107 protein-coding genes and 1 tRNA gene (1 of these 108 cut by a window edge) are annotated in these 112,423 nt (G+C 65.0%); 42 read left to right on the top strand and 66 right to left on the bottom strand.

Annotation, left to right across the window (positions count from 1 at the left end; all coding sequences use genetic code 11):
- Positions 1–1,059, top strand: partial view of an ABC transporter permease gene (locus AUL31_RS00530; protein WP_082646726.1) — the 3' portion only. Its footprint begins 618 nt before the window's first position; only the last 1,059 of its 1,677 coding nucleotides appear in the window; its start codon lies off the left edge, out of view; the stop codon is at positions 1,057–1,059.
- Between the two features lie 5 nt (positions 1,060–1,064).
- Here AUL31_RS00530 and AUL31_RS00525 read toward each other — a convergent pair whose 3' ends face one another.
- Positions 1,065–2,315, bottom strand: coding sequence for an ATP-binding protein (locus AUL31_RS00525; protein WP_060599935.1), 1,251 nt, complete (start codon positions 2,313–2,315; stop codon positions 1,065–1,067).
- A complete protein-coding gene (locus tag AUL31_RS00520; protein ID WP_060599933.1) occupies positions 2,315–3,034 on the bottom strand; it encodes a response regulator transcription factor in 720 nt (239 codons plus the stop codon). The genes AUL31_RS00525 and AUL31_RS00520 overlap by 1 nt, the downstream gene beginning before the upstream one ends.
- 217 nt (positions 3,035–3,251) lie before the next feature.
- On the opposite strand from AUL31_RS00520, the gene AUL31_RS00515 reads away from it, so the two are divergent.
- Together AUL31_RS00515 and AUL31_RS00510 are read left to right on the top strand one after the other, a co-directional pair.
- The gene (locus tag AUL31_RS00515; RefSeq protein WP_060599931.1) at positions 3,252–3,929 is read left to right on the top strand and encodes a hypothetical protein; all 678 of its coding nucleotides are present in this window, start codon (positions 3,252–3,254) and stop codon (positions 3,927–3,929) included.
- Positions 3,930–4,028: 99 nt separating this feature from the next.
- Positions 4,029–4,769 (top strand): HAD family hydrolase, encoded by a 741-nt coding sequence (locus AUL31_RS00510; RefSeq protein WP_060599928.1) that lies wholly within the window; start codon positions 4,029–4,031, stop codon positions 4,767–4,769.
- On the opposite strand, the gene AUL31_RS00505 is transcribed toward AUL31_RS00510, so the two are convergent.
- Positions 4,739–5,143 (bottom strand): DoxX family protein, encoded by a 405-nt coding sequence (locus AUL31_RS00505; RefSeq protein ID WP_060599926.1) that lies wholly within the window; start codon positions 5,141–5,143, stop codon positions 4,739–4,741. The genes AUL31_RS00510 and AUL31_RS00505 overlap by 31 nt on opposite strands.
- A 106-nt stretch (positions 5,144–5,249) precedes the next feature.
- On the opposite strand from AUL31_RS00505, the gene AUL31_RS00500 reads away from it, so the two are divergent.
- The 3 genes from AUL31_RS00500 to AUL31_RS00490 all read left to right on the top strand — a co-directional run bounded on the left by AUL31_RS00500 (position 5,250) and on the right by AUL31_RS00490 (position 7,494).
- Complete coding sequence (locus tag AUL31_RS00500) at positions 5,250–6,173, top strand: LysR family transcriptional regulator (protein ID WP_060599924.1); 924 nt, start codon at positions 5,250–5,252, stop codon at positions 6,171–6,173.
- Positions 6,174–6,274: 101 nt separating this feature from the next.
- Positions 6,275–7,084, top strand: a complete 810-nt coding sequence (locus AUL31_RS00495; RefSeq protein ID WP_060599922.1) for a VOC family protein — start codon at positions 6,275–6,277, stop codon at positions 7,082–7,084.
- Positions 7,085–7,101: 17 nt separating this feature from the next.
- Entirely contained in the window at positions 7,102–7,494 is a 393-nt protein-coding gene (locus AUL31_RS00490) for a GFA family protein (RefSeq protein ID WP_060600459.1), read from the top strand.
- Here the strand turns inward: AUL31_RS00490 and AUL31_RS00485 are convergent, their stop codons facing one another.
- From AUL31_RS00485 to AUL31_RS20145, 8 genes are all read right to left on the bottom strand, one after another.
- Positions 7,495–8,517 carry a sulfate/molybdate ABC transporter ATP-binding protein gene (locus AUL31_RS00485; protein WP_060599920.1) on the bottom strand — a complete coding sequence of 341 codons (1,023 nt, stop codon included), beginning with the start codon at positions 8,515–8,517 and terminating at the stop codon, positions 7,495–7,497. It abuts the gene before it with no gap.
- Positions 8,514–9,395: a sulfate ABC transporter permease subunit CysW gene (gene cysW, locus AUL31_RS00480; protein ID WP_060599918.1), complete on the bottom strand. Its 882-nt coding sequence runs from the start codon at positions 9,393–9,395 to the stop codon at positions 8,514–8,516. The genes AUL31_RS00485 and cysW overlap by 4 nt, the downstream gene beginning before the upstream one ends.
- A 1-nt stretch (position 9,396) precedes the next feature.
- Positions 9,397–10,218 (bottom strand): sulfate ABC transporter permease subunit CysT, encoded by an 822-nt coding sequence (cysT, locus tag AUL31_RS00475; protein ID WP_060599916.1) that lies wholly within the window; start codon positions 10,216–10,218, stop codon positions 9,397–9,399.
- A 76-nt stretch (positions 10,219–10,294) separates the two neighbouring features.
- Entirely contained in the window at positions 10,295–11,296 is a 1,002-nt protein-coding gene (locus tag AUL31_RS00470) for a sulfate ABC transporter substrate-binding protein (protein ID WP_060599914.1), read from the bottom strand.
- A 149-nt stretch (positions 11,297–11,445) separates the two neighbouring features.
- Positions 11,446–12,411: a metal ABC transporter substrate-binding protein gene (locus AUL31_RS00465; protein ID WP_060599911.1), complete on the bottom strand. Its 966-nt coding sequence runs from the start codon at positions 12,409–12,411 to the stop codon at positions 11,446–11,448.
- A gap of 9 nt (positions 12,412–12,420) precedes the next feature.
- Positions 12,421–13,284, bottom strand: a complete 864-nt coding sequence (locus AUL31_RS00460) for a metal ABC transporter permease (RefSeq protein ID WP_060599909.1) — start codon at positions 13,282–13,284, stop codon at positions 12,421–12,423.
- Positions 13,281–14,027 carry a metal ABC transporter ATP-binding protein gene (locus AUL31_RS00455; protein ID WP_060599908.1) on the bottom strand — a complete coding sequence of 249 codons (747 nt, stop codon included), beginning with the start codon at positions 14,025–14,027 and terminating at the stop codon, positions 13,281–13,283. Before AUL31_RS00455 ends, AUL31_RS00460 begins: the two co-directional genes overlap by 4 nt.
- Positions 14,024–14,170 (bottom strand): hypothetical protein, encoded by a 147-nt coding sequence (locus AUL31_RS20145; RefSeq protein ID WP_156417274.1) that lies wholly within the window; start codon positions 14,168–14,170, stop codon positions 14,024–14,026. The genes AUL31_RS00455 and AUL31_RS20145 overlap by 4 nt, the downstream gene beginning before the upstream one ends.
- Positions 14,171–14,367: 197 nt before the next feature.
- On the opposite strand from AUL31_RS20145, the gene AUL31_RS00450 reads away from it, so the two are divergent.
- Positions 14,368–14,766, top strand: a complete 399-nt coding sequence (locus tag AUL31_RS00450; RefSeq protein ID WP_143190088.1) for an NUDIX hydrolase — start codon at positions 14,368–14,370, stop codon at positions 14,764–14,766.
- 10 nt (positions 14,767–14,776) lie between these two features.
- On the opposite strand, the gene hisD is transcribed toward AUL31_RS00450, so the two are convergent.
- Positions 14,777–16,066, bottom strand: coding sequence for a histidinol dehydrogenase (hisD, locus tag AUL31_RS00445; RefSeq protein WP_060599904.1), 1,290 nt, complete (start codon positions 16,064–16,066; stop codon positions 14,777–14,779).
- Between the two features lie 183 nt (positions 16,067–16,249).
- On the opposite strand from hisD, the gene AUL31_RS00440 reads away from it, so the two are divergent.
- The 6 genes from AUL31_RS00440 to AUL31_RS00415 all read left to right on the top strand — a co-directional run bounded on the left by AUL31_RS00440 (position 16,250) and on the right by AUL31_RS00415 (position 22,491).
- Positions 16,250–16,798, top strand: coding sequence for a cupin domain-containing protein (locus AUL31_RS00440; protein ID WP_060599902.1), 549 nt, complete (start codon positions 16,250–16,252; stop codon positions 16,796–16,798).
- 131 nt (positions 16,799–16,929) lie between these two features.
- The gene (locus AUL31_RS00435) at positions 16,930–17,976 is read left to right on the top strand and encodes an ABC transporter substrate-binding protein (RefSeq protein ID WP_060599900.1); all 1,047 of its coding nucleotides are present in this window, start codon (positions 16,930–16,932) and stop codon (positions 17,974–17,976) included.
- Between the two features lie 12 nt (positions 17,977–17,988).
- The gene (locus AUL31_RS00430; protein ID WP_060599899.1) at positions 17,989–19,059 is read left to right on the top strand and encodes an ABC transporter ATP-binding protein; all 1,071 of its coding nucleotides are present in this window, start codon (positions 17,989–17,991) and stop codon (positions 19,057–19,059) included.
- Positions 19,056–20,240: an ABC transporter permease gene (locus tag AUL31_RS00425; RefSeq protein WP_060599897.1), complete on the top strand. Its 1,185-nt coding sequence runs from the start codon at positions 19,056–19,058 to the stop codon at positions 20,238–20,240. The genes AUL31_RS00430 and AUL31_RS00425 overlap by 4 nt, the downstream gene beginning before the upstream one ends.
- 1 nt (position 20,241) lies before the next feature.
- Positions 20,242–21,027 (top strand): ABC transporter permease, encoded by a 786-nt coding sequence (locus AUL31_RS00420; RefSeq protein WP_060599889.1) that lies wholly within the window; start codon positions 20,242–20,244, stop codon positions 21,025–21,027.
- A gap of 75 nt (positions 21,028–21,102) precedes the next feature.
- Complete coding sequence (locus tag AUL31_RS00415; RefSeq protein WP_060599887.1) at positions 21,103–22,491, top strand: aspartate aminotransferase family protein; 1,389 nt, start codon at positions 21,103–21,105, stop codon at positions 22,489–22,491.
- 74 nt (positions 22,492–22,565) lie between these two features.
- Here the strand turns inward: AUL31_RS00415 and AUL31_RS00410 are convergent, their stop codons facing one another.
- The 12 genes from AUL31_RS00410 to AUL31_RS00355 form a co-directional block, all read right to left on the bottom strand.
- Complete coding sequence (locus AUL31_RS00410; protein ID WP_060599885.1) at positions 22,566–25,196, bottom strand: hybrid sensor histidine kinase/response regulator; 2,631 nt, start codon at positions 25,194–25,196, stop codon at positions 22,566–22,568.
- A 69-nt stretch (positions 25,197–25,265) separates the two neighbouring features.
- Complete coding sequence (gene folD / locus AUL31_RS00405) at positions 25,266–26,147, bottom strand: bifunctional methylenetetrahydrofolate dehydrogenase/methenyltetrahydrofolate cyclohydrolase FolD (RefSeq protein WP_060600457.1); 882 nt, start codon at positions 26,145–26,147, stop codon at positions 25,266–25,268.
- 9 nt (positions 26,148–26,156) lie between these two features.
- Positions 26,157–27,017, bottom strand: coding sequence for a formyltetrahydrofolate deformylase (gene purU, locus AUL31_RS00400; protein ID WP_060599883.1), 861 nt, complete (start codon positions 27,015–27,017; stop codon positions 26,157–26,159).
- 73 nt (positions 27,018–27,090) lie between these two features.
- Positions 27,091–28,278, bottom strand: coding sequence for a multiple monosaccharide ABC transporter permease (mmsB, locus tag AUL31_RS00395; RefSeq protein WP_060599882.1), 1,188 nt, complete (start codon positions 28,276–28,278; stop codon positions 27,091–27,093).
- On the bottom strand, positions 28,275–29,807 hold the full coding sequence (mmsA, locus tag AUL31_RS00390) for a multiple monosaccharide ABC transporter ATP-binding protein (RefSeq protein ID WP_060599881.1): 1,533 nt from the start codon (positions 29,805–29,807) through the stop codon (positions 28,275–28,277). Before mmsA ends, mmsB begins: the two co-directional genes overlap by 4 nt.
- Positions 29,808–29,874: 67 nt before the next feature.
- Complete coding sequence (gene chvE / locus AUL31_RS00385) at positions 29,875–30,936, bottom strand: multiple monosaccharide ABC transporter substrate-binding protein (RefSeq protein WP_060599880.1); 1,062 nt, start codon at positions 30,934–30,936, stop codon at positions 29,875–29,877.
- 138 nt (positions 30,937–31,074) lie between these two features.
- Positions 31,075–31,719: a 2-dehydro-3-deoxy-6-phosphogalactonate aldolase gene (locus tag AUL31_RS00380; RefSeq protein WP_060599879.1), complete on the bottom strand. Its 645-nt coding sequence runs from the start codon at positions 31,717–31,719 to the stop codon at positions 31,075–31,077.
- Positions 31,716–32,627, bottom strand: a complete 912-nt coding sequence (locus AUL31_RS00375; protein ID WP_060600455.1) for a 2-dehydro-3-deoxygalactonokinase — start codon at positions 32,625–32,627, stop codon at positions 31,716–31,718. Before AUL31_RS00375 ends, AUL31_RS00380 begins: the two co-directional genes overlap by 4 nt.
- A gap of 11 nt (positions 32,628–32,638) precedes the next feature.
- Entirely contained in the window at positions 32,639–33,514 is an 876-nt protein-coding gene (locus AUL31_RS00370) for an SMP-30/gluconolactonase/LRE family protein (RefSeq protein WP_060599877.1), read from the bottom strand.
- Between the two features lie 21 nt (positions 33,515–33,535).
- A complete protein-coding gene (locus AUL31_RS00365) occupies positions 33,536–35,344 on the bottom strand; it encodes an IlvD/Edd family dehydratase (RefSeq protein WP_060599875.1) in 1,809 nt (602 codons plus the stop codon).
- A gap of 31 nt (positions 35,345–35,375) precedes the next feature.
- A complete protein-coding gene (locus AUL31_RS00360; RefSeq protein WP_060599873.1) occupies positions 35,376–36,431 on the bottom strand; it encodes an aldose epimerase family protein in 1,056 nt (351 codons plus the stop codon).
- A complete protein-coding gene (locus tag AUL31_RS00355) occupies positions 36,428–37,366 on the bottom strand; it encodes a Gfo/Idh/MocA family protein (protein WP_060599871.1) in 939 nt (312 codons plus the stop codon). The genes AUL31_RS00360 and AUL31_RS00355 overlap by 4 nt, the downstream gene beginning before the upstream one ends.
- Positions 37,367–37,531: 165 nt before the next feature.
- On the opposite strand from AUL31_RS00355, the gene AUL31_RS00350 reads away from it, so the two are divergent.
- From AUL31_RS00350 to AUL31_RS00320, 7 genes are all read left to right on the top strand, one after another.
- Entirely contained in the window at positions 37,532–38,290 is a 759-nt protein-coding gene (locus tag AUL31_RS00350) for a FadR/GntR family transcriptional regulator (RefSeq protein WP_060599868.1), read from the top strand.
- Positions 38,291–38,403: 113 nt separating this feature from the next.
- Complete coding sequence (locus tag AUL31_RS00345; protein ID WP_060599867.1) at positions 38,404–39,387, top strand: tripartite tricarboxylate transporter substrate-binding protein; 984 nt, start codon at positions 38,404–38,406, stop codon at positions 39,385–39,387.
- 58 nt (positions 39,388–39,445) lie between these two features.
- Positions 39,446–39,916, top strand: a complete 471-nt coding sequence (locus AUL31_RS00340; protein ID WP_060600453.1) for a tripartite tricarboxylate transporter TctB family protein — start codon at positions 39,446–39,448, stop codon at positions 39,914–39,916.
- Between the two features lie 16 nt (positions 39,917–39,932).
- A complete protein-coding gene (locus tag AUL31_RS00335; RefSeq protein ID WP_060599866.1) occupies positions 39,933–41,438 on the top strand; it encodes a tripartite tricarboxylate transporter permease in 1,506 nt (501 codons plus the stop codon).
- A gap of 55 nt (positions 41,439–41,493) precedes the next feature.
- A complete protein-coding gene (locus AUL31_RS00330; RefSeq protein ID WP_060599865.1) occupies positions 41,494–42,312 on the top strand; it encodes a pseudouridine synthase in 819 nt (272 codons plus the stop codon).
- Positions 42,313–42,352: 40 nt separating this feature from the next.
- The gene (locus AUL31_RS00325; protein WP_060600452.1) at positions 42,353–42,685 is read left to right on the top strand and encodes a PepSY domain-containing protein; all 333 of its coding nucleotides are present in this window, start codon (positions 42,353–42,355) and stop codon (positions 42,683–42,685) included.
- 110 nt (positions 42,686–42,795) lie between these two features.
- On the top strand, positions 42,796–42,975 hold the full coding sequence (locus AUL31_RS00320; protein ID WP_060599864.1) for a DUF1059 domain-containing protein: 180 nt from the start codon (positions 42,796–42,798) through the stop codon (positions 42,973–42,975).
- Positions 42,976–43,046: 71 nt separating this feature from the next.
- Here the strand turns inward: AUL31_RS00320 and AUL31_RS00315 are convergent, their stop codons facing one another.
- The 3 genes from AUL31_RS00315 to AUL31_RS00305 form a co-directional block, all read right to left on the bottom strand.
- Positions 43,047–44,306, bottom strand: coding sequence for a CCA tRNA nucleotidyltransferase (locus AUL31_RS00315; protein ID WP_060599862.1), 1,260 nt, complete (start codon positions 44,304–44,306; stop codon positions 43,047–43,049).
- A complete protein-coding gene (locus AUL31_RS00310) occupies positions 44,303–44,836 on the bottom strand; it encodes a CoA pyrophosphatase (protein WP_244489283.1) in 534 nt (177 codons plus the stop codon). Before AUL31_RS00310 ends, AUL31_RS00315 begins: the two co-directional genes overlap by 4 nt.
- Before the next feature lie 101 nt (positions 44,837–44,937).
- Positions 44,938–45,480, bottom strand: a complete 543-nt coding sequence (locus tag AUL31_RS00305) for a DUF1285 domain-containing protein (protein WP_060599858.1) — start codon at positions 45,478–45,480, stop codon at positions 44,938–44,940.
- A 169-nt stretch (positions 45,481–45,649) separates the two neighbouring features.
- Between AUL31_RS00305 and AUL31_RS00300 the strand changes: the two genes are divergently transcribed.
- Genes AUL31_RS00300 through AUL31_RS00280 form a run of 5 tightly spaced genes read left to right on the top strand, consistent with a single transcriptional unit; the run spans position 45,650 to position 53,593 of the window.
- The gene (locus AUL31_RS00300; RefSeq protein WP_060599856.1) at positions 45,650–46,660 is read left to right on the top strand and encodes an AAA family ATPase; all 1,011 of its coding nucleotides are present in this window, start codon (positions 45,650–45,652) and stop codon (positions 46,658–46,660) included.
- A 34-nt stretch (positions 46,661–46,694) separates the two neighbouring features.
- On the top strand, positions 46,695–47,606 hold the full coding sequence (locus tag AUL31_RS00295) for a DUF58 domain-containing protein (protein WP_060599854.1): 912 nt from the start codon (positions 46,695–46,697) through the stop codon (positions 47,604–47,606).
- A complete protein-coding gene (locus tag AUL31_RS00290) occupies positions 47,607–50,453 on the top strand; it encodes a DUF4159 domain-containing protein (protein WP_060599852.1) in 2,847 nt (948 codons plus the stop codon).
- A complete protein-coding gene (locus AUL31_RS00285) occupies positions 50,450–52,531 on the top strand; it encodes a hypothetical protein (RefSeq protein ID WP_060599850.1) in 2,082 nt (693 codons plus the stop codon). The genes AUL31_RS00290 and AUL31_RS00285 overlap by 4 nt, the downstream gene beginning before the upstream one ends.
- A 33-nt stretch (positions 52,532–52,564) precedes the next feature.
- Positions 52,565–53,593 (top strand): patatin-like phospholipase family protein, encoded by a 1,029-nt coding sequence (locus AUL31_RS00280; protein WP_060599848.1) that lies wholly within the window; start codon positions 52,565–52,567, stop codon positions 53,591–53,593.
- Here the strand turns inward: AUL31_RS00280 and AUL31_RS00275 are convergent.
- A complete protein-coding gene (locus AUL31_RS00275) occupies positions 53,586–54,101 on the bottom strand; it encodes a GNAT family N-acetyltransferase (protein WP_060600450.1) in 516 nt (171 codons plus the stop codon). The genes AUL31_RS00280 and AUL31_RS00275 overlap by 8 nt on opposite strands.
- Positions 54,102–54,316: 215 nt before the next feature.
- Between AUL31_RS00275 and AUL31_RS00270 the strand changes: the two genes are divergently transcribed.
- Positions 54,317–55,318 carry a glutathione S-transferase family protein gene (locus AUL31_RS00270; RefSeq protein WP_060599846.1) on the top strand — a complete coding sequence of 334 codons (1,002 nt, stop codon included), beginning with the start codon at positions 54,317–54,319 and terminating at the stop codon, positions 55,316–55,318.
- Here AUL31_RS00270 and AUL31_RS00265 read toward each other — a convergent pair.
- A complete protein-coding gene (locus AUL31_RS00265) occupies positions 55,301–55,753 on the bottom strand; it encodes an NUDIX domain-containing protein (RefSeq protein ID WP_060599844.1) in 453 nt (150 codons plus the stop codon). The two genes, AUL31_RS00270 and AUL31_RS00265, sit on opposite strands and share 18 nt — an antisense overlap.
- 56 nt (positions 55,754–55,809) lie before the next feature.
- On the opposite strand from AUL31_RS00265, the gene AUL31_RS00260 reads away from it, so the two are divergent.
- A complete protein-coding gene (locus AUL31_RS00260) occupies positions 55,810–56,760 on the top strand; it encodes a metallophosphoesterase family protein (protein ID WP_060600448.1) in 951 nt (316 codons plus the stop codon).
- Between the two features lie 84 nt (positions 56,761–56,844).
- Positions 56,845–58,041: a benzoate/H(+) symporter BenE family transporter gene (locus tag AUL31_RS00255; protein ID WP_060599842.1), complete on the top strand. Its 1,197-nt coding sequence runs from the start codon at positions 56,845–56,847 to the stop codon at positions 58,039–58,041.
- On the opposite strand, the gene AUL31_RS00250 is transcribed toward AUL31_RS00255, so the two are convergent.
- The 5 genes from AUL31_RS00250 to AUL31_RS00230 all read right to left on the bottom strand — a co-directional run bounded on the left by AUL31_RS00250 (position 58,017) and on the right by AUL31_RS00230 (position 65,784).
- On the bottom strand, positions 58,017–58,631 hold the full coding sequence (locus tag AUL31_RS00250; protein WP_060599840.1) for a hypothetical protein: 615 nt from the start codon (positions 58,629–58,631) through the stop codon (positions 58,017–58,019). The genes AUL31_RS00255 and AUL31_RS00250 overlap by 25 nt on opposite strands.
- Before the next feature lie 102 nt (positions 58,632–58,733).
- Complete coding sequence (gene leuA, locus AUL31_RS00245) at positions 58,734–60,455, bottom strand: 2-isopropylmalate synthase (RefSeq protein ID WP_143190087.1); 1,722 nt, start codon at positions 60,453–60,455, stop codon at positions 58,734–58,736.
- Between the two features lie 303 nt (positions 60,456–60,758).
- Entirely contained in the window at positions 60,759–61,622 is an 864-nt protein-coding gene (locus AUL31_RS00240) for a cation diffusion facilitator family transporter (protein WP_060599836.1), read from the bottom strand.
- A gap of 49 nt (positions 61,623–61,671) precedes the next feature.
- A complete protein-coding gene (locus tag AUL31_RS00235; RefSeq protein ID WP_060599834.1) occupies positions 61,672–63,861 on the bottom strand; it encodes an anthranilate synthase in 2,190 nt (729 codons plus the stop codon).
- A gap of 243 nt (positions 63,862–64,104) precedes the next feature.
- The gene (locus AUL31_RS00230) at positions 64,105–65,784 is read right to left on the bottom strand and encodes a formate--tetrahydrofolate ligase (RefSeq protein ID WP_060599832.1); all 1,680 of its coding nucleotides are present in this window, start codon (positions 65,782–65,784) and stop codon (positions 64,105–64,107) included.
- A gap of 142 nt (positions 65,785–65,926) precedes the next feature.
- On the opposite strand from AUL31_RS00230, the gene choW reads away from it, so the two are divergent.
- Both choW and choV read left to right on the top strand, forming a co-directional pair.
- Positions 65,927–66,769 (top strand): choline ABC transporter permease subunit, encoded by an 843-nt coding sequence (gene choW / locus AUL31_RS00225; RefSeq protein ID WP_060599830.1) that lies wholly within the window; start codon positions 65,927–65,929, stop codon positions 66,767–66,769.
- Complete coding sequence (choV, locus tag AUL31_RS00220; RefSeq protein WP_060599828.1) at positions 66,766–67,830, top strand: choline ABC transporter ATP-binding protein; 1,065 nt, start codon at positions 66,766–66,768, stop codon at positions 67,828–67,830. Before choW ends, choV begins: the two co-directional genes overlap by 4 nt.
- On the opposite strand, the gene AUL31_RS00215 is transcribed toward choV, so the two are convergent.
- From AUL31_RS00215 to AUL31_RS00205, 3 genes are read right to left on the bottom strand one after another with little or no spacing between them, the layout of a single operon-like run.
- Positions 67,804–68,667: a C40 family peptidase gene (locus AUL31_RS00215; protein WP_060599826.1), complete on the bottom strand. Its 864-nt coding sequence runs from the start codon at positions 68,665–68,667 to the stop codon at positions 67,804–67,806. The two genes, choV and AUL31_RS00215, sit on opposite strands and share 27 nt — an antisense overlap.
- Positions 68,664–70,022, bottom strand: coding sequence for a leucyl aminopeptidase family protein (locus AUL31_RS00210; RefSeq protein WP_060599824.1), 1,359 nt, complete (start codon positions 70,020–70,022; stop codon positions 68,664–68,666). The genes AUL31_RS00215 and AUL31_RS00210 overlap by 4 nt, the downstream gene beginning before the upstream one ends.
- A 17-nt stretch (positions 70,023–70,039) precedes the next feature.
- Complete coding sequence (locus AUL31_RS00205; protein ID WP_143190085.1) at positions 70,040–71,134, bottom strand: CtpF protein; 1,095 nt, start codon at positions 71,132–71,134, stop codon at positions 70,040–70,042.
- Positions 71,135–71,338: 204 nt separating this feature from the next.
- On the opposite strand from AUL31_RS00205, the gene AUL31_RS00200 reads away from it, so the two are divergent.
- Complete coding sequence (locus AUL31_RS00200; RefSeq protein ID WP_060599820.1) at positions 71,339–72,532, top strand: phosphopentomutase; 1,194 nt, start codon at positions 71,339–71,341, stop codon at positions 72,530–72,532.
- A gap of 94 nt (positions 72,533–72,626) precedes the next feature.
- The gene (gene upp / locus AUL31_RS00195) at positions 72,627–73,256 is read left to right on the top strand and encodes a uracil phosphoribosyltransferase (protein ID WP_060599818.1); all 630 of its coding nucleotides are present in this window, start codon (positions 72,627–72,629) and stop codon (positions 73,254–73,256) included.
- Positions 73,257–73,262: 6 nt separating this feature from the next.
- On the opposite strand, the gene deoA is transcribed toward upp, so the two are convergent.
- The 4 genes from deoA to AUL31_RS00175 are packed head-to-tail and all read right to left on the bottom strand — an operon-like array spanning position 73,263 to position 76,477.
- Positions 73,263–74,576 (bottom strand): thymidine phosphorylase, encoded by a 1,314-nt coding sequence (gene deoA, locus AUL31_RS00190; protein ID WP_060599816.1) that lies wholly within the window; start codon positions 74,574–74,576, stop codon positions 73,263–73,265.
- Positions 74,576–75,307: a deoxyribose-phosphate aldolase gene (gene deoC, locus AUL31_RS00185; RefSeq protein ID WP_060599814.1), complete on the bottom strand. Its 732-nt coding sequence runs from the start codon at positions 75,305–75,307 to the stop codon at positions 74,576–74,578. Before deoC ends, deoA begins: the two co-directional genes overlap by 1 nt.
- Positions 75,308–75,311: 4 nt before the next feature.
- A complete protein-coding gene (locus AUL31_RS00180; protein WP_060599812.1) occupies positions 75,312–76,088 on the bottom strand; it encodes a purine-nucleoside phosphorylase in 777 nt (258 codons plus the stop codon).
- Positions 76,085–76,477: a cytidine deaminase gene (locus AUL31_RS00175; RefSeq protein WP_060599810.1), complete on the bottom strand. Its 393-nt coding sequence runs from the start codon at positions 76,475–76,477 to the stop codon at positions 76,085–76,087. The genes AUL31_RS00180 and AUL31_RS00175 overlap by 4 nt, the downstream gene beginning before the upstream one ends.
- A 100-nt stretch (positions 76,478–76,577) precedes the next feature.
- Here AUL31_RS00175 and AUL31_RS00170 point away from each other — a divergent pair, with 100 nt between their 5' ends.
- Both AUL31_RS00170 and AUL31_RS00165 read left to right on the top strand, forming a co-directional pair.
- Complete coding sequence (locus AUL31_RS00170; RefSeq protein WP_060599808.1) at positions 76,578–77,018, top strand: acyl-CoA thioesterase; 441 nt, start codon at positions 76,578–76,580, stop codon at positions 77,016–77,018.
- Positions 77,015–77,215 carry a SlyX family protein gene (locus AUL31_RS00165; protein ID WP_060599806.1) on the top strand — a complete coding sequence of 67 codons (201 nt, stop codon included), beginning with the start codon at positions 77,015–77,017 and terminating at the stop codon, positions 77,213–77,215. Before AUL31_RS00170 ends, AUL31_RS00165 begins: the two co-directional genes overlap by 4 nt.
- 10 nt (positions 77,216–77,225) lie before the next feature.
- On the opposite strand, the gene msrA is transcribed toward AUL31_RS00165, so the two are convergent.
- The gene (gene msrA / locus AUL31_RS00160; protein ID WP_060599804.1) at positions 77,226–77,897 is read right to left on the bottom strand and encodes a peptide-methionine (S)-S-oxide reductase MsrA; all 672 of its coding nucleotides are present in this window, start codon (positions 77,895–77,897) and stop codon (positions 77,226–77,228) included.
- Positions 77,898–77,966: 69 nt separating this feature from the next.
- Complete coding sequence (locus tag AUL31_RS00155; protein ID WP_060599801.1) at positions 77,967–78,287, bottom strand: hypothetical protein; 321 nt, start codon at positions 78,285–78,287, stop codon at positions 77,967–77,969.
- 260 nt (positions 78,288–78,547) lie between these two features.
- Here AUL31_RS00155 and AUL31_RS00150 point away from each other — a divergent pair.
- Positions 78,548–78,637: transfer RNA gene (locus AUL31_RS00150), tRNA-Ser, on the top strand.
- Positions 78,638–78,930: 293 nt separating this feature from the next.
- Here the strand turns inward: AUL31_RS00150 and AUL31_RS00145 are convergent.
- From AUL31_RS00145 to AUL31_RS20445, 6 genes are all read right to left on the bottom strand, one after another.
- Positions 78,931–80,613: a hypothetical protein gene (locus AUL31_RS00145; RefSeq protein WP_143190084.1), complete on the bottom strand. Its 1,683-nt coding sequence runs from the start codon at positions 80,611–80,613 to the stop codon at positions 78,931–78,933.
- A gap of 124 nt (positions 80,614–80,737) precedes the next feature.
- The gene (locus AUL31_RS00140; protein ID WP_082646706.1) at positions 80,738–84,793 is read right to left on the bottom strand and encodes an NACHT domain-containing protein; all 4,056 of its coding nucleotides are present in this window, start codon (positions 84,791–84,793) and stop codon (positions 80,738–80,740) included.
- Positions 84,794–84,796: 3 nt separating this feature from the next.
- Positions 84,797–88,306, bottom strand: coding sequence for a DEAD/DEAH box helicase (locus AUL31_RS00135; RefSeq protein WP_073468948.1), 3,510 nt, complete (start codon positions 88,304–88,306; stop codon positions 84,797–84,799).
- A 76-nt stretch (positions 88,307–88,382) separates the two neighbouring features.
- Positions 88,383–89,384, bottom strand: a complete 1,002-nt coding sequence (locus AUL31_RS00125; RefSeq protein WP_060599791.1) for a hypothetical protein — start codon at positions 89,382–89,384, stop codon at positions 88,383–88,385.
- A 206-nt stretch (positions 89,385–89,590) separates the two neighbouring features.
- Positions 89,591–91,138, bottom strand: coding sequence for a recombinase family protein (locus tag AUL31_RS00120; protein ID WP_060599790.1), 1,548 nt, complete (start codon positions 91,136–91,138; stop codon positions 89,591–89,593).
- Positions 91,135–91,371, bottom strand: a complete 237-nt coding sequence (locus AUL31_RS20445; RefSeq protein ID WP_192842505.1) for a hypothetical protein — start codon at positions 91,369–91,371, stop codon at positions 91,135–91,137. Before AUL31_RS20445 ends, AUL31_RS00120 begins: the two co-directional genes overlap by 4 nt.
- 443 nt (positions 91,372–91,814) lie before the next feature.
- Between AUL31_RS20445 and AUL31_RS00115 the strand changes: the two genes are divergently transcribed.
- Together AUL31_RS00115 and AUL31_RS00110 are read left to right on the top strand one after the other, a co-directional pair.
- Positions 91,815–92,156 carry a type II toxin-antitoxin system TacA family antitoxin gene (locus AUL31_RS00115; protein WP_060599789.1) on the top strand — a complete coding sequence of 114 codons (342 nt, stop codon included), beginning with the start codon at positions 91,815–91,817 and terminating at the stop codon, positions 92,154–92,156.
- Positions 92,144–92,674 (top strand): GNAT family protein, encoded by a 531-nt coding sequence (locus tag AUL31_RS00110; protein WP_060599788.1) that lies wholly within the window; start codon positions 92,144–92,146, stop codon positions 92,672–92,674. The genes AUL31_RS00115 and AUL31_RS00110 overlap by 13 nt, the downstream gene beginning before the upstream one ends.
- A 155-nt stretch (positions 92,675–92,829) precedes the next feature.
- On the opposite strand, the gene AUL31_RS00105 is transcribed toward AUL31_RS00110, so the two are convergent.
- From AUL31_RS00105 to AUL31_RS00070, 8 genes are all read right to left on the bottom strand, one after another.
- Positions 92,830–93,414 carry a YqaA family protein gene (locus tag AUL31_RS00105; RefSeq protein ID WP_060599787.1) on the bottom strand — a complete coding sequence of 195 codons (585 nt, stop codon included), beginning with the start codon at positions 93,412–93,414 and terminating at the stop codon, positions 92,830–92,832.
- A gap of 184 nt (positions 93,415–93,598) precedes the next feature.
- Positions 93,599–94,759, bottom strand: coding sequence for an N-methyl-L-tryptophan oxidase (gene solA / locus AUL31_RS00100; protein WP_060599786.1), 1,161 nt, complete (start codon positions 94,757–94,759; stop codon positions 93,599–93,601).
- 25 nt (positions 94,760–94,784) lie between these two features.
- Positions 94,785–96,116, bottom strand: a complete 1,332-nt coding sequence (locus AUL31_RS00095) for an NAD(P)/FAD-dependent oxidoreductase (RefSeq protein ID WP_060599784.1) — start codon at positions 96,114–96,116, stop codon at positions 94,785–94,787.
- Positions 96,117–96,144: 28 nt separating this feature from the next.
- A complete protein-coding gene (locus AUL31_RS00090) occupies positions 96,145–96,894 on the bottom strand; it encodes an amino acid ABC transporter ATP-binding protein (protein WP_060599782.1) in 750 nt (249 codons plus the stop codon).
- Positions 96,891–97,700, bottom strand: coding sequence for an amino acid ABC transporter permease (locus tag AUL31_RS00085; RefSeq protein WP_060599781.1), 810 nt, complete (start codon positions 97,698–97,700; stop codon positions 96,891–96,893). The genes AUL31_RS00090 and AUL31_RS00085 overlap by 4 nt, the downstream gene beginning before the upstream one ends.
- The gene (locus AUL31_RS00080; RefSeq protein ID WP_060599779.1) at positions 97,701–98,417 is read right to left on the bottom strand and encodes an amino acid ABC transporter permease; all 717 of its coding nucleotides are present in this window, start codon (positions 98,415–98,417) and stop codon (positions 97,701–97,703) included.
- Positions 98,418–98,438: 21 nt separating this feature from the next.
- Positions 98,439–99,263, bottom strand: a complete 825-nt coding sequence (locus AUL31_RS00075; RefSeq protein ID WP_060599777.1) for a transporter substrate-binding domain-containing protein — start codon at positions 99,261–99,263, stop codon at positions 98,439–98,441.
- A complete protein-coding gene (locus AUL31_RS00070) occupies positions 99,260–101,380 on the bottom strand; it encodes an NADH:flavin oxidoreductase (RefSeq protein ID WP_060599775.1) in 2,121 nt (706 codons plus the stop codon). The genes AUL31_RS00075 and AUL31_RS00070 overlap by 4 nt, the downstream gene beginning before the upstream one ends.
- Before the next feature lie 127 nt (positions 101,381–101,507).
- Here AUL31_RS00070 and AUL31_RS00065 point away from each other — a divergent pair, with 127 nt between their 5' ends.
- Together AUL31_RS00065 and AUL31_RS00060 are read left to right on the top strand one after the other, a co-directional pair.
- Positions 101,508–102,323: an IclR family transcriptional regulator gene (locus tag AUL31_RS00065; protein WP_060599773.1), complete on the top strand. Its 816-nt coding sequence runs from the start codon at positions 101,508–101,510 to the stop codon at positions 102,321–102,323.
- A gap of 53 nt (positions 102,324–102,376) precedes the next feature.
- The gene (locus tag AUL31_RS00060; RefSeq protein ID WP_060599770.1) at positions 102,377–103,705 is read left to right on the top strand and encodes an NAD(P)/FAD-dependent oxidoreductase; all 1,329 of its coding nucleotides are present in this window, start codon (positions 102,377–102,379) and stop codon (positions 103,703–103,705) included.
- A 24-nt stretch (positions 103,706–103,729) separates the two neighbouring features.
- Here AUL31_RS00060 and AUL31_RS00055 read toward each other — a convergent pair whose 3' ends face one another.
- The 3 genes from AUL31_RS00055 to AUL31_RS00045 all read right to left on the bottom strand — a co-directional run bounded on the left by AUL31_RS00055 (position 103,730) and on the right by AUL31_RS00045 (position 105,459).
- Complete coding sequence (locus AUL31_RS00055; RefSeq protein ID WP_060599768.1) at positions 103,730–104,221, bottom strand: type II toxin-antitoxin system YhaV family toxin; 492 nt, start codon at positions 104,219–104,221, stop codon at positions 103,730–103,732.
- Positions 104,221–104,556: a type II toxin-antitoxin system PrlF family antitoxin gene (locus AUL31_RS00050; protein ID WP_244489282.1), complete on the bottom strand. Its 336-nt coding sequence runs from the start codon at positions 104,554–104,556 to the stop codon at positions 104,221–104,223. The genes AUL31_RS00055 and AUL31_RS00050 overlap by 1 nt, the downstream gene beginning before the upstream one ends.
- Before the next feature lie 66 nt (positions 104,557–104,622).
- The gene (locus AUL31_RS00045; protein ID WP_244489281.1) at positions 104,623–105,459 is read right to left on the bottom strand and encodes a LysR family transcriptional regulator; all 837 of its coding nucleotides are present in this window, start codon (positions 105,457–105,459) and stop codon (positions 104,623–104,625) included.
- Positions 105,460–105,565: 106 nt separating this feature from the next.
- Here AUL31_RS00045 and AUL31_RS00040 point away from each other — a divergent pair, with 106 nt between their 5' ends.
- Positions 105,566–106,882, top strand: coding sequence for an aspartate aminotransferase family protein (locus AUL31_RS00040; protein ID WP_060599764.1), 1,317 nt, complete (start codon positions 105,566–105,568; stop codon positions 106,880–106,882).
- A 23-nt stretch (positions 106,883–106,905) separates the two neighbouring features.
- On the opposite strand, the gene AUL31_RS00035 is transcribed toward AUL31_RS00040, so the two are convergent.
- Positions 106,906–108,048: a serine hydrolase domain-containing protein gene (locus AUL31_RS00035; protein ID WP_060599762.1), complete on the bottom strand. Its 1,143-nt coding sequence runs from the start codon at positions 108,046–108,048 to the stop codon at positions 106,906–106,908.
- 66 nt (positions 108,049–108,114) lie between these two features.
- Here AUL31_RS00035 and AUL31_RS20620 point away from each other — a divergent pair, with 66 nt between their 5' ends.
- Positions 108,115–108,744: a TetR/AcrR family transcriptional regulator gene (locus AUL31_RS20620; RefSeq protein ID WP_409359926.1), complete on the top strand. Its 630-nt coding sequence runs from the start codon at positions 108,115–108,117 to the stop codon at positions 108,742–108,744.
- A gap of 66 nt (positions 108,745–108,810) precedes the next feature.
- Here the strand turns inward: AUL31_RS20620 and AUL31_RS00025 are convergent, their stop codons facing one another.
- The 4 genes from AUL31_RS00025 to AUL31_RS19835 form a co-directional block, all read right to left on the bottom strand.
- Positions 108,811–109,914, bottom strand: a complete 1,104-nt coding sequence (locus AUL31_RS00025) for a glycosyltransferase 61 family protein (RefSeq protein ID WP_060599760.1) — start codon at positions 109,912–109,914, stop codon at positions 108,811–108,813.
- A 143-nt stretch (positions 109,915–110,057) separates the two neighbouring features.
- A complete protein-coding gene (locus AUL31_RS00020; protein ID WP_060599758.1) occupies positions 110,058–110,381 on the bottom strand; it encodes a YnfA family protein in 324 nt (107 codons plus the stop codon).
- 213 nt (positions 110,382–110,594) lie between these two features.
- Positions 110,595–110,912, bottom strand: a complete 318-nt coding sequence (locus tag AUL31_RS00015) for a hypothetical protein (protein WP_060599756.1) — start codon at positions 110,910–110,912, stop codon at positions 110,595–110,597.
- 91 nt (positions 110,913–111,003) lie between these two features.
- Positions 111,004–111,180: a YegP family protein gene (locus AUL31_RS19835; protein ID WP_073468946.1), complete on the bottom strand. Its 177-nt coding sequence runs from the start codon at positions 111,178–111,180 to the stop codon at positions 111,004–111,006.
- Between the two features lie 151 nt (positions 111,181–111,331).
- On the opposite strand from AUL31_RS19835, the gene AUL31_RS00010 reads away from it, so the two are divergent.
- Complete coding sequence (locus tag AUL31_RS00010) at positions 111,332–112,018, top strand: FadR/GntR family transcriptional regulator (RefSeq protein ID WP_060599754.1); 687 nt, start codon at positions 111,332–111,334, stop codon at positions 112,016–112,018.
- Positions 112,019–112,036: 18 nt separating this feature from the next.
- On the opposite strand, the gene AUL31_RS00005 is transcribed toward AUL31_RS00010, so the two are convergent.
- Positions 112,037–112,234: a hypothetical protein gene (locus AUL31_RS00005; RefSeq protein WP_143190082.1), complete on the bottom strand. Its 198-nt coding sequence runs from the start codon at positions 112,232–112,234 to the stop codon at positions 112,037–112,039.
- Between the last annotated feature and the right edge of the window lie 189 nt (positions 112,235–112,423).

The following is a 112,423-nucleotide window of genomic DNA, read 5'->3' as shown; positions in this document are numbered from 1 at the left end:
CAGGCGCGGCCCGCCATCGCCGTCGGCATCAGCCTGGCGCTGATGGAAACGCTCAACGACATCGGTGCTTCCGAGTTTCTGGGCATCCGCACGCTGACCGTTTCGATCTACTCGCAATGGGTCAACCGGACGGATCTTGCCGGCGCCGCGCAAATCGCGCTTGCGCTGCTGCTGCTCGTGGTTCTCGTCGTTGCGGCGGAGCGTTGGGCACGCCGGCACCAGGCCTTCGCCGCCTCGGCCCAGCGCCCACGCCGGCTGGAGCCGAAGCGCCTGCCGAGGGCCGCCGGCTTGCTGGCCCTGTTTGCCACGCTTGTTCCCGTGTCCTTCGGCTTCCTGCTTCCCGCGTCCTATCTGGCGGATGCCGCTGCCAGGCGCATCGCCTTCAGCGGCGTATCGCCGGCCATCCTCAACGAGGTCGTCAATACGGTGTCCATCGCCACGGCCGGAACTCTGGCGGCAATTATCTTCGGACTTGTCATCGCCTTCGCCGCGCGCCTTGCGCCGGGGGCCATGTCGCGCCTGTTCACGCGCGCCGCGCTGGTGGGCTACGCCATACCCGGCACGGTGCTGGCGATCGGCGTCCTCTATCCCGTCACGCTGGCGGATCGCTGGATGGACGGCCTCTGGCGGGGCTATTTCGGCACCGGTCTGGGCCTCGTTCTCCTCGGCTCCGGCAGCGCGCTGGTGCTGGCCTACACGCTGCGCTTCCTGGCCATCTCCACCGGCGGCATAGAGGCCGGCCTGTCGCGCATTCCGCCCTCGCTCGACGGTGCGGCGCGGACGCTGGGCGCGACGCCGCTCAGACTGCTCACCACCATCCACATCCCGCTGTCGCGCGCCGCCATCGCGGCGGCGGCCATCCTGATCTTCGTCGATTGCATGAAAGAGCTGCCGGCGACATTGCTGCTGCGGCCACTGAATTTCGAGACGCTTGCGACGCATCTGTATGGCGAGGCCGCACGCGGAACCTACGAGGATGCGTCGGTTGCCGCCCTGCTGATCGTGTTGGTGGGCATGATCCCTGTCGCCGTCCTTTCGCGGATCGGCCGCGAGCGCTAGCTGCATCAGGCCGCCGGCAGCGACACCACCTGCTCCAGCCCGCCGGACGGCCGGTTGGCGATCGTCAGCGTGCCGCCCTCCTGCTCGATGATCTCCCGCGCTATGGCAAGCCCGAGTCCGGCCCCGGGCGCCGATTTCCGGCGCGCCGGATCGACGCGGAAGAACGGCTCGAACACCCTGTCCAGCAATTCGGCCGGTATGCCAGGGCCTTCGTCGCCGATGATCACGCGCAGGCGCGGCCCGTCGGCCTGCACCGACACGGTCCCGCCGCCGCCATGGATGCAGGCGTTCTCGATAAGGTTGCGCAAAGCGCGCTTGATCGCCAGCGGACGCGCGTTCACCGCGGCATTCGCCATCTTGCCCTTTTGTGCGACTTTCATGCCGATTTCGTCCAGCTCGTCGACGATCTCGCCGGTCAACGCGGCAAGGTCGACACGCTCTCGGCCTTCCGGGCCCGCCACCTCCTCGCGCACCAGGCGGATGGCGCTGTCAGCGATCCTGTCGAGTTCCGAAAGGTCGCGCAGCCATACCTCGCGGTCCTCGTCGGGCAGGAATTCGGCGCGCAGGCGCATGCGCGTCATCGGCGTGCGCAGGTCGTGGCCGGCCGCGGCCACCAGCCGCATCCGGCTTTCCATGGCGTTGCGCAGCCGGGTAGACAGGCGGTTGAGGGCGGCGGCGGTTTCGCGCACCTCGGCCGGGCCGCGCTCCTCGACATGCGGAAGCAAGCCGTCCGGCCCGATGGCCCCGACGGCCTCGTCCAGCATGCGGAGCGGGCGGGTCATCATGGTTGCCGCGATCAGGGCGATGGCCAATGCACCCAGGATGACGAGGCCAAGATAGAACACCAGCGGCGCGCGCGCCGAGGGCGGCGGCGCCGGATAGGTCAGGTAGGCCCATTGTCCGGGCTCGTACTCCAGCGCAAGCCGGCGTGCCCCATCCGTATCCTGCAGGATCAGCACCTGCATCGGGTTTCCCTGGCGGGCCAGTATCTTCTGCACGCCGCGCGCCTCGCGCGCCAGCTCGCCATCGTCTTCCCCGCCGGGCGGCGGGCCGGTGCGTATGCCGTGGCGTGCTGCGGCGGACGGGTCCTGCCGCAGCACGCTGGCCACGATCCGCACTTCCTCGGCAAAGGTGGCGGCAAAGCTGCGGCGGTCGGGGCGCTCCAGCACACGCCAGCTTACCAGCGCCGCAAGCACGACGACGCCGACGATGGAGACCACCAGAAGAAGAGCCAGCCGGGAGCGGATCGAACCCATCAGGACAGTCTCTCCACCTGCGTCGAAAACTGATAGCCGCCGTTGCGGACAGTCTTGAACAGGCGGAACACGCCGCCATCCCCGAACTTGCGGCGCAGGCGGCTCATCGTCACGTCTATGGTGCGGTCGAACGGGTCGGTGAAGCTGCGCCCATGCAGGAGATCCAGAAGCGTATCGCGCGACAGGACCCGGCCCGGCCGATCCAGGAAGATCACCAGAAGGTCGAATTCGGCTCCTGTCAGATCGAGGTCCTGGCCGGCCTCGTCCGTTACGCGCCGCGCCGTCTTGTCGGCGGTAAAGCCCGAAAAACGGTAGACGCCGGTTTCGGGCTCGGTGGACGCGCGTTCGGCACCGCGCCGCATCACGGCGCGTATGCGCGCCGCCAGCTCGCGCGGGTTGAAAGGCTTGCCGAGATAATCGTCGGCCCCAAGTTCGAGCCCGACGATCCGGTCGACATCCTCCTTCAGCGCGGTCAACAGGATGATGGCCAGGTCCGGGCGGCGGTCCTTCAATTCGCGGCACAGGTCCAGCCCGGAGCCATCGGGCAGCATCACGTCGAGAACGACGAGGTCGATGCCTCCGGCCGCCACCTTCTGTTCCGCCTCCGAGCGGTTGGCCGCCAGATCCGTACTGAATCCCTGCCCTTCCAGGTAGCGACTCAAGAGATTGCGGATATCCGCATCGTCGTCGACCACCAGCACGCGGGTTCGACCGTCCATCACCGCTTCCTTCGATTACTGTCCAGTGCCTTCATTTAGGCGGCGGCGCACCGCTTTTCCTGCGGAAATTTGTTGCGAAACCTTGCAGCACGCTCGCGACCGTCCTTCCGGCCGGGCCAAGGGCGACACTTTACAACATATCGAAACACGCCGGGCGCGGTCCTGCCGCGGAGCGACCCTATATCGTCGTTCATCGCAAGCCAAAGGAGCGAAACGGATGAAGACATCGTCGAAACTACTGGCCGGCCTGTTGGCCACGGGCATCGCGCTTCCGGCACTGGCGCAGACGGCACAGCCGGCACCCCCGCCGCCGCCGCCGGCCGCCGTCGGACAGGACGCCAAGGGCCCGCCGCACGGCCCCGGCGGACCGGGCGGCCCGGGCCGCATGATGCGCGGCGAAAGACCCGACCGCCCGTCGATGCTGTGGGATGTCGCCTCGCGGCTGACCGCGGCGGAAACGGCGCTCGGAATAACCGCCGATCAGCAGGATAGCTGGAACGCCTTCACTCGCGCCGCAATCGGCTTCGTGGAAGCCGGGCGCCCGGCGCGCGGCGGCCCGGATGTGGCCGCGCAGGACGATGAAGACGAGGCCGGCCCGGCATCGGACGACGATGCCTCGACCGAGGCGGACGACGTCGAGGAGGCAGCTCCGACGCTACCCGACAGCCGCCCCTTCGCGCGGGTGGACAGGATGCTGGAACGCAGCATCACCCGTGGACAGGCAGCCGAGACGCTGCGCACCGCGATGGCGCAGCTTGCCGGCGAATTGACACCGGAGCAGACCGCAACGGCCGAGCGCCTTCTGCGTGAGCTTCCCCGCCCCGGCCGCCATGGCAAGGGCCCGCACCACCACCGCCCGCACGGGCCGGGCCAGGAGCGCGGCGACCGCCGATAGACGGTAAACACCAGCACGGGGCCGGGGCGCGACGCTCCGGCCTTGACGCTGCCCGGCCCGCCTGCGATGCCGGTCCTTGCACATCGGAAGGGACCGGGCATGGCAGGGCTGCAAGGCATACTCTTCGACAAGGATGGGACGCTTCTGGATTTCGACGCCACCTGGGCGCCGGCGACGATGCAGGTCCTGGATGCCTTGGCGGATGGCCGCCGGGACATCGCCGACCGCATGGCAGAGGCCTGCGGCCTCGACATTGCAGCAATGACCTTTCTTCCGGGCTCGCCGATCATCGCCGGCGACACGGCCGACTATGCCCCCGTCTGGGCCGAGCTCATCGGCATGCCCTTTGACAAGGCGTTCGAGAACCGGGTCAACGACCTGTACCGTAGCGCCAGCCTGTCGACGCTGCGCGGTTACGACGACGTGGCCAGGGGCATCGACCATCTGATCGCCAAGGGCTATCGCATCGGCCTTGCCACCAACGATGCCGAAGCGACGGCCCGTGCGCATCTGTCCGCACTCGGCGTCCTCGACCGGTTCGACTATGTCGCCGGGTACGATTCCGGCCATGGGGCCAAGCCCGGCCCCGGCATGGTCGAGGCCTTTGCAAGGGAGACCGGGCTCCATCCCGCAGCGGTGGCCCTGATCGGCGATTCCACTCACGACATGGATGCCGCAAAGGCGGCCGGCGCGCACCCTGTCGGCATCGCACGGACGCCGGCGGCGCAGGATGCGCTCGCCGGCCATGCTGAAGTGATCGTGACCGATCTTGCCGGCCTGATCGAATGGCTCGACAGCCGTGCCGCGCCTCAGGCCTGGGCGGACGACCGCACCGCGTAAGGACCATCGCCAAGCAGCGACTGCGCAACGAGGCCGGCGATCCACAGGCCGAGATATTCCCAGCCACCGCCTTCATTGGTGAAGAAGAAGCCGGCCGGGCCGTGTACCGTCACGATAGCCCCGAGAAGAATGGGAATGAGCGCGATAGCGGCGACCCTGGCCTTGAAACCCAGGATCAACGCGACGCCGCCAAGCACTTCCACCAGGATGACGACATAGGCGAGAAAGCCCGGAAGGCCGAGGCTTGCGAAGAACTGTGCCGTTCCCGCCGGCGTGAAGACAAAGATCTTCAGCCAGGCATGGGCCAGGAACAGGAGACCGAGGACAAGGCGGAGGATGAGCGCCGCGTAAGGTGCGGTTCTGGTATCGATCATGGTTTTTTGCTTCCGGGTGTTCGTGTCGTTGGAGGCGCATATTGCCTCTATCGAAAAATTGGAGAAGACTGCCCCGGAGGATATAGTCTCACACCCAGAGGAATAGATGCCCGATCAACTCCGCTCCATGGAGGTGTTCGCCCGCGTGGTCAGCGCCGGAAGCTTTTCCGCGGCCGGGCGGGCATTGGACATGTCGCAGACCATGGTGACCAAGCATGTCGCCGCGCTGGAGCGCCGTCTTGGCGTGCAGCTTCTGCGCCGCACGACGCAGCGCGTGACGCCGACGGAGGCCGGGCAGCGTTTTGCACAATCCGCAGAGCGCATCCTGGAGGAAATCCGCGAGGCGGAGGCGCTCGCCGCGGCCGAAACGGTTGAGCCGCAGGGCACCCTGCGGATCAGCGCGCCCTTGTCCTTCGGGCTGCGCGAATTCTCGCGCGTCGTGCCGGCCTATCTGGCGCGCCACGACAAGGTGCGCCTCGACGTCGATTTCAATGACCGGCTCGTGGATATCCTGTCGGAAGGTTTCGACATGGCCATCCGTATCGGGCGGCTGAAGGATTCCAGCCTGACGGCGCGGCGCCTGGCCCCTTGCAACATCCTCGTCTGCGCCGCACCTTCCTATATCGAGCGCCACGGGGCGCCCCGGTCCGTTGCACAATTGGCAGACCACAACTGCCTCGGCTACACGCTCTCCACCGTTACCCGCGCCGGGCTCTGGACCTTCGGCGAGGATGGCGACGTCTCCGTCAAGGTATCGGGAAACCTGACCGCCAGCAGCGGCGACGCCCTCGTGCTGGCGGCCATTGCGGGCCTCGGGCTCGTCTACGAGCCGAGCTTCATCGTGGGAGACGCGGTGCGCGAGGGAAAGCTTGTCCCGATCGCGCTCGACCATCCACCGGTCCGCCTCGGCGGCGTCCATGCCGTCTGGCCGGCGACACGGCACCCGTCCGCCAAGATGCGCGCCATGATCGACCATCTGGCCTCGGCCTGGAGCGGAACACCGCCCTGGGACCGGGACCTGCCGGTTTGATGCTTAATGGTGTGAGCGTTGATGCTTTTACGCCCAGTTGCTCACACGAGAGAGAATATCCATCTTCACGCCAACGCAGTTCGCAATCAGGACCGACCGCCATGGACATCGTAACGCATCCCTCCCTTGCCCCGCTTAGCATCGGCCGCGTCGCGCTGGCCGTCCGCGACCCGGAGGCGGTGGGCGCCTTCTATCGCGACGTCGTCGGGCTTGTGCCGCTGGGCCGGGGTGCGGAAGGCGCTTTGTACGGCACAGAGGAGACGGCGCTTCTCGAACTCGTCCACAGGCCCGACGCCCAGCCGGACGACCCGCGTGAAGCCGGGTTGTTTCATACGGCCTTCCTGCTGCCCGACCGGGAGTCGTTGGCCGAATGGGCTGCCGAAATGGGCGTGCGCCGGCAGGTGCCGCTGGAAGGCGCATCCGACCATATCGTCAGCGAGGCATTCTATCTGTCCGACCCGGAAGGAAACGGGGTGGAGATCTATGCCGACAAGCCGTCCTCGGCCTGGACGTGGCGCGACGGCGCGGTGGAAATGGCGACGAAGCCCTTGGACACCAACAGCCTGTTCGACGAGATCGACCTTTCGGAGCCAGGCTGGGACGGCGCGCCGGAGGGCACCACGGTCGGCCATATCCACCTGCGGGTCGGCGACCTGAAGGAAAGCGACGGCTTCTATCTGAGTGACGCCGGTTTCGAGCTTGCCACTACCTATCCCGGCGCGCATTTCCTGTCGACCGGCCACTATCACCATCATGTCGGCACCAATGTCTGGCGCAGTGCCGGGTCGGGCAAGCGCGGCAACCGGACGGGGCTACTGTGGTTCGAGGTACTGGACCGCCGCGCCGATGCTACGGCCCGCGTCCTGACAGACCCATGGGGCACCGAACTGCGCTACACGCCGGTTCCATGATGATGGAGGAAGCCACGATGCAGGAGGTCGAAGGAGGATGCCTGTGCGGGGCCGTCCGCCTGAAGGCGGCCGGGAAGCCTTATCGCGTCGGCATCTGTCACTGTCTGGATTGCCGCAAGCATCATGGCGCGCTGTTCCATGCTTCGGCGATCTTTCCGCAGGACGCGGTATCCATCACCGGTCCGACGCAGGACTATGCAGGACGCAGCTTCTGTCCGCGTTGCGGCTCGTCCGTCTTCGGCAGGTCCGGTGACGAGGTCGAAGTCAATCTGGGTGCGCTCGACCAGACCGACCGATTCGTCCCGACCTACGAATTATGGACAGTGCGTCGGGAAGGCTGGCTACCGGCGTTTCCGCTGACACGACATTATATCGGCGACCGTCCGGATGGGGACCGAACGGAAAGCTGATCACTCCGCAAAGACGCGGCCGTCCCGGATGGCGATGGCTCCGCGGTCGCCGGAATTGACAGTGACATCGGACCGGACGTCGAATTCCAGCATCTCGCCGCCATCGGTGGCCGCAACCAGCCGGCGGCTGTCGGGGCGGTCCAGCACCTGCCGCACCGTGACCGGCAGACCGCTGCCGGATGGGGCGTAGTCCACATCGCGCGGCCGCACGAAAAGCCAGGCCTTGCCGTCGCCTACGCCGGGCGCGGGGATGGCGATATCGCCCAGCCGGGCAACCCCGTCCCGCACATCCACCGTCAGCCGGTTCGAATCTCCCAGAAACTGCATCACGAAGGCATTGGCGGGCGCGCGCGTTACCTCGCGCGGGGTGCCCCGCTGCACGATACGCCCCTCGTTCAGGATCACGACCTCGTCGGCAAGGTCGAGCGCCTCTTCCTGGTCGTGCGTCACGAACAGCGTCGTAATGCCGAGTTCTCCGTGGATTTCCCGCAGCCAGCGCCTTAGATCGCGCCGCACGGCCGCGTCGAGTGCGCCGAAAGGCTCGTCCAGCAGAAGAACGCGCGGGTCCACCGCAAGCGCCCGGGCCAGCGCCACTCGCTGGCGCTGCCCGCCGGAGATCTGGTTCGGGAAGCGATCCTCCAGCCCGCTCAGCCGTACCAGGCCGAGAAGTTCGCTGACCCGCGCGCCGATCTCGGTTTTGGTGCGCTTGCGTCCCTTGCCGCCCTGCATGCCGAAGGCGACATTTTCGGCCACCGTCATGTGCGGAAACAGGGCGTAATGCTGAAAGACGAAGCCGACGCCCCGGTCCTGGATCGGGATGCCCGTCGCATCGTCGTCGCCGAACAGGATACGGCCCGAATCCGGATATTCGAGCCCGGCGACCATGCGCAGGATGGTCGTCTTGCCCGAGCCGGAGGGGCCCAGCAGCGCCACCAGCCGGCCGCTCTCGATGTCCAGCGATACGCCGTGCACCGCGCGGAACGTGCGAAACGTCTTGACGACGGTGTCGAGGCTGATCTTCATCGCGCAAATCCTCCGGGCGGGGCAATCATCGTCTGGGCAGCGGGGCGCTTGCGCCGCCCGGCGCCGCGTGCCTCCAGCGCAACCTTCACCGCCAGCGTCACCAATGCCAGGACGGTCAGGATCGATGCCGCGGCGAAGGCCCCGACCGTGTTGTAGTCGTGGTACAGAAGCTCGATATGCAGGGGCAGCGTGTTGGTCTGGCCCCGGATATTTCCGGAAACCACCGACACGGCGCCGAACTCGCCCATCACGCGGGCATTGCACAAGACGATCCCGTACAGCAGCGCCCACCGGATGTTGGGCAGCGTAACGCGCAGGAACGTGCGCAGACCGCCCGCGCCCAGCGATACGGCCGCTTCCTCCAGGTCGCGGCCCTGCGCCTGCATCAGCGGGATGAGTTCCCGCGCCACGAAGGGCGCCGTCACGAACATGGATGCCAGCACGATGCCCGGCAGCGCAAACAGGATCTGCAGGTTGGCATCCATCAGATAGCTGCCGAACATGCCCTGCAAGCCGTAGACGAAGAGGTAGGAGATGCCCGCGACAATAGGCGAGATCGAAAACGGAATCTCGATCAGCACGATGAGTGCGCGCCGTCCGGGAAAGTCGAACTTCGTGACCGCCCAGGCGGCGGCAATCCCGAATGCGGTGTTCAGCGGAACGGCGATCAGGGCGGTCGCCACCGTCAGGCCGATGGCGTGCAGCGTGTCGGCCTGGCGGATCGTTTCGGCGAAATAGGCAAAGCCCTGCGAAAAGGCCGCCGCGAAGATCATGCCGAGCGGCGCCACGATCAAACCCAACGCAGCGACCAGGACGAAGCCGATCAGGACGAGGCGGAAAAGGCGGCCCTCGCCTATGCGAGCCTTGCGCGTCTCCATGTCAGCCCCTTTCCGTATAGCGCAGCGCCCGCGCCTGCAGGACGTTCGTCACGGCCAGCATCACGAAGGCGGCGAACAGCATGACGGAGGCGATGGCGGCTGTGGCCGGGTAGTCGTATTCCTCCAGCCGGATGAAGGCCAACAGCGCCGTGATCTCGCTGTAGAAGGGCTGATTGCCGGCAATGAAGATGATGGCGCCGAACTCGCCCAGCGAGCGTGCGAACGATAAGGAGGTGCCGGCCAGCAGCGCGGGAGCCAGAAGCGGCAGGATCACCTTGCGGAAGATGCGCCCCTCGCCGGCGCCCAGCGACAGAGCCGCTTCTTCCAGCGCGGGGTCCAGATCCTCCAGCACCGGCTGCACGGTCCGCACCACGAAAGGCACGCTGGTAAAGGTCATGGCGACGATGATACCGAGCGGCGTGTAGACCACGTTGATGCCAAGATCGGCCAGCGCGCCGCCCAGCCAGCCATTGGCCGCGAAAAGCGTCGTCAGCGCGATGCCCGCCACCGCCGTCGGCAAGGCGAAGGGCAGGTCGACGATGGCATCCAGCAGCCTACGCCCCGGAAAGCGATAACGCGTCAGCACCCAGGCGAGCGCCAGCCCGAAGACGACGTTGAACGCCGTCGCCGCCAGCGCCGTCAGGATGGTTACCTGGTAGCTGGCAACGGCGCGCGGCGCGGATACGATCCGCCAATAGGCTTCCGGCCCAAGGCTGGCAGCCTTGAAGATGAGCGCCCCGAGCGGCAGGCACACGATGACCGTGATGTAGAACAGGGTGAAGCCGAGGCTCAGTCCGAACCCCGGCAGGACACGACGCGACACGTTTCGGGCGCCCCCTCAGGTCTTGGCGCAAACAGGAGAAAGCCGGCCCTGTGGCCGGCCTTCGGATGCACCCCTCTTAGCGGCTGCCGTAGAGTTGGTCGAGCGTCCCGCCCGAAGCGAAATGCTCTTCCTGCACCTTGTCCCAGCCACCGAAGACGTCGTCGACCGTCAGCAGGCGAACCTGCGGAAACTCTCCGGCGAACTTTGCCGCAACCGCTTCGTCATGCACCCGGTTGCCGTTTTCGGCCAGGATCTCCTGCCCGGCAGGCGTGTAGAGGAAATCGAGATAGGCTTTGGCAAGCTCCGCCGTTCCGTGCCGCTCTGCGACGCGATCCACAACCGCGACCGGAAACTCGGCCAGAAGGCTGACCGAAGGCACCACCGTATCGAAGCTGTCGGTGCCGAATTCCCGTTCGATCCCGCGTGTTTCCGCCTCGAAGGTAATCAGCACATCGCCGATCTGGCGCTCGACGAAAGTCGTCGTGGCGGCGCGGCCACCGGTATCGAATACGGGCACGTTGTCGAACAGCTTGGAGATGAACGCGCTTACCTTTTCCTGGTCGCCGTCGAAGGCTTCCAGCGCATAGGCCGTCGCCGCCAGATAGGTGTAGCGGGCGTTGCCGGAAGTCTTCGGGTTGGGGAAGATCACCTTGACGTCGTCGCGGACGAGATCGCTCCAGTCCTTGATGTTCTTCGGGTTGCCCTCGCGGACAAGGAAGGCCGGCAGGGAGTAGTAGGGCGACGCCTGGTTGGGGAATTCCTGCTGCCAGTCGGCGCTGACGAAGCCGTTGCCGGCCAGGATGTCCACGTCCGTCACCTGGTTGAAGGTGACGACATCGGCTTCCAGACCTTCCAGGATGGACCGGGCCTGCCGCGACGATCCGCCATGCGACTGATCGATCGTCACGTCGCGGCCGGTGTTTGCCTTGTAGTCGGCGATGAAGGCGGGGTTGATCGCTGCGAACAACTCGCGGGAGATATCGTAGGACGCGTTCAGAAGCTTGTTCGCCTCCTGCGCCTGAGCGCCTCCGGCTGTGGAAAGCGCAATCGCAAGGCTGAGCAGAAGGGTTTTCTTCATCGGGCGTCTCTCGGCATTTAGGGTCTGGATCGAAGACCCTTTATCCCCCGTCGCAGGCCGCGCGACGAGGTCCAAGCCGGTTGCATCGAGCGGCCGGGCGGAACCAATCTTCCGCAGCCGTGCCCATCCGTGGAAAATTCTTCGGCCGCTCAGCCGAGCTTCAACGCATCCAGGATCTTGCGTGTGTTGTTGCGGAACATGTCGAGGTAGGTCGGCGCCGGTCCGGACGCGTCCGAAAGCGCATCGGAATACAGCGTTCCGCCGACATGGGCGTCCGTCTCGCGCGCGATCTGCTCGATCAGCCGGCTGTTGGTGATGCTTTCGACGAAGACACCCGTGATGTTCTCGGCCTTGATCTGCGAAATGATCGCGGCAACGTCGGCGGCCGATGCCTCGGACTCGGTGGAGACGCCCTCCGGCGCAATGAACTCTACCCCATAGGCGCGGGCGAAGTAGCCGAATGCGTCATGCGAGGTGACCACCTTGCGGCGTTCCTGCGGGATCGTCGCAAGCTCGGTCTTAACCTCGGCGTCCAGTGCCTGCATCTGCGCGATGTAGGCCGCCGCCCGCTGCCGGTAGCCATCGGCATTGGCCGGGTCGGCCTCTGCCAGGCCATCGGCGATGTTGCGCGCATAGACCACGCCGTTCGACAGATCCTGCCAGGCGTGCGGGTCTATCGGGCCATGGTCGTGCCCTTCGTGGCCATGCTCGTGCTCGTGAGCGGCTTCATGCTCATGCGCCGCTTCGTGGTCATGCTCCTCGTGCTCCTCGCTCTTCAGCTCGGTCACGCCCGTCGATGCCACGACCGTCTTGCCGGTATAGCCGGATGCCTCGACGAGGCGCGGCATCCACCCCTCGAAGCCCAGGCCGTTCATGACGACGAGGTCGGCATCGGCCAGCTTGCGCGTATCGGCCGGCGATGGCTGGAACACATGCGCATCGCCGTCGGGGCCGACGAGCGGCTGAACCTCGACCGCGTCGCCGCCGATCTCGCGTGTCATGTCGGCCAGGATGGAGAAACTGGCAACGACTTTGACGGGCTCGGCCGCCGCCATGCCGGAAGCCGACAGAAGTGCGATGGCGGAGACGATACCGATGGAAAGAGACTTCAACATGCGAAAACCTCAGTGATGGATATGACGAAACTGGATGGTCCGGGCGAGCACGCTGTCGAAGCGCCCGGCGAGGACGGAGACCGCATAGACGGCCGAGGCCGACAGGATGATGGCCGGAGATGCCGGCGCGCCGTAGTGGTAGGATACCAGCAGGCCACACACCGAAGAGGCGAAACCGACGAGAATGGCGACGAGCATCTGGCCTGGCACGGTCTCCGCCCAGAAGCGGCTTGCGGCGGCCGGCAGCATCATGATGCCGACGACCATCAAGGTGCCGAGCGCCTGGAAGCCGCCGACGAGGTTCAAAACGACGAGGCTCATGAACAGCATATGCGCCAGCCCTCCCGCTCCGCCGACGGAGCGCAGGAAGCCCGGGTCGAGACACTCGGCCACGATGGCGCGATAGAAGACCGCCAGCAGCACGAGCGTCAGCGTGGCGATACAGGCCATCAGCAGGATCGCCGCATCGTCCAGCCCCAGCACCGTGCCGAACAGCACGTTGAGCAGGTCGATATTGGAGCCGTACAGCGAGACGATCAGAACGCCGAGCCCCAGCGAGGCAAGGTAGAATGCGGCGAAGCTCGCATCTTCGCGCAGGGCGGTGAACCGCGAGACGACCCCCGCCAGCAACGCCACGGCGAGGCCCGAGACGAGCCCCCCGACCGTCATGGCGACCAGCGAGAAGCCCGCCACCATGAAGCCGATGGCGGCGCCCGGCAGGATCGCGTGGCTCATCGCATCGCCGACAAGGCTCATGCGACGCAGCACCAGAAGCACGCCCAGCGGGCACGCCCCCAGCGAGAGGGCGAGACACCCCGTCAGCGCCCGCAGCATGAAACCATAATCGACGAAGGGGGACAGCAACGCGCTCATGCCGCCGATCTCGAATAGGGATCCTCGATCCAGTTTTCGCTCAAGGTCCGCGCTTCGCGCAGCTTTTCCGGGGTCAGCACCCGCGCCGTCGCGCCCCAGTCCACGATTTCGCGGGCGATCAGCAGCGTATCCGGAAAGTGTTCGCGCACCAGTTCCAGGTCGTGCAGAACCGCGATGATGGTTCGCCCCTCCCCGTGCCAGCGCCGTACGACGGCCAGAAGGTCGAGGGTGGTGCGCATGTCGATGGCGGTGAAAGGCTCGTCCAGCAATAGAACGCGCGCATCCTGCACCAGCATCCGCGCAAACAGCGCGCGCTGAAGCTGGCCGCCGGACAAAGTGTGGATGGCGCGGCGCTCGAAGCCGCGCAGGCCGACGGCGGCGATCGCATCGTCCACACGGGCAAGATCGCCCTGCGCGATGGCCCGGAACCAGCCGGACTTGCGCGATGCGCCCAAGGCCACAAGGTCTGCGACATCCATGGGGAAACTGCGGTCCAGATCACCGGCCTGCGGCAGGTAGGCGACGTCGTGGCGCTTCAGGCCGTTCAGCCGGATGCTGCCCGTGGACGGGTCTATCAGGCCCATGATGCCCTTGAGCAGGGTAGACTTGCCGGCGCCGTTGGGCCCGATGATCGCCGTCAGCGAACCCTCCGTGAAGGCCCCCGACGCATGATGCACGGCCGGCTGCCGACGATAGGCGAGCGTCAGGTCGTCGATCGTGATGACGGGCGCACCGGCACTCATCGCACCATCACCAGAAGCACGGCCGCCCACAGCAGCACCAGCGGCGCCGCAACGATGCCGAGACGCTGGATGGCCGACATCTGCATGACGGAGCGCGGTTTGCGACCCGCATCTGCCGATCGGGTTTGGCTGTCTGTATGCATCGGGCCGCCGGGGTGTTCCAGTTGCCGGCTTGTTATAACATTACAGCCCACTCGGCAAGGGGAACATGAGGAAGGACAGCGTTAACCATTCCGGCAAATTTGCGGCGAAAATCGATATTCGACCGCGCTGCACTGCAACCCAACCCCATTTGAATCGTTTAAACATGCTTCCAGGGGTCTAGGTGGTGCACGACGTCATGAGCATATTGCGAAGCAGATACGGCCAGATCGGCCTTCTCGGGGCAGCCGGGATTGCCGTCATGCAGTTGCCCGTCGACGAGGTCCAGGCATGGGCGACGCCCCACAGCCAGACATTCGTTTTCGACGCCGTCGCAACGGAGGCGCAGAGCCTTCCGCGGGAGGTCCTGCCCGGCGTGCGCCTGACGGATATCAGGCAGGAAGGCGACAAGGTCGTCTATGCCTTCGCCGCGGACGGGCCGGTAGACGCCCGCCGGGAAAAGTCGGCGATGGCAGGCCAACGCTGCGCCACCTGGAAGCCGGCCTTGCTGCGCGGAGAACTGGCGGCCGTCGAGCATCGCTATGAAGGCGACGGCCAGGTCCAGACCTTCTATATCCGCCGGGCGGATTGCCGATAAAGGCTGACGCTCAGGCGAGCCCCAGCCGCAATGCGGCGGCACGACGATGGCCTTCCAGGCCTTCGCGGGCGCTTTGGCGCACGGCATGGGGCGCAACGGCAGCCACGCCTTCGCCGTCGAGCCACTGGTGCGTCGCGACCTTCAGGTACGACCCCACCCACAGGCCGCCGGTGTAGCGCCCTGCCCCCATGGTCGGCAGCGTGTGGTTGGTACCGCAGCATTTGTCGGAATAGACGACGCTTGCCTTCGTGCCGATGAACAGGGACCCATAATTGGACAGGCGCTGCGCGAATGCTGCGGCGTCGCGCGTATGGACCTGCAAGTGCTCTGCGGCAATCTGGTCGGAATAGGCCACCATCGCATCCTCATCCGGCACGACGGCGATCTCGCCATAGGTCTTCCACGCCGCACCGGCCACCGCCGCCGTCGACAAAGTCGCCAGTTGCGCCTCGACTTCGGCCTGCACCGCGCGGCCAAGGGTCTCCGACGTCGTGATCAGGCCAACGCGCGTGCGGATGTCATGCTCGGCCTGGGCCAGAAGATCGGTGGCGATCATCCTGGCATCGCCGGTTTCGTCGGCCAGCACGTAGATTTCGCTCGGCCCGGCCAACTGGTCGATGCCGACCCGTCCGAACACCTGCCGCTTCGCTTCGTTGACATAGGCGTTGCCGGGTCCGACGATCTTGTCGACCGCCGGTACGCTGTCGGTGCCGTAGGCCATCGCCGCGATCGCCTGTGCGCCGCCGATCCGGAAGATGCGCGTCGCACCGGAAAGGTGGCAGCCGGCGATCATGGCAGGATGGGCATTGGGCGGCAGGCACGCGACGATTTCGGCGCAGCCGGCAACGACCGCCGGAACGATGGTCATGACCGGGGCGGACAACAGCGGATAGCGTCCGCCGGGCACATAAGCACCGACGCGGCGGATCGGGATGATCCGATGGCCCAGATGCAGCCCCGGCAGGGTCTCGATCTCCAGCGGCAACATGGTCTGCCGCTGCGCCTCGGCGAAATGGCGCACCTGCTCGATGGCGAACTGCATGTCCTCGAGCGCTTCCGGCTCCAGGGCGGCGACCGCCTCCTGCTTCTGCGCGTCGGAAACCTCGAATCGCTCCGGCGCCGTCCCGTCGAAGGCCTGGCTGTAATGGCGCACGGCCTCGTCGCCCTCCCGGGCAACGCGGCCCAGTATGTCGCGGACCGTCGATTCGATCTCCGTTCCGTCGATTTCGGCGCTGGCCGACGGCGCCTTGATATGGAACAGGCCGTGCGCGGCAGTCGGGGACGGCGTCGAAAGGGTCATCGGACATTCCTGCGGATATGAGTGGGGTCGATCTTTTCGCGCAGAAGCTCTCACCCGGCGCGGCCGCTGCCAATCCGGTCATTCAAGGGTGTTGAAAATACCAACCACTCGTAGGATGGTGGTGACTGAAAATTGTGCGGTGCGTTGACTGCCCGCCCGGACGGGATCACACGGGAGCATCGTATGCCTGCGATCGGACAGGGCCTGAGGGAGTTGCGCAGGCGACGCCAACTGTCGACCCGGCAACTGGCGGTTCGCTCCGGCATTTCCCACTCCACCATTTCGCTCATCGAGCGCGACAGGCTGAGCCCGTCTGTCGACACGCTGGGCGCCATACTGGAGGCCATGGGCTCCACCATGAGCGGCTTCTTTTCGCAGCTCGCGTCCAGTGCGCCCTACTCTCCCTTTTACCGCGCAGACGACCTGCCGGAAGCCGGCCGGCCATCCAGTATCTCCTATCGCATCGTCGGCATCGACCATCCCAACCGAACGCTTCTGATGCTGCACGAAACCTACGCGGCGGGGGCCGATACCGGGGAAGCGATATCGCATGCGGCGCAGGAGGCCGGCGTCGTGGTGGAGGGCTGCGTCGAGGTGACGGTCGGCGCCGAAGCGCGCGTGCTGGAAACGGGCGACGCCTATTATTTCGACAGCCAGATCCCCCACCGGTTCCGCAACCTTTCGGGGCAGCCGGCGCGCATCGTCAGCGCCATCACGCCGCCCACTTACTAAGCCTCGCAAGCCCGTTCGAGTGCAGCCGCGAAGGCTTTGCCGGACAGAATATTCAACACCCGCTTTTCCCTGCTGCGGACCATGGCGGGTTGTGTTTGACTTTCGCCAGACTTCCAGAGGAGACGATTTCAATGAAGAAACTTATTTCGACGACGGTGGGCCTGGTGGCATTGGGCATCGCCCTCTCCGCAGGCACGGCTTCGGCCCGCGACCTGACGGTGGTATCCTGGGGCGGAAACTACCAGGACGCGCAGCGTGAAATCTACTTCAAGCCCTTTGCCGAAAAGTCCGGCAAGCCCGTTCTGGAAGAGTCCTGGGATGGCGGCTACGGCGTCATCGCCGCCAAGATGGAAACCGTTCCCGCCAATTGGGACGTGGTCCAGGTGGAAGCCGAGGAACTCGCCCTCGGTTGCGCCGACGGCCTTTACGAGACGGTCGACTGGTCGGCCCTCGGCGGCGAAGACAAGTTCATCCCCTCTGCGGTCAGCGAATGCGGCGTCGGCGCCATCGTCTGGACGACCGGCCTCAGCTATGACGGCGACAAGCTGAAGGAAGCGCCCCAGAGCTGGGCCGACTTCTGGGACACCGAGAAGTTTCCGGGCAAGCGCGGCCTTCGCCGTGGCCCGAAATACGCGCTGGAATTCGCACTCATGGCCGACGGCGTGAAGCCCGAGGAAGTCTACGAGGTTCTCGGCACCGACGAGGGTGTCGACAGGGCCTTCGCCAAGCTCGACGCGCTGAAGTCCGATATCGTCTGGTGGGAAGCCGGCGCCCAGCCGATCCAGCTTCTGGCCTCGGGCGAAGTCGTCATGACGACGGCCTATAACGGCCGCCTGTCGGGCATCAACAAGACCGAGAACCGCAATCTGAAGATCGTCTGGCCGGGCAGCATCTATGCCGTGGATAGCTGGGTCGTGCTGAAGGATTCGCCCAACAAGGACGCCGCCTTCGAGTTCATCTCCTTTGCGAGCGCGCCGGAGAACCAGTCCAAGCTGCCGAACTACATCGCCTATGGTCTGCCCAACGTCGAGGCCGGCACGCTGGTGCCGGCGGCGGAAGCGGCCGAGCTCCCCACCTCTCCGGCAAACATGGAAGGCGCGATCTCGCTCGATACCGATTTCTGGATCGACCATATCGAGGAGCTCAGCGCGCGCTTCAACGCTTGGCTTGCCCAGTAAGGCTGTATCCGCATGAATGAACGCGCCTTCATCCACCTCAACGACGTGTCCAAAAGCTATGGGCCGATGCGCGTCGTGGAGGGCCTCAACCTCGAAGTGGCGAAAGGCGAGTTCCTGAGCCTGCTGGGGCCTTCGGGCTCCGGCAAGACGACCATCCTGATGATGCTGGCGGGCTTCGAGCGCGCCAGCGCCGGGACCATCTGGCTCGACGGGCAGAAACTCAACGATCTGCCCCCGCACAAGCGGGGCATGGGCGTCGTGTTCCAGAACTATGCGCTGTTCCCGCATATGACCGTCGCCGAAAACGTCGCCTTCCCGCTCGACATGCGGGGCGTGCGCAAAGCGGACTCGCGCAAGGCCGTGGCGGCCGCCCTCGACAGGGTGCGCCTTGGCCATCTTGCCGACCGCAAGCCTTCCCAACTGTCCGGTGGCCAGCAGCAGCGCGTGGCGCTGACGCGGGCGCTGGTGTTCGAGCCGAAGGTCATCCTGATGGACGAGCCGCTCGGCGCGCTCGACAAGCAGCTCCGCGAGGAGATGCAGCTCGAGATCCGCGCCCTGCATCGCCGGCTTGGCCTGACCATCGTCTTCGTCACGCACGACCAGTCCGAGGCGCTGACGATGTCGGACAGGATCGCCATCTTCGACAAGGGCCGGATCGCGCAGATCGGCTCTCCGGACGCGGTCTACGACCGGCCCGAAAACCGCTTCGTCGCGCAGTTCATCGGCGAGACGAACCTCATCGAATGCTCGCTGGCCGGCCGCCAGGGCGGTTTCGTCGCGGTGGATCTTCCCGGCGGGCATCGCGTCCTGGCCACCGCCCCGCAGGATGGGCCCGCATCCGGGGCCGCGACGCTGTCGATCCGGCCGGAGCGTCTGGCGCTCGACCGCACCCCGCCTTTGGCCAACAGCTTTTCCGTCACGGTGGATGACGCCGTCTACCAGGGCGACCATATTCGCCTGCACCTCAACGCCGGGGAACTGCCGTTCGTCGCCCGGCTGGAACGCAGCGCGCGCACGTTCAGCCCGGGCGAGCGGGTCAACATGTCCTTCGACCCCGCGGATTGCTCGGTATTCCCGGCATGACCGACGTCACCCTCTCCACCCGCCTGCGGGCCGGGCTGCTTGTCCTGCCGCTGGCACTGTTTCTGGCCGTCTTCTTCATCTGGCCGCTCTGGACCATGATTGCCGTGGCGGTGCGCGACGACGCCATGGCCGGGGCGCTGCCCGAGACGGCCGCCGTCATCGGCGGATGGGATGGCGAGGCTCCGCCCTCCATGGATATCCAGCAGGCCTTCATGAAGGACCTGCGCGAGGTGGACAATGCGAAGCTGGGCCCGGCGGTGCGGCGCCTCAACAGCGCCGCCTCCGGTTTCCGCACGCTGATGGGCAAAACCCAGCGCGCCGCGCGCGACATGGCCGACGGCGACCCGGTCGACATGGTGGCCATCGACGACCGCTGGGGCGATCCGACCTTCTGGACGGCCATACAGAACGCCGCCAGCCCCTATACCGACCGCAACCTTCTGGCCGCGGTCGACCTGGAGCGCAACGACGCCGGCGACATCGAGGCACGCCCGGCCGGCAGCTCGGCCAACCGGCTCATCATCTGGCGCACCTTCTCCATCGCCGCCGTCATAACGCTCTTCTGCATCGCCATCGGCCTGCCCTACGCCATGCTTGCGGCGTCCGTCACCGGCTGGAAGCGCAATATCCTGCTGCTCGCGGTGCTTTTGCCGCTGTGGACATCGCTGCTCGTGCGCACCGCGGCATGGTTCATCCTGCTGCAAGACCAGGGCCTCATCAACCGGACGCTGATGGATCTCGGCCTCATATCGGGGCCGCTGCCGCTGATCTTCAATCGGGCCGGCGTCATCGTCGCGATGACGCATGTGTTGCTGCCCTTCATGGTGCTGCCGATCTATTCGGTCATCACCGCCATCCCGAAAAACCTGATGCCGGCCGCGGCCTCGATGGGCGCATCGCCGCTGCGCGCCTTCTGGCGGGTGCTGCTGCCGCTCAGCCTGCCGGGTGTCCTGTCGGGCTCCCTGCTCGTCTTCATGGTCGCGATCGGCTATTACATCACGCCCGCGCTGGTGGGTGGCCCCAACGACCAGATGATCTCGTCCATCATCGCCTTCTACGCGTTGCAGACGGCCAATTGGGGCATGGCCGGTGCGCTGGGCATCATCCTGCTCGTCGTCACGACCCTGCTTTACGTCGTCTACAACAGGCTGTCGCGCAACGGCGCGCCGCTGGGGGCCTGACATGCGCGCGCTCAAGATCATCTTCGGCATCGCGGCAGTTGTGTTCCTGCTGCTTCCCATCGTCGCCATCCTGCCGCTGGCCTTTACGGATTCGGTGTTCCTGAACTACCCGATCCCCGGTGTCTCGCTGCGCTGGTTCGACGAGTTGGCCAGCGGGGCGTGGCAGCGCTCCATCATCAACAGCCTCATCATCGGCGGCGGGGCAACGCTGGTCTCCGTCGTTCTCGGAACGCTCGCGGCGCTGGGGCTGGCGGGAAGCGCCCTGCCCCTCGCCGGTCTGTTCCGCACGGTCTTCCTGCTGCCGATGGTCGTGCCGGCGGTGGTTCTCGGCGTCGGGCTGCAGATTTCGCTGGCGCGGATCGGCCTGTCCTCGACCTATCTCGGCGTCATCGTCTCGCACTCGGTGCTGTGCATCCCCTTCGTCATCGTCAGCGTGTCCACCGCGCTGGCCGGCATCGACCGCACATCGCTTCGGGCGGCAGCCAGCCTCGGCGCCAATCCATTCACCGTGTTCCGCCGTGTAACCATGCCTCTGGCCGCGCCCGGCATCGTGACCGGCGCGGTCTTCGCCTTCGCCACATCGCTGGACGAAGTGGTGCTGACGCTGTTCGTCGCCGGCCCCAACCAGCGTACGCTAGCCCGCCAGATGTTTTCCTCCATCCGCGAGAACATCAGCCCGGCGGTGGCCGCGGCCGCGTTCCTGCTGATCCTCGGAACGCTGCTCCTGGCCGGGCTTGCCGCCCTGCTTCGGTGGCGACAGGAAAGATCGCTGGCGGGCAAGGTCTGAAGCACCGTATGACGAAAGCATTTCCGTCAGCACACCCCAGGGTTTGACGGCTCCACAGGGAAAGGAACTTCCATCATGTCCGCGGCACTGCCGAATTCCGTTTATGCAAGGGATGTGGAGTATATCCTCCATCCCGTCACCAATGCCCGCAAGCATGAGGAGACCGGCCCCATCGTGATCGACCGAGGCGAAGGCATCTATGTCTTCGACGATCAGGGCAAGCAGTATATCGAGGCCATGGCCGGCCTGTGGAGCGTGGCCGTCGGCTTCGGCGAGAAGCGGATCGCGGATGCCGCCTACGCCCAGCTCCAGAAGCTGCCCTACTACCACACCTTCAGCCACAAGACGAACGAGCCGTCGGTGGACCTGGCCGAAACAGTGGTCAAAATGACCCCGGCCAGCGTCAACCGCGTCTTCTTCACCAATTCCGGCTCGGAAGCCAACGACACCGTCGTCAAGCTGATCTGGTATTACAACAATGCGCGCGGCCGCCCGGAAAAGAAGAAGTTCCTGTCGCGCCAGAATGCCTATCACGGCATCACGATGGTTTCCGGGTCGCTGACGGGGCTGCCCGTCAACCACCGCGATTTCGACCTGCCGATCATTCCCGTGCGGCACCTGACCTGCCCGCACTACTGGCGCTTCGGCCAGCCGGGCGAAACCGAAGCCCAGTTCACCGAGCGGCTTGCGCAGGAGCTGGAAGACACGATCGCGGCGGAAGGGGCGGACACCATCGCTGCCTTCATCGGCGAGCCGTTGATGGGTGCCGGCGGCGTGCTGCCTCCGCCGGAAGGCTATTGGGCGCGCGTCCAGGAAATCTGCCGCAAGCACGATATCCTGATCGTCGCGGACGAGGTCATCAACGGCTTCGGGCGTCTCGGTACCACCTTCGCCTGCGAGTATTACGACATCCAGCCCGACGTGCTGGTGACGTCCAAGCAGATCGCCTCATCCTACGCGCCCCTGGCGGCAGTGCTGATTTCCGACGCGATCTACCAGGGCATCGCCGACAACACGGCCAAGATCGGCACGCTCGGCCATGGCTTCACCACGACGGGGCATCCCGTGTCCTGCGCCATCGCCAACGAAAACCTCGCCATCATCCGCGAGCGTAATCTCGTCGAGAATGCCGCGCGCTCCGGTGCGGTCCTGCAGGAAGAGCTGAAGCGCTTCCAAAACCATCCTCTGGTCGGCGACGTGCGTGGCGTGGGCCTGATCGCGGCGGTGGAACTGGTCGCCGACAAGGCCACCAAGACGCGCTTCGATCCTGTAGGCAGGGCCGGCGGCACGCTCTTCGTGAAGGGGCACGAGCATGGCGTGATCATCCGCGCCATCGGCGACCAGATCGCCTTCTGCCCGCCGCTCATCATCACCGAAGACGAGGTACGCGAGATGGTCGCGCGCTTCGGCAAGGCACTCGACGACACCTATGCCGCCCTCAAGGCGGACGGCGTCGTCGCCTGATCCTCGATCGTCATCGACCACCAAAAAGGCCGGAGCATACGCTTCGGCCTTTTTTTGTAGCGTACCTGCCGGGATCAGCTATCGGCTGTCGTGCGCTGCGCCGGGCTCGCCTGCGCGGCCACCCCTGCGAATACGCCGGAGATCGCCCTTTCCAGCCCGCGCATGTCGTAGGGCTTGGACAGGATCGTCGTGCGTGCCGGGTCGAAAGCCTCGATGCCGTCCACATGCCGGTCGCCCGTGGCGAAGACGATGCCAAGGTCCGGGCGGAGTTCCAGCGCGCGGCGTGCAAGGTCCGGCCCGGAGATGCCGGGCAGGTTCACGTCCGTCACCAGCACTTTCACCGGCATGGTCTGGAGGGCGGTCGTCGCCTCTTCCGCACTGCCGGCCTCGACGACAAGATGCCCCATCTCCTTCAGGAGTTCGGCCGTGTTCATGCGGATCAGCACGTCGTCTTCGACCAGCATGACCGAAATGCCGACGACATTGGCTTTCTTGCCGTCGCTGTCGGCCGCCGGGGCATCGGCCACGGGCCGCGGCGCCGCGCCCGAATTGGCCTGCGCCTGGTTGGCCAGCACGTGGCGCACCTTCCGCGCCAGCGCCTCGCGCGTATAGGGCTTGGACAGAAGGTTTACCCCGGCATCCAGACGGCCGCCATGCACGATGGAATTTTCGGTGTAGCCCGAGGTGAACAGAACCGCGACGCCCGGTAGGCGCTCCCGCGTCTTGCGGGCCAGCTCCGGGCTTTTCAGGGCGCCGGGCATGACGACGTCGGTAAACAGAAGATCGATCGGGATGCCGCTTTCCACAACGCTCAGCGCGGAAGTCGCGTCCACCGCTTTCAGCACGCGGTAGCCGAGCTCGCCCAGCATCTCCACCACGGTGGCGCGCACCTCTTCGTCGTCCTCCACCACGAGCACGGTTTCCGTGCCGCCGGACACCGGCCCGGTGTCCACCTCGACTTCCACGTCTTCCGCCTCGACGGCGCGCGGCAGGTACAGGCGGATCGTGGTGCCGTGGCCGGGTTCCGAATAGATCTTCACATGGCCGCCCGACTGCTTGACGAACCCGTAGACCATCGACAGGCCGAGGCCCGAGCCTTTGCCTTCGCTCTTGGTGGAGAAGAAGGGCTCGAAGACGCGCTCCATCACCTCCGGCGTCATGCCGCAGCCGGTGTCCGACACCGCCAGCATCACGTACTGGCCGGGCGTCACCTCTTCGTGCAGGCGCGCATAGGCGTCGTCCAGGCTGGCATTGCCGAGTTCGATCGTCAGCCGCCCCTGCCCGTCCATCGCGTCGCGCGCGTTGATCGCAAGGTTCAACAGCGCATTCTCGATCTGCGTCGGGTCGATGAAGGTGTTCCACAGGCCGCCGCCGACCACGGTCTCGATCTCGATCCCTTCGCCGATGGCACGGCGCAGCATATCGTCCATGCCGCGCACGAAGCGCGTCACGTTGACCACCTTGGGCTCCAGCGCCTGCCGCCGTCCGAAGGCCAGAAGCTGTGCCGCCAGCTTCGACCCGCGCGATACGCCCGCCATGGCGTTGGCCACGCGGCGCTCTGCCCGTTCGTTGCCGGCGATATCGCTTGCCAGCAATTGCAGATTGCCGGACACCACCTGCAGCAGATTGTTGAAATCGTGCGCGACGCCGCCGGTCAGCTTGCCGATGCTCTCCATCTTCTGCGCCTGCGCCAGGGCGATCTCGGCCTGACGCCGTTCGGCGATGGCCTCGACGATGCGGGTTTCCAGCGTCTCGTTGAGATGGCGGAGCTGGTCTTCGGCACGCTGGCGATGGCGGATCTGCCGCTCGAGCTGCTCGGCATGCTCGCGCAGGGCGATCTCCTGCCGGTGCTTGTCGGTGACGTCGGTGTGGACGCCCACCCATTCGCGGATGCTGCCATCGTCGCTGAAGCTCGGAACGGCGCGGATGGAGAACCAGCGCCATTCGCCATCCTTGCGGCGTACGCGATGCTGGAACACGAACGTCTTGCGCTCGGCCACCGCCTCGTTCCAGGCGGCGACGCTTGCCGCGCGGTCATCCGGGTGCACGGCTTCGGCCCAGCCGAAGCCTTCGCATTCTTGCTGTGTCTGGCCGGTCAGCGCCTGCCAGCCCGGCTGCGGGCCGGACATGCGCCCCTCCGGGTCGTTGGTCCAGACGATGCCGTCCACAGCGGCCACGGCCGCTTCGAAGCGCCTCGTGCTGTGCATCAGCTCTCGCCGCATCCGGACACGGCCGGTATTCTCGACCACGGTGCACAGCACCCCGCCGACGGTGTCCTCGTCGATATAGATCGGGGTGTAGAAGAGGTCGAAATACACTTCCTCCATCGCACCGCTGCGGTTCAACACCATGAGCTGGTCATGGAAGGCCTGCACTTCGCCCCGCATGCCGGTTTCCAGCACCTGGCGATTGAAGTCCCAGATCTCGGGCCACACCTCGTCCACGCGTCCGCCGAAGGCATGCGGATGGTGGCGCCCTGCAATGGCGATATAGCCGTCATTGTAGATCATCCGGTGCTGCGGGCCCCACATAAGGACCTTCGGCACCGGGGAGTCGATCATCACATCGACCGTGACGCGCAGGTTCGGGCACCAGCTCTCGAGAGAGCCTAGCTCCGTATTATGCCAGTCATGGGCGCGCAGGAGCGCACCCGTGTCACCGCCGCGCGGGGGTTTTGAGCCGAAGGATATGGCCTGGTCGGTCATCTTGGTTCTCGATGCTGGAGCGCAGCCTGTATGGCTGTTTCTGCCCGAAAATCAAAACGAAATCTGCGGTTATCGCATCACATCCGCACGCCGCTCTGCCGCGGTCAATGTATTCTGCAACAGGAAGGCGATCGTCATGGGCCCGACGCCGCCGGGAACCGGCGTTATGGCGCCCGCCACCGCGACCGCTTCGTCGAAGGCGACGTCCCCGACAAGGCGCCCTTTGGCCTGCCCATCGGCCGGCGGCAGCCGGTTGATGCCCACGTCGATCACGGTTGCGCCGGGTTTGATCCAGTCGCCCCTGACCATTCCCGGGCGGCCGACGGCCGCAACCAGGATATCCGCGGTGCGGCACAGTCCGGCGAGGTCCTGTGTCCGCGAATGGGCCATCGTCACCGTTGCGTTGGCATTGAGCAGCAGTTGCGCCACGGGCTTGCCGACAAGATTGGAGCGTCCGATGACCACCGCATTGAGGCCGTCCATGCGCGGGCGCACGGTGCGCGCCAGGTGCATCGCCCCCATCGGCGTGCACGGAACGAGGCCGGGCAATCCGGCGACGAGCCGGCCGGCATTTTCCGGGTGGAGCCCGTCCACGTCCTTGGCCGGGTCGATCGCCAGGATAACCGGCCCCGCATCCAGCGGCGCCGGCAGCGGCAGTTGCACCAGGATGCCGTCCACGGCGTCATCCGCGTTCAGGCGACGCACCAGCGCCAGGAGATCGTCCTGCGCCGTATCGGCGGGCAGGCGATGCTCGAAGCTCTCCATGCCGGCTTCACGCGTCAGCCGCACCTTGGAGGCGACATAGACTTCGCTGGCGGGATCGTTGCCCACCAGCACCACGGCCAGGCCCGGCTTCCGGCCGTGGCGCGCGGAAAAGGCTGCGGCCCTTTCGGCAACCGCCGCGCGGACATTTGCGGCCTCGGCCTTGCCGTCGATCAGTTTCGCCTGCATGGACATTCCTCAATCCCGGAATACGACGGTCTTGGCACCGTTCGGTATGACGCGGCCTTCCAGATGCCAGGCAATCGCCCGCGCCAAAACGCGGCGCTCGATATCGCGTCCCTTGCGGACAAGGTCGTCCGGCGTGTCGTGGTGGGCGATCCGCTCCACGTCCTGCTCGATGATCGGCCCCTCGTCGAGGTCGGCCGTCACGTAGTGCGCCGTCGCGCCGATCAGCTTGACGCCGCGGCGATGCGCCTGGTGGTAGGGGCGTGCGCCCTTGAACCCCGGCAGGAAAGAGTGGTGGATGTTGATGCAGCGGCCGGCCAGTTTCGCGGCGAGCCCGTCCGACAGGATCTGCATGTAGCGCGCCAGCACGACAAGGTCTGCCCCCGTCTGCTGCACGACGCGCCAGACGTCCGCCTCCTGCTCCAGCTTGGTCTGCCGGGTCACCGGCAGATAATGGAACGGGATATCCGCAAGGTCGAGATGGGCGTAGGTCTCGCGCGGGTAGTTGGCGACGATGCCGACGATATCCATGGACAGCTCGCCGATGCGCCAGCGATACAAAAGGTCGGCGAGGCAATGGTCGAAGCGCGACACAAGGATCAGCACCTTCTGGCGCCGCGCCGCGCAATTGAGGCTCCAGTCCATGTCGTGGCGCTGCGCCACAGCGTCGAACGCGCTGCGCAGCGCTTCGCTGTCGCCGCCGGCCTCGACGAAATTGAAGCGCACCCGCATGAAGAAGCGGCCGGTTTCCTCGTCGTCGAACTGATGCGCCTCGCGGATGTCGGCGCCATGCTCGTAGAGATGGCGCGACACCGAGGCCACGATGCCCGGCTTGTTCGGGCACGACAGCGATAGGACGTACTGGTCGGGCATGGCGGCGACTCCATGAAAGGAATGTTGCACCGCCTATAAATCATCCCGGCCCGTGCGCAAACCGCGTTACGCTTCAACGGCGCTGGTTGTAGACATCGATGCAGACGGCCCCCAGCAGCACGATGCCCTTGATGACCTGCTGGTAATCGATGCCGATACCCAGGATGGACATGCCGTTGTTCATGACGCCCATGATGAAGGCGCCGATCACCGCGCCCACCACCTTGCCGACACCGCCATAGGCCGACGCGCCGCCGATGAAGCAGGCGGCGATGACGTCCAGCTCGAAGCCGAGACCGGCCTTCGGCGTCGCCGTGTTCAACCGCGCGGCGAAGATGAGGCCGGCCAGCGCCGCCAGGATACCCATGTTGACGAAGGTCAGGAAGGTCAGACGCTCGGTCATGACGCCCGAAAGCTTCGCCGCCTTCTCGTTGCCGCCGACGGCATAGATCTGCCGGCCGATGGTGGTGCGGTTGGCAAGGAAGGCATAGAGCGCGATCAGCGCCACCATGATGATCAGTACATTGGGAAGCCCGCGCAGCGATGCGAGAAGGTAGGTGAAATAGGTGACGACGGAAAAGAGCACGATGTTCTTCAGGACGAAGAAGCCATAGGGCTCCGTTTCGGTCTGGTGGCGCTGCTGGCGCGCCCTGTTGCGGAAGTTGAGGTAGACCAGCCCCAGCGCCAGCACGGTGCCGAGGATCAGCGATGTCAGCTTCAGGCCCGGCGTCGCGAAGACGTCGGGGATGAAGCCGGACGACAGGCGCTGGAAGGTGGTGGGAAACGGGCCAACCGATGCGCCGCCGAGAACGGCGAGGCTGAGCCCCTTGAACACCAGCATCCCCGCCAGCGTGACAATGAAGGACGGGATGCGCAGGTAGGCGACGAACCAGCCCTGCGCCGCCCCGATGGCGGCGCCGATGGCAAGGCAGATGGCGACGGCCGCGATGGCGGGCACGCCAAGCTTGACCATCAGCACGGCTGCCACCGCGCCGACGAAGCCGGCGACGGAGCCGACCGAAAGGTCGATATGGCCCGATACGATCACCAGAAGCATGCCGAGCGCCATGATGACGATGTAGCTGTTCTGCAGGATCAGGTTGGTCAGGTTCAGCGGCCGCATCAGCGTGCCGTCGGTCATGACCTGAAAGAAGATCATGATCGCCAGCAGCGACAGCAGCATTCCATATTCGCGCAGGTTGTTTTTCAGGAAACCGCTATAGCTGCGCGTTTCCCCGATGGTTGCCGGATTGTCGCTCATTTCAGGGTCTCCTTGCGCATGATGGCGCGCATGATCTTTTCCTGGCTGGCCTCTTCGCGGGTGAAGGCGCCGACGAAGCTGCCCTCGTTCATCACGAGGATGCGGTCGCAGATACCCAGCAGTTCCGGCATCTCGGACGAGATCACGATCACTCCCTTGCCGCTGTCGGCCAGGCTGTTGATGATGGAATAGATTTCATACTTTGCCCCGACGTCGATGCCGCGCGTCGGCTCGTCGAGGATGAGCACTTCCGGCTCCGAGAAGAGCCATTTCGACAGGACAACCTTCTGCTGGTTGCCGCCCGACAGCTTGCCGGTCTCCTGGTACACGCTGGAAGACCGGATACGCATCTTCTGGCGATAGGTATTGGCGACCTGCAGCTCCTGGATGTCGTCCAGCACGCCGCGGCGCGACACGCCGGCAAGATGGGCAAGCGAAATGTTCTTGCGGATATCCTCGTCCAGAAGCAGGCCAAGCTGCTTGCGGTCTTCCGTCACATAGGCAAGCCCGGCACGAATGGCGGCGGGCACGGTGGACAGGTCCACCGGCTTGCCGTGCATGGTGACGGTGCCCCGGATGTTGCGCCCCCACGAGCGGCCGAAGACGCTCATGGCGAATTCCGTGCGCCCTGCCCCCATCAGCCCCGCAATGCCGAGGATTTCGCCGGCGCGCAGGTCGAGGCTGAGGCTCTTCACGGCCTGCCGTCCCGGGTGGAGCGGGTCCTCCACCGACCAGTCGCGGATGGACAGGATTGTCTCGCCGATCTTCGGTTCGCGCTTGGGGAAGCGGCTTTCCAGGTCGCGATCCACCATCTTGCGGATGATCTCGTCTTCCTCGACCGGGCCGGCATGGCAATCCATGGTGGCGACGGTCTTGCCATCGCGCAGCACAGTGATGCGGTCGGCCACCTTGGAGATCTCGTTCAGCTTGTGCGAGATCAGGATCGAGGAGATGCCCTGGCGCCGGAACTCAGTCAGAAGCGCAAGCAGCGCATCGGAATCGGCTTCGTTGAGGCTGGCCGTCGGCTCGTCGAGGATGAGCAGCTTCACTTCCTTCGACAGCGCCTTGGCGATCTCCACCAATTGCTGCTTGCCGACGCCGAGATCGGCGATCTTCGTATCGGGATTCTCCTTCAGGCCAACCTTGCGCAGCAGCTCGCGGGAACGCTCGAAGACGGCCGACCGGTCGATGACGCCCATCCGCGTCGGCGCATTGCCGAGAAATATGTTTTCGGCAATCGACATCAGGGGGATGAGGGCAAGCTCCTGATGGATGATGATGATGCCGAGCGCCTCGGAATCGTTCACCGTGCGGAAGCTGCGCTCCTCGCCCTCGAAAAGGATCTGCCCATCGTAGCTGCCATGCGGATAGACGCCGGACAGCACCTTCATCAAGGTAGACTTGCCGGCGCCGTTTTCGCCGACGACGGCATGGATTTCGGCGGGCTGCACCGCAAGGTTCACTTCGGAAAGGGCCTTGACCCCGGTGAAGGACTTGGAGATGCCCCGCATTTCCAGAATGGCGTTCATGTGCGCCTCCAACGGCCGTGACGATACCGCAGACGAAGGGGCGCCGTCGCCGGCGCCCCATTCGGTCCTACTGGAGTTGGGCTTCGGTGTAGTAGCCGCTGTCGACCAGTATTTCCTTCCAGTTGTCCTTGGTCACCACGACCGGCTTCAACAGGTAGGACGGAACGACCTTGACGCCGTTATTGTAGGTCTCGGTATCGTTGACCTGCGGTTCGGTGCCGTTGATGACAGCATCCACCATGTCGGCCGTCACGCGGGCCAGTTCGCGCGTGTCCTTGAAGATGGTCGAGGTCTGTTCCCCGGCCAGGATCGACTTGATCGACTGCACCTCGGCATCCTGCCCGGTCACGACCGGCATCTTCATGTCGGCCGATCCGTAGCCGACGCCCTTCAGCGAAGACAGGATACCGATCGACAGGCCGTCATAGGGCGACAGCACGGCATCGACGCGCTTGTCGGGGTAGAAGGCGGACAGGATGTTGTCCATGCGGGCCTGCGCCACGGCCGGGTCCCAGCGCAGCGTGGAAACCTGGGCCATTCCCGTCTGGCCCGAGCCGACGACCAGCTTGCCGCTGTCGATATAGGGCTGCAGAACGCTCATGGCGCCGTCATAGAAGAAGTAGGCGTTGTTGTCGTCCGGCGAGCCGCCGAACAGCTCGATGTTGAACGGTCCCGCCTGGTTGGCGAGGTCCAGGCTGTCGACGATGGAAGTGGCCTGCAGGACGCCGACCTGGAAATTGTCGAACGTGGCGTAATAGTCGACATTGGGCGTATCGCGGATCAGCCGGTCGTAGGCGATCGTCTTCACGTCCATGTCGGCGGCCTGCTGCAGCACGTCGGAAAGCGTGGTGCCGTCGATCGACGCGATCACCAGCACCTTGGAGCCCTTCACCACCATGTTCTCGACCTGCGAGAGCTGGTTGGGGATGTCGTCCTCGGCGTATTGCAGGTCGGTCTCGTAACCGCGCTCCTGCAGGGTCTTCGACATGTTGTTGCCGTCGTCGATCCACCGTGCCGACGACTTCGTCGGCATGGCGATGCCGACGAGGCCCTTGTCCTGCGCGCTGGCCGGCAGCACCATCGCCGCCCCGAGGGCAAGCGCGGCGGCCCATTTCACGAAAGTCCTCATTGCGAAATCCTCCCCAGGCAGCCGCACCATGCGGACCGCTAGTCGTTCGGCATGGCTCCCTGCCATGTCAAATCATGCTGCATGGCTCCTCGCCATGCGAAGTCGTTCTGCATGGCTCCCCGCCATGCGGGCCCCGGCCTAGCCGGTGCCGAATACCGCGTCGTAGGCGGTTATGGCCGCCTTGGCCCGAGCCGCCACCTCGGCCGTCGACAGGCCGGGCTTGTAGAGGCTCGAGCCGAGGCCGAACGCCCTGATGCCGTAGCCGGCATAGGCCGAAAAATCGCCTTCCGAAACACCGCCGACCGCCCCCAGGACCGCCTCTTTCGGCAGCACCGCCGAAATCGCCGCGATACCGGCGGGGCCAAGCACGCTGGCCGGAAAGAACTTCAGCGCCACGGCCCCTGCATGCCAGGCTGCCAGGGCTTCGGTGGGCGTAAACACGCCCGGCATCGTCACCATTCCCTGCTCTGCCGCCCGTGCGATGACGGCCGGGTCCACATTGGGGCTGACCATCAGCCGCCCGCCCACATGCGCCAGCCTGTCGACATCCTCGACGCTCAGGACGGTGCCGGCGCCCACATAGTGGGTCTGCGGTGCAAGGCGCACCGCCGCCTCGATGGACCGGAACGGAGCCGGCGAATTCAACGGGATCTCGATGGCCTCGAAGCCGGCTTCCACGAGTGCGTCGACGACCGGCTCCACCTCGTCGATGGTGATGCCGCGCAGGATCGCCACCAGCGAACGTCGGAAGGAAGGCCAGGCAACGCGCTCGGAACCACTCATGACTGTATCTCCTGCAATAGGATATCGGCCGCCCGCGACAGCCCGGCACGCACGCAGCCATCGGCGTCCACCGGTGGCGCATGGGCGATGTCGAGTGCGGCCAGCGCATCCAGATAGGCCTGCGCACCGGGCCCGGCACCCAGCGGAACGACCCCGTCGAGGTCTCCGTACAGCGTCCGCGCACCGGCGATTTCGGCCCCGATCAGCAGCCCCGACAGGCGTGCAAGCCCATCCGCCGCGGGGGTGCCATCGATAAGCCAGCCGGCGCGCACGCCGAAGGCGGCATTGGCCAGCCGCTCGGGCGCCTCGAAGCCCATCCGCACGGCATCGGCGAATACCGGGCCGGATGTCTGCACAAGGGGCGCTTCGCCCACGGCCTGCCGCAGCACCGATGTCGGCGCGCCGCGTAAGTGCGCGAAGATCTCGCCCGTCATGAAGGTGGAAAACCCGGCCAGCAACCCGCCGTCCAGCCGCGCCCATTTGGTATGCGTGCCCGGCATGAGCACCAGCCCGTCATCGCGCCCGAGTCCGAGAAGCTTGGTCTCCTCGCCGCGCATGACATCCGGGGCAGGACGCCGTTGGCAGACACCGGGCAGTATGAAGACGGCGCGGCTGGCCTTCGTGACGCGGGTTGCGCGCCCCGCCACGTCGCTCAACGGCACCGGCGCATCGAGATAGGGCGCTTCAAGCCAGCCGTTGCGTGCACCTACCATGCCGCACAGGATGGCGGGCACGTCGCTGCCGACGCCCAGCGCGGTCGCGTGGGATTCCAGCACGGCATCGAAATCGCCGGCGCTGGTCAGGCCTTCGCCGCTGCGCCGCTCGCCCATGATGCCGTCGTCGGCGCCCACCGCCCAGAGGCGGAAGCTCGTCGTTCCCCAATCCACCAGAAGCTTTCGGACGCCCATCGCCTGCAACCTCACGCGAAGGGATTGGCGGCCGGCCATGGCAGGCCGCGCACACCCGGATCGAACAGGAACGTATTGCCATGGGCCGGTTCCGCGGCCTTCCGCGCATCGCCCATGCCCTGCCAGGCACTGGTGGCCACCATCCTGTCGAGATCGTCGCCGACGAAGCCCGGGCAGGAGATGTTGGTGGCCGGCAGCGACACCCGCTTTATGACGTCGCCGGCCGGGCTGTAGGCCTCTACGCAGGCACCGCCCCAATGGGCCACCCAGATCGCCCCGTCGGCATCCACCACCGCCCCGTCGAGTCCACCTTCGGCCTCATGACGCCGCAGAACGGTGGGCGCGCCCACCGGCAGGCCGGTATCCGGGTTGACGGCCACGCGCATCAGTTCGCCGACATCGCTGTCGACGAAATAGGCCGTGCCGCCATCCGGCGAAAAGCAGATGGCATTGGGTATGGTGATGTCCGCGAAAAGCCGTACCGCGCGTCCGCCGCCATACCAGTAGACGGAGCCGGCGCCTTTTTCGGCGTTGCGGCCCATCGTGCCGATCCACAACGCGCCGCTCTGGTGCACGCGGCCGTCATTGGAGCGATTGCCCGGCTTGTCGGCTTCCAGCGGCAGGAGCGCCTCGAAGGCGCCGTCCGCCGTGCGGACGAACAGTCCCTCGTCGGCGGCGACAAGCTGACGCTCGCCGTCGATCTCGGCGATCACCGAAGCCATGAAGGGAAGGCTGTGGCGGACCGTCTCTCCACTATCCAGCCGATGCTCGAAAAGCACCTTCTCGACGATGTCGAACCAGCAGACGCGCTGCGCCTGCGGCAGCCACGCCACCCCTTCTCCGAGATGGCAATGGACATCCGAGATGATGGTGACGCTCGCTTCCATGGACGGCCTTTCCGGTATGGGTCAGTGGTTGTCGCGCGGCAGCCCCTGGGTCTGCGCGATACGCTGGTAGCGTACGGCAGGCTCCAGCACCGCACCGCTTTCCATCTGGCCGACGATACCGCGCTGGATTTCCTGCCACGGCGTCTGATGGCCGGGGAAATGGAAACCGCCATCGGCGGCCAGCGCCTTGTACCGCTCGGCCAGCTCCGCATCGTCGATCAGGATGTCGGCCGTGCCCTTTTCAAGGTCGATACGCACGCGGTCGCCCGTCTTCAGCACCGCCAGGCCACCCCCCGCCGCCGCCTCGGGAGAGGCGTTCAGGATCGAAGGCGAACCGGACGTGCCCGACTGGCGCCCATCGCCGACGCAGGCAAGAGAGGTGATGCCCCGTTTGATCAGGTAGTCCGGAGCGCGCATGTTCACCACCTCGGCCGCGCCGGGATAGCCGATCGGCCCCGCCCCGCGCATGAACAGCACGGTGTGCTCGTCGATGCCAAGTGCCGGATCGTCGATGCGGTGGTGATAATCTTCCGGTCCGTCGAAGACGACCGCCCGCCCCTCGAAGGCATTCGGGTCGGTGGGGTCCGAAAGGTAGCGTTCGCGGAACTCAGGAGAGATGACGCTGGTCTTCATGATGGCCGAGGAGAACAGATTGCCCTTCAGCACGATGAAGCCGGCCTCCGCCTTCAGCGGCTGGCCGAAGGGGCGGATTACCTTCTCGTCCTCGATGATGGCGCCACGGCAATTGTCGCCGATGGTGCGCCCGTTGACCGTCATCGCATCCTCGTTGATGAGCCCCTGCTCCATCAGCTGATTGACGACCGCCGGCACGCCGCCGGCATGGTAATAATCTTCGCCGAGATACTCGCCGGCCGGCTGCAGGTTCACCAGCAGCGGGATTTCGTGGCCGTATGTCTGCCAGTCGTCGATGGTCAGTTCCACGCCCATGTGCCGCGCCAAGGCGTTCAGGTGGATCGGCGCGTTGGTCGAGCCGCCGATGGCCGAGTTGACCCGGATGGCGTTGATGAAGGCGTCGCGCGTCAGGATGTCGGACGGCTTCATGTCCTCGCGGACCATGTCCACGATGCGCAGGCCGGTGCGGTAGGAAACCTCCTGCCGATCGCGGTAGGGCGCCGGTATGGCCGCCGAGCCGGGAAGCTGCATGCCCAGCGCCTCGGCCAGCGAGTTCATGGTGGAGGCCGTGCCCATCGTGTTGCAGTAGCCCGTCGACGGGGCGGAGGACGCCACCAGCTTGACGAAGCCCTGATAGTCGATCTCGCCCTTCGCCATCAGTTCGCGGGCACGCCAGACGATGGTGCCGGAGCCGGTACGCTCGCCGCGGAACCAGCCGTTCAGCATCGGCCCGACCGACAGCGCTATGGCCGGAATGTTCACCGTCGCCGCCGCCATCAGGCAGGCCGGCGTGGTCTTGTCGCAGCCGATCGTCAGCACCACGCCGTCGAGCGGGTAGCCGTACAGGATCTCGACGAGGCCGAGATAGGCAAGGTTGCGGTCCAGGCCGGCGGTGGGGCGCTTGCCGGTTTCCTGGATGGGGTGCACCGGAAACTCGATGGCGATGCCGCCCGCCTCGCGGATGCCTTCGCGCACGCGCTGCGCCAGCTCGATATGGTGGCGGTTGCAGGGCGACAGGTCCGAGCCGGTCTGCGCGATCCCGATGATCGGCTTGCCGGACTGCAGCTCTTCCTGGCTCAGGCCGAAATTCATGTAGCGCTCCAGATAGAGCGCCGTCATGTCGGCATTCATCGGGTTGTCGAACCAGGCACGCGAGCGCAGCTTGTTCGGGTCGGAGGGCGTCAGTTCCTTGCTCATCTCGTGTCCAGCTTTTCGTTCTTCTGTTCTGTCACTGTACGCCGAAGGCGTAGCGGATCGTATGTCGGTATGTGGCGCCGGCGGGCAGCATCACCCCCGGGAAGCCGGCATGGTTGGGGCTGTCCGGCCAGGATTGCGGCTCCAGGCATAGCCCGGCATTGCGGCCGTAGCGCGCCCCGCCCTTGCCGTGCGCACTGCCGTCCAGAAACTGCCCGGTATAGAATTGCAGGCCCGGGGCATCGGAATAGATCGACAGCGTCCGCCCGCTGGTCGGCGCGTGGAGCTGCGCCAGCAGCCGGGACTCGCCCGTGTCGGAAAAGCAGAAATTATGGTCGTAGCCGCCCGTCAGCGCGATCTGCGGATCGGCAATGTCCATCTTCTCGCCGATCACGCCGCCGCCGTGGAAATCGAAGACGGTGCCCGCGACGTCCACCGGCGCGCCCAGCGGTATCGATGCCTCGTCGATGGGCAGCACCGTTTCGGCGCCGACGCGCAGGACATGACCGAGGATCGTATCGGAGCTCCCCGCGCCGGCAAGGTTGAAGTAGCTGTGTCCGCTCAGGTTGACCGGCGATGGCTGGGACACCGTCGCGGACAGGTCCAGCACCAGTTCGCCGGCGGCCGGTATCGAGTAGCGGGCCCGTGCGGACACCGCGCCGGGGAAGCCGTCGAGGCCATCGCCGAGGTCGAGCGCCAGTTCGACGAAGGGGCCGCCATCCTCGCCGAATTCGGCAAGCGACCAGACATGCGTATCGAATCCGGCCGGTCCGCCATGCAGGCAGTTCTGCCCGTCATTCTGCGGCAGAGCCACGAAGGCGCCGGACGCATCGGCGTAGCCCTTGTGGATGCGGTTGGCGTAGCGCCCCACGACCGCGCCGAAGAAGCGGCGCTCGTCCAGATAGGCGTCGATCGTGTCGCCGCCCAGCACCACATCGTCCAAAGTGCCGTCGCGGCCGGGCGCAAACAGCGATTGCAGCGCCGCGCCGTAGGAGATGACCGCAGCCGACAGGCCTATTCCCTCCAGCACGAAGCGCTCCACCATACGCCCGTCGGGCATAGGCCCGAAATCTTCGCGGCGGACGCTCACGCCGCGTCCTCGAAAGGCTCGACTTCAATTCGCCGCCCCAGCATGAAGGCGTCCGCCACATGGACCAAAGGCGACAGGTCGACCTCGCTTTCGCCCGCTTCGATCAACTCGGCGAAACGTGCGTAGATGCCGGCATATTCGGCATCCTCGTCGGCAAGAAGCGGCTGCCCGTCCAGCGACAGGGTCTTGCCGCCCTCGCCCAGCAACAGCCGCCCTTTATCGGTGTCGACGTCGATATCCCAACTTTGCGGGCCCGTCTGCCGCCAGTCGAGGTCGAAGCGCACAGGAACGCCCGCACCATCGGCGAAGTCCAGCTCCGCCGCGATGGGGGCGGCCCGGTTGGCCGGGAAGGACAGGCTTGCCTGCGTCAGAAAGAAAGGCTGCGGAAGTATGCGCGTCACGATGGACAAGGCATTGATGCCCGGATCGAACACGCCGAGCCCGCCCGGCTCCCATATCCATTGCTGGCCGGGATGCCAGTGGCGCACATCCTCTTTCCACGTCACCTGCACCGAGCGTATCCGTGCGTCCGCAAGAAAGGCGCGGGCCGGCTCCACCGCCGCCGCGAAACGCGAATGCCAGGTCGCGAACAGCGTGACGCCGTTCTGCCGGGCGAGATCGATGAGCGGCCCGATCTCGGCCACGGTTGCGCCGGGCGGTTTCTCCAAGAGCACGTGCCGGCCTGCGGCAAGTGCGGCACGCGCCTGCGCCTGCCGCCCCTGCGGCGGCGTACATAGCGAGACGGCCGCGATATCGGGCGCGTTGCGAAGCATCTCGCCGATGTCGGTGAAATGGCGTAAGGATGGTAGCGACGCGTTCCGGCTGGCCACCCCGGCCAGCTCGAATGCCGGATTGCCCTCTATGGCGGGAATATGCTGGTCGCGCGCGATCTTGCCGAGGCCGACAATGGCGACGCTGATAGGGTGCGCGGGCATTTTTGACCGTTTCCAATCCTTATTACGTGTGACTAATACTCTTGCAGATTCCAGCGTCAAGCCCCAAGGAAGGCGAGAGCCACGCCGCTTTTGCGGCTATAAATAATACAAATCAATGTTATAGTAGCGTCAGCGGGCGCCTTTGCGGTTTGGAGACACCACACAATGAGTCTGTTGCAATCGACCATCGCGGGCCGGTCTCTGCGCACCAGCCATGCCCAGGTCGTCATGGTTCTCGGCCGCGAAATCGTCACCGGCGCCCGGCCCGAGGGCTCCCTCCTGCCGGGCGACGCCGAGCTGAGCGCGCGTTTCGGCGTATCGCGCACCGTCCTGCGTGAAGCGATGAAGACGCTGGCCGCCAAACGGCTCGTCGAGCCCAAGGCCAAGGTGGGAACGCGGGTGCTCAACCGGTCGCAATGGAATTTCTTCGATGCGGACGTTCTGGGCTGGCGCTTCGAGTCTGGCGTCGACGACACGCTGATCGCCGATCTGGCCGAGATGCGGCTGGCGCTCGAGCCCGCCGCCGCCGCCATGGCCGCACGGCGTGCGAGCGCCGAGGAGATCGTTGAACTTTACGAGATCGCCGGCCGGCTGGATAACCCGGCCCACACGCGCGAAAGCATCGCCAAGGTGGATCTGGAATTCCACCTTGCGGTGGCGCGCGTGTCGCGCAATCCGTTCATGCGCTCGATCAGCGCGCTGATAGAAGCCGCGCTGGCGGCTTCCTTCCAGCTATCCTCGCCGGCGTCGAGCACCGAGAAGATCGCCGAATGCGCGGGAAACCACCTGCGCATCGTGCGTGCCATCGCCGCCCGCGACGAGTCAGCCGCCCGGCTTGCCATGGAGAACGTCATCCATGTCGGGGTCGATCGCACGATGACCGCCCTGCACGCGGATATGCCGCTGACGAACGCTCAGTCATAACAATTCCCTATCCCGTGCGTGGACCTCGCTGCTGGACAAGGCGCTGCGATTCGTGATGGATGAACGAATCGTGGCCCTACAGGCCCTGCTGCTCACGCATTCGGGAGGATTGCATGAAACTCAGCCTCGCGGCATTTGCCGTATCCGCCGCGCTCGCCTTCACGGCACCGATGGCCGCCATGGCGCAGACCGACTATCCCACCCAGCCGGTCACGATCATCGTGCCCTTCTCGGCCGGTGGGCCGACGGATACCGTTGCCCGGCTGGTCGCCCAAGTCATGTCGAAGGAACTGGGGCAGCAGGTGCTGATCCAGAATGTCGGCGGGGCCGGCGGCACGCTCGGCGCCGGACAGGTGGCCAATGCATCGAATGACGGCTACACGCTGCTGCTGCACCATATCGGCATGTCCACCGCGCCGACCCTTTACCGCAATCTCGGCTTCGATCCCCTCACCGATTTCACGCCCGTCGGGCTCATCACGTCGGTTCCCATGACGATCGTCGCCCGCAAGGATTTCGAGCCGACCGACATGGCGGGCCTTGTCTCCTACCTCAAGGAAAACGGCGAGGACGTCACCTACGCCAATGCCGGCATCGGCTCGGCATCGCACCTGTGCGGCATGCTGCTGATGGATTCCCTGGAAGTCCAGATGATCACCGTGCCCTACCAGGGCGCCGGCCCGGCGATGACGGACATCGTCGGCGGACAGGTCGACATGATCTGCGACCAGACCACCAATACCACCAACCAGATCAAGGCCGGCGAAGTGAAGGCCTATGCCGTCACCTCGCCCGCGCGCGTCGACTCCCTCCCGGACCTGCCGACGACGGCCGAATCCAACCTGCCGCGCCTGCAGATCGGCGTCTGGCACGGCCTCTATGGCCCGAAGGACATGGACCCCGCCATCGTCGAAAAGCTGGAAGCCGCGCTGCAGACGGCGCTGCAGGACCAGACGGTCATCCAGCGCTTCGCCGAACTCGGCACCGCGCCCGTATCGCAGGATCAGGCGACACCCGCCGCCCTGACCCAGGAACTCACCTCGCAGATCGCCCTGTGGAAACCGATCATCGAGGAAGCCGGCGTCTACGCCGACTGATGTGCGTTCGAAAGCCGGCCGCGGCATACGCGGCCGGCTTTTCCGTTACGGGGGAAACATGACGGACATTACACGCTCTCGAGCCTGGCGCGACGTTTTCGCAGGTCTCATCTTCATCGCCATCGCCGCCGGCTTCGCGGTCGAGGCGATGAACTACCAGATGGGGACGGCGCTGCGCATGGGGCCCGGCTTCATGCCGCTGTTCCTGGCCTGTCTTCTGGCCGGGTTCGGCATTCTGATCGCGGTGCAGGGCTTCGGCCGGCATCAGGAAGTCCAGGCAGAGCCCATCGCCTGGCGGGGCATCTTCCTGGTCTGCCTGTCGCTGGCGATCTTCGGCTATGCCGCACGCTCGCTCGGTCTGGTGCCCATCGTGGCGCTGTGCACCTTCCTGTCCGCGATGGCCTCGCGGAACAACAACATCGTATCGGCGCTCATCATGGCCGCCTGCATGTCGGCGCTCTGCTACCTGATCTTCAAGGTCGGACTCGGCATCACCCTGCCCACCTTCGGGCCGGCCCTCTCGTTCTGACGCGCGGAGACGATTCATGGACCTTATCGCGAATCTGGCGCTCGGCTTCGAAACGGCGCTCACGCCCATCAACATCTTCTGGTGCTTCATTGGCGTGCTCCTCGGCACCCTGGTCGGCGTGCTGCCCGGCATCGGGCCCACGGCAACCATCGCCATGCTCTTGCCGATCACCTTCACCTTCTCGCCGGTCACGGCGCTCATCATGCTGTCGGGCATCTATTACGGCGCGCAGTACGGCGGCTCCACCACGGCCATCCTGATCAACCTGCCGGGCGAAAGCTCGTCTGCTGTCACAGCCATCGACGGCTACCAGATGGCCAAGAAAGGCAGGGCGGGCGCGGCGCTCGCCACGGCGGCGCTCGGCTCCTTCTTCGCCGGCTCCGTGGCGACGCTGCTACTGGCCATCGCCGCGCCGCCGCTGGCGCGCATCGCGCTCAATTTCGGCGCGCCGGAATATTTCGCGCTCATCGTACTCGGCTTGCTGGTGTCCATCTCGCTCGCCCACGGCTCCGTCACCAAGGCGCTCGGGATGATCATCCTGGGCCTGCTTCTGGGCACGGTCGGGCAGGACATCTACACCGGCACGCCGCGCTTCACCTTCGGCTTCCTGGAGCTTTATCAAGGCCTCAACTTCGTCTCGGTGGCGGTCGGCGTGTTCGGCGTCGCGGAAATCTTCCGCAACCTCGAAAACGAGCGCAGCCGCGAGGTCATGGTCAAGAAGGTCACCAGCCTCTGGCTGACGAAAGACGAGTTCAAGCGCATCATCGCGCCCGTCATACGCGGCACGGTGCTGGGCTCGCTTCTCGGCGTCCTGCCGGGCGGCGGACACGTCCTGTCTTCCTTTGCCTCCTATTCGGCCGAAAAGAACCTGTCGAAGCACAAGGAAGAGTTCGGCCACGGCGCCATCGAGGGTGTCGCCGGGCCCGAAAGCGCCAACAATGCAGCGGCGCAGACCTCCTTCATCCCGCTGCTGACGCTCGGCATTCCGGCCCATCCGGTGATGGCGCTCATCGTCGGCGCGTTCATCCTGCAGGGCATCACCCCCGGTCCGAACGTCATCAACTCGCAGCCGGCATTGTTCTGGGGCATCATCGCCTCGATGTGGATCGGCAACATCCTCCTCGTCATCCTCAACCTGCCGCTCATCGGCCTGTGGGTGAAGATGCTGACCATCCCCTACCGGGTCCTGTTTCCGGCCATTGTGCTGTTCGCCTCCATCGGCTGCTATTCGATCAACAACAACCCGTTCGACGTCTATGCCATCATTCTGTTCGGCGTCCTCGGTTACGTGCTGATCCGGCTGGGCTGCGAGCCGGCGCCGCTGCTGCTGGGCTTCGTGCTCGGCCCACTCCTGGAAGAGCATCTGCGCCGGGCCATGATCATCTCGCGCGGCGATCCGATGATCTTCCTGGAGCGGCCCATCTCCGCAACGCTGCTGGCGATCGGCCTTGCCTGCGTGATCTTCGCGGTGCTGCCCTCGATCCGCAACAAGCGCAAGGAAGTCTTCGTCGAGGACGATTGATACGCAGACGCGGGGCCGCTATCACGGCCCCGCGTCATAGTTTCAGGGCCATGCGATGCGCAAATCGGACAAACCGGCACGTTCCGGCGCTTCGGCGCATCGTCCGCCAAAGCCCGGCGGCGTCAGCCTGAACCGCGTCTTTTCCAAGCTCGGCATCGCCTCACGCGGGGCGGCGGACGACTTCATCCGGGCGGGGCGCGTCTCCGTCGACGGCAGGATCGTGCAGCAGCCGGATATGCGCATCGACATGGACAGGGCGAAAATTCTGCTCGACGGCCAGCCGGTTGCCGCCCAGGCGCCCATCTACCTCATGGTCAACAAGCCGCGCGGACTGGTAACCACCCTGTCCGATCCGGAAGGCCGTGACACGATCTATCGTTGCCTGGACGGCCTTGGCCTGCCGCATGTCTCGCCCGTCGGCCGGCTCGACAAGGCCAGCGAAGGCCTGATCCTCATGACCAACGACACGCGGTTTTCGCAATGGCTGCTCGATCCCGGGACAGGCCCGGAGAAGACCTATCATGTCCAGGTCGATCGGCTGCCGGACGCCGGCCTGTGCCAGCGCCTTTCAGAAGGCATCGTCGACAAGGGCGAGTTGCTGCGCGCCACGGGTGCAAGGCTTCTACGAAGCGGCACCCGCAACGCCTGGCTGGAGATCGTGCTGGACGAAGGACGCAACCGGCATATACGCCGGCTTCTGGCCGCGCTGGACATGGAAGTCCTTCGGCTGGTGCGCGTGGCAATCGGGCCCCTGGCGCTGGGCGATCTTCCCAAGGGCACGGCGCGCCCTCTGACGCCGGAGGAGTTGTCGACGCTCACGAGCGGCAATTCGTCCCACCTGCCGCAGGAACCAGCAAAACGGGCATTTGGTTAACACTCCGATCAAAAACATGGCATCGATCGGAGGATTTGAGATGCTCAAGACACTTCTAGCAGCCGCACTCGTTGCCGGCGCCGTTGGCGGAGCCGCACTGCCTGCCCAGGCACAGGGTATCATGATCGGCCCCGACGGGGTCCGGGTCGTCAACCCCAACGAAAGCGAAGGCCGCCAGCGCGACCGCGACATGCCGCGCGGAGAGATCAGCGAGCGGGAAGCCGTCCGCATCGCCCGTGGCGAAGGCCTCCGTGAGGTCGACGATGTCAGCCGCACACGGTCCGCCTATCGGGTGGAAGGCATCGACAGACGTGGCGACGACATTCGGGTCGATGTCGACCGGCGCGACGGATCGGTGATCGCTGTCCGCTAAAGAGCGGCGGCCCTTAGCCTGAAAAGATTAAATTTCGGAGAACACCTTCAACTTCCGATTGACTTTCACGAAATATATCAAACATTAATGTCAGTCGATGGGAGGCCCAGATGTACGAACTCAACTGTGCAGGTGTCATACCCGGATGTAATCGCGTCATACGGGCTGAGAGCCAGGCGGAAGTGATCCGCCGGGCGGTGGTGCAAGCCAAGCAGCTCGGCGTCGACACGATCACGCCAATCATGATGGACGCTTTCCGCACGAACGTGCACGAAATGCCCGTCCACTGATCGGCCTGGAGCTTCGGCTCAAGGTCCACGGACCCAGATGAAAGTCGAAACGGGCCCTCGCGGCCCGTTTTTTATTGATCGGCCCCCTCTCCGCGCGGGGCCTCCTGCCTCAGATCCCGCAGAAGGGTTTCGCGGTCGGCCGTCAGGCCGCTGTCCAGCCATCGTTGACGCAGCCGCGCCAGCGCCTGCCCCACGGCCTTGCCGGCCGGCACGCCGGCGGCCTGCACATCGTCGCCATCGATCGGAAACTCTGCCGGCTCGAAGGTTTCCAACGCATGTAGCAATCGCAGCCGTGCGGCCGCGACGTCCCCGGAGGGCTCCCGGCTTGCCACCGCGATGTCCAGGCGCAGCCGGTCGGCCAGCGCCCGCCGGTCGCCGTCCTGCAGCGTCGCCCGCCAGGTGCCGTCCGGCATATCGGCCGCCACCGTGGCGGTCATCGCGAAGGCCTGAAGGCGCTTGCGCTCCGCATTGGACAGGCGCAGCCGCCGCGCCATCTCGGTTACGCGGGCGCCGTCCGGCGGTATCATGGCCATCAGCCGCAGCATCGGGTCGGCATCCCAGACATTGTCGCGCTCGGCCTGCACCAGCGGGTGGATCGTATCGATGCCCCACTTTTCCGTTTCCGGCAGCACGGCCGTCAGCACGCCGGCCTGCCGCATCCACAGCAAAGCGCGGGATGGATCGGGCGCCGACAGGAGCTTCTTCATCTCACCCCAGACACGCTCCGCCGATAGGGTCTTCAGCCCGTCACGCAACCGCGCGGTTGCGCGCAAGGCCTCGGCATCCGGCCGGCCCTTGCCGTACCAGGCGAAAAACCGGAAAAACCGCAGGCTGCGCAGATAATCTTCCCGGATCCGCAGTTCCGCGTCGCCGATGAAGCGCAGCGATTGGGCTTCCAGGTCGGCAAGGCCGCCGACGTAATCGTAGACCTTACCGTCCGCATCCGCGTAGAGCGCGTTTATGGTGAAGTCCCGCCGCTCGGCATCGACCTTCCAGTCGCGTCCGAAGGCAACCTTGGCGTGGCGGCCGTCGCTTTCGGTATCGCGGCGCAGCGTCGTCACCTCGAAGGCGCGCCCGCCCTGGACCAGGGTCACGGTGCCATGGTCGACGCCTGTCGGCACCGCCTTGAAGCCGGCCTCCGCGCCAAGGCGCATCGTCTCGCGCGGGAGCGTCGTGGTGGCGATGTCGACATCCGTGATCGGATATCCGAGATAGTGGTTTCGGATCGCGCCCCCCACCACGCGGGCCTCCTCCTCTCCCTGCCCAAGAGCACGCAACAGGGTCTGGACGGCAACATCCTGCAGCCAGGCGGCGTCGGTCAGGCTCGTCATGCATAGTACCTTTCATAGAGCGACCGGAGGATACCCGCCGTCACGCCCCAAATGTATCGATCCCCGAAGGGCATGGTGTAGAAGGTGCGCGCCACCCCGCGCCACTCGCGGCTTTCCAGCCGATGGTTGGCGGCATCCATCAGGAATGCCAGCGGCACCTCGAAGGCGTCGTCCACCTCATCCGGATTGAGCTTCAGGCCGAAGCCCGGCCTGACGATGGAAAGCACCGGTACGATGCGATAACCGGTACTGGACAGATAGGACGGCAGGCGGCCGAGCGTTTCCACATGATCCGCCGTCAGCCCGATCTCTTCCTCGGCTTCGCGCAGCGCCGCGGCCTCGGCGGATTGATCACCCGGGTCCACCGCGCCGCCCGGAAAGGCGATCTGCCCCGAATGCTTCCGCAAGGCGGCCGAGCGCGTCGTCAAAAGGATGCTCGCCTCTTCCGCCCGTGCGACAATCGGCACCAGGACGGCGGCTTCACGCGTGGCGGCAGCGCCGATCATCGCTTCGGTCCCGGGGTTCAGCACGTGATCTCCCTGAAGGGATGGCGCATCGCCGGTCGCACCACGGGCGGCCACACGCCGACGGAAATCATCGGCGGTCAAAGGGTGGCATTGCGCTGCGCCTCTCACGCTGCCGCCGGCGCAGGCTGGAAACGGACACCGCCCGACATCAGATAGGGGCCTGTCTCGTCCTCTTGCAGCATCCCCGCCAGCTCGAACGCCACCGGCCGCGTCAACCGCGCTTCCAGCCGGCCGCGCACGGTGACATAGGGAACGAAGCCGTCCGCCCCAGCGCCGAAGCGGATCGGATGCGCGTTTCCGGCGCGCACGACGTCGCCCATATTGGTGCGGAACGTCAGGACCGGGCCCCCATCGGCGTCTTCGACCGCCATTTCCACCGCCAGGAAAGGCGCGTCCTCGACCGTTATGCGCAGGCGCTCGGCAGGGGTGACCAGATAGGTCTCGCCATCCGCGTCCTTGCGCAAGACGGTCGAGAACAGGCGCACCAGCTCCGGCCGGCCGATCACCGTGCCTTCATGGACCCAGCTTCCATCGGCGCGGATCACGATGTCGATATCGCCGCAATGCGCCGGATGCCACCGCTCGACGGGCGCCGGCGAGGCGTCCGCCCGCTCTGCGCGGGCCATCAGCGCCGCAAGTCCTGCCATCGCTCCTGAACCGTCGTCGCCCACTCCGCCTCCTCGATCATGCCAGTTCGGCCCCGTCTTATTTTGGCCGGGCTTGCCCGTCACCACATAGTTCCGAAGCGCCGGGCTTGCCAGATGGCGCGCAGCCCGTTTTCATGGGCTGGTCGACCCCCGCAACGGAGACTGTCCGATGACCCTTCTGGAGCCGCAGAACCCCGTTGCCGACATGAAGGCGGTCGAGGCCATGGCCGAATCGGCGCTTGCCGACATCGCCGGCATCCGCGCCTCGGTCGGGCGGGCGATCTTCGGCCAGGAGCAGGTGGTCGAGCAGACATTGGTGGCGATCCTGGCGGGGGGCCACGCGCTGCTGGTCGGCGTTCCGGGCCTTGCCAAGACGAAGCTGGTCGAAACACTGGGCGTCGCGCTAGGCCTCGACGGCAAGCGAATCCAGTTCACGCCCGATCTGATGCCGTCCGACATCGTCGGCTCCGAAGTGCTGGATCAGGACGATATGGGGCGCCGCAGCTTCCGCTTCATTCGCGGGCCGGTCTTTGCCCAGTTGCTGATGGCCGACGAAATCAACCGTGCCAGCCCCCGCACGCAATCGGCGCTGCTGCAGGCCATGCAGGAATATCACGTCACCGTTGCGGGCGAGCGGCACGACCTGCCCTCTCCGTTCCACGTGCTTGCCACCCAGAACCCGCTGGAGCAGGAAGGCACCTATCCGCTGCCGGAAGCCCAGTTGGACCGGTTCCTGATGCAGGTGGACGTGCTGTATCCCGACCTTGCCGCCGAGCGGCGGATTCTTCTGGCCACAACGGGCGTCAGCGAAGACAGGGCCGAGCCGGTGATCGCCGCCGAGCGCCTGCGCGAAATCCAGAGGCTGGTGCGCCAGATGCCGGTGCCGGAAAGCGTCGTCGAGGCCATCCTGTCGCTGGTGCGCTCCGCGCGCCCCGGCCACGGAAGCGCCGAAGCCGACTCGCATATCGCCTGGGGCCCCGGCCCCCGCGCCAGCCAGGCACTGATGACCTGCGTGCGCGCCCGTGCGCTGTACGAAGGCCGCTTCGCACCCTCGATCGACGATGTGCGGGCGCTGGCCGAGCCCATCCTGCAGCATCGCATGGCGCTGAACTTCGCCGCCCGCGCCGAAGGGATGGGCGTCAAGGACGTCATCGTGGCGCTCAAGCGCAGCATCGCCTGATCGGGCGTCCCGCAACCGTTTCGAAAGGCAGCGCATGGCGGCCATCGGCAAAGCGCACCCTCTGACGGACAGCCAGTCTGCGCTGCTGCGCGCCCGCCAGCGCGCCGCGCTGATGCCGGACCTGTTGGTGGAGGCGCGCCGCATCGTTGCCACCGTCACCGCCGGCTGGCACGGGCGCCGGCGCCGTGGCGCGGGCGAAAACTTCTGGCAGTTCCGCCCCTTCGTAGAGGGCGAGCCGGTATCGCGCATCGATTGGCGCCGCTCTGCGCGCGACGATCATGTCTATCTGCGGGACCGGGAATGGGAAGCCGCGCACACCGTCTGGCTGTGGGCCGATCCATCCCCGTCGATGATGTACCAGTCGCGCACGGCCGCCGTTTCCAAGGAGTCGCGCGCACTCGTGCTCGTGCTCGCGCTGGCCGAGCTTCTGGCCCGCGCCGGCGAGCGGATCGGCTATCCGGGCGTGTTGCAGCCTGTATCGGCACGCAACGCCGCAGAGCGGATCGCGGCGGCCCTGATGACGCATCGCCCGCATGACAGCTTTCCGGACGCCCATTTCCGGCGCTTCAGCGAGATCGTCATCGCCAGTGATTTCCTGGACCCGCTCCCGGACGTCATGGAGCGGATCGACATTCTGGCGCGGCGCGGCATGCGCGGACATCTGATCGAGATCTACGATCCGGCGGAAGAAGACTTCCCCTATGCCGGCCGCACCGAGTTCCGCGATCCCGAAAGCGGCCAACGCCTGACGGCGGGGCGCGCGGAAGCCCTGAAGGAAGAGTATGGGCGGCTGTACACGGCCCGCCGCAGCACCCTGTCCGACCATTGCCGCCGCCTTGGCTGGAGCTTCGTTTCGCACCGCACCGACAGGCTTGCCTCGGAGGCGCTGGTGGCTATCCACGGCCGTCTCGGCGGTCTGCCGCAGACCCAACGATCGGCAGTCTAGATGGGCGGTCTCGCACTCTCATTCGGCGCCCCCCTCGTGCTGTTCGGCCTGGTCGCACTGCCGATCATCTGGTGGCTGCTGCGGCTGACGCCGCCGCAACCGGAAACCGAAGCCTTTCCGCCGTTCCGCATCCTGCAGCGCGTTCTCAAGACCGAGGAGACACCGGCGCGCAGCCCGTGGTGGCTGACCCTCCTGCGGCTGCTGCTGGCGGGGCTCGTCATTCTGGCGCTGGCCGCCCCGGTGCTGAACCCCCGCGAGGCGCTGCTGCGCGGCGAAGGGCCCCTGGGCGTCATGCTCGACAATGGCTGGGCCAGCGCCACCCGCTTCGATGCCATGCGCGACAACGCCGCCGCGCTGGTGCGGGAGGCCGGAGAGGCCGGCCGCCCCGTCTCGCTGGTCCTGACCGCCGAGGACACCTCCGACGACGCGGCCCCGATGGAGGCGGCGACGGCGCTTGAACGCCTTGCGGCCGCCGAAGCGCGCCCTGTTCCTGTGCAACGGCTGGCGGCAGCACAACGCCTGGCAACCGCGCTGCAGGGACAGCCCGGCGTGACGCTGGCGCTCCTGACCGACGGACTCGAAAGCGCGGATCGGGCAGACGCGATGGCGGCGCTGTCCGGCATCGGTGCGGCGCAGGTGCTTGCGTTCCAGGCCGAAACGGGTGGCCTCGTAGGCCTTACGGCAGCCGATAACGCCACCGACGCGCTGACGGTCACGGCCGTCCGCCCGACGGGCGATGCCGTGCCCACCCGCACGCTCCGGGCACTGGATCGCCAATCGCGGGAGATCGGGCGCGCGCCGCTGTCCTTCGATGCCGGCGCAACCGGCACCGTCGCCCGCTTCAATATACCGGTTGAGCTTCGCAACGACGTGGCCCGCATCGAACTGGCCGGAACCATCGATGCCGGCTCGGTCCGGCTGGTGGACGACAGTTTCCAGCGGCGGCGCGTGGGCCTGATATCCGGCGAGCCGCTCGACCTCGCCCAACCGCTTCTGTCGCCGCTCTACTACATAACACGGGCACTCGAGCCCTTTGCCGATCTGGTGCAGGCCGAGAGCGCCGATCTGGCCACCTCGGTGCCGGCCATGGTGCGCGGCAACCCTTCCGTCATCGTGCTGGCCGATATCGGGGTGCTGCCCGCCGCCGCCGAAACGGCGTTGACATCCTATGTCGAGGCCGGGGGAACGCTGCTGCGCTTCGCGGGCCCGCGGCTTGCCGCCTCCACCGCGGACGACCAGCTCGTTCCGGTGCGCCTGCGCGGCGGCGAGCGCCAGTTGGGCGGGGCGCTGTCCTGGTCGGAGCCGCAGGCATTGGCCCCCATGGCGGACGACAGCCCCTTCTCCGACATCGCCATTCCCGACGATGTCACGGTGACGCGGCAGATCCTGGCGGAGCCCTCGGTGGAACTGGCCGACCGCACCTGGGCCAGCCTTGCCGACGGCACGCCCATCGTCACCGCCGCCACGCGTGGCGCGGGACGCATCATCCTGTTCCACACGACGGCCGAGGCCACCTGGTCCAACCTGCCCATATCGGGCGCTTTCGTCGATATGCTCCGCCGCATCGTGATGCTGTCGCGCGCCGGCACGGCGGCGGCCGCCTCCGATGCCCGCGCAGCCTCCTATCCCCCTTATCTCATGCTGGATGCAGACGGCCTTCTGGTGCCGCCGGACAACACCGCCCGCCCGCTGACCGTGTCCGCCGAGGGGCTGCCTGCCGTCACGCGGGAGCATCCGCCCGGGCTCTACGGCTCCGAAGAAGGCTATGTCGCGTTGAACCTCCTCCCGCGTGAGGCGACGCTATCGCCGATCGGCGACCTTGCCGCCGCCGGCCCTGTCGAGGCGCGCGCCTATGGCGGCGCCGACAGCACCAGCCTCACGCCATGGCTGTTCGCCGCGGCGCTGCTTCTGTTCGCGCTGGATGCGCTGGCGCTGATATGGCTGCAGGGCGGCTTGCGCCGCCTGTTCGCGCCCGGGCGCTGGCGCCGCCAGGCGACGTTGCCGCTTATCCTTGCTGCGGCAGTCCTGCTGCTGCCCGCGGTCGGCCACGCACAGCAGGCCGATGATCCGGCACGCGCCGGGCTCGATAGCTACGACGCCGAGGCCGCCATCGCCGCCACGGCCACGACCCACCTTGCCTATGTGCGCACCGGCGATGCGGCGCAGGACGAGATATCGCGGCAAGGCCTGTTCGGCCTTTCGCAGTTCATCGCCGCCAAGACGGCGCTGGAGCCGGGCGAGCCGGTCGAGGTGGATATCGCGACCGACGAGCTCTCTTTCTATCCCATCCTGTACTGGCCGATTTCCGCTTCGGCGCCCATGCCGGCAGAGGAAGCGATCAGCCGGGTCGACGCCTATATGAAGCAGGGCGGCACAGTGCTTTTCGATGTCGAGGACAGCGGCATGAGCGGCCTGTCCGGCACGGCCGTCTCCGACGGGCAGCGCCGCCTGCGCGCCATTCTGGCAGACCTGGACATACCGCCGCTGGAGCCTGTCCCGGCCGACCATGTGCTGACCAAGTCCTTCTACATCATGGACCAGTTCCCCGGCCGTTACACCGCGTCCGACTTGTGGGTGGAAGCGCTGGCGCGCTCTGCCGACGCCGAGACGCGCCCCGCCACGGCCGGCGATGGCGTCTCGTCCATCATGATCACGTCCAACGATTTCGCCAGCGCCTGGGCGGTGGATGATACCGGCCTGTTCGTCTATCCGACCGACACGCCCGACCCGGCGCAGCGCGACTATGCCTACAGGGCCGGCGTCAACATCGTCATGTATGTGCTGACCGGCAACTACAAGGCCGACCAGGTTCATGTGCCGGCGCTTCTGGAAAGGCTCGGACAATGACCTGGGCCCTGAGCTTCTCGCCCTTCTTTTCCTGGACCGTGCTGGCGCTGATCGCGGCGCCGGCCGTGCTGATTGCCCTGCTGCTCATCGCCGGGCGGCTGCGCGGGGCGCTTCTTCGTGTCGCCGCCATCGCGGCGCTGTTGCTGGCGCTCGCCAACCCGGTGCTGCTGCGCGAGGAGCGCGAGCCCCTGCAAAGCGTCGTATCGCTGGTGGTGGATCGCAGCCAGAGCCAATCGATCGGCACGCGCACGCGCGAAACCGACGAAGCCGTTGCGCAACTGCGCGCTCGGCTGGCCGAGTATCCCGAGTTCGATGTGCGTGTCGTAGAGGCCAGCCGCACGGCGGAAAGCAACCAGGATGCCACGACGGCGCTGTTTTCGGCGCTGTCCTCCAGCCTTGCCGACGTTTCGCCCGGGCGGGTCGCCGGCGCCATCATGGTGACCGACGGGCAGGTTCACGACATTCCGGCCAATGCCGGGCAGCTTGGTTTCGACGCCCCGGTGCACGGCCTTGTCACGGGCCGGCCGGACGAGTTCGACCGCCGTATCGAGATCGTCTCGGCGCCGCGCTTCGGCATCGTCGAGCAGCAGCAGACGCTGACCTATCGCGTCGTCGAAGAGGGCGAGAACGCGCCGAGCGCGCCCGTCGACGTGCGCGCCTATCTCAACGGCGATCTGGTCGCCCGCCAGAACGCGGTGCCCGGCCAGGAAACGCAACTGCCGTTCCAGCTACCGCGCGCCGGCCATAATATCGTGGAGCTGGTCGCCGCAGAGCGGCCGGGCGAGATAACCCCCATCAACAACAAGGCCATCGCCGTTGTGGATGGTATCCGCGAAAACCTGCGTGTGCTTCTCGTCTCCGGCGAGCCGCATGCCGGCGAGCGCACATGGCGCAACCTCCTGAAGTCCGATGCGGCGGTGGACCTCGTCCATTTCACCATCCTGCGTCCTCCGGAAAAGCAGGATGGAACGCCCATCGACGAGCTGTCGCTGATCGCCTTCCCGACGCGCGAGCTTTTCGTGGAGCGGATCGACGATTTCGATCTCATCATCTTCGACCGCTACCAGCGGCGCGGCGTCCTGCCGACGCTCTACTACGATTACATCGCGCAATATGTGCGCAACGGCGGCGCCATGCTGATCGCCTCCGGCCCGGAATATGCCGGCCTCGATTCCATCGCCAACTCGCCGCTGGCCAGCGTCCTGCCGGCGCTGCCGGAGGGCTCGGTCGAAACCGAGGCGTTCCGCCCTGTCCTGTCCGAGCTCGGCCGCAAGCACCCCGTCACGCGGGACCTGCCGGGAGCCGCCCAGACGCCCCCGGCCTGGAGCCCCTGGTTCCGCATCGTCGATGTGGGCGAGGTATCGGGCGAAACGGTCATGAACGGTCCGGAGGGCAAGCCGCTGCTGGTGCTCGACCGTGTGGGCGAAGGGCGCGTCGCGCTGCTCCTGTCCGACCAGGGCTGGCTATGGTCGCGCGGGTTCGAGGGCGGTGGCCCGCATGTGCCGCTCTTCCGCAGGCTGGCGCATTGGCTGATGAAGGAGCCGGAGCTGGAAGAAGAGTCGCTCGACGCCGTCGCGCAAGGCAGCACGCTGACCATCACGCGCAACACGATCGGCGACGATCCGGGCCCGGCAACCCTGATCACGCCGTCGGGCGAAGCACGGGCGCTGACGCTTGCGCAGACGGGCGATGGCATCTGGACGGCCGATGTACCGGTAGAGGATCTCGGCCTGTACCAGGTGGCGAACGGCGATCTGCGCGCGCTCGTCAATGTCGGCCCCGCCAATCCGCGCGAGTTCCGCGAGGCCATCTCCACCACCGCCAAGCTGCAGCCTCTGGCCGAAGCCTCGCGCGGGGGCGTCCGGCGGATAGCCGACGCGGATGGCAATGTGACGGTGCCGCGCATCGTTCCGATCACCGGGCGGGCCGATGGCGACGGGCGGGACTGGATCGGCCTGAAAACCACCGATGAAACGGTGCTGCGCGGCGTGGAGCGCACACCGCTCTTCGCCGGGTTCCTGGGGCTCGCCGTCCTGCTTATGGCGCTGTCCGCAACATGGTATCGTGAAGGACGCTAGCCGGTCCGCCCCCGTAACGGGAGAACGCAAGCCATGGTCGACGCTTCTTCCCTCCCTATTTCGCTGGCGCTCCAGGGCGGCGGCGCGCATGGGGCCTTCACCTGGGGCGTACTGGACCATCTGCTGGAAGACGGGCGTTTTCGCTTCAGCGCCGTCAGCGGCACCAGCGCCGGCGCGTTGAATGCGGCCAGCCTCGTTACCGGCCTTGCCGTTGGCGGCGCGCAAGCGGCGCGCGGCAATCTCGAAGCGCTCTGGAAAAGCGTATCGGGCTCGTCGCCGCTCGGCGCGGTGGAGCGGTCCATGCCCTTCCTGCCGCTGCCGACCACCATGGTGCACGGCATGCTGGAACGGGTAAAGGTGCTGGGGCAGATGGTTTCGCCCTACGATCCGACCATGCCGAGCGGCAATCCGCTGCGCCCGGTGCTGGAGCGCACCATCGACTTTCCGCTGCTGCAGGGCCCCGAAATCATCCCCACCTTCGTTTCGGCAACGCGCGTGGACACCGGCTCGGCGCGTGTCTTCACCGGGGCTGAACTGACGGTCGACGCGCTGCTCGCCTCGGCCTGCCTGCCCAACCTGTTCCGCGCTGTCGAAATCGACGGCATCTCCTATTGGGATGGCGGCTATATGGGAAACCCGACGCTGACGCCGCTGTTTTCGGAAGCGTTCGCGGCCGACATCCTGATCGTGCAGGTCACCCCGTTCCAGCGGCAGGAGGTGCCGCAGGGGGTGGCCGACATCCTGTCGCGCGTGACGGAGATCACCTTCAACTCCAGCCTGCTGCGGGACCTGCGGACGCTGACCGAAATCCAGAAGCTGCTGCGCGGCGCAGAGGAGACCAACCCGGCCCTGCGTCGCATCGCGCGTTTGCGGCTGCACATGATCGCCGCCAGTCAGGACGTTGCCGAACGGTCGACCGCCGCCAAGCTGGATACGCGCTGGTCCGAACTGTCGGCATTGGCCGAGGCCGGCAGGCGGGCCGCCGGCGAGTGGCTGGCCGCGCATGGCGACGACATCGGACATCGGTCCACCGTGGGGCCGATGCTGGAGCCCTTCATCTGAAGCGGGCCGTCACCTTGCCTTCGAGCGTGCCCACCGCCCCGCCATCGAGCGGCAGGACCAGCACCCGCATGGGGTCGACAGGCCCCGGCATGACAATGCTGCCGGGCCTGGTCGGCTCGTAGCCGAGCGGCATGTAATAGCCCCTGTCGCCCACCAGGAATATGAACGCCTCGCCGGCATTGCGGGCGGCATCCGCCGCCATATGCATCAAGGACTTGCCGACGCCCATGCCCTTGTATGCCGGGCGGACGGCAAGCGGGCCGAGCATGAGGGCCGGCGTCGTGCCGACCAGCACCGGCGTCTGACGGACCGATCCGATGACCTGCCCGTGCAGGCAAGCGACGAAGGAAAGCTCAGGGGCGTGGGACGCCATCTCCCGCACGCGCGCGGCGGCGCGGGCAAAGCGCCCGGGGCCGAAGGCTTCAGCGGAAATGTCCTCTATGCAGGCGGCATGCAGGGGAAGCTCGTTGCCGAACGTCAGCCCGGTGGAAGAAAGACGGGAAAGCATGGTGATCCAAAACATCTGGCGTGGCCGTGCACGCCAGAGGCCAAAGCCTGCCGGCGCGGTCAGTGTGCGGTCTTGGCCGCTTCCAGGCTTCGTCGTCGCAGCAAACGGAACACCAATTGTCTGTCGTTCGGTTGACGGTGCTTATCATGGTGCCGGGACTGGCGTCTACCGCATTCCTGCTCATATCCCTGTCCTGAACAGGGGAGCGCGCACGCATGGGCATGCTGGTTGACGGCGTCTGGCAGGACGTCTGGTACGACACCAAGAAAACGGGTGGAAGCTTCAAGCGGGAGGCCAGCGTCTTCCGCGACTGGATCACGCCCGATGGCGGGCCGGGTCCACAGGGCCAGCGCGGCTTCCCCGCGGAATCCGGGCGATACCATCTGTATGTATCGCTTGCCTGCCCGTGGGCGCATCGCACACTGATCTTCCGCAAGCTGAAGAAGCTCGACGACGTCATATCTCTGTCCGTCCTCGACTGGCTGATGGCCGAGAACGGTTGGGAGTTTTCGCAAAGGCCGAGCGCCATACCGGACGCCGTCAACGGGGCCGACAAGCTCTATCAGGTCTATCTGAAAGCCGATCCGCAGTTTACCGGCCGCGTCACAGTGCCCGTCCTGTGGGACAAGCAGACGGAAACGATCGTCAGCAACGAATCGTCCGAGATCATCCGGATGTTCAACGACAGCTTCGACGCCTTCGGCGATGCCGGGCTGGATTTCTATCCGCCGGCCCTGCGGGCCGAAATCGATGCCACCAACGATCTTGTCTACGAATCCGTCAATAACGGCGTCTACAAATGCGGCTTCGCGACGACGCAGGAGGCCTATGAGCTTCCCTTCCGGAAATTGTTCGAGGTGCTGGACGCGTTGGAAGACCGCCTCGGACAGCAGCGCTATCTTGTCGGCGACCGGCCGACAGAGGCGGACTGGCGGCTTTTCACGACGCTGATCCGCTTCGATCCCGTCTATGTCGGGCACTTCAAGTGCAATCGCCGGCGCATCGCCGACTATCCCAATCTCTACAACTACATGCTCGAGCTCTATCAATGGCCCGGCGTCGCCGAGACGGTCGATTTCCGGCACATCAAGGGCCACTATTACGAGAGCCACAAGACCATCAACCCGACCGGCATCGTGCCGCTTGGGCCCGAGCAGCATCTCGACACCCCGCATGATCGGGGCCGGCTTGCGGGCGTTTCACCAGTACGGGGCTGAAGGCGCGGCCCCGGCAAGCTCCGCCAGGCGCGCCCGCGTCGCGGGCGTGACGCCGTCGGGTAAGGCCGACAGGGCAAAGAAGCCGCTTTCGGCGATCTCGCGGTCGGCGGCGCGCGGCGCCGTCTGCCGCACGCCATCCGCACGGTAGAAGGCGACATGATCCCTGCGCGAGGCGCGGCGATTGAAGTGCAGCGACACGAGGCGCACCCCGTGCGGGCAATCGATGTTGCCTTCCTCGGCAAGTTCGCGGCGCGCCGCGGCCTCGCAGGTTTCGCCCGGGTCGACGCCCCCGCCGGGAAGATGCCAGCCGGCAACATAGGTATGCCGCACAAGGAAGACGCGCCCCTCTTCATCGAAAGCCGCAACCCGTGTGCCCAGCGTCATCGGCCGCCGCAGCAGGAAAAACAGATGGAACAGCCGTTCGCGAAGTCTCAAGCGCCCGTTACCTCGCGGCTCTTTCCAAAACCGGCTGCCGGTTTACATTGCCGCTGATGTTTCGACTCGCCCATCTTTCCGACATCCATCTCGGCCCCCTGCCCGAAGTCTCGTATCGCGAGCTCGCGTCCAAGCGCATTACCGGTTACATCAACTGGCAGCGCAACCGAAAGCGCGCCATGTTCGGCGATACGCTGCTGAACCTCGTTGCCGACTTGCGCCAGCAGAAGCCCGATCATGTGGCCGTGACCGGCGATCTCGTCAATCTTGCGACCAAGACCGAAGTCGACGGCGCCCGCCTCTGGCTGGAGGATCTGGGCAAGCCCGACTGGGTTTCGCTGGTGCCGGGCAATCACGATGCCTACGTGCCGGGCGCACTCAACCGTGCCTGCCGCGAGTGGGACGGCTACATGACCGGCGATGACGGCCTGTCATTCGACGACCGGCGTTTTCCCTACATGCGGGTGCGCGGCCCCGTCGCCATCATCGGCACATCCAGCGCCGAGGCGACCGCCCCCTTCTTCGCCACCGGCAGTTTCAAGCGCCGGCAGGCATTGCAGACCGCCCGCCTGCTGACGCAAGCCCATGGCCTGGGATTGTTCCGGGTCGTGCTGATCCATCATCCGCCGGTTCCGGGCGCGGCCGCGTGGTCGAAGCGGCTGATCGGCAAGCAATTCTTCTCGCGCGTGATCCACGATGCCGGGGCCGAGCTCGTCCTGCACGGGCACACGCATCTGGATACGCTCTACTGGCTCACCGGTCCGGGCGGGGTGAAGGTTCCGGTCTGCGGTGTTCCGTCGGCAAGCCAAAGCGCCGGCCACGACAAGCCCGCCGCCCGCTACAGCCTGTTCGAGATCGATGGTGGCCCGGGCGAATGGTCGCTCACGCAGCGCGAGCGCGGCTACGGGCAGCACGGCGAGGCCATCGGATGGGTGCGGCAGCGCCGCCTGCTGGGCGATGGCACGACGGCAGAGGCACAGGCAGAAGCGGTCGGCACCGCGCCGTAACCGCGGGGACGGTTTTTCGTTGCGGCGTCCGGTAATGCCGTTCTATGAAGGTTACAGCATCAATATCCGAGGCTGGCGCCGGGCATGCATACCCAATCCGCAAACAAGATCCTGCCGCTGGCCGCCGGGCTTCTGACGGCCGTCATCGCCTTTTCGTCCAGCTTTTCGGTCATCGTCCAGGGGCTGCGCGGCGTCGGCGCCTCACCGGCGCAGGCAGCCTCCGGACTGCTTGCCCTGTCGGTCGTCATGGGGCTGTGCAGCATCGTCTATTCCTGGCGCACGCGCATGCCGATTTCCATCGCCTGGTCGACGCCGGGCGCTGCCTTCCTGGCCATCGCCGGAGTGCCGGAAGGCGGGTTTGCAACGGCCGTCGGCGCTTTCCTCGTTACCGGCGCGCTCATCGTCCTCACCGGGCTCGTGCGCCCCCTCGGCCGCTGGATCACCGCGATTCCCCGCTCGCTGGCCAGCGCCATGCTGGCGGGCATCCTGTTCGATCTGTGCGTCGCTCCGGTTCGCGCCCTGGCCGGAATGCCCGTCCAGACCGGCCTCATCATCGCAACATTCATCCTGGTCGGCCTTTGGCGCCGGATCGCGGCGGTGCCCATCGCGGCGCTGGTGACGATCCTTCTGGTCGTTCTCGGGCCGGGAGCGGCAAGCCTGCCCGGCGGCGCGGACATCGCCGGGGCGGTCTTCACCATCCCGCAGTTTCATCTTTCGGCGGTCATCGGCATCGCCCTGCCGCTTTACGTCATCACCATGGCATCCCAGAACGTGCCCGGCCTCGCGATCATCAAGCTCAACGGCTACGATCCCGCACCCGGGCCCATCTTCGTCACCACCGGTGTGGCAACCATGGTGACAGCGCCATTCGGCGGCTGCGCCATCAATCTGGCGGCGATCACCGCCGCCTTGTGCGCCGGGCCGGAGGCAGGGCCCGACAAGGCGTTGCGGTATCTGTCCGGCATTTCCTCGGGCCTTGCCTATATCGTCTTCGGCCTCGCGGCAGGGTGGATCGTCGCCTTTGCCGAGCATGCCCCTTTGCTGATCGGCGCGATTGCCGGGCTGGCGCTCCTGGGCGCCTTCGCGGCCTCCGTCCAGGGGGCGATGGAAGATGCGGGCGAGCGGGAAGCCGCCGCCATCTGCTTTGTGGTCGCGGCGTCGGGCAGCGCCTTCTTCGGCGTCAGTGCCGCCTTCTGGGGCCTCGTCGCCGGGGCAGCGATCCTGCTGATGAAGCGCGCCGTCTCCGGCGCGGCCGGTTACAGCACCGGCGCGGACAGATAGGTCGACAGTCCCACAAGCGCGCCTGCACCCAGCACGGAACCGATCAGCAGCCAGGCAGCGGCCATCATCAGCCCGGTGCGGTCCTTGGCGGCCGGCGTCGCCATGTCATCCTGCAGATCCGATGCGGCGATGACCAGCTTTCCGCCCTCGCCGCGCGTGGCGACCCTGTCGGAAAGCGCCATGGCGCGATCCCGCTCGACCATGCGCTCGGCTACATATTCGGTGACCGCATCCACCATGCGCTGCACATCGGTGGATTCGGCCAGCGTCACCCGGCCCAGCCGCGTTTCCCGCATGAAGCGATAGGTGACGCGGTCGCGCGCCATGGAAATATGCGCGGTACCGTCCACCCAGTAGCGGGGCTGCGGCCCTTCCGAAAGGGTGAAGTCGAAGAGGTCGTCCGTCGGCGGCACCGCGTCGGCCACTTCGCGCATTTCGTCGGCCAGGCTGCCGAGCCGCGCCTTCTCGGCCTCGCGGATATCGACGACGATGTCCGACCGCTGCGCGGCGGCGATCTTCGCCGCGCGTACGGCGTCCGCCAGTCTGCGCGAGCCCTTGGCAACCGCGATATCGTGTTTCAACTCGGCCATGTCGCAACTCCGATGCATTCCGCATTTCGGAGGGCATTAGACACCGACGCTCGTTAAAAAAGTGCGACGGCGGGCCAGGCAAGCCCGCCGTCGCGATGCCGATCAGGCCGCCTTCGCAGCCTTGAGCGCGACGATGGCGCGGTTGGCGGCGGCCACAATGGCCTTCAACGACGCGGCCACGATGTTGTGGTCGATGCCGGCGCCGAAGACGCGTCCGCCGGGATACTCGATTTCCATGTAGGAGATCGCCGTCGCGTTGGAGCCGCGCTGCAGCGAGTGCTCCGAATAGTCGGCAACCGACATGTCGATGCCCGTATGGCGCGACAGGGCGTCGATGAAGCCGTCGATAGGCCCCGTGCCCCGCCCCTCGATGCGCACTTCCTCAGTGCCGTCGCGGATCACCGCCTCCACCAGCCGGTCGGTGCGCGAGCCGCCATCCGACCGGGTCATGTGCTCGATGAAGGACAGGGGTGCGTCGGGCTGGTCGACATAGGTCTCCAGGAACTGCTCGTAGATGCGGCGCACGGGCAGTTCCTTGCCCTCGATATCCGTGATGCGCTGGATTTCCTCACGGAACTCGATCTGCAGGTTGCGCGGCAGGTTGAGGCCGTAGTCCGCCTGCAGGACATAGGCGATGCCGCCCTTGCCCGACTGGCTGTTGATCCGGATGATGGCCTCGTAGCTGCGGCCGACATCCTTGGGATCGATCGGCAGATAGGGCACTTCCCACAGCGGCGTGTTGGCTGCCTTCGCCGCCTTCATGCCCTTGTTGATGGCGTCCTGGTGCGAGCCGGAGAACGCCGTGTAGACCAGTTCGCCCACATAGGGGTGCCGCTCGGGAATGCGCAGCTGGTTGCAGTATTCGTAGACATCCTTGATGCGGTTGATGTCCGATACGTCCAGCTCCGGGTCCACGCCCTGCGTGAACATGTTGAGCGCCAGCGTGACGATGTCCACGTTGCCGGTGCGCTCGCCATTGCCGAACAGGGTTCCCTCGACGCGGTCCGCACCGGCCATCAGGCCCAGCTCGGTGGCGGCGATGGCGGTGCCCCGATCATTGTGCGGATGCAGCGACAGGATGATCGCCTCGCGATTGTCGAGGTTCCGGCTCATCCATTCGATCTGGTCGGCATGGATGTTGGGCGTCGACATTTCCACCGTTGCCGGCAGATTGAGGATCAACCGGTTCTCGGGCGTCGGCTGCAGAACCTCGGTGACGGCGTTGCAGATCTCCAGCGCGAACTCCAGCTCCGTCCCGGTGAAGCTTTCCGGCGAGTACTGGAAGCGGAAGCCGCCGCCGGCCTTGTCCGCCATCTCGGCGATCATCTTGGCGGCGTCCACGGCGATCTGCTTGATGCCGACCCGGTCCTTCTGGAACACGACGCGGCGCTGCAACTCGCTGGTGGAGTTGTAGAAATGAACGATCGGACGACGCGCGCCCTCGAGCGACTCGAAGGTACGGGCGATCAGTTCGGGCCGGCATTGCACCAGCACCTGCAAGGATACGTCGTCGGCCACGCCGCCCTCTTCCACCGCCCAGCGGGTGAAGTCGAAGTCGGTTTGCGACGCGGACGGGAAACCGATCTCGATTTCCTTGAAGTTCATGTCCTTGAGCAGCGCGAACATGCGCGCCTTGCGGTCGTGGCCCATCGGGTCGACGAGCGCCTGGTTGCCATCGCGCAGGTCCACCGAGCACCAGATGGGCGCGGTCTCGATGCGCCGCGACGGCCATTGCCGGTCGCTCAGGTCGACATGCGGATAGGGCTGATATTTCTCGGCGGCACGGGTCATGACTGGCCGGCTCGTGCGGGCGGTATGTGACATGTTTCTTGCCTCTTCAATGGCTGCCGGGCCGGCGATCCTCCGTGCCGGCGGGAGCCTGTCGGATTGATGTTCCAGATTTTTCCGAGGGGGACGTTTACGTCCATCGAACGCCGGCTCCGACCGCCGGGCGTCCCTCTCAACGGGCCCGACGACCGCCGCTAAGGAGAAGAAGAAGGCCACGACCGGCAGACGCGAAAATGCCTGCGTTGCCGCCAGACCTTTCCATTCCGTGTGCCGTGTGAATCGTCATGGCTGCAAATTGCTTCGCCTCAGGCGCAAAAGCAAGCCCCTTGTGGTTATGGTTCACAGGACCGGCACCCCGGTCTGCTTGGCCTCTTCCTCGGGCTCCACATGGATCAGCACGCGCGCCGCCGGAAAGCCTTCCTGCAGGGCGTCCTCGATCCGGTCGCAGATCGCGTGGGATGCGCCCACCGTCATCGTGCTGGGCACCACCATGTGGAATTCGATGAAGAAGGCAGGGCCGGCATGGCGCGTCTTGAGGTCGTGCACCTCCAGGGCGCCGTCGGCCTGCTGCGAGATGATATCGCGCACCAGGTCCAGTTCCTGCGGGTCCATGGCCTGGTCCATCAGGCCCGACAGCGACGAGGTAACGACCTTCACCCCTTCGCGCAGGATGTTCAACGCCACCAGCGCGGCCATCAGCGGATCGAGGATGTGCCAGCCCGTCGTCACCGCCAGCAGAAGGCCCGCGAGTACGCCGACCGAGGTGAACACGTCGGCCATGATGTGCCGCCCGTCGGCCAGAAGCGCCGGCGAGCGGCGCGCCTTTCCCTGCCGCAGCAGGAACAGGGCCCAGAAAGCGTTGATCGCCGTCGCGACCGCGTTGATGGCCATGCCCTTGAAGGGCGTGTCCAGCGTACGCGGCTCCAGATAGGCGCCCCATGCCTCGCGCAGGATAAGAAGCGCGGCGACGGTAATCAGAACGCCCTCGAGGACGGCCGAGAAATACTCTGCCTTGTGGTGTCCGAAGGGGTGGTCGGCATCGGCCGGGCGGGCGGAGACGTTGATGGCCCACAGCGCCGCCAGGCTGGCGACCACGTTGACGACGGATTCCAGCGCATCCGAATACAGCGCGACGGAGCCGGTCGCCAGGAAGGCGATGTATTTCAGCCCCAGCACCACCACGGCGACGACGATCGTCGCCATGGCGATGTGGTTGGCGGTCCTCAATTGCACCACGCCGACGCCCTCCCGCCTACGCAGCCTTGACCCTGGCCTTGCGTGGCAGGTTGGCGACGATGTTTTCGATCATGCGCATCCCGGCCTCGCCGCCGAGACTCATGATGCTTTCGGGGTGGAACTGCACCGCCGCCACCGGCTCGCTGCGATGCTCGAACGCCATGACGACGCCGTCGTCCGTTTCGGCCGTCACGTCGAAATCGCGCGACAGACGCACCGGGTCCGCGAAGATCGAGTGATAGCGCCCCACCGTCACTTCCGACGGCAACCCTTCGAAGATCACGCCCGGCCGGTTGACGCGGATACGCGAGGGCTTGCCATGGACGGGGACATGCAGGGTGCGCAGCGTACCGCCATAGGCCTCCGCCAGGGCCTGCAGGCCAAGGCATACGCCGAAGATCGGCAGGCTGCGCCGGCGCGATGCGTCGATCGTGGCGCGGCAATCGAAATCGTCCGGGTTGCCCGGCCCGGGCGAAAGCACCACGAGGTCGGGTTGCACCCGGTCGAAGATCTCGGCGGGCACGGGCGTGCGCACCGTCGTCACCTCCGCGCCGGTCTGCCTGATGTAGTTTGCCAGCGTGTGCACGAAGCTGTCCTCGTGGTCCACCAGAAGGACGCGCACGCCCTTCCCCACCGGTACGCGTGCAGCCTTTTCGGGGTGGACCGCGTCGGTCCCCGCCTCGCGGATCGCTGCCAGGAAGGCGGATGCCTTCAACTCGGTCTCGGCCTCTTCTTCTTCCGGGTTGGAATCGTAGAGAAGCGTGGCTCCGGCGCGCACCTCGGCGATGCCGTTGCGCAGGCGGATGGTGCGCAGCGTCAGCCCGGTGTTCATGTCGCCGTTGAAGTGCATCATGCCCACCGCGCCGCCATACCAGGCGCGCGGGCTCTTCTCGTGGCTTTCGATGAAGCGCATGGCCCACAGCTTGGGCGCGCCCGTCACGGTCACGGCCCAGGCATGCGACAGGAACGCGTCCATCGCGTCCATGCCGTCGCGCAGGCGCCCTTCGATGTGGTCCACCGTATGGATCAGCCGCGAATACATCTCGATCTGACGGCGCCCGATAACGCGCACCGAGCCCGGCTCGCAGACGCGGCTCTTGTCGTTGCGGTCGACATCGGAACACATGGTGAGTTCCGACTCGTCCTTGCGCGAGTTCAAGAGCTTGAGGATCTGCTCGGAATCGGAGATCGCATCCTCGCCGCGGCGGATCGTGCCGGAGATCGGGCAGGTTTCCACCCGGCGGCCGCTGACGCGCACGAACATTTCCGGGCTTGCGCCGATCAGAAACTCGTTGTCGCCGAGATTGATGAAGAACGAATAGGGCGACGGGTTGATCGACTTCAGCCGGCGCGACACGGCGGACGGCGCCGTCTTGCACTCTTCGTAGAAGGTCTGCCCCGGCACGACCTCGAAGAGGTCGCCGCGCATGAACTTTTCCTTGGCGCGGCGCACCAGCCGCGCATACTCGCCGGGCTCGTGGTCGCCGCGCGCGGGCGCTGCATCCGCCGCGCGGTAGGGCGCCTCGGGGCCGCCGCCGGGCAAGCCTTCCGTGGTCAGGCCGTCCCTGGAGAACTCGAAACTGTCGATATAGGCCGTCGCGGAATAGTGGTCGGCCGTGTGGACCTCGTCCGGCAGGAACAGGACAAGGTCGCGCTGGTCGTCCGGCCGGGCCAGATGCTGCGTCACGGGGTCGAACTGGAAAGCAAGATCGTAGCCGAAGGCGCCGTAGAGGCCGAGGTCGCCGTTTTCGTGCGACTTGAAAAGCTGCACGATCAGCCGCAGCACCGAAAAGACGGTCGGCATGCGCGAGCGCTCTTCCTCGGTGAAGGCGCGGTCGGGCTCCTTGACCGTCAGATCTATACGGCCGCCCTCGCGCGTCATGGCGGCGATATCGGCATTGCCGTCGATTGCCTGGTGGATCAGGCTTACCAGCACCTCGCCGCGCGGGTTCAGCGCCTCGATCCGCATCTGGCGGCCGCTGGCCGTGATGACGACCGGCGGGTCCACGATCGCCGTATCCCAGCGCGTATAGCGGCCGGGATACTCGTAGTTGGACGAGAAGACCGCCCCGCGCCGCGTATCCAGCCGGTCGATCACCGGGTCGATCGCGCCGGCATACTCGATCGGCCGGCGCCGGCGGGTAATGGTGACGCCGCCTTCCGTCACGTAGCTTTCCGTACCGTCGGACTGACTATCCAGGCTCATTCTCGCCTTCCCTTCGCAATAAGCCTCGGCGGCGGCACAAACGAAAAAGGCCGCCGGTTTCCCGTGGCGGCCCATCTGATCGAACACACGAATGGTCGTCGGCCGCCGTTAGCGAGCCTGCCACCAAAGCCTGTCGTTCGTGCACATCATATTCATGGGCAAAGCGTTAGCGCCTGCCGGGCCGGTGCGCAAACGAAAAACGATGCCGGCCCGAACTTGCCTTTGCTTTGCAACTCCAGGTCTTCAGGAGAGGCCTTCGATAAGGCCGTCCAGACCCAGCGAGATATGTTCGGCCGCCGGGGTGCGCGGCAGCCCCGGCATGGTCAGGATATCGCCGCAGATGACGACGACGAAGCCTGCGCCGGCCGACAGCCGCACATCGCGGATATGCACGATATGCCCCTCCGGTGCGCCGATCAGCGCGGGGTCGGTCGAGAAGGAGTAAGGCGTCTTGGCAAGGCAGACCGGCAGATGGCCGAAGCCCGCCGCTTCGAACCGCTCCAGCTCCTTCATCACCTGCGGCTCGGCCGTCACCGCCTTGCCGCGATAGATACGGCGCACGACGGTCTCGACCTTGCCGATGAGGCTGAGGTCGTCGGCATAGATGGGCGCGAAATCGGCCGTGCCGCCATCGGCCAGCGCCGCCACCTTTTGCGCCAGTTCCAGTATGCCGGAAGACCCTTCGGCCCAATGCCGGCAGACGACGGCCTCCACCCCCATCCGCGCCACATAGGCCTTGAGGGCATCGAGCTCGGCCGCGGTGTCCGTTGCGAAATGGTTGATCGCCACGATGACGGGCACGCCGAAGCCGCGCACATTCTCGATGTGCCGGCCCAGATTGGCGGCGCCCTTGCGTAGCGCCTCGACATTCTCGCTCGCCAGTGCCGACCGGGCGACGCCGCCATTCATCTTGAGGGCGCGCACCGTCGCCACGATCACCGTCGCGTCGGGGCGCAGGCCCGCCATGCGGCACTTGATATCGAAGAACTTCTCGGCGCCGAGATCGGCGCCGAAGCCGGCCTCGGTGACGACATAGTCGGCCAGCTTCAGCGCCGCCTTCGTGGCCACCACCGAGTTGCAGCCATGGGCGATATTGGCAAAGGGGCCGCCATGCACGAAGGCCGGGTTGTTTTCCAGCGTCTGCACGAGGTTGGGCAGCATCGCATCGCGCAGCAGCGCGGCCATCGCCCCCGTCGCCTTCAGGTCGGCGGCCGTGACGGCGCTCCGGTCCTGGCGGTAGCCCACCACGATGCGGCCCAGCCGCGCCTCCAGGTCCGCGATGTCGGACGCCAGGCACACGATGGCCATGACTTCCGATGCGACGGTGATGTCGAAGCCGGTTTCGCGCGGCATGCCGTTGGACGGCCCCCCGAGCGATACGACGATGTCGCGCAGCGCACGGTCGTTCATGTCCACCACGCGCCGCCAGACGACCCGGCGCGGATCGAGCCCCAGCGCATTGCCCCAGTGGATGTGATTGTCCACCATGGCCGCCAGAAGATTGTGCGCCGAGGTGATGGCGTGGAAATCGCCGGTGAAATGCAGGTTGATGTCTTCCATCGGCACCACCTGCGCACGTCCACCGCCCGCCGCGCCGCCCTTCTGGCCGAAGCAGGGCCCGAGCGATGGTTCGCGCAGGCAGATGGCGGCTCTGCGGCCGATGGCATTGAGCCCGTCGCCAAGGCCGACCGTCGTCGTGGTCTTGCCCTCTCCGGCCGGGGTGGGGTTGATCGCCGTCACCAGTATCAGCTTGCCGTCGGGGCGGCCCGACAGGCCGTCCAGAAACGCGCGCTCGACCTTGGCCTTGTCGCGTCCGTAGGGCACCAGCGCCTCGTCAGGTATGTCCAGGCGCGCCGCCACCTCGGCGATCGGCAGCTTGGAAGCCGCCCGCGATATGTCGATATCGGATGGAAATGCGGTCACGTCGAATCCCCTTGAAGGTCGGGCCCTGTCGCTTTGCGGCGCACCATAATGGCCGGGCGCCGCCGCGCCAACCGCTGGACAAAAAACCTGTCTGCCGTAGGTTCGTCACATTCCAGAATGCAACAGAGAGGTCAAAGACCCCGTGGAATGGATCACCAGTCACAAGATCCCCATCGGCCGCTACGGCGAAGACGGGTTCGATTGGCTCATCGGAAACTTCCTGCCCTTCTTCGACGCGCTCAGCGCCGGCCTTTCGGCGATCATCGGCTGGATCACCTACGCACTCGAGACGCCGCCGCCCATCGCCGTCGTCGCCGCCTTCGCGCTGTTCGCCTTCGTCATGCGGCGCACCATCGTCGCGCCTGTCCTGACCGCGCTTGGCCTGCTGCTCATCATCAATCTCGGCTATTGGCGCGAGACGACACAGACATTGGCGCTGGTTCTGTCCGCCACGGCCGTCTGCATGGCCATCGGCGTGCCGCTGGGCATCCTGGCGGCGCGGCGGCAGTGGATCTACAATGTCATGCGGCCGGTGCTGGATCTGATGCAGACCATTCCGACCTTCGTCTACCTCATTCCGGCGCTGATCCTGTTCGGCCTCGGCACGGTGCCGGGCCTGGTCGCCACCGTCATCTTCGCCCTGCCCGCCTCCATCCGCCTGACGCGGCTGGGCATCGTATCGACCCCGGCGCAACTGCGCGAAGCCGGCGACGCCTTCGGCGCCACGGGCCTGCAGCGCCTGTTCAGCATCGAGATTCCCAACGCGCTTCCGCAGATCATGGCCGGGCTGACGCAGACGATCATGCTGTCCCTGTCCATGGTGGTCATCGCCGCGCTGGTTGGCGCACCGGGCCTCGGCGTGCCGGTGCTGCGCGCGCTCAACACGGTGGATATCGCACGCGGGCTGGAGGCAGGATTGGCCATCGTCATCCTGGCCATCATCCTCGACCGGTTCTTCCGCATCGACGAAGGAGGCAGCCGATGAAGCCCATCGTCTCGTTCCAGAACGTGTGCATCGTCTTCGGCGACGGCGAAAAACGCGCCCTCGAAATGATGGACCAGAACAAGTCCCGCGCCGAGATCCGCGAGGCGACCGGTGCGACGCTCGGCGTCGCCAACGCCACGCTGGATATCCATGAGGGCGAGATCGCCGTGCTGATGGGCCTGTCCGGATCGGGCAAGTCGACGCTGATCCGCGCCGTCAACGGCCTTGCGCCCGTCTCGCGCGGGCGGGTTGTGGTGGATACCGGCAAGGGCGCCGTCGACATCCAGTCGGCAGGCTCGCGCAGGCTACGCGAATTGCGTCGCCACGAAGTGGCGATGGTGTTCCAGCAGTTCGCGCTGCTGCCATGGCGCAGCGTGGTGGACAACGTCGCGCTGGGGTTGCAGTTCGCCGGCGTCTCCAAGGCCGAGCGCCGCCGCCACGCAATGGAGAAGCTGGAGATCGTCGGCCTGCAGGATTGGGCGCACAGCCGCGTCGGCGAATTGTCGGGCGGCATGCAGCAGCGCGTCGGACTGGCCCGGGCCTTTGCCACCGACGCGCCGGTCCTGTTGATGGACGAGCCTTTTTCGGCGCTCGACCCGCTCATCCGCGCCAAGCTGCAGGACGAGCTCCTCGAAAGCCAGGCACGCTTCAAGAAGACGATCATCTTCGTCAGCCACGATCTGGACGAGGCGTTCAAGCTGGGCAACCGCATCGCCATCATGGAAGGCGGACACATCGTGCAGGTCGGCACCGCAAGCGAGATCGTCCGCAATCCGGCCGGCGCCTACGTGGCCGACTTCGTCGCCCATGTGAACCCGATGAACGTTCTGACGGCGGAAGACGCCATGGTGTCGATGATGGGGGCCTCGCTGGAGACGCCCCTTGCCTCGGCAGTCAGCCGCGAAACGCCTCTGCGCCGCGTCATGGAAACGCTGCACAGGCGCGGCGGCGAGGTTCTGGTGTCCGACAAGGGCCATGTCGTCGGCCGCGTCGGCCCCGCCGAGGTGGTTGCCGCCCTGGTGCGCGAGCGCGCTTCAACCAATGGCGAGGCGGCGGCGTGAGGTGACGGGCGATCCCTTCGCCGCGGCCCGCGCCTCGGCCTCCGCCAAAGGCTCCGATGCCACCATCATGTGATGGGCGTTGGCGTGCAGCAGCGTTTTTGCGTCCCGCATGATGCCGACATGCCCTTTCCAGAAGATCAGGTCGCCGCGCCGCAACGCCTCTCCTGAGGCAAGCGGCGCTCCGGCTTCCACCTCCTGCATGTCGGTGTCGCGCGGAAGCGCAAGACCGGCCATGCCCGCCGCCAGTTGCACGAGGCCCGAGCAGTCGATGCCGAGGGCAGACTTGCCGCCCCACAGATAGGGCACGTTCATCAAGCCCTCGGCGATGCCGGTGAAGTCCTCGTCAGCGGCGGCGGCCACCGGCCGGCAATGACGGGAGACGATGGCGCCGAAGGGCTGCACGAGCACATAGGTCGCGTTGACGTCCTCTGCCGTGCCCGTGGCGACGATGCCTGCGCCCATCGTCAGGCCGCCGAGCGGCGGCCGCTTGATGTCGGGCCCCGGAAACACCAGTGTGCGCGGCACGCGGACGATATGCGTCGGCGCGGCGGCGTCGAAGGCGACGGCTTCCGACGGCATCCATCCGACATAGCCGTCCGACGCCAGTTGCACCCACATCCAGCCTTCGCCCGCGTCCTCGAAGACCGTCAGCGCCTCGCCGCAAAGGGCCTCCGTTTCCAGGGGCGCATCCGATGCCGGACGCCGCCGCAGCGACGCCAGCGGCGCGGCGACGCGGGCCGGGCGGCCGTCGACGAACCGCTCCGCCTCGACCTGCCCTTTCAGGCGCGCATCGGCCAAATCGGGGCGCACGGCGTTGCGGCGCCGGTCGATGGTCATTGCCCGTACCGGTCCAGGATGATGGACGACAAGGCGCGGATGCACTGCGCCTCGCCGCCGACGCCGCCCCATGCAACGGCCTTCGGCCGCCAGCCGAACACGTCGAAATGCACCCAGGACCGTGCCCGCTCGACGAAGCCCTGCAGAAACAGCGCCGCCGTCACGGAACCGGCAAACCCATCGCTGGTGACGTTGTTGATGTCGGCCACCCGCGACGACAAATTGGCGGCATAGGGTGTCCACAGCGGCATGCGCCACATCGGATCGGCAAGCACGGCCGCGGCGCGGGCCAGCTCGGCGGCCAGCTCCTCGTCGTCGGTATAGAAGGGAGGCAGATCCGGCCCGAGCGCTACCCGCGCCGCGCCCGTCAGCGTGGCCATGTCGACCAGCAGTTCCGGGGTCTCCTCGTCGGCCAGGGTCAGCGCATCGGCCAGCACCAGACGCCCTTCCGCATCGGTATTGCCGATTTCCACGGTGCGGCCCTTGCGGCTGGCAAGCACGTCGCCCGGCCGGAAGGCATCTCCGGAGATGGAATTTTCCACGGCCGGGATCAGGACGCGCAGGGCGATGTCGGCGCGCCCGGCCATCAGCATGCGCGCCAGGCCCAGCACATTGGCCGCCCCGCCCATATCCTTCTTCATCAGCAGCATGCCGGATGCCGGCTTGATGTCGAGCCCGCCCGTATCGAAAGCCACGCCCTTGCCCACCAGCGTGATGCGCGGCGCATCGTGCCGGCCGAAGCGCATGTCGATCAGCCTCGGCGCCCGCTGGCTGGCCCGCCCCACGGCGTGGATCATGGGCAGGTTCGCCGCCAGCAACGCATCGCCGGTCGTCACCTCCACGGCAGCGCCGAACTCGGCGGCAAGATCGCGGGTGGCGCGTTCGATGGCGTCGGGGCCCATGTCGTTGGCCGGCGTGTTGATAAGGTCGCGCACCAGCGCGATACCCTCGTAGAGCCGGATTTCATGGCCTCCCGATCCCACCACGTCGAGTTGCGGGCCGTCAGCCGCCGCCTGACCATTCCGGCGGTAGCGATCGAAGCGATATCCACCCAGCCGGAAGCCCAGCGCAGCAAGATCGGGGTCCAGCTCGCAGTCCAGCCGCCAGCGCCCCGCCGGCAGGGCCGTCGCCAGCGCGCCGGTGAGCAGCGATGTCGAGGCGGATGCGTCCTTGCGTGCCCCGAGGCCCAGCACGGCGGCCGCCAGGCCGCCATCCGCCCCCGGTACCAGCAGCACTTCGCCGGGCTTGGCCGCAAATTGCGTAGCGCGCGCCCAGCCGCGAGCGGGCTCGGGCAGCCCGTCCTTGTCTTCGGCATGAACGGCGTGGACAGAGCGAATCGCATTCTGATCGGACATGATGGCTTCCAGACGTGTCAGTTCGGTGCGGGCACCCGGCCCGTGATCACATGGGTCATCCGCGCAAGGCTTCGCGTCAAGGGGTGGTCCGGCGCGGCCTCCGCCAGCATCCTTCCACGGGCGGATGCGCCCGCAAACAGCGACGGCGCGTAGGGAAGCGCCGCCAGAAGGTTCAGCCGCCCCGGCTCGGCGAAATCGGCTATGGGGATTTCGTGCGCCTTGGCCGCCCCGACCTGGTTGATCACCAGCCAGGGGCGCGGCAATGCCGGCTCCAGCGTTTCCAGCGCGTCGACAAGCCCCGCCACGTTGCGCAGGCCGGCAAGATCCGGCGTCGTCGTCACCACCACGGCATCGGCGGACTTCAGGTGGCTGCGTATGGTGGCGTTCCAGCCATGCGGCACGTCCATCATCACGATGCCGGCAGCACGGCGCGCCGCATCCAGAGACTGCGAAAGCGCCCGCCCGGATGGATCGGCGCGCCAGTCATGCGGCAGCGCAAGCAGCGACAGGCGCTCGCTGCAGGCGATCAACCCGGCGTCCTGCGGCGACAGGTCGAAGTTCAGCGCCGCGGTGCCGAAAGCCGGGTCCAGATCGGCCAGCACGACCTTGTCCTTGAACAGGCGTGCCGACAGGAAGGCAAGATTCTGTGCCAGCATCGAGGAGCCCGCCCCGCCCCGCGCACCGATGAAGGCGATGCTGCGCGGATGGCCGGCCGCCGGCTCTGCCGGTTCTATGCGGGCCAGCGCACCGACGATGTCGGCAACATCCACCGGCTGCGACAGGTAACCCGATATGCCCCGGCGCATCAGCTCGCGGTAGAGGTCGACGTTGGAGGCGTTGCCGATCACCAGCACCCGCGTCTCGGGGTCGCAGACTTCGGCCAGATGGTCCAGCCTGTGGAGCAGGTCCTCCGGCGCGTCGTCCGACTGCAGGACCATAAGATGCGGCGTGGGACGCCCGGCATAGAAGTGTTCGGCGGCCTCGATGCCGCCCATGCGCACGCGCACCGTCAACTGCGACAGCACCGGCGCCTCCGCCGCACGGCGCAGGCACGCGGCCACCCGCTCATCCGCGCAGAAGGCGTGGAGCAGCAATGGCGGAAGCCTGGGCACGACCCCGCCTCTCGCGGCGGTGTGCGCCTCTCCCGATGTGCCGGTGGAGTGCATGTGCGGCAGAGCGTCCCCGTGCTACGCGATACGATACGGGCGGTAAAAGCCGCCGGGCGCCATCCTGCCGCCCAACCGATAAAGGGTGCATTAACGCGGCGGCCCCATCTCGCTATGAAGGGCCGAAAAGAGCTTACGGAGTTTACCCGCATGGGGCGCGCGCTTCTTCTCGTCATGGATTCGTTCGGCATCGGCCAGGCGCCGGATGCCGGCGCCTATGGCGATCTCGGCGCGGACACCTACGGACATATCGCGCAGGCCGCCGCCCATGGCGAGGCCGACAGGCCAGGCCTTCGACAAGGCCCCCTGCGGCTGCCCAACCTCTGCGCGCTCGGGCTGGATGCCGCCGCAGGCCGCGGCGCGCCGGCATCGCTGCGGGGTCGCTACGGGTCGGCATCAGAGGTTTCACGCGGCAAGGATACGCCCTCCGGCCACTGGGAAATCGCCGGCGTGCCCGTATCGTTCGACTGGGGCTACTTTCCGCGCAGCGTTCCGGCGCTGCCGGCCGCGCTGACGGCCGCCCTCGTGCAGGAGGCCGGCCTTCCCGGCTTTCTCGGTAACAGGCACGCCTCCGGAACAGAAATCGTCGCCGAGCTCGGGGCCGACAGCGTCGCCAGCGGCAAGCCGATCGTCTACACATCCGCCGACAGCGTTCTGCAGATCGCGGCGCATGAGGCGCATTTCGGGCTGGAGCGGCTCTATGGCCTGTGCACCATCGCGCGCCGGCAGGTCGACGCGCTCCGCATCGGGCGCGTCATCGCACGGCCGTTCACAGATACGCCGTCCGGCGGCTTCACCCGCACGGCAAACCGCCGCGATTACTCCGTTCCACCGCCGGAACCCACCTTGGCCGACAGGGTCGTGGCGGCAGGCGGAAAGGTCATCGGCATCGGCAAGATCGGCGATATCTTCGCCCATCGCGGCATAAGCGAAACGCGAAAAGGGGCGGGCAACATGGCGCTGTTCGATGCGATGCTGGGGGCGATGGACGATGCCCGGGACGGCGACCTGATCTTTGCCAATTTCGTGGAATTCGACTCCCTTTTCGGGCATCGGCGCGATGTGGTGGGCTATGCCGCCGCGCTGGAGGCGTTCGATGCCCGCCTGCCCGAGCTCTTCGCACGGCTGCGCCCCGGCGATCTTGCCGTCATCACGGCGGATCACGGCTGCGACCCGACATTTGCCGGCACCGACCATACGCGCGAGAACGTGCCGATCCTGATGTTCGGCCCCGGCATCCAGCCCGGCGCCATCGGCCATCGCGACAGTTTCGCCGATATCGGCGAAAGCGTCGCCGCGCATCTTGGCCTTGCGCCGGGACGCCACGGACACAGCTTCCTGTGAAACCGCGCAAGCGTCGGCTTGGCGTGGAGGCCGCCAGGCTTTAGAGCGTGGTAATGATCAGGACAGACAGACCGAACCACCCGCGCGAGGTTTCATGACAGGCGTCACCGTAGTCGACCATCCGCTCGTCCAGCACAAGCTGACGTTGATGCGAAAGAAGGAAACCTCGACGGCCAGCTTCCGCCGCCTGCTGCGGGAGATTTCCACGCTGCTCTGCTACGAGGTGACGCGCAATCTCGATCTGACGACGACGCGCATCCAGACGCCCATGATGGAGATGGAATCGCCCATCCTGGAAGGCAAGAAGCTTGTCTTCGCCTCCATCCTGCGTGCCGGAAACGGCCTTCTGGAAGGCATGCTCGATCTGGTGCCGGCGGCGCGCGTGGCGCATGTGGGCCTCTATCGGGACCACGATACGCTGGAAGCGGTGGAATACTACTTCAAGGCGCCGGAAGACCTCGGCAGCCGGCTCGTGATCGTGGTGGACCCGATGCTGGCCACGGCCAACTCCGCCATCATGGCCATCGACAAGCTGAAAGAGCGCGGGGCCCGCAACATCCGCTTCCTGTGCCTTCTGGCGGCCCCCGAAGGTATCGAGCGCTTCCGCGCCGCGCATCCCGATGTCAGCGTGTTTACCGCCTCCATCGACGACGGCCTGAACGAAAAGGGCTACATCATGCCCGGCCTCGGCGATGCCGGCGACCGGATGTACGGCACCAAATAGCCGCCGTCAGATCATGCGCGCCAGCACCGGCGCGCTTGCCGCGCCTTCTTCGCCCAGACGATAAGCGGCCCTCAGCCGCGTTGCGGCCTCGGCCGCATCGGCCTCGCTGCGCGCATGCACCACGGCAAGCGGCTGTCCGCGCTCCAGCCTGTCGCCAAGGCCGGCCAGCTCCGTCAGGCCCACGGCATGGTCGACGGCATCCTGCGGGCGCGTGCGCCCGCCACCCAGCGCCACCACGGCAAGGCCCACCGCCCGCGTGTCGATGGCGGCCACCGCTCCGGGCCGATCCGCCGTCACCGCCAGCCGCACCGGCGCGGACGGAAGATGGCTGTCCATGCGCTCGATGAAATCGACGGGCCCGCCCAATGCGGCGACCATCCGGGCAAAACGCTCGGCCGCCATGCCGCCATCCAGCGCCTTGCGGGCCATGGCCGCGCCATCCACCGGGCCTTCGGCCAATCCGGCCAGGTCCAGCATCTCGCCGGCCAGCGCCAGCGTGACCGCTTCCAGCCGGGCATCGCGCCGCGTGCCCGTCAGGAAATGCACCGCATTGCGCACCTCGACCGCATTGCCGGCATCGCGCGCCAGGGGCTCGTCCATGCCCGTCAGTAAGGCGCGCGTCGGCATGCCAGCGCCGTTGGCGACGTCCACCAGGCTTCGCGCCAGCAATTCGGCATCGTCGCTTGCCGTCATGAATGCGCCCGAGCCGCATTTGACGTCGAGAACAAGTCCCTGCAGGCCGGCCGCAAGCTTTTTCGACAGGATCGAGGCGGTGATCAGCGGCACCGATTCCACCGTCGCCGTCACATCGCGGATGGCGTAGAGCCGTTTGTCGGCCGGGGCCAGGCGCCCGGTCTGGCCGATGATGGCGCAGCCATGTTCGGCCACGACGCGGCGGAACGTCGAATTGTCCGGCGCGACATCGTAGCCGGGTATCGCCTCCATCTTGTCCAGCGTGCCGCCGGTATGCCCGAGTCCCCGCCCGGAGATCATCGGCACGGCCGCCCCGCAGGCCGCCACGATGGGCGCAAGCATCAGCGAGACATTGTCGCCGACGCCGCCCGTCGAATGCTTGTCGACGATGGGCCTGTCGATGCCGCTCCAGTCGAGTACGTCGCCGGAATCGCGCATGCTCGTCGTCAGGGCCACGGTCTCGTCGCGGTCGAGCCCGTTGAAGAAGACCGCCATGGCGAATGCGGCGGCCTGCCCTTCCGTCACCCTTTCATCGGCAAAACCTGCGATGAAATTCCGGATATCGTCGGCGCACAGCACGCCGCCATCGCGCTTGCGGCGGATGGTTTCCTGCGGCAGTTCCGCCATCAATACCCCTCCCGGCCTTCGGCAGCGGGCTTTCCCTCGGCCACCGCCAGAAGATCAGTCAGCAGGCTCGACGCACCCAGGCGGAACGTTCCGGGCTCGACCCAGCCCGTGCCCATCGCGGCCTCCGCCATATCGAAATAGCGCCGCGCATTCGCAAAGCCGCGGATGCCGCCGGATGGCTTGATGCCGGCCGCACGGCCGGACCGGCGCAGTACATCCAGCATCACGGCCACCGCCTCGGGTGTCGCGCCCGTCGGCGTCTTGCCGGTGGATGTCTTGATGAAATCCGCGCCGCCTTCAAGCGCCACCTCTGCCACACGGGCAATGGCGGCTGCGCCCTCGCGCTCGCCGGTTTCCAGTATGATCTTCAGGGTCCGGCCCTGGCAGGCATCGCGCATGGCGGACACCTCCGCCACGGTCCCTGCCCGGCTCAGCACATAGTCGATTTCGTCGGCGCCGTCGGCAATGGCCTGCGCCGCCTCTTCCACCGAAGCATCGACATCCGCCGTCCCGGACGGAAAGTTCACCACGGTGGCGATGCGGATACCGTCCCCGGCAAGCCTGCGTGCATAAGCCACGAAGCGCGGCCATATGCAGATCGCCGCAACCGGCCCCACCTGCATCTGCGCGCGGGCAATGAGGGCGGCGATATCGTCCTGCGTGCAGTTGTCGTTCAGATCCGTCAGGTCGAGGCACCCCACGAGCCGGCGGGCGAGATCCTGATCTTGCATGGGGTCACATCTCCGGCACGGCTTTTTGCAGGATCGCGGCCAGTTTCGCCCCACCGATCGGGGCGGCCTGCTGCGTTTGGGCGTGGGATAGCGGCGTATCGCCCAGCCCGGCGCCAAGATTGGTGATCACCGAGGCAGCAACGACCTTCAGGCCCAGATAGCGGCACAGGATGGTTTCCGGCACGGTCGACATGCCGACGGCATCGGCCCCCAGGCGCCGCGCCATGCGGATTTCGGCCGGGGTTTCGAAGGAGGGGCCCGCAAACCACGCATAGACACCGGCATGGAGGGCGATGCCAAGGGCCTCGGCCGCATCCAGCAGCCGCGCGCCGAGGGCCGGGTCGTAGGCGTTCGTCATGTCCACGAAGCGGCGGTCGCTTAAGGTCCCCGTCAGGGGGTTGGCGCCTGCAAGGTTGATATGATCCTCGATCAGCATGACGTCGCCCGGCTCCATCGCCGGGTTCACTGCGCCGGCGGCGTTGGTCTGGATCACCGTGTCGATCCCGGCGTCGCGCAGGGCTTCCAGCGCGGGGCGCATGGCGGCTGCATTGCCGGTTTCATAGAAATGCGCCCGGCCGGACAAAAGGCACACCGGTACGCCGGCCAGCGTGCCCGAAATGACTTCGCCCGCATGGCCCGAAACGCCGGCAGCGGGAAATCCGTCCAGATCGGCATAGGCGATCCTGCTTTCCACCGTGACCAGGCTTTCCAGCGGAGCCAATCCGGAGCCGAGAATCAGCGCGATGCGCGGACGGTTGGCAAGGCGGGCGCGGAGCGTCATAGGGCGTCCGCCGAAAAGCCGCGCGGAAACAGGTCTTCCATAAGGAGTGTCTCGACGACACCCTCCACCGGATCGCAAAGATAGACGCGCGTATCCGGCGCGCCGAATTCGGCGATCCGCTGCCGGCAACCGCCGCAAGGCGTGCAGGCCCGCAGCCGCTCGGCCACGATGGCGATCTCGTCGATCCGGCCGCCGCCATCCATCACCATATGCGCGATGGCGCTGGTTTCGGCGCACCAGCCTTCGGGAAAGCTGACCACCTCGACATTGCAGCCGGCAAAGATACGGCCGTCCGTCGTGCGCAGCGCAGCACCCACGGGAAAGCGCGAATAGGGTGCATGCGCCTTGCGCATTGCAGACCGGGCCAGGCCGAAGAGATCCGCGCTCATGCCATCCTTTCGCTGTTGGGGCGCCGGGGCGCCGTCGCCACGAAGACTTACAGCATCGTTGCGGCTTGCTCTATACAGGCATGCGAACAGGGAGTTCACGATGTCGCAGTCACAGGTGCCCGGCCGCTCGCGCCGGAACGACTATGCCCATTTCATAGAGGTGCCCACCCGCTGGTCGGACAATGACAGCTACGGCCATCTCAACAACGCCGTCTACTATTCCTATTTCGACACCGCGGTTACGCGCTTCCTCATGGAAATCGCGCCGCGCGTGGATGGCCCCTTCCCCATGTTCTTCGTGGTGGAAACGGGATGCCGCTATCTCGCCGAGGCGGCCTATCCGGACATCCTCACGCTCGGCATCCGCATCGGCAAGCTTGGAACCTCGTCGGTGCGCTACGAGCTTGGCGTATTCAGGCAGAATGGCGAGGAAGCCGTGGCGGAGGGGCTCTTCGTGCACGTGCACATAGACCCGCAGGCGCGCCGACCGGCTCCGCTGAGCCCGGAGCTTCGCACACTTCTGGAGACATATGTTCGATGACGGACAGGATTGCCGAACTGGAAATGGCTCTCGCCCATCAGGCCCGCATGGTGGAGGAACTGTCGGGAGAGCTGGCACGCGCCTTCACGCAGATCGAACGGCATGAAAAGGCGTTGAAGGAGCTGGCCGAGCGGTTTCTGGCGCTGGAAGACGTTGCGACGCCGCGGCCGGAGATCACCCGGCCGCCGCATTATTGATCGCAAGTCGTTACTCTGCGGCAACCGCTCCAAGGCCGATCGGGCACGAGACGCCCGTGCCGCCCAGGCCGCAATATCCGTTCGGGTTCTTCGCCAGATATTGCTGGTGGTACGCCTCGGCGTAGAAGAACTCAGGCGCATCGACGATCTCGGTCGTGATCTTCGCCGTGACGCCGGCATGGGTCAGCGCCGTCTGGTAGGCGGCAAGGGCACGTTCGGCGGCCTGCCGCTGTTCCGGCCCGTCCACATAGATGCCGGAGCGGTATTGCGTGCCCACATCATTGCCCTGCCGCATCCCCTGCGTGGGGTTGTGGCTCTCGAAGAACAGCTTCAGCAGTTGCTCGAAGCTGATCCTGGCTGGATCGTAGGTCACGAGAACGACTTCGTTGTGGCCGGTACGCCCGCTGCACACTTCCTCATAGGTCGGGTTGGGCGTGTATCCGCCGGCATAGCCGACGGCCGTGCCGAGGACGCCATCCGCCTGCCAGAAGCGGCGCTCCGCGCCCCAGAAGCACCCAAGCCCGAACAAGGCGGTCCGCGCCCCCTGCGGCCAGGAGCCCTTGAGGCTTTCGCCGGTGACGTAGTGCTTCTCCGCGGTGGCGGCCGGCGTGTCGCGGCCTGGCAGCGCCGCGCCCTTTTCGGGCATTTCGGACTTGCGCAGGAGACGGTCGAGAATGGACATGCGACCCTCGCTTCTTTTCGTTTGGTGAGGGCCCCAATGTGGGATGCGCCGGGCCGGCCGGCAAGGCCGTCAGTGCCGCAGGGCCGCTCGCCGGCGGATGGCGGACGGGCGGGCGGTGGCTCCGAACAGGAACAGCGCCAGCACGGCCAGCGTCGGCGCAGCCGGCAGATGCGCGGTCTGCGCCCACAACCATGCGAGGATGTCGGCGCCGGTTCCGCTGGGGGCCGGCAGGCCGACAGGCATGTGCGGCGCGGCCAGCCTGGCCGCTTCGGCAAGCTCCATCAACCGCAAGTCCGATGCGGCAAGGGATCGCGCGACATCGCCGACGCCCAGCACACAGGCTGCGGCCAGAACGAAGAAGGCGACGAATCGAAGCGCGAAGCGGATCATGAGTAGAGGCCTGTTCCCGCCTGTTTTTCGAGCCCGCCGGGCGACGCCCGCGGCCGGCACAACCTATCGTAGCGATGGTTACGGCGAGATTACCCGGTTGCGGCGGCGTGCGCCAAAAGAAAGTTCGCGCAGCGCTTCGCGGAGACTTGAACGCGAAGCGGTTCTGGCTATAGTCCGCGCCGACCGGTTCGGATGCATCTTCCCTTTACAGGCTGGATGGCACGCCCGCCTCTTCGGAGGCGGTGCCGACGCGAACCGACGGAGGGGTGGCCGAGTGGTTGAAGGCGCACGCCTGGAAAGTGTGTATACGGGAGACCGTATCGGGGGTTCGAATCCCCCTCCCTCCGCCAAACACCGCCGATTGCCCTCTATAGTGCGATATTGCCGCCGATCACCGCATACCACCGGGTGAGATATCAAGCCGCCGATCACCGCCGTTTTCACGCCAAAGTCGCCCACTGTCCCCAAGGCTGCGGACTACTTTACTCGCCGCCGACCGTGTTGGGGCCGTAACCGGACTGTCAGGTCTTGACGGCAGTCGTGCAGATAGCTGTCGTTCTGGTGCCGACTCAAAAAATGGTGGCTACAATGTTCATCACAATTGCCTAAAAGCCGCTGCTTGTTCATACAGCTTGGGCGCGTCTTAGTCTGCCCGGACCCAACGCTTGCGGAACGCCTGTATCTCACGTTCATGATAGGCAAGGATCGCGCGAATGTCCCTTTCCAGGCGCTCGTCGCCCCGCACCCGATCCAAGCTACGCTGCCAATGCCTTGCTGCGTCGATGAGCCTATCAAGGATGCGGCGAGGAGCATCCTCGAGAGTTGTCCTTAATCCCTGCGGATAGACGCCCGTGACGACATAGGGACGGCGGTTACTTTTTGTACCGTAGGTCGCGTTCTGTGCCGACCAAACAGCATGACATAAGGGTTTGCCGAAATGCTTGTCGAGTAACCGCACGACAATCGCCTCGGCCTCAAGATCAGCGACAGGCATAAGCGTACCGATATACGCGCGCGCATTGGTGAACATGAAGCGTCCGGCGAGTTCGTGCCAAGAAACGCATGCATTATTGACAATTATGGGGCTACCCTCGCAAGCGAGTGAACGCGGCATAGCGATGTAATTGTTATCCGCCATCGCCATAGCAGCCGACCCGATGACGCGCGGAATCTCCTCTCTGTGGACAGGTTCCCAATTAGGATCATCGCGTTCTCGGTTCGTATAATCTATAATTGCAGTGCCGACATAGAGGTCCTTCTTGGCGATCGGGTCGTTCCAGTCGACACCATCAAGCGAAACAAACCGCACGTACTGCATTACCTGCAGCATCTCGGGATCGTTGGTACTTGCGACGCCGATGGCGATCTCGACAACGAGAGTCCGGTCGATGCCTTCGCTGTCTTTGTACTGGTAGGTCCAGCGCCAACCGTCGGCGTCGCCACAATGGGTTGCAAAGATCAGGAGATCATAAGGAAAGTGATCGACCATCTCGGTGACGTTGCGGACGGTGGCACCGTTGCCGCTGTAGCCGCGTACGAATATCCCGCGCGGAGGTAAGACTTTGGCTGCGGCTTCCATCTCGGGGGCTCGTACCTTTCCTGGGTCGACTAGGACAGCCACGTTTGTGCCGCGCGTGCCTCGTTGCTCCGCTGCAAAACCGTTAACAATGGAGATACCGAGATCGGGATATACAAAGAGATGGGTCGAAGGCAGTTCGGGGAACGCGACCCCAAAAGGAAGCCACCTAGTGATAAAGGTTAGCGAACCACGGACTGGCAGATCGAACTTGCCGCAAAGCCCGCGCAGCCGTTCTTGCAGGCGGCTGCGCACGGCCTCCTGATCGACGCCCGGCTCGTAGATACCATAGTAGGACTCCAGAAGATCTTTGCATTCTGCTTCGTCTGTTTCACTGATGAGGTGCAGGCCAGCCCCCATCGAGTAGGCATAGTTCGCGGCAATCACTTCGGAGAGCGGTTCGCTCACTTCGCAGATAACGAGATGATCTGAGTGGGGTTTGACGGAATTAGTCGGTGAGGGATGGTCGCCAAATTCGATTATGCGGCGCTCGTAAAGAGCCCGAAGCAGTCCTAGACCGATCGCCTCCTTGCCCCACTGCAGGGGGGCGTTGTCGCGGATTTTGCGGTCGACGATCAAAGCTGCAACATCTTCATCGACCACGACTTCTGTATGATCGCGGGGTAGCGCGGCCATCATTGACTTACGGCCCTCGTTGGGCAGGCCAGCAAGGAGCGTACGATCGGGTTGAACACGGGCAATAGCATTGTTTCGTCGCGTCACTTCAGATGCATGATCTGGTCGGGTCATGCGCGGTCCATCGAGGACAGTAAGGTAGGTCTTACTTCGCGACAGGGCGCATGACAGCCGAGCGGCCAGAAATGGATCGTCGGCAATGACGACAGTCGGCTGAATTGGAGGGCATGTCGGCATACTATGCTTCGTCGAACGTAGTCCGCGCGGCAATAGGTGGTCGTGGTCTTGCCGTTGTTCCCTCGGCTGCAGCCTTGGAATGTTTATGCCTGATGCGATGAGCCCGATCCCGGATATCCTGTTCGCTATCACTCACCAGCGCTGACGCGTGGGCTATTATGTCTTCTGTCGCGAGATAGGTTTCGAGAAGAACGCCCATTGCGGCATACCGCATTTCAGCATTGGGATCGTTCAGCAAGCTGCGAATACGGGTCAATTGCGCGCCGGAGAAAGGGACATTCTCGCGAAGCGCAGCGGTAAGAAATCTTGGCTTTACACCAGCGCGCTCAAGACCACCCAGAAAGTCAGTGCGAACTTCATCCGCTATGGCCATGCGGCCGATGAGCCATTTTTCAGCAAGGTCGCGAACGTCGGAGCGATCATCTGCGATAAGTTCGAATAGCTTACTGTCTGAAACCGGCTCTGTCTTTTGTATAGCCTGGAGCAAGGTTGGCCTTGGGCTGCGAGGAACAGTGCCGCCACCCTTTGGATAAGGCTCCTCGTGTTCAAGCCAGAATTCATAAGCAGACGACAGAACAGCCATGAGGTCGTCACCTGCCGTATCCGACAATCGCAATGCGGCTTTCGCAGCCTCAACAGCCACGGACACATCATCAGCCATCAAACAATGACGGAGGAGGTCGTATGCCTCGTTGCCGGCAGCGAGGTCGTCTTCTAGCGCCGACATCACGTATTCGCATCCGCTACACAACGGTTGGCGCAAGCGCTCGCCTAGAATTTCAACGCGGCTCCCGACTTCCAAACTTTCTGCAATGGCTGCTGCCGCCCACAGCGTAATCCCCCTGCCGTTCTTTAGAACTCTCTCGACAATACCCCGGCGCGCCGCACTGTCAGCTTTCCGGATCAACAGGTTCACCGCGACCTGAATGGTCCACTCGCAACGATGGTACAGCGCGGCTTCCAGTTTTCTAAGGTCAAGGATAGCCGCATCCACCTTCGTGTAGTCGATCTCCCAAACATCGACAGTCGGTAGATGACCGAAGGCGGTTATTCTACCAGTACCTCTCTCAGCCAATGGCTGCGCCGCCGTAAACCGGCTGGCATCGCGTGCGATCAAGTCTTCAGGCACGCCGCTGCATTTCAAAGCTCCGGCAACGACCTCCCTGACAGCATCTCGGTCGAATTCCCGAGCCCAAGCCCAAACATTGCTCGCGGGCAACTCCCAAAACGATGTCATCTGCAAGAATGCGCTGACATAAGGAAGATCCTCTAAATCCCTCACAGGCGTCACGTCCGTCGCCTTGCCGGCTTCACCGATAATCATGAACAGATGGTGGAAAAAGGCGTCCCACGCCTCATTGTATCCCTCGGTGTTCCAACCCAGCCCTTGCGAGAACGCTGAGCGGCTTCCTCCGATATCGTAATCTTTCCCGAACTCCCGTAAGAGAGGCTCGATCCGCTGGTAAAAGCCAAGCGTGTGGAGATCCTTGGCCGATAGAATTTCAGGTACGATCCGATCGCTTTCCTCCGGGGAGCAGCGCTCCAGAACGATACGGCAACCTGCCAGGATCAACGACGCAAGCAATTCATGACCGTCGTCCTTTACCAGCCTGAATCCGCCGAGCGAATTCCACGATTGCAGTTCCACCGATTTCGGCAACTGAAGCAAGGCATCGGTCAGGGCGTTAAAGTCGATGGCATCGCTTCCGCAATTGACAAGACACGCCCATGCCACCAAACGCGTCCAGGGCCGGCTTGCGTTGATAAAGGAGCTTGCCGTGTCCCGTACTGCCTCCGGATACCGTCTGCTTGTTCGTTCCAACAGCGACCCGACCGCGTGCGCCTGGTCTCGCCGTTCTCCCTTGACGTGATCAAATCCACGATCGACCAGAAGCTTTAGTCGGCTATGCGAAACTTCTGCATCCGAATCCGCTGCAAGCGAGAGCGCCCGTTTTAGCGACTCTATGTTCGCGAGATCGCATGCATCAATGATCTCGTTTACTAGCCCGCCGGAGGCGGCGAAGTTCAAAACCTCTTGCCATGGCGGCTGATCGATCTTGCACCCGATTTCCCTCGTACATTCCGCTTTGGGGAGGGTGCCTAAAAAACCGGCCGCCGCAAACTCGGCAAATGACCTGTGAATGAACGTGATGGTCTCGGCGCTGGCGTGCGATACCAGTTCAAGCAGGCCGACCTGTTGCCAATAGGTTAGGCAATCCGCTGCGGTCGACTTCGCTTTCAATGACGAGCATTGCAATTCCGACATCAGCACGGCCGCCGCCGCATCAATCACCGCGGAACTGGACGGCAGCGTCTCCGTCAGGATCGTCCAGGCGGCGGCTTGGAGAAATCTATCGAGCACGGGACGTGTGACGGTGGCGTTGGCCGGCTTTCGAGCCGAGGCCGTGTCGATCAGTTCAAAGAAACTTTGATAGAGGCGCGATTTTGTTGTGCCGATCGATGTGCCGTTTGCAGCGAGAGTCGCAATCATGCTCAGGAGCAGAGGACTCCTGGCGACTAGTTTGGCCGTATCATTGTTTTCAATCTGGCTGCGCGCGAACTTGATGGCAGGATCGGCCTTTTGCTTATCGCCGCTAAACAGGCCAGAAATCAAAGTAGCTAGGTGCTCAGGCACAAAATTCGTTTCAAGCGGGAGCAGCTCGTAGTGTCGCCATTTGCCCAGCAATGACCGGCGATAGCCGACTGGACGGGTCGCTACGACTATCTTGCATCCAGGATTGCTGGCCGCAAATTTGAGCAGCCCGTCGGTCACGATCTCCTGGTCATGGCCGCATTCATCGAGGCTATCGCATATCAGGACCCAGTTCTGTCCTCTGCGTTCCAAGCCCGCCACCGACAGTCCGGAATTGTCGAGCCCCAGAGAGAACAGGCCCTCCTCGAATCCACTGCCATGGTGCTTCATACGAGCATACAAAGCCGGAAGACTGATCCTCAAAACGGGGTGAGATCTCTTTGCGTATTCGCGTGCGAGGCGCTTCAGCAAGAGACTCTTGCCCATGCCGGGCCCGCCAACGATCACGCAATGAGGATAGAATAATCCCAGCGTATCTGGCTCGATCAGTGACCGTCTGTTTCCGGGTGGGTCCTTTTCATACCAAGCATGGTACTCTTCGAGAGCCTTGGCCAAATCCCGATCACTCGCAACCTCTTTGTCAGAAACCTGTACGCTGACTTTTATCCAGTCTGTGTCGAGCGAAAGCGAGGTATCGGAGCCGACCACGAAGAATTCACCCGTCGTCGAAAGAAGCCACTTCGTTAATGCCTCGATTTCTGTGACCGGACCTGCTTTTGACGGGCTTGCAACCTCGATTGCCGCTGATCGCAGAACCTGCAACACTGATACTGCGGTTCTCCGGCCTCTCATTTCAATCAGGGAATGAGCGTCCCGGTACAATCGATCCCATGATTGTTGAACCTGGTCTTTGCGGGCGCAGATATGAGCGAGTTCCGCCTGCGCGGCTTTGACGGAAGCGTCGTCGTTTCTCAGGCAATGCATTCGGACGATACGAAGCCGCTTGCATACCGTCTGAGCGTCGAGGCTGTTCTCTCTAAGCTTGGCAACAAATTTGGCTCCCGTCTGTGAAAGACGGTCGCTGGCGCCGGAGCCCAGCCTGACAATATCCTGCGCGAGTTGGGTCCCTACGGTCTGACTGCTTACCGGGCAGACGACCAGCACGCCGAAGCTGATTTCATTGGCGGATATTGCCCGTGAGAGCGCAATGAGCGGCTCCCACAATCGGCTGCCAACTGACAATCCCCGCTTAATCTGTGCCTCTACGATCTCGCCGCCGATGCATTCGATCTGGATATCGTCACCTGCGCCAGCCGTCTCAGCCAGAACCGCAACAGGAACATCGTTCGCCAATCCATCCAGCCAGCCAACCGGCGTGCCACGGGCCAGGTGGATGACCGCAACGGCAGTGACGGCGGCCTGAAAATTCATGCCTGAAGCCGTCGCTGCTCCGCCGGCTCGCGTTTCAGCTTTTGCTGAATCCAGCGGGGCCGTTTCTTTATTTTCCTTCTTCGCGTTTTTCATGGATTATCTTAGAAAATCATCCAGTGACTGGAATACGCCCGCGCTCTTCCATAGCGACCGGTTGCCGATGACATAGACGGATTCTTTCGCGCGCGTCACGGCGACGTTCAGAAGGTTCGGCCGCCCTCCGGCCCAGCAGCGTGCTCCGCGCTGCTCGGCGCTTGGCGCCCCGAGAAGGAAGAACACCGCTTCGGCCTCGCGGCCCTGTACCGTATGGACGGTGCCCACGCGCTCATAGACCCAGGCGAAGGGGTTTTCGACCCAGCCATCCAGCAGGCCGCTGGTACGCAACATTTCCCGCATCCGGTCCTGCACGACCACAAATGGTGTCACGATGTAGAAGTCCGGAGCGATTTCTTTGTCCCGAAGCTGCCACAGCAGCCCCAGCAGCGCTTCGCCTTCCTGCTGGCACCACTTTTCCTGCCCGCGCCCTTCGACGTCGATCCAGCGCGACGGACCGAGAATATCCCGGATAGCTGAGGCTTTGGCCATCTTCGCCTGCACCATGAGGTTTTCATAGGCGATCATGTTCGAAATCGAGAACATCGGATCATCGCAACGCCGGTGAACCAGGAGCGGAACACCGACTTCCCGGGTGCCGAACTTCGTTTCGAAAGTGCCGAAATATTCGGTCGCGCTGTCCGCCAGGGTCTGCGCCGATGCGCCGGGCGGATTGTAGATCAATGGATCGATCCCGAATTGATGACACATCGCTTCCGTCAACTGATCGGGCAGGACAACCACGGGCTCGATCTGGATCGGATCGCCCACCACGACGGCGCGCCTCGTTCTCATGAGAGCCCCGACGGCCGCCTGCGGCAAAGCCTGCCCGGCCTCATCGACGAGGAGCCAGCCGAACTCCTCAGGGTCGATCCTGCCGAACATGCGGGAGACGGACGCGAAGGTCGTGGATACTACGGGCACCAGAAGGAACAGGGTCGACCATAGATGCGGGATCAGCGCATCCCGTTCGGCGTTCCCGAGCGAGCGGACGCCGAACCCGTCCATCAGGGCATTCAGATTGTGCCGTACAGGTCTCGCCGCGGCATCGATAAAGGCGCGATGCAATTCCATCGCGGCCTCGAACACGTCGTGACGCAGCCTTGCCGTCTTCTCATCAAGCCACGGCGCCGCCTTTTGCTTGTCGGCGTGCCGTTTTTCGAAAAACTCTTCCCAAATGTAAATGCCGGAATATTGCTTCGAGAGCGAGGCATAGCGCGCCTGATCGCGCTCAAGCGTTGCGAGCAAACCCGATCTTATTTTCTGCATATCGTCGGCCACTGCCTTTAGCCGGGAATATGCGGCCGCGGTGGCATCGGCGTCAGCCTTCAACGAGGTTAAGCGGGTCTTCGCCTCCTTGAGCCTTGCGAGCAATACGCCGTGCTCGGCCTGCCAGGCGCGAAAGGCCGACGTCTCGAAAAGGCGGCTCCAGAATCCGGGCCTGGAATGCATTGCGCTGGAGGCATTCTGATTCAGCGCCAGAACCAGTTTTTCCTGGTCCTCCTGGAGCGAGGCGGCATCATGGGCCGTCTGCTCTGCCTGCGTCAGCGCAGGCTGGCGCGAGGCAATCTCAGCGTCGATCCTGACGATGCCTGCCTGGGTTTTCGCGATCGCGATCAACAGGTCACGGATGGCTTGCAGATTGGCGAGCGCGGTTTTCGCTTCGGCCAATGTCTTCGTAAATCTCTGCCGCGCCTTGCGCCAACGTTTCAGCGCTTCGTCATGGTCTTCCGGCGCGTTCTCCTGTTCGACGATGACAGGAGGGCGTTGCCGTGTTCCGTTTTCGGTTTTCTCGGTGATCAATTGCGGATTGCCGCTCGCCTGCTGCAAATAGCGCTGGAAGCCGACATCATCGTCCCACCAGAATGTCTGGCGGAAATCGCTCCGGTTTCTGGCATTGCCGAGCACCGCCGCGATCACGCCCCAGCTATCGCGCTCCAGAAGCGCGTCCGAAACCGTTTTGAAGTAACGCAGGCCCGTCGCATCGTCCGCGATGGCACCCATGCCGGGCAGTTCCGCGCTGACATTCTCGACGGCCTTGTTGTTCGACGAGGCGACGATGATTTCGTGGCCGCGCAGTCTTTCATCCAGCTTGTAGAGATGGATGAAGGCGTTGCCCCGTTTCAGCTTCTGGCCCGACGGCACGAAAGCGTCTTCCGGGTCGTCGAACTTGCAAAGAAGCTCCGCGCGCTTCGTGACGATCGCCGCCACGATGTCACGCAAGAGCGTCGTCTTGCCGGTTCCGGGAGGTCCGTTGACGGCCAGTATGCCGTCCGATGTCAGGTCCTTCATGGCAAGATTGATGGCGCATTGCTGGAGCATGACCAGCGGGTGGCGTCCGCTGCCGGGCCACGCGCCAAGCGGGAATTTTCCAGGCTCCAGTGCTTCCGCGAGGGCCTGATTGTCCTTCATCAGATTCCGCCGCGTCTTGGGTTTTGTCGTGCCGAGATAGCGGTTGAGGTTCACCGTGCTCTTGCCGTTGCCGGTCAGGGCGGCGGCACTGGCAAGGTCCTCAAGGAAGAACGAGTTCAGCAGGATCGATTCAGGCGGGTCTTGGAGTTTGAAATACTGGTAGGAGCGGACCGCGAAGATGGGCTGTTTTGCAAAATGCGCATCGAGCCCGAGTGTTTCCACCAGCCACCGATAGGCGGCATCGATCGCCTTTGCCGTCAGCGGTAACGGCTTGCCGTCCTTGTCTTCGGAAACGATCTTTTTTTCGAGCTGCTCGACCAGCCGCTGTTCCGCCTGCGACCAGGTTCCAAGATCGCGCAGCTTCCCGGTCAACGACACGGGAACACCCCAGCCGAAGCTGGAGATCGCGACAGCATCGGTCTCCACCGGCCTACCCTCACGGTCGACCATTATCGTAGCCAGCACGGCTTCTCCCCGTGCCGAAGGTTTTTCGATCCGGCTGTCGGCATAAACCTGGAGCAGCGATGAGACCGCCGTCTCCATGTCGATGGTGCCAAGAACGATCTGGTAATAGAGCTTCTGGTTGGGGCGGCTCCGCTCGCCGTCGCCCTCCCAGGGCAGCTTACCCTTGTCCAGCGGCGCGATACGGGAGCGGTCTCCGCCGGCCAGGTCTTCGGGCTTGCGAAATGATGGGGGTGACAACACCTCCATCGCCGTCCACGCGCCAAGAATATCCGTCGCCTTATTTGTGACAGGCGGTGGCTCCGGGGCTGGGCGAACCGGCTCCCGGATCGGCGGTTCCTTGATGGGCTCGGCCGGGCGAACAGGCGGTTCGGGCAGAGATGTGGCGGTCGCCGGCGAAAATGCCGCGACCCGCATGCGCGGCTCGCGCACGGCATGGCTTTCTGCTTCTGCTTTGGGTGGTTCGCGACGGACGGACGCGGCCTGAAGCGCCCTTCGTTCCAAATCTTTCGCCCTCGGCACCGTCCGTTCGGACAATTCGGCGATCAGCGTTTTCAGAAACTGCGGATCATCGCGGTTCTGATCGAAGAGCTTTTCGAGCTCGGCTATCCCTTTTTGTAACAATGGCCGGGAGGACATACGCACGCTTGTTTCGTTTCGTTTCGTGAAAGTCTGGCACAAAATTCGTCAGCAAATCAAACAATTAAGTAGTTGGCTATTTGCCGCGCATCCGGTCGATCTGTTCTTCCACATGCGCATCCAGCGCGGCCGTGGATTCCCCGATCCAGTCGCGAAGCTGTGCGGTCTGATCCATGAAACTTTGGTATTTTTTCAGGGCGCTATGGGCATCCCGTTCGCGGCGGACTGCCTCTAGCCGTTTCCGCCAGGATGGCACCGGATCTGTCCGAATGAGGTTCGGATATTGCGCACCGACCCATTGCACGATTCCATGAATGTTCTTTTCAGGCGGCGGATTTGACCGGACAAAAGCCTTGCCGTCGTCGCTGAACGTGATCGGCCACGCCTGACACTCGACCAGTATCTCATTGCGGGTCGGTTGCTTGTCCCGCGGGTAGCCGCCCTTTAGGTATTCGATGTATCCGTCGGTTTCGTCGATCACGCGCTCCATATGGCCGGCAAGGGCCGTAACCAGCAAGCCGTGCCCGTTGGCAACCTGATCCTTCAGCCTGCGGCAGGCTTCGTAATACTCTTCCCGCGTACCGGGCATGAAACGGTCTTTCCCGGAGAAATACTTCTTTGCCCGCTCGGGGAGTTTTTGATTGGAGCTCCAGCCGATGCCCATCGGCTTGAAACTGGCCAGCACATCGCATGCGACCGAGAAGTAAAACCGGCTGAGCGCCGGCAGGATTTCCTCATGTTCGAGACCGACATGATAAACTTCGTTCCGATAACCGTGGACGGTCGTGACGGTTTCGCTAACGGCGCCGGGCAGATGACCGAGCAGCCTGGCCAGTTTCACCTTGGCATCAAAGTGGCGCCCGAGAGCGGCGTTCAATTCGCGCTCGAACTCAAGCTTGCTATCGCGCATCCAGCTCTGCCGCCGGCCGGAATACTGAAGGGCGATCTGGTGTAGTGTCAGTTCGACCGCGTTATCTGTCAGCATCAGCGCAAATCGCGCGTTGTTCGCATCCCCATTCGAGAGATGTTCGAGGGCGAGATCGAGTTGTTCCAGATTATCGGCCAGTCGCTTCAGCATAGGCGAATGTTAGCAGACCGCATCCGGGAGCCCAGCAAGAAATCAGCTAAGTCGCCTCCTTATGCGCCGGCCCTACGGCTTTCCTCCGGGACGGCTCATGCTGTTGATGCCATTCGATATGGTCCGCTTTCAGGTTACCATCGGTAACCCTCCAATGTCCGATTAGCGGGCGCTGAGCAGCCGTGTGCATCTGACATGTGAGATACCTATTGTCTCGCACGCACAATCTGCACTTTTCCCGCCTCAGTAACGATCTGCTTTGCTAAGACGGACACGTAGCTGCGACGAAAACCATGCCCCCGCTCCAGCAGGCGTTGCTCTGCTGCCTTGATGATCCTGCGTAGCAATGAGGGTGAAATGGCCAGAGTGCTAGTGTGATTCAGCTCAGCCTGAAGGCTTCTGATTTCTTTCGCCGTTCGGGTTTGCAAGGCTCGAAGATATGCCAAGCGCTCCTGCAACGCTGGTTCGCCGAGGTTGAGCGCCCCCATCTCAATCGCCTTAAGAAGGCGTTTCAGGCGCAGACGCACTTCCTCACCACGCCGGGTCAATTCGTCCAGCCGGTCATTTCCGTCACGCTCTAGCTGTTCCCAACGGCGTTGGAGGATTTGCATCAGGATGATCTTGAGGCGCTTTCGGTCCAGCAGCCGTGCTGTCATATGCTCGGCGATCAGCGTATCGAGCGCATCCATCGGAATTGCGATACCGCTGCATCTGGACGTATCTGTCCGCGCCTTCTTCTGACAGACATAATAGCGATAGCGCCCCGCCTTGCCGGTGCGCATGACCATGGGACCTCCGCATTGCGCGCAGTGCATCAGGCCGGTCAGCATGTTCGGGCTGTTGACGAGACGTGGTGCAAGGGCTTTTGGGTTGCGGGCGCGCAGATGCGCCTGAACCGCATCGAAAGTGGCTTGTTCGATCAACGGCGGCACGGCCACTGTGATCACCTCATCGTCCGATTTGCGCGTCTTGCCCTTGCCATGCATGTTGAACCGGTGTCGGCCAACATAGGTCGTGCGTGTCAATATCTTGTGGGTTTGGCCGATGCCCCAGCGACCACCATCGCGGGTGCATATCCTCCGGTCGTTGAGATATTCGACAATCGCCTTCACGCCCATCGGCCCGGTGGTTCCATCTCCTGATAGCGCCAGGCGATAGATCAGGCGTACCGTATCGGCATGCATGGGATCGATGGCCAATGTCTTCTTGACCTTGGCCCCACGTCGTTCGGCCTCGACAATGCGGTATCCGATCGGCGGCAACGAGCCGTTCCAGAAGCCCTGGCGGGCGTTCTCTTTCATGGCGCGGAGCGTATGCTTGCCGTTCTCCCTCGACTGGTACTCATCGAACAGGGTCATGACCCTTCGCATCATGACCTGCATGGGGTCGTCACCGACCTCCTGGGTGATCGAGATCAGCTTCACACCATTGCGCGCCAGCTTCCGGATATGGAACTCCAGCTCGAAATGGTCGCGGAAGAAGCGGCTGAAGGAATGGACGAGGATAATGTCGAATGGGGCTGGCCGTTCGCTCGCCGCTTCGATCAGACGCTGGAACTCGGGCCGGCGGTCGCTGGTTGCCGAGACGCCAGCATCCGCGAAAGTCTCGACAAGCTCATAGCCATGCGTGGCGCACCAGGCTTCGCCCTGTCTGTGCTGATCGGGAATGGAGACATGGTGCTCAGCTTGCCGAGCCGTGGAAACGCGCAGATAAAGCGCGGCTCGCAGAGGCTCACCGCTGCTTGCAACGGTCATGGCTTCGACCTGTCGATAGAATCGATCGAACCGAAAAGCTCATCGAAGACATCACCGAAGTAGCGCTCGAATATCTCGATTTCCGCTTCGGTAATCGGCACCTTTTCGGGCCAGTCGTCAGTAACCGTCCAGGTGGACACATCGTGCTTCGGGCGGCGGCGCTTTGGGCTTGAAACCGCTTGGCTGGGGTTGGTGAACGAGGCGGATCGGGATTTATGCGGAGGTTTTGACATTCACAGCGTATCGCTGGAATGGCAGAGAATGGAAACACACCGAGGCCGCTAATACATTGATCGGGCGGATTATTCCCAAGTTTCTGAACAGCGCTACAGCATCGTTGGCCAGTGCGCTGCGAAGCATCCACGTAAAAACCAGAGCCACGCATGCAGCAACGTCTCAAGCCCCACTACCCATCGGAATCGGTATTAAGGAGGGCTATAGCGTAGGTGTAGTTCTCGCCTTCTTCGTTTCCCTCCCGCCAGCTCACACCACTTCAGTAAGGCTCTAGGCACGCCAATTACAGCCGGTTTCCGCACTTGAAGCCGAATGGCGGAAACGCGCCCTGGGCGTGGTTCCGGCGCAGCCGAAAGCGCGGCCCGTTGCGCAACGCCATGACCGCCAATAGACCCACACCGCCGTATTGACATTGTGGATACACTCCACCATTTTCTTGGCCATGATAAAGGCTCGCGCATCCTCTCCGGACCATATGCGTCCTGCGACCGTGGCGGTTGCGGAGCGTCCTTTGTCGCCCGAAGCCAAGGGCAGCATCAATCTGCGCATCGAGTCTCATACGCGCCAGCTCATCGACGATGCTGCGGCGATCCTTGGCAAGACTCGCACCGAGTTCATGATCGACAGCGCCCGATCTCTGGCGATCGACGTGTTGCTGGATCAGCGCCTGTTCGTGCTGGATTCGGATAGGTATGACGCTTTCATCCATGCGCTCGACAATCCCCCGGCGCCCGGACCCAAGCTGCGCGCGCTGTTGCGCCGAGTTCCGGCTTGGGAAACGTAACCCCCGATCCCGCGCGTTCGCAAACGAAGCTCTCGGCCCCGGCTCCCCTGACAGCGAACCATGACCTGACGGCTTTCGATTGCGGTGAGCCGGTTCTGAACGAGTGGCTGAAGCATCGGGCGCTGAAGAACGAAAGCCGATTTTCACGTACCTATGTCGTCTGCGACGGCAATGCGGTGGCCGCCTATTTCTGCATAGCCGCCGGATCGGTGGAACGGGCGGCCGCGCCGGGCAAGGTTCGGCGCAATGCGCCTGATGTCATTCCTGTCTCGGTGATCGGACGCCTCGCGGTCAGCCGCGCTTATGCGGGTCATGGCCTCGGTGCGGACATCCTGTCAGATGCCCTGCGCCGCATTGCGGTTGCGTCCCAAAGCATCGGCATCGGCGCAGTACTGGTTCAAGCCAAGGACGACAACGCGAAGCGCTTCTACATGGCTTGCGCGGAGTTCACCGAATGTCCGGCGGACAGCAGAACGCTGTTTATGCCGATTGAAACCGTGATCGCGGCCTTCGGCTAGAGTGGGAGAAAGTCGCGATGGGTGAAGCCAAGCGACCCCCGGCAACGAAACGGGCTTGAGCGCGATCGGGATAGAGGTCATCGAGCGGTTGATGATGGAAGCGCTGAGCGCGGCGTTTCATGTCGTGTCCCGGTGCATACGCCCACGGGCACGCGTCAGGTAGCGAGCCGGATCAAGGCGAAACCCGCCAGAACGGCCAGCACGCCAAGCGTGAAGACCATCACGAGACGCTTCTCGATGAAGGCCCGGACGGGCGGACCGAAGCGATAGATCAGGGCAGCAACGATGTAGAAGCGTGTGCCCCTCGCCACGATGCTCGACAGAACGAAGAGACCGATGTCGAGCCCCGTCGCGCCGCTTGCGATAGTGACGACCTTGAACGGGATGGGCGTAAGCCCCCCGGCGATGAGAACGATCCAGGCGCCCCAAGCGTTGTACGTTTCTGCGAAGTCCGCGAATTTGCCGGCGTAGCCGTAGAAGGCCAGCAGCGGTTCAGCGACCTCCTCGAAAAGGAACGCGCCGATCAAATAGCCGAGAAGCGCGCCCAGAACGGACGTAACGGTGCACAGGAGCGCCAACGACCAGGCCCGGCGACGGTCCGCGATCACCATGGGGACCAGCAGCGCATCCGGAGGAATGGGGAAAACCGAGCTTTCCGCGAACGAGACTGCTCCCAGCGCGTAGGCAGCCTTTGGTTTGGCGGACAGCGTCATCGTCCAATCGTAGATGGATCGTAGCATCAGGCCTCAATTCGTGGTTCGTCAGCCCGCCTTAACATGATGCAGAGGTCAAACTCCAACCGCGGCCTTGTTCTGCATCCGCCGAGGCGCTGTCAGAGGAGGCGGAGGCCAACGGTGGCGGCAGCGATGCAACGAGGTTCCGGATAGGGTAAGGCTGTGCCGACTGGCGCTTCCGTCCGTTCACTCAGCGGCCGAAGCGTGACACGGTAAACGGCCGAAGCTCGGTTTCGCCTCCACGGGTGACTTCCCGTGCGACGGTTTCGCCGATACCGGCAGAGTGCTTGAACCCATGTCCGGAGCAGGCCGAGACCACGAAGACGTCCTTCATCCGCGGATGCCAATCCAGAATGAAGCCGCGATCGGGCGTCATTGTGTAAAGGCACGCCGCCGCCTTCACCACCCGTGGGCCGACACCCGCAACCCGCCGCGCGATATGCGTTCGGAAGAATTCCGCCGATTCTGCGGGCAGTACCTGACGATCGATCGCGTCGGCGGTGGTCGTCTCGCGATAGGTCTCGGTCGCGAATTTCTGCGCGCCCTCTCCCGGCAGCGGTGGGAAGCCGTAGAAGTAATCGCTGTCGCCGGCGCCGTGCATCCAGATGATGACAGGTTCGCTGGCGCTTTCGGGACGTTCGAGCTCGAACCAGTGGAGCACCTGCCGGTTGACTGAAAGAAGGTCGTCGAAGGGCGCACCGAGCAGCGCCGCATTCCAGGCGCCGGCGCAGACGACCACGCGCCGCGCGCGGATCGCAGCCCCATCCGTCTCTATCCGCACGCCGCCGTCGATCGCCTCGATCGCCAGCACCGTCGTGTCGGTCTTCAGATGGGCGCCATGCCTGCGTGCCTCCCCGAGCTGCGTTTCGATGCACAGTTCCGGACGCACGAAGCCGCCGCCCGGCTCGAAGTAGGCGATGGCGTCGTTGGTAATCCCCGAAAGATGGGGGAAGCGTGCTCGGATCTGGCCGGCCTCCAGCCGCTCATGCGGAATTGCGAAGCGCTCGGCCGCCGCAAAGGTCCGCGCCAAAAAGTCGGGTTTGCCGTGGTGCGAACTTTTCAGATCGCCCGGCGCGACGATGAGCGCTCCGCATTCGTTCAGGAGCGAATTGCCGGTAGCCGCCTCCAGCTCTTTCCAGATCGCATGAGAGCGCACAACGAAGGGAACGTAATCCTCGCCCTCGCCGACCGCCATCCGCGTGATGCGCGTGTCGCCATGGCTCGATCCCTGCACATGCGGCGGCGCGAAGCGATCGATGCCGAGAGCATCCACCCCGGCCTTCGCAAGTTGATACAGGACGGCGCTTCCCATTGCGCCGAGCCCGATGACGGCGACTTCATGATCGAACATTCGAGTGGATCTCCGGCCAGTCTGCTTAGCGGCTTGGGTTGTCGAAGCGGCGATCGACCGCATCCAGCGCCCGATACCAGCCGGCGACAACCGGGAGAAAATAGGGCCGGCCGTCATAGGCCGGGATCGCGTCGAGCGGCAGTCCGTCGAAGGCCGCCGGCCGGTTTTGACGGCGCAGCAGCTTGAGGGCGGTCTGATGGCCGAGATACGTCATCAGCGCGACGCCGTTGCCGTTGCAACCGGCCGCGAACACGCCGTTGTCGAGAGTGCCCATGCGGGCGACCTTGTCGCGCGTCATCGCCACGAAGCCACTCCACGCATGCGTGATCCTGCGGCCCTCAAGCTGCGGCCAGATCTCGACCATCCGCTTGTAGAGGCCCAATGCCGCCTCGCGGTCGGGCCTGTCCAGAATGCCGGGACGCGAGCCGAAAAGCAGGCGCGTGCCATCGGGCGATGGGCGCGTATAGATGATGTCGCGCCGCGTGTCCGACACCATGCGTGCGCCGGGGATCAGCTCGGCAAGCAGTTCCGGCGGCAGGGGTTCGGTCGCGATCTGATAGGATTTGACCGGCACGAGCCGCCTTGCAAGCTCCGGTGTCGCCTTGCGGTCGGTGTAGCCATTGGTGGTGATGACGACTTCGCCCGCCTTGATGTCTCCCCGGGCGGTCCTCACCGTCTTGCCCGTTCCGCTATCGTCGATACCAAGAACGCGCGCATGAGACCGCAGGATCGCACCGCGCCGGCGTGCCAGATCGCGGAGCGCCCGGTTGTACTTACCCGGATGCAGGCCGCCATAATCGTCGATAACGATGCCGCCATGGTAATAGTCCGAGCCGATGGCGCTGTGCTGATCCTGGCGGGCGACGGAGTGCACGGTCGCTCCGGTCATGGTGCGCAGCGCATGGCCCATATCGTCAAGGCGCTTCTTCGCCCTAGTGCCATGCGCGCCGAAGAAGCGGCCGGTGATCTTGAGGTCGGCGTCCAGCCCCTCCCCGTCGACCAGGGCCTTCAGATGCTCGAACGAGCCGATCGAGTCTTCGATCAACCGCGCGAACAACGCCTGATCGACGCCCTTCATCGCGCCGCCGACGACGAGCTTCTGGCCGCTCGAAACCATCCCGCCCGAGCGCGTGCTGGCGCCGGCCCCGAGCGCGTCGGCATCCAGCACCACCACCGAGCGCCCCGCGCGGGCAAGTTCGGCGGCAGCGGACAGCCCGGCATAGCCCGAGCCGACGATGGCGACATCCACGGCGGCCGGAAGGGCGTTGAGGTCTTCTTCGGGCGGCGCGGCGTCCCACCAGTAGGGACGTTCGGCAAAGTCGGTCGCGAAGATGTCAGAGGGTGTGGAGGCGCTCATAGCTGCGGCGTTCCTGAGAATCTGGCGGTCATAGGATCTGCGCGAGGAACTCGCGGGTCCGTTCTTCTTTCGGGCTGTCGAACAGCTCCGCCGGCGGTGCGCTCTCGACGATCAGCCCCCTGTCGGTGAAACAGACCCTGTCGGCGACCTCGCGGGCAAAACGCATCTCGTGGGTCACGAGAATGCAGGTCAGGCCGTCTTCGACCAGATCGCGGATCGCGGTCAAAACGTCCTTGACCGTTTCGGGGTCGAGCGCTGCCGTCACCTCGTCGAAGAGGATGATTTCGGGCTGCATGGCCAGCGCCCGCGCGATTGCCACGCGCTGCTGCTGCCCGCCCGACAACTCGCCCGGATAGTGGTCCTCCTTACCCGAGAGGCGCACCTTGGCAAGGTTGGCAAGCGCCCGGGCACGGACCTCCTCGCGGTCGTGGCCCAGCACCTGGATCGGCGCCATCATGACGTTCTCGAGCGCGGTCTTATGCGGGAAGAGGTTGTACTGCTGGAACACCATGGCAACCTGCCGGCGCAGAGGCCGCATCGCGCGTTCGCTGTGCAATCGCTCGACATGATGGTCGCCGACGCGGATCTGGCCGCTGTCGATCGTCGTCAACCCGTTTATGCAACGCAGGATGGTCGACTTTCCCGAGCCGGATGGCCCGATGATGCAGACCGCCTCCCCCTTCGTCACGTCGAGCGAGATACCTTTCAGAACCTCGATCCTCCCGAACGACTTGTGGATATCGCGGATCTGGATGAGAGGCGCCGGCTGCGGGCTCATAGCGCGTCTCCCTTCATGGACGTCTCGAACCGCCGTGCGAGCCAGGCGATCGGATAGCAATAGGCAAGGAACATCAGGAGCACCGTGACGTAGAAGTAGACAAGGGTGGTCGGGCTTTCCATCGAGAGTGTGGTGCGGAGCAGCGTGACCACCTCCTGCGTGCCGGTAACCGTGGCGAGCGCGGTTGCGATCATCAGCATGGCGTACAGGTTCATCCAGCCGGGGATCATCCGGCGCAGGGCCTGCGGAAAGATCACGCGCCGGTAGATCTGCCCGGTGGAGTAACCGAGCGAGCGTGCCGATTCCCATTGGCCGGCATGGATCGACTGCACCGCTCCGCGCACGATCTCGGCGAAGTTGGCGGCAACAGGCAGGCTAAGGCCGATGATGGCCTTGGCGGCGGCCGGAAACTCTATCTGTATGCCGAAAAGGTTCATGCGGAACGGCAGCAGATAAAGCATCGCGAACAGAAGGACGATCCAGGGCGAGTTGCGCAGGAAGTTCATGACGAAGAATGCGGGCAAGCGCAGTTTCGCCGTCTGGGCGAGCATCCCGAGGGCCAGGATCGTGCCGAGGATCGAGGCGACGAGCATGGCGACGATGCTGATGAACACGTTCAGCAGGAAGCCGCCCGTCACGGGCCATCCGCCACTTTGCCCCGTCAGAAGAAGCGGGAGCCGTGCGAAGACGCGCTGCCAGCTTTGCGATCCGCCCGTCATCGCGTCCTGGATGACGAAGCCGATCAGGAGGACAAAGAGGATCGCCTGCGTCAGGCGCTTCTTTTCGTTGTAGGTCAGGCTCATCATCTACGAACCCTTTCCGTAACCGGGAAAGGCCAACGCCCGCTCCAGAAGGTTCATCGCGCCCGCCAGGATGCTGACGAGGACGACGTAGATCACCAGCACAAAGGTCATCACCTCCAGTGTGCGGAAGGTGTCGTTGTAGATCTGGCCGGCGTAATACATGAGTTCGGGCACCGCGATCACCGAGGCCTGCGACGTGGTCTTGAACAGGTTGGTCAGGACGTTGGCCAGCGAGGGAAGCGCGATGCGTGTGGCGATCGGCAACTCGACGTTCGCAAACAGTTTCCAGCGTCCATAGCCGAGCGAGCGGGCCGCCTCGCGCGTCGCCTTGGGGACAGCTTCCAGACCGGAGCGGAAAACCTCGATGCAAAGCGCCGCGCCGAACAGGCTCAGCGATATTGCCGCGCAGGCAAAGGCGCTGAACAAGGGCACCGTCAACCCGGTCACGGGGTCTTCGACCCGGAAGCCCAGTTGCGTCAGCGTGAAGTAGAAGAACAGCATCTGCAGCAGCGGCGGCGTGTTGCGAAAGAGCTCGACGAAGGGCTCCAGCACGGCATCGATCCACCAGATGCGCAGCGAAAGAACGAGGGCCCCTAGGAAGCCTGCGATGACCGCGACGGCCGATGACAGGGCGGCAAGCTCAAGGGTCGTCACGATGCCGCGAAGCAGCCACCGCTGGTAGACAGGATCCAGAAGCCAGGAATAATCGAGTCCAAACAACGGTAGCCGCTCCGCTTTCTATCAGTTGGCTGCAGCGCGAGCGGCCTCGGCGCGCTCGACCAAATAGTCGGATTGCGGCATGTCGAATTCGGTCTCCCACTCGATCAGCTTGCCCTCGCCCTCGGCCTTGACGATCGCCGCGTTGACCGCTTCGGAGAATGCCGCGTCGTTCTTGCGCAGCCCGCCGGCAATCGGCAGGTACTCATAGGTTTCGACGGCGATCTTGTAGTCGGCCCATTCGCTTTGCTTGAGCGCCTGGCGCAGCGTCATGTCGTCGAAGACGAAGCCGACGCAGCGATTGTCCATAAGGGCGCGGTACGCTTCGGGCTGCGAGGTGAAGTTGACGAGCTGGATACCGAACGCATCCGTCAGATGACGGTTGAAGTAAGAGCCCTGGATTCCGCACAGGCTTTGGCCGCGCAGTTGCTCCCACTCGGTAAACTTCGCTTCCTTGCGGGCAAACACCGAAGGTCCGGGCGAGTTCACATATTCGACCGTATAGTCGATGACCTTCTTGCGCTCGTCGGTAACGCCGAGCGTGGCGAAGATCACGTCGATACGGCCGGAATTCAGAAACTCGATGCGGTTCGAGGCGACAACCGGCACCAGTTCGATCTTGTCCGGAGATCCGAGCAGCTCATTGGCGACATACTTGGCCAGTTCGACCTCGAAGCCGACGATCTCTCCATTCTCGTTGAGAAAGCCGTAGGGCGGATAGTCGTTCTTGATACCCACCGACAGGGTGCCGCGCGATTTGATGTCGGCCAGCGTGTCCGCGAGCGACGGTGTCGTCAGCACAGCCATGGAGATGGCGGTCGCCGACAGAAGTCCGATGCACGTCCTCATTGCGTATGCTCCTTCGTTGCTTGCGGGGAAGATTTCGATCCGATGGGAAGGGTGAGCCGCATCGCGTCGTACATCGATGCGTGGACGTCGCGGCTGGCGACCGCATCGCCGATGCGGAACAGGCTGAACCCGTTGGCGGGTGTGGGCTGGGGGCGCAGGGCAACATAGGCGTCCCAGTCGAGCGCGCCGCCATTGCCCGACACGGCGCGCAGCGCCTCGAACAAATCGTCATTCGGCAACGTGCCCGTTTCGACGACGACCTGATCGAAGATCAGCGTCTCCTGATCATGGGTCATCTCGTTGCGAAGCGTCGCTGCGAGCCTGTTGGAAGCCGCATGCCGTTCAAGGCGGACAAGACGCGTATCCGGGCGGATGGTCCCGCCCTTGCCATAGATGTTGCGCAGGTGGATGGCGTAGTTCGAGGCCGTCATTTCGGCGCCGAGCGCACGTTCCGGCGTAGCGATGAGAAGCTTTGCTCCAGAGCCGAGGATCGCTTCGGCGGCGGACAGCCCCTGATTGTACCCGTTGTCGTCGAACAACAGCACGTCCTGTGCCGGTTCGACGTGGCCGGCAAGGATAGCCGAGGCCGTCACGGCAAGTTCAGTGCCTTCGAAGTCGCCCGGGTTGGCATGCCCGCCTGTCGCCACGATGACGACGTCCGGCGCCAGTGCCAGTATGGCATTCGCATCGGCCTTCATGCCCAACCGCACATCGACACCCAGGGCCTTCACGCGCGCCGCGAGCCAGTCTGCGATCACGCCCATCTGGGCACGCCACGGCGCCCGTTCGGCGATCCGCAACTGGCCACCCAACCGGTCACTAGCCTCCAGCAGAACCACGTCGTGTCCGCGTTCGGCGCTGACGCGCGCCGCCTCCAGCCCGGCGGGCCCGCCGCCGGCGATGACCACGCGCAGGGGTGTTTCGGCGGGGGCGCTTATGGCCTGCGGGATCGTCCGCTCGCGGCCTGTCGCAACATTATGGATGCAAAGCGACATGCCACCGAGATGCAGGCGCTCGACGCAGTAATTGGCGCCGATGCAGGGGCGGATCTCCGCTTGGCGCCCGTCCAGCGCCTTGCGCACCAGATGCGGGTCGGCGATATGCGCTCGCGTCATCCCGACCATGTCGAGATGCCCCGCGGCAATCGCCGCATCGGCCTGATCAAGATCGAGAACGCGTCCGGCATGAAAGACCGGAAGCCCGGTCTCGCGTTTCACATCGCCGGCCAGAGCGACATAGGGATGCGGCGTCTGCCACATGCCAGGAATGGATCGTGCCAGACCGAGCGAAGAGGCGTTCGTCGCGGTGGAGACGGTCAGAAAGTCCACCACCCCGCTGTTCGCGAAAGCGGCTGCGATCTCGAGACACTCTTGATGGTTCAGCGCCTCGGGCGACATCTCGTCGGAGGAAAGGCGCAAACCGACGGCAAAATCGTCGCCGACCGCGCGGCGAACCGCCTCGAGTACTTCGATGCCGAAGCGCACGCGGTTCCGGACCGATCCGCCATAGCCGTCGGTGCGCCGGTTGGTGTGCGGCGAGAAGAACTGGCCGATGAGATGCGCGCCCGACGCGATAAGCTCCACACCGTCGAGGCCGCCGTCGCGGCAGCGCCGCACAGCCTCGGCGAAGTCCGCCTGCACGCGGGCGATATCGTCCCTGTCCATCTGGCGGGGAAACGACCGGTGCGCCGGCTCTCGAACAGGCGACGGCGCAATCGGCGCCAGCCAGTTTTCCGCGTCGTAGCGCGAGCGATGACCGAGATGGCTGACCTGGCACATCAGCGCCGTGTCATGGCGATGGATGCGTTCGGCGAACGCCTGGAAGACCGGAATGATACTATCGTCGGCCAGCGAAATCTGCCGCCACTGCGCGGCGGGCGAGTCGATCGAGACGGACGAGGACCCGCCGAAGCTCGTCAGCGCCAGGCCGCCTTTCGCCTTCTCCTCGTGATAGGCGATGTACTGCTCCAGCGGCTTGCCTGCCACGGCGTAGCCCGGCGCATGGCTGGTGCTCATGACACGGTTCTTCAGCCGCAGGCTCTTGACCTGAAATGGGGTGAACAACGCCGGCCAGCGGGGGCCTGCTGCTGCCTCCACGGCGGAATTTGCAAGACCCATCAAAGACATCCCGATGAAGAGCACAAATTAGGCATGCCCATAGACTGGACAGCCAGCTCCCGAAGTGTCAATTCTGTTTTCACGATAAGAGAATGAAACGCAGTAATTATCACATTATGGAAAATCCATGAGCGATAGACTGGGAACACAGTTGCTCGACCGGGCGGTGGCGCTTCTGGATGTCGTTGCCGACGGTGGCAGCGATGGACTGTCGCTCAAGGAGATCGCCGAGCGCTCAGGCCTCAACACGGCGACCGCGCATCGCATCCTGACCAGCCTGGTGGGTCACCGGCTTCTGTCGCGTCCCGCAGGCGGACGACGCTATCGGCTGGGCACGAAGCTGATGGTCTTCGGCGCCAAGGCAGCGGTGGGGCCCGGCCTGCGAAGCCAGTGCCAGCCGGCACTTCAGCGCCTGCGTCGCCGGACCGGCGAGATGGTGGCCGTCATGGCGCGGCACAATCATGATTCCGTCTGCATCGACCGCCGCGACGGCGACACGGTCGTGCAGACGCTGACCGGCGCCATCGGCGGCTCGGTTCCGCTCGGCGTTGCGTCGGGCAGCATGGCGATGCTCGCCTTCATGCCGGAGGACGAGCGCGAGTTCATTCTGAAGGCCAATGGCCAGCGATATGGGGCATATTCGGGCCTGACGGTGGAGCGGGTCCGCGAAACGATCGCCGAGGTCCGCGAAAAGGGCTATGCGCTCGATCCGGGCGAATTCCTGGTCGGTATCGCCGGCATCGCCGTCCCCATCGTCGCGATGGAGACAGGCCCGGTCGCCTCCCTCGGGCTGACGTTCCTGACAGCCAAGCTGACGCCGGAGCTTGTCGCGGCCTACGCCGCGCTGCTGCGGGAAGAGGTCGAGCTGATCGAACCCCTGCTGAACCCGCTCGATACACGGCTTCGCTCGCCCGACCGCATCATGGCGGACGGATCGCGCTGATGCACCGCGCCGTCCCGCAAACTGCCCTCCCCAACCACGACTGAGGATTTACGATGGGACCGACCGTCGAGCCCGTACCCTCTTCTCCCGATATCCCGAAAGAGGTCGACATTGCCGTGATCGGGGGCGGCATCATCGGGGTCATGACCGCGCTGACGCTTGCCGAGCGCGGGCACCGTGTCGCGCTTTTCGAGAAAGGCACGATTGCCGCCGAGCAATCCAGCCGCAACTGGGGCTGGTGCCGCAGGACGGGGCGCGACCTGCGCGAGCTGCCGCTGATCGTCGACAGCATGGCGCAGTGGGAAGACATGAACCGCCGGACCGGGCGGGAGACGGGCTTCCGAAAGGCCGGCATCATCTACGCATCGCGCACGGAGCGCGACGTCGAACGCCATCGGAGCTGGGCCGCTCATGCCCGCGAACACGGCATCGATAGCCGCATCCTGTCGCCTGCGGAATTCACCTCGCATCTGCCAGGCTATGGCGTGCCGGTCGCCGGCGCGCTGTCGACGCAGGAAGACGGGCGGGCCGAACCGCAAATGGCTGCTCCCGCCATGGCGCTGGCCGCGCTCGACGCCGGCGCGACGATCCATCAGGGCGTGGCGGTGCGCACCATCGAGCGTGCTGCGGGCCGGGTCGTTGCTGTCGTCACGGAAAAGGGGCGCGTTCGCTGCTCCACCGTGGTCGTCGCGGGCGGGGCATGGTCCCGCCTTCTCCTCAAGGGGCTCGGCGTCGAGCTTCCGCAGCTCAAGGTCCGCTCCAACGTTCTGCGGACCCGTCCGACGAGCTACCCGCTGACATCAGCGATCAGCGTCGCGCGCTTCGCCCTGCGCAAACGCCTCGATGGTGGGCTGACCATCGCCACCTCGGCGTCCAGTCAGGTGGACCTGACACCGGATTCCTTGCGCTTTGCGCGGCTGTTCCTGCCGGCGTTCCGGGTGGAGCATAAAAACCTTCAGCTGAAACTGAACCGGCGCTTTCTGGAAGAAGCGGTCCAGTGGCGTCCGGGCGAGGCCGACCGGCCATCCGTTTTCGAAGCGGTGCGCATCCTGGACCCGGAGCCGGACGCTGCAACCATCCGCCGCATCGTCGCCGATGTCAGGGCCTCGATCCCCGGACTGGAAGGGATCGAGGTCGCGCAAAGCTGGGCCGGCATGATCGACACGATGCCGGATGCGATCCCGGTCATCTCGCCGGTCGACGCGATACCGGGCCTCTTCATCGGCACAGGCTTCTCCGGCCATGGCTTCGGCATCGGGCCGGGCGCCGGGCGGCTCCTGGCCGATCTTGCGACCGGCTCCAGCCCGGCGGTCGATCCTCGGCCCTTCCGCATTGACCGGTTCGCGAAGCCCGGCGAGGTTCGCGCCCAGCATTGGCTTTAGGGATGCAACGCTTGTTGGCCTTTGTCACCGCTTCGCAGGCGAGACGTTCTCCAGGCGCTTACGTGCCGCCTGGTCGGACGCGGCCTTGCGAAGCGCTTCCCAATCGTCAGGCGGGTTGCCGCGCTCCAGCATTCCTTTGAAGACCCTGTAGGCATCGGTCTTCGCGTCATAGGTCCGCAACGTGGTTTCATCATTCACCCAGGCGAAGATGACGATCTTCGCCGTCGTGTCATAGCGGAAGAACAGGCGGAATCGACCATTGGCGAACTTCGCGCGGAACCAGTGCTTATGCGCCGCGCCAAGCGTGGACCCCTGCCGATAGACGGTCGCGGTGGGATCGGCAGGAATTGTCTGGAATATCAGCTTGTTCAGCGCGGCCAGAAGCTTCGTGCTGGCGTTCTTTCGGTATTCTTCGGGCTTCCTCTCCTTCAACGCCTCGACGGCGTCGGTCAGCTTTTCGAGCTGATCGAGAAAGAGCGGATGTGCCAGAATGGTCCAGCCATCGATCGTCAGCACTAGAGCGCGACATCCCCGTCGATCTCGGCATCGAGGTCAACCTCCATGTCGCCGACAAGCGCGGCCACGCGGTCGCGCAGGCTGGCGGGCAGCGCAGCGACGGATGTGCCGGGGTGCGTGATCATGTCTTGAGCCAGAAATTCAAGGAAACGATCCACGACCGGATCGCTCGCCTCCTCCGTTACCTTCTCGACATAGATCCGGCGCTGCTCGTCCACGAGGAAGGCGATGCGCCCACCGTAGTCCACATTCAACGCCTGCCGGACGCTTTTGGGAACAGTCGTCTGGCCCTTGGCAGTGATCGTGCTTTCTTCTCTCAGCAGCGCGCCCATCATCGGCCCCCATGACAACTCCTGCTTTAGGTAAGAAATTTTCCTTACTTCGTCAAGCGCGAGCCCGGCTTACAGCATTCTGGCGATATGTTCGCCCAATGCCTTCGCCGCCGTGGAGGGCCTGTCTTCGGAGTAGGCGACCGTGATGCCGATGGCCGGCAGTGGCGGCAGGCCGTCGGCAACGATGGACAGTTCCGGCGGTACAGCCATGCGGGTCAGCACGCTGATCGCATGGCCGGACCGGGCAAAGGCGACCAGGCCCGCAAGGCTGTTGCTGGCGAAAGCCACGCGGTAGCGGCGCCCATTGGCTTCCATCGCGTCGCAAGCGGCCCTGTAATCCGCGGTCGACGGCGCCGACAAGGCCAGCGGCAGGAACTCCTGATCCAGGATCGCGGGCCGCTCTTCGCTGGCGACCCATACGAAATCCTCGCGCCGGATTGCCTCCTCGCTGCCGGGCGGCACCGAGACGAGCGCAACATCCACCTGCCGCCGGTGCAGCATCGGCCGCAGCTCGATGGTGGGGGCGCAAACGAGGCGCAACGCAACATCGGGGTGCATGGTGCAGAAACCGCGCAGCAGATCCGGCACCAGCGCAATGGAGTAATCCTCGGGGCATCCAAGGGTCACCAACCCTTTAAGCGATGTGCCGGCAAGGTCGGCCATCACCTCGTCGTGCCGCGCAAGCAGCGATTGGGCATGTGCCAGCAGCGTCTCGCCGGCCGCGGTAAGGCGCACACCGGACCCGCCGCGATGCAGGAGCCGTTGCCCGATCGCCTCCTCCAGCCGATGCATCTGCATGCTCAGCGCCGATTGCGTCCGGCCCACTTCCAGCGCGGCCTGGCTGATCGAGCCGGCGCGGGCGACGACCGTGAGGTTGTAGAGGGATGTCAGATCCAGATGACGCACGGCCAGCCTATCGATTTTGTCGATATCCCAAACGCATACTATCAATTTGCCTGAGATCGCAATCGGCCCTAACCCTTGTTGCAACGCAAAAGGAAAGGCGCCTGCCATGTCCCTGAACTCCGATGCCGCCTTCTGGGCCAGCGCCGACAAGCATCTGACGCGATACGGACCGAGCTTCGAAAGCCTCATCGTGGAAAGCGCCGAAGGCAGCTTCGTGCACGATGCAGACGGGCGCCGGATCCTGGACTTCACATCCGGCCAGATGAGTGCGGTCCTTGGCCATACCCATCCGGACATCGTCGCGACCGTCGACCGGCAGATGCGCCGCGTTGCGCACCTCTTCAGCGGGATGCTGTCGCGCCCCGTGGTCCAGCTGGCCGAGCGGCTGGCCGCGCTTGCACCGGGGCTGGAGCGCGTGCAGCTTCTGACGACGGGTGCGGAATCCAACGAAGCCGCGATCCGCATGGCAAAGCTGGTGACGGGCGGGCACGAGATCGTCGCTTTTGCGCAGAGCTGGCACGGCATGACGGGCGCCGCGGCGTCCGCGACCTACAGTGCCGGGCGCAAGGGCTACGGACCGGCGTCCGCCGGCTCGTTCCTCATCCCTGCCCCCAACAGCTACCGCCCGCGCTTCGCCCATGCCGACGGCAGCCTCGACTGGCAGCGCGAGCTGGACGATGCCTTCGAGCTGGTCGACCGGCAGTCCACCGGCAATCTCGCGGCATTCATCGCCGAGCCGATCCTGTCCAGCGGCGGTATCCTGGAGCTTCCGCCCGGATATCTCGCCGCGCTGAAGCGCAAATGCGAGGAGCGCGGCATGCTGCTGATCCTCGACGAGGCGCAAACCGGCGTCGGACGCACGGGCGATATGTTCGCCTACCAGCGCGACGGCGTAACGCCGGATATCATGACGCTGTCCAAGACGCTGGGAGCCGGCCTGCCGCTGGCGGCCGTATTGACGCGGCCCGAGATCGAGCAGGCAGCCTTCGAGCGCGGTTTCCTGTTCTACACGACCCACGTATCCGACCCGCTCCCCGCCGCTGTCGGTGTAACGGTGCTGGACGTCGTCGCCCGTGACGGGCTGGTGGAGCAGGCACGCAAGCGCGGTGCGCAACTGGAAGCCGGCCTTCGGTCGCTGCAGCAGCGCTTCGAATGCGTTGGCGACGTGCGCGGACGCGGCCTGCTGCTGGGCCTGGAGATCGTCACCGACCGGCATAGCCGGGCACCCGGTTACGAGCTTGGCGCGGCGATCATGGACGAGGCGATGCGGCGCGGCCTCAGCATGAACATCGTCAAGCTGCCGGGCATGGGCGGCGTGTTCCGGATCGCACCGCCGCTGACCGTTTCGGAAGAAGAGATCGACCTCGGCATCGAGATCATGTCGAAGGCCATCGGCGCCGTCACCGGCAATGCCGGCGCGTAAGGGCGGAGGGCTCCCGGCGCTGCCTAGCCATAGACCGCGTTCCTGATCTCGGCAGGAAACGCGCCCGACATGCCCTCGAAGGCGGTGTTGGTCAGGGCCACGACGGTCAGGCGGTTGGCCCGGTCGACAAACCAGCTATGGCCATAGGCGCCACCCCATTGCAGGGTGCCGGGCGCTTGCGGCGTGCCGGTTGGCGCGGGGTCCACCAGCACCGCCCATCCGTAGCCGAAGCCCCACCCCGGCCCCTGTGTCCCGGCGGCCATGCCGACATGATCGGTGGCCATCGTCTCCACCGTTCCGGCGCCGAGGATCGGTGCGCCGCCGGCGCGGATCGCTTCCAGAAAGCGCAGGACATCTCCGGCCGTCCCCGCCATGCCGGCGCCACCCGAGGGGTACGACCGAGGATCGAGTATCCGGGATGGGGCAAAGAACGCGGCCATGTCGAAAAGCGACACCTGCATTCCGTCGGCCATCGGCACCGGCTCGGGGTTGCCGTCGGCGTAGGCTTCGGTCAGCCGGCTCGTATCGCTCACGAAAAAACCGGTATCCGCTAGGCCAAGAGGGGTCGTCACCGTATCGCGAACGATGTCCGCAAGGCTTCGACCGCCCAACCGCTCCAGAATGCCGCCCAGAACGTCGAGCCCCACGGAATATTGCCAGCCGGCGCCGGGGGCGAAGGCCAGCGGCGCCGCGCCGATACGCGACAGGTTTTCCCGCAGCGACAAGCCCGGCTGGTCGAGGCCATCCGAAACGTTAAGCCTCTGATACGGTCCATCGGACGGCTGGAGAAATCCATAGCCGAGGCCGGATGTGTGGGTGAGCAACTGGTGGATCGTGATTGGCGGCCGCGTGCCGTCCGGCAGGGCCGGGCGAAACTCCGGCAGCCATGTCGTAACGGGAGCGTGGAGGTCCAGCCGCCCGTCTTCCACCAGGCGCATGGCGGCGGCCGTCACGATGGGCTTGGTCACCGAGGCAAGCCGGAAGATCGCATTCTCGCGCATCGGGGTCAGGGTTTCGCGATTGGCGTAGCCGGCAGCGCGACGGTGGATGACGATGCCGTCATGCGCGGCAAGAACGACAGCTCCGACAATGCGCTTTTCGGCCAGCGCCTTTTCGATCGCGGCGTCCAGGCGGGCGGATGCCTTGGAAAATTCCGGAAGACTCATCTGGCTTCGGCCTATATAATCACAATGACCGTTCCTGAATAATCCATCCGCGAGATAATATCCATAGTGATCGATGTGAAAAATACAGACAGCCCGCCGCGTCGCCGTGGACGTCCACCCGCCTTCGACCGCAACGACGTGCTGCAGAAGGCTGCGGAAGCCTTCTGGCAGCTCGGCTACGAGGGCGCATCCATCACCGATCTCACGGCGGCGATGGGGATCACGCCGCAGAGCCTTTATGCCGCTTTCACGTCGAAGGCCGATCTCTATCGCGAGGCGCTGGCGTGGTACCAGGCCCATATCGGAGCCTCTACGGCGCAGGCCCTTCAGGAAGCGGACGTGGTGACGGCTCTGGCGCGTGTGCTGCGTGAATCCGCACATGAATTCACCCGCCCCGGCCGCCCCCATGGCTGCATGGTTTCGACGGCCGTGCTGGGCTGCGCGGTAGAGAACGATCCGGTGGCGCGCCACGTTTCGGGGCTGCGCAACGAGACGCTGGATGCCGTCAGGGCGCGCATCGAGCTTGGCATCGCCGAGCGGCAGTTACAGCAAGCCTGCGATGCGCCGGCCCTCGCCCGCTTCGTCGGCGCGATGATCCAGGGCATGTCGGTTCAGGCGCGGGACGGCGCATCCGAAGCCGCGCTTTCGGCCATGACGGATCTGGCGGTTGCGGAAATCGAGCGCCATCGCGCCTGAGGTGATCGTGCCGCAAAGAGGCCGCGTGACATTGCCGAGGTGCGGTAGAGGCAGGCCGCAGCGGCATCAGCCGGTGACGGCGGCACGCATGACGGGCTCGGGCTCCATAAGCGGGGGCGATGCCGCGATCAGAAGGTCCAGTGTCTTCAGAAGGTCGGTCTCGTCGACGCGGTAGCCGCCGGGCCCGCGCGGTGCGATCAACAGGCCGAAGCGCATGCCGGCGGCACGCGCATAGCCGACATTGGTGGCGGTGAACCGGTCTGCCGGAATGAACGACAGGATAGCGGTGCCGGGGTTGGCGGCAGTGTAGATATGGTTGAGATGGCTGCCGTCCATGCTGACGACGATGGACGCATCGCGCAGCTTGCCATGCAAGGACGCAGCGCTTGTGCCATCCAGGTCGACGATTTCGAATCCGCGTCGGGCCAGCAGCTCGCCGATAGCCTGATCGTTTTCGATCACGCGCGCCGTCCCGGTGGCGCCGCGCCGCAGATAGACGGCCGATGGGCCCTGGCCGGATGCAGGCAAGGCATCGCGCAGCATAGCCCGCATGCGCTGGTAGCGCTCTCGCTTGGATGAGCCCTGCCCATGGTCCTGATAGACTGTCAGTTCTCCCACCCGAAGGCTGGGCGCCACGGCTGGTCGGAACCCGAATGCCGAAAGGTACTCGCCGGCATGGGGCCAGTCGGGACGATCGTCCAGCGCCAGCGCATCCTCTCCGTGGCGCAGCAGGGCCGTTGCACAGGCGTCCTGAAGCCAGTGGCCGAAATAGCGTCGGGAAACGGCACTCATGCAATACAGCGCCGTATCGTAGCGCGCGGCGCCCTTCGTGCGGATCAGAGGCAGCTTTCCGGACTCGGCGCGGAAGGCATGCCCCTGCGCATCGTATCCGCCCGCGTGGACGATCGCATCGCGCAACGTGTAGCGCACAACCGCCGCATGGGTGACAAGGCCCGGCAGGCAGGCGGCAAGCTCTCCGGCAAGGCTGCCATGCCCCTCCACGCCCGCCGTTGCGTGCTCGAGTTGACCCGGCAGGTACACGGCCGGACAGGCGCTCCACTCCGTTTCCACGGGTTGGACGATGTCGGCCCGCGCGGCCGCGGCCTCCAGCGTGCGGCCTTTGGCCAGCCGTCTGCGTACATAATTGGCAATTGGGCGCTGATAGTACACAGCCACCTCCAGCAGGGGCTTGGTGTCTCGATTGCAGCAACGTTACGCTGCGGGGGCCTCAGCGGCAATGCACCGTTAAGGTTTGCTCATCGCCCATCCGGATAGGCATGTTGCAATGCATCATCCAAAAGAGGCCGGACTCCCTATCCGCGCGGTGCGAAATAGATGACAGCCGCCCCGGCAAGCGCCATCGTCCCGCCCATGAGATCGAAACGGTCGGGGCGAAACCCTTCCGCAAACCAGAGCCACGCCAGCGATGCGGCGATATAGACGCCGCCATAGGCAGCATAGGCACGGCCGGCGGCCTCGGTTTCCGCAAGTGTCAGCAACCAGGCGAAGGCTGCCAGACAGACAAGCCCGACCGGAACCCAGAGGATGCTTTTGCCCAGCCGCAGCCAGGCCCAGAAGGCGAAGCATCCGCCGATCTCGGCCAAGGCCGCCCCTATGTAGATGGGCAGGACGGTCACGAGAACTCCTTTGCTGCCAACCCGCGCCGCGTGGCGCAACGACGCACAAACCGAATGGCGTTGACATCCATGGCGGAAAGGCGGCCAAATCGCGACAGGCGCATGCACAAGGGGGATGTCATGGCCATACAGCAGACTTTGTTCACCAGCCTGGTTCTTGCCGCTGCATTGTTGGGCTTCGGCATGATCTAGGGAACGGCGATCCGGTTGCAACTAGCCCGGACGCTCCAGCGCTGCCGGATCGCCTTTCGACAGATATCCGATGACGCTCTCCGCCAGTTCCACGCAATAGCGAAGCACGTCGAGCGGCTCGACGCTGAGGCGACCTCGCTCCACGGCCAGGATCAACGCCTGAAGCAGGTCCGACTGCCATGCCAGAAGCGTTTCGGCATCGCCGTTTGTTTCCACGCGCGCGGCCAGCAGCGCATCGAAGATGCCGCCGAGTTCGTCGGTCTCCGCAGAGGTGAGATTTTTCAGATCCCGGCTTTCGACGAACGCATTGAGAAGCCCTGCGACCTTCTCGGCTCTCATGGATGCCGCTCCGGAAACGCGCTCACGCAAACCGCCTGAAAAAGCTGCTTCCGCGCGTTCTCGACTTCAAGCTGCAGACGTCAGCAGGCATTCACTCCTTGTCCTCGACGGGAGCGTCCGCGACATGCTTCTTTATGGATTCGACCGCGCGGTGCGCGCCGGATTTCGACGAGTACCCCTCCGTCGAGAAAATGACCTCGGAATTGTACTTGAACCGGACGCGAAACTCGCCCTTGCTGTCCTTGTACACTTCGAACTTGTGCGCCATGTCCGCCCCCGCGTTACAACCACAGGGGGATTTTCGACCCGCGATCCTGCATTGTCAACGCGCCTGTAAGCCCGTGGCCTATCGTGGTTTCATTGGACAAGCGCACCACCGATCCGTCATGTCTGATCTGGCGATTCCAATGCGAGGCTACATGTCGACATCCACTGCTCCTGTCGAACAACGACGCCTGTATCAGCAGGTCGCCGACCAGATCCGCAGCCTGATCGCTGAAAAGGGAATTCGGGAAGGCGGCCGCTTGCCACCCGAGCGGGACCTGGCCCAGCAGCTCGGCGTATCGCGCCCGTCCTTGCGTGAGGCGCTGATCGCGCTGGAGATCGAAGGTACGGTCGATATCCGGATGGGATCGGGCATCTATTATCTCGGCGCGCCCGAAACGCCCACGAAGCAGCATGGCGACAGCCCGAACGACTTGATGGAAGCCCGCATCGCCGTCGAGACGGCCGCCGTGTCCATGGCGTGCGCACGCGCGCAACCGCAGGACTTCGAACGGCTCCGCAATCTGCTTCATGCAATGAAAGTCGATATCGACGCCAATCGTCATCCGCTGGATAACGACCGCATCTTCCATATCGAAATTGCAAGCTTGTCGGGAAACAGTGTGCTGAGCCGGCTAGTGGGCGACATGTTCGACGCGCGCTTCAGCCCGATCTTCACGCAGTACCGAGAGCATTTCGACAATCGGCAGAGCTGGCTGTCCGCCTATGAAGAGCATGTCGTGATCGTGGACGCCATGGAAGCGCGCGACAGCCTGCGCGCGTCCGGGCACATGGCCGCCCACCTTCTGGCGTCGCTGCGCCGCTGGGAACGGGAAACCTGATCGGCGGGGCCTACCGGCTCAGGCCAGCGGAATGCTGGCAAGCGCAGCCAGCAGGGCTTCGCGCTCGGCCCGAAACAGCCGCTCCACGGCATCGGTCAGCGCCATGGTGGAAACCGAACTGGACAGGAGTTCGCCGACGCCCCGCTCGATCGCATCCGCGGCCACACTGGCCCCCGGCAGACAGGCGAGATCGGCGTAATCCGGAACCCAGTTCAAAATTGCGCGGCCGTCGAAAGGCCGACCCGAAAGAGAGTGAACCATATAACACCTGCACGTTAGATGAATTGTCAATTTTCAATTGACATACTTCATATGATGACAACTGCAGAATGTGACATCTCGCCTCATCCCCCGAAGAGGTAGCCGACTTCTGGCCGAGGGATGATCGCCCATCATCGTCCGGGG

Source organism: Aureimonas altamirensis (genome assembly GCF_001463885.1).
GTDB lineage: Bacteria > Pseudomonadota > Alphaproteobacteria > Rhizobiales > Rhizobiaceae > Aureimonas > Aureimonas altamirensis.
The sequence above is the reverse complement of the archived record's forward strand: the minus strand, read 5'-3'. Positions and strand labels throughout refer to the sequence as shown.

Excerpts from the sequence above, each read along its gene's own strand:
- AUL31_RS00525 (WP_060599935.1), bottom strand. The coding sequence starts at position 2,315 with ATGGGTTCGATCCGCTCCCGGCTGGCTCTTCTTCTGGTGGTCTCCATC.
- AUL31_RS00520 (WP_060599933.1), bottom strand. The coding sequence starts at position 3,034 with ATGGACGGTCGAACCCGCGTGCTGGTGGTCGACGACGATGCGGATATC.
- AUL31_RS00515 (WP_060599931.1), top strand. The coding sequence starts at position 3,252 with ATGAAGACATCGTCGAAACTACTGGCCGGCCTGTTGGCCACGGGCATC.
- AUL31_RS00510 (WP_060599928.1), top strand. The coding sequence starts at position 4,029 with ATGGCAGGGCTGCAAGGCATACTCTTCGACAAGGATGGGACGCTTCTG.
- AUL31_RS00505 (WP_060599926.1), bottom strand. The coding sequence starts at position 5,143 with ATGATCGATACCAGAACCGCACCTTACGCGGCGCTCATCCTCCGCCTT.
- AUL31_RS00500 (WP_060599924.1), top strand. The coding sequence starts at position 5,250 with ATGCCCGATCAACTCCGCTCCATGGAGGTGTTCGCCCGCGTGGTCAGC.
- AUL31_RS00495 (WP_060599922.1), top strand. The coding sequence starts at position 6,275 with ATGGACATCGTAACGCATCCCTCCCTTGCCCCGCTTAGCATCGGCCGC.
- AUL31_RS00490 (WP_060600459.1), top strand. The coding sequence starts at position 7,102 with ATGCAGGAGGTCGAAGGAGGATGCCTGTGCGGGGCCGTCCGCCTGAAG.
- AUL31_RS00485 (WP_060599920.1), bottom strand. The coding sequence starts at position 8,517 with ATGAAGATCAGCCTCGACACCGTCGTCAAGACGTTTCGCACGTTCCGC.
- cysW (WP_060599918.1), bottom strand. The coding sequence starts at position 9,395 with ATGGAGACGCGCAAGGCTCGCATAGGCGAGGGCCGCCTTTTCCGCCTC.
- AUL31_RS00470 (WP_060599914.1), bottom strand. The coding sequence starts at position 11,296 with ATGAAGAAAACCCTTCTGCTCAGCCTTGCGATTGCGCTTTCCACAGCC.
- AUL31_RS00465 (WP_060599911.1), bottom strand. The coding sequence starts at position 12,411 with ATGTTGAAGTCTCTTTCCATCGGTATCGTCTCCGCCATCGCACTTCTG.
- AUL31_RS00460 (WP_060599909.1), bottom strand. The coding sequence starts at position 13,284 with ATGAGCGCGTTGCTGTCCCCCTTCGTCGATTATGGTTTCATGCTGCGG.
- AUL31_RS00455 (WP_060599908.1), bottom strand. The coding sequence starts at position 14,027 with ATGAGTGCCGGTGCGCCCGTCATCACGATCGACGACCTGACGCTCGCC.
- AUL31_RS20145 (WP_156417274.1), bottom strand. The coding sequence starts at position 14,170 with ATGCATACAGACAGCCAAACCCGATCGGCAGATGCGGGTCGCAAACCG.
- AUL31_RS00450 (WP_143190088.1), top strand. The coding sequence starts at position 14,368 with ATGAGCATATTGCGAAGCAGATACGGCCAGATCGGCCTTCTCGGGGCA.
- hisD (WP_060599904.1), bottom strand. The coding sequence starts at position 16,066 with ATGACCCTTTCGACGCCGTCCCCGACTGCCGCGCACGGCCTGTTCCAT.
- AUL31_RS00440 (WP_060599902.1), top strand. The coding sequence starts at position 16,250 with ATGCCTGCGATCGGACAGGGCCTGAGGGAGTTGCGCAGGCGACGCCAA.
- AUL31_RS00435 (WP_060599900.1), top strand. The coding sequence starts at position 16,930 with ATGAAGAAACTTATTTCGACGACGGTGGGCCTGGTGGCATTGGGCATC.
- AUL31_RS00430 (WP_060599899.1), top strand. The coding sequence starts at position 17,989 with ATGAATGAACGCGCCTTCATCCACCTCAACGACGTGTCCAAAAGCTAT.
- AUL31_RS00425 (WP_060599897.1), top strand. The coding sequence starts at position 19,056 with ATGACCGACGTCACCCTCTCCACCCGCCTGCGGGCCGGGCTGCTTGTC.
- AUL31_RS00420 (WP_060599889.1), top strand. The coding sequence starts at position 20,242 with ATGCGCGCGCTCAAGATCATCTTCGGCATCGCGGCAGTTGTGTTCCTG.
- AUL31_RS00415 (WP_060599887.1), top strand. The coding sequence starts at position 21,103 with ATGTCCGCGGCACTGCCGAATTCCGTTTATGCAAGGGATGTGGAGTAT.
- AUL31_RS00410 (WP_060599885.1), bottom strand. The coding sequence starts at position 25,196 with ATGACCGACCAGGCCATATCCTTCGGCTCAAAACCCCCGCGCGGCGGT.
- folD (WP_060600457.1), bottom strand. The coding sequence starts at position 26,147 with ATGCAGGCGAAACTGATCGACGGCAAGGCCGAGGCCGCAAATGTCCGC.
- purU (WP_060599883.1), bottom strand. The coding sequence starts at position 27,017 with ATGCCCGACCAGTACGTCCTATCGCTGTCGTGCCCGAACAAGCCGGGC.
- mmsB (WP_060599882.1), bottom strand. The coding sequence starts at position 28,278 with ATGAGCGACAATCCGGCAACCATCGGGGAAACGCGCAGCTATAGCGGT.
- mmsA (WP_060599881.1), bottom strand. The coding sequence starts at position 29,807 with ATGAACGCCATTCTGGAAATGCGGGGCATCTCCAAGTCCTTCACCGGG.
- chvE (WP_060599880.1), bottom strand. The coding sequence starts at position 30,936 with ATGAGGACTTTCGTGAAATGGGCCGCCGCGCTTGCCCTCGGGGCGGCG.
- AUL31_RS00380 (WP_060599879.1), bottom strand. The coding sequence starts at position 31,719 with ATGAGTGGTTCCGAGCGCGTTGCCTGGCCTTCCTTCCGACGTTCGCTG.
- AUL31_RS00375 (WP_060600455.1), bottom strand. The coding sequence starts at position 32,627 with ATGGGCGTCCGAAAGCTTCTGGTGGATTGGGGAACGACGAGCTTCCGC.
- AUL31_RS00370 (WP_060599877.1), bottom strand. The coding sequence starts at position 33,514 with ATGGAAGCGAGCGTCACCATCATCTCGGATGTCCATTGCCATCTCGGA.
- AUL31_RS00365 (WP_060599875.1), bottom strand. The coding sequence starts at position 35,344 with ATGAGCAAGGAACTGACGCCCTCCGACCCGAACAAGCTGCGCTCGCGT.
- AUL31_RS00355 (WP_060599871.1), bottom strand. The coding sequence starts at position 37,366 with ATGCCCGCGCACCCTATCAGCGTCGCCATTGTCGGCCTCGGCAAGATC.
- AUL31_RS00350 (WP_060599868.1), top strand. The coding sequence starts at position 37,532 with ATGAGTCTGTTGCAATCGACCATCGCGGGCCGGTCTCTGCGCACCAGC.
- AUL31_RS00345 (WP_060599867.1), top strand. The coding sequence starts at position 38,404 with ATGAAACTCAGCCTCGCGGCATTTGCCGTATCCGCCGCGCTCGCCTTC.
- AUL31_RS00340 (WP_060600453.1), top strand. The coding sequence starts at position 39,446 with ATGACGGACATTACACGCTCTCGAGCCTGGCGCGACGTTTTCGCAGGT.
- AUL31_RS00335 (WP_060599866.1), top strand. The coding sequence starts at position 39,933 with ATGGACCTTATCGCGAATCTGGCGCTCGGCTTCGAAACGGCGCTCACG.
- AUL31_RS00330 (WP_060599865.1), top strand. The coding sequence starts at position 41,494 with ATGCGCAAATCGGACAAACCGGCACGTTCCGGCGCTTCGGCGCATCGT.
- AUL31_RS00325 (WP_060600452.1), top strand. The coding sequence starts at position 42,353 with ATGCTCAAGACACTTCTAGCAGCCGCACTCGTTGCCGGCGCCGTTGGC.
- AUL31_RS00320 (WP_060599864.1), top strand. The coding sequence starts at position 42,796 with ATGTACGAACTCAACTGTGCAGGTGTCATACCCGGATGTAATCGCGTC.
- AUL31_RS00315 (WP_060599862.1), bottom strand. The coding sequence starts at position 44,306 with ATGACGAGCCTGACCGACGCCGCCTGGCTGCAGGATGTTGCCGTCCAG.
- AUL31_RS00305 (WP_060599858.1), bottom strand. The coding sequence starts at position 45,480 with ATGGCAGGACTTGCGGCGCTGATGGCCCGCGCAGAGCGGGCGGACGCC.
- AUL31_RS00300 (WP_060599856.1), top strand. The coding sequence starts at position 45,650 with ATGACCCTTCTGGAGCCGCAGAACCCCGTTGCCGACATGAAGGCGGTC.
- AUL31_RS00295 (WP_060599854.1), top strand. The coding sequence starts at position 46,695 with ATGGCGGCCATCGGCAAAGCGCACCCTCTGACGGACAGCCAGTCTGCG.
- AUL31_RS00290 (WP_060599852.1), top strand. The coding sequence starts at position 47,607 with ATGGGCGGTCTCGCACTCTCATTCGGCGCCCCCCTCGTGCTGTTCGGC.
- AUL31_RS00285 (WP_060599850.1), top strand. The coding sequence starts at position 50,450 with ATGACCTGGGCCCTGAGCTTCTCGCCCTTCTTTTCCTGGACCGTGCTG.
- AUL31_RS00280 (WP_060599848.1), top strand. The coding sequence starts at position 52,565 with ATGGTCGACGCTTCTTCCCTCCCTATTTCGCTGGCGCTCCAGGGCGGC.
- AUL31_RS00275 (WP_060600450.1), bottom strand. The coding sequence starts at position 54,101 with ATGCTTTCCCGTCTTTCTTCCACCGGGCTGACGTTCGGCAACGAGCTT.
- AUL31_RS00270 (WP_060599846.1), top strand. The coding sequence starts at position 54,317 with ATGGGCATGCTGGTTGACGGCGTCTGGCAGGACGTCTGGTACGACACC.
- AUL31_RS00260 (WP_060600448.1), top strand. The coding sequence starts at position 55,810 with ATGTTTCGACTCGCCCATCTTTCCGACATCCATCTCGGCCCCCTGCCC.
- AUL31_RS00255 (WP_060599842.1), top strand. The coding sequence starts at position 56,845 with ATGCATACCCAATCCGCAAACAAGATCCTGCCGCTGGCCGCCGGGCTT.
- AUL31_RS00250 (WP_060599840.1), bottom strand. The coding sequence starts at position 58,631 with ATGGCCGAGTTGAAACACGATATCGCGGTTGCCAAGGGCTCGCGCAGA.
- leuA (WP_143190087.1), bottom strand. The coding sequence starts at position 60,455 with ATGTCACATACCGCCCGCACGAGCCGGCCAGTCATGACCCGTGCCGCC.
- AUL31_RS00240 (WP_060599836.1), bottom strand. The coding sequence starts at position 61,622 with ATGGCGACGATCGTCGTCGCCGTGGTGGTGCTGGGGCTGAAATACATC.
- AUL31_RS00235 (WP_060599834.1), bottom strand. The coding sequence starts at position 63,861 with ATGAGCCTGGATAGTCAGTCCGACGGTACGGAAAGCTACGTGACGGAA.
- choV (WP_060599828.1), top strand. The coding sequence starts at position 66,766 with ATGAAGCCCATCGTCTCGTTCCAGAACGTGTGCATCGTCTTCGGCGAC.
- AUL31_RS00215 (WP_060599826.1), bottom strand. The coding sequence starts at position 68,667 with ATGACCATCGACCGGCGCCGCAACGCCGTGCGCCCCGATTTGGCCGAT.
- AUL31_RS00210 (WP_060599824.1), bottom strand. The coding sequence starts at position 70,022 with ATGTCCGATCAGAATGCGATTCGCTCTGTCCACGCCGTTCATGCCGAA.
- AUL31_RS00200 (WP_060599820.1), top strand. The coding sequence starts at position 71,339 with ATGGGGCGCGCGCTTCTTCTCGTCATGGATTCGTTCGGCATCGGCCAG.
- upp (WP_060599818.1), top strand. The coding sequence starts at position 72,627 with ATGACAGGCGTCACCGTAGTCGACCATCCGCTCGTCCAGCACAAGCTG.
- deoA (WP_060599816.1), bottom strand. The coding sequence starts at position 74,576 with ATGGCGGAACTGCCGCAGGAAACCATCCGCCGCAAGCGCGATGGCGGC.
- deoC (WP_060599814.1), bottom strand. The coding sequence starts at position 75,307 with ATGCAAGATCAGGATCTCGCCCGCCGGCTCGTGGGGTGCCTCGACCTG.
- AUL31_RS00180 (WP_060599812.1), bottom strand. The coding sequence starts at position 76,088 with ATGACGCTCCGCGCCCGCCTTGCCAACCGTCCGCGCATCGCGCTGATT.
- AUL31_RS00175 (WP_060599810.1), bottom strand. The coding sequence starts at position 76,477 with ATGAGCGCGGATCTCTTCGGCCTGGCCCGGTCTGCAATGCGCAAGGCG.
- AUL31_RS00170 (WP_060599808.1), top strand. The coding sequence starts at position 76,578 with ATGTCGCAGTCACAGGTGCCCGGCCGCTCGCGCCGGAACGACTATGCC.
- AUL31_RS00165 (WP_060599806.1), top strand. The coding sequence starts at position 77,015 with ATGACGGACAGGATTGCCGAACTGGAAATGGCTCTCGCCCATCAGGCC.
- msrA (WP_060599804.1), bottom strand. The coding sequence starts at position 77,897 with ATGTCCATTCTCGACCGTCTCCTGCGCAAGTCCGAAATGCCCGAAAAG.
- AUL31_RS00155 (WP_060599801.1), bottom strand. The coding sequence starts at position 78,287 with ATGATCCGCTTCGCGCTTCGATTCGTCGCCTTCTTCGTTCTGGCCGCA.
- AUL31_RS00145 (WP_143190084.1), bottom strand. The coding sequence starts at position 80,613 with ATGACCCGACCAGATCATGCATCTGAAGTGACGCGACGAAACAATGCT.
- AUL31_RS00140 (WP_082646706.1), bottom strand. The coding sequence starts at position 84,793 with ATGAAAAACGCGAAGAAGGAAAATAAAGAAACGGCCCCGCTGGATTCA.
- AUL31_RS00135 (WP_073468948.1), bottom strand. The coding sequence starts at position 88,306 with ATGTCCTCCCGGCCATTGTTACAAAAAGGGATAGCCGAGCTCGAAAAG.
- AUL31_RS00125 (WP_060599791.1), bottom strand. The coding sequence starts at position 89,384 with ATGCTGAAGCGACTGGCCGATAATCTGGAACAACTCGATCTCGCCCTC.
- AUL31_RS00120 (WP_060599790.1), bottom strand. The coding sequence starts at position 91,138 with ATGACCGTTGCAAGCAGCGGTGAGCCTCTGCGAGCCGCGCTTTATCTG.
- AUL31_RS20445 (WP_192842505.1), bottom strand. The coding sequence starts at position 91,371 with ATGTCAAAACCTCCGCATAAATCCCGATCCGCCTCGTTCACCAACCCC.
- AUL31_RS00115 (WP_060599789.1), top strand. The coding sequence starts at position 91,815 with ATGATAAAGGCTCGCGCATCCTCTCCGGACCATATGCGTCCTGCGACC.
- AUL31_RS00105 (WP_060599787.1), bottom strand. The coding sequence starts at position 93,414 with ATGCTACGATCCATCTACGATTGGACGATGACGCTGTCCGCCAAACCA.
- solA (WP_060599786.1), bottom strand. The coding sequence starts at position 94,759 with ATGTTCGATCATGAAGTCGCCGTCATCGGGCTCGGCGCAATGGGAAGC.
- AUL31_RS00095 (WP_060599784.1), bottom strand. The coding sequence starts at position 96,116 with ATGAGCGCCTCCACACCCTCTGACATCTTCGCGACCGACTTTGCCGAA.
- AUL31_RS00090 (WP_060599782.1), bottom strand. The coding sequence starts at position 96,894 with ATGAGCCCGCAGCCGGCGCCTCTCATCCAGATCCGCGATATCCACAAG.
- AUL31_RS00085 (WP_060599781.1), bottom strand. The coding sequence starts at position 97,700 with ATGATGAGCCTGACCTACAACGAAAAGAAGCGCCTGACGCAGGCGATC.
- AUL31_RS00075 (WP_060599777.1), bottom strand. The coding sequence starts at position 99,263 with ATGAGGACGTGCATCGGACTTCTGTCGGCGACCGCCATCTCCATGGCT.
- AUL31_RS00070 (WP_060599775.1), bottom strand. The coding sequence starts at position 101,380 with ATGGGTCTTGCAAATTCCGCCGTGGAGGCAGCAGCAGGCCCCCGCTGG.
- AUL31_RS00065 (WP_060599773.1), top strand. The coding sequence starts at position 101,508 with ATGAGCGATAGACTGGGAACACAGTTGCTCGACCGGGCGGTGGCGCTT.
- AUL31_RS00060 (WP_060599770.1), top strand. The coding sequence starts at position 102,377 with ATGGGACCGACCGTCGAGCCCGTACCCTCTTCTCCCGATATCCCGAAA.
- AUL31_RS00050 (WP_244489282.1), bottom strand. The coding sequence starts at position 104,556 with ATGATGGGCGCGCTGCTGAGAGAAGAAAGCACGATCACTGCCAAGGGC.
- AUL31_RS00040 (WP_060599764.1), top strand. The coding sequence starts at position 105,566 with ATGTCCCTGAACTCCGATGCCGCCTTCTGGGCCAGCGCCGACAAGCAT.
- AUL31_RS00035 (WP_060599762.1), bottom strand. The coding sequence starts at position 108,048 with ATGAGTCTTCCGGAATTTTCCAAGGCATCCGCCCGCCTGGACGCCGCG.
- AUL31_RS00015 (WP_060599756.1), bottom strand. The coding sequence starts at position 110,912 with ATGAGAGCCGAGAAGGTCGCAGGGCTTCTCAATGCGTTCGTCGAAAGC.
- AUL31_RS19835 (WP_073468946.1), bottom strand. The coding sequence starts at position 111,180 with ATGGCGCACAAGTTCGAAGTGTACAAGGACAGCAAGGGCGAGTTTCGC.
- AUL31_RS00010 (WP_060599754.1), top strand. The coding sequence starts at position 111,332 with ATGTCGACATCCACTGCTCCTGTCGAACAACGACGCCTGTATCAGCAG.